Source organism: Streptomyces lavendulae subsp. lavendulae (assembly GCF_002803845.1).
GTDB classification, from domain to species: domain Bacteria; phylum Actinomycetota; class Actinomycetes; order Streptomycetales; family Streptomycetaceae; genus Streptomyces; species Streptomyces lavendulae.
Genome location: NZ_CP024985.1, coordinates 5,951,216 through 6,064,332 on the forward strand (window position 1 = coordinate 5,951,216; position 113,117 = coordinate 6,064,332).

Annotated in this window: 107 protein-coding genes, 1 pseudogene and 1 riboswitch (2 of these 109 running past the window's edge); of the genes and pseudogenes, 72 read left to right on the forward strand and 36 right to left on the reverse strand. The window is 72.7% G+C overall.

The genetic code is table 11. The features are described from left to right. From SLAV_RS26485 to SLAV_RS26505, 4 genes are all read left to right on the forward strand, one after another. Window positions 1-1,023 carry the 3' portion of a C40 family peptidase gene (locus SLAV_RS26485; protein WP_030233229.1) on the forward strand. It extends 27 nt beyond the left edge of the window, so only the last 1,023 of its 1,050 coding nucleotides appear in the window; its start codon lies beyond the left edge, outside the window; its stop codon occupies window positions 1,021-1,023. A gap of 25 nt (window positions 1,024-1,048) precedes the next feature. Continuing rightward, window positions 1,049-2,206: a hypothetical protein gene (locus tag SLAV_RS41125; RefSeq protein ID WP_158740728.1), complete on the forward strand. Its 1,158-nt coding sequence runs from the start codon at window positions 1,049-1,051 to the stop codon at window positions 2,204-2,206. Window positions 2,207-2,229: 23 nt separating this feature from the next. After that, window positions 2,230-3,372 (forward strand): glycosyltransferase family 4 protein, encoded by a 1,143-nt coding sequence (locus SLAV_RS26500; RefSeq protein WP_030233234.1) that lies wholly within the window; start codon window positions 2,230-2,232, stop codon window positions 3,370-3,372. Between the two features lie 115 nt (window positions 3,373-3,487). Then, window positions 3,488-5,101, forward strand: coding sequence for a GMC oxidoreductase (locus SLAV_RS26505; RefSeq protein WP_030233237.1), 1,614 nt, complete (start codon window positions 3,488-3,490; stop codon window positions 5,099-5,101). A 24-nt stretch (window positions 5,102-5,125) separates the two neighbouring features. Here the strand turns inward: SLAV_RS26505 and SLAV_RS26510 are convergent, their stop codons facing one another. Then, window positions 5,126-6,922, reverse strand: a complete 1,797-nt coding sequence (locus SLAV_RS26510; protein WP_100660974.1) for an AMP-dependent synthetase/ligase — start codon at window positions 6,920-6,922, stop codon at window positions 5,126-5,128. Window positions 6,923-7,186: 264 nt separating this feature from the next. Between SLAV_RS26510 and SLAV_RS26515 the strand changes: the two genes are divergently transcribed. From SLAV_RS26515 to SLAV_RS26540, 6 genes are all read left to right on the forward strand, one after another. Continuing rightward, the gene (locus tag SLAV_RS26515; RefSeq protein ID WP_030233243.1) at window positions 7,187-7,969 is read left to right on the forward strand and encodes a metallophosphoesterase family protein; all 783 of its coding nucleotides are present in this window, start codon (window positions 7,187-7,189) and stop codon (window positions 7,967-7,969) included. Between the two features lie 100 nt (window positions 7,970-8,069). Next, complete coding sequence (locus tag SLAV_RS26520; RefSeq protein ID WP_030233246.1) at window positions 8,070-8,513, forward strand: SRPBCC family protein; 444 nt, start codon at window positions 8,070-8,072, stop codon at window positions 8,511-8,513. Window positions 8,514-8,590: 77 nt separating this feature from the next. Beyond that, window positions 8,591-9,739 (forward strand): ArsA family ATPase, encoded by a 1,149-nt coding sequence (locus SLAV_RS26525; RefSeq protein ID WP_030233248.1) that lies wholly within the window; start codon window positions 8,591-8,593, stop codon window positions 9,737-9,739. A 73-nt stretch (window positions 9,740-9,812) separates the two neighbouring features. Continuing rightward, complete coding sequence (locus SLAV_RS26530) at window positions 9,813-10,304, forward strand: DUF5304 domain-containing protein (RefSeq protein ID WP_030233251.1); 492 nt, start codon at window positions 9,813-9,815, stop codon at window positions 10,302-10,304. Between the two features lie 61 nt (window positions 10,305-10,365). Continuing rightward, window positions 10,366-11,307: an ROK family glucokinase gene (locus SLAV_RS26535; RefSeq protein ID WP_030233254.1), complete on the forward strand. Its 942-nt coding sequence runs from the start codon at window positions 10,366-10,368 to the stop codon at window positions 11,305-11,307. 65 nt (window positions 11,308-11,372) lie between these two features. Continuing rightward, window positions 11,373-12,116, forward strand: coding sequence for an endonuclease/exonuclease/phosphatase family protein (locus SLAV_RS26540; protein ID WP_030233257.1), 744 nt, complete (start codon window positions 11,373-11,375; stop codon window positions 12,114-12,116). Window positions 12,117-12,296: 180 nt separating this feature from the next. On the opposite strand, the gene SLAV_RS26545 is transcribed toward SLAV_RS26540, so the two are convergent. After that, window positions 12,297-12,932, reverse strand: coding sequence for a hypothetical protein (locus tag SLAV_RS26545; protein ID WP_063760323.1), 636 nt, complete (start codon window positions 12,930-12,932; stop codon window positions 12,297-12,299). Next, a complete protein-coding gene (locus SLAV_RS26550; protein ID WP_030233274.1) occupies window positions 12,871-13,650 on the reverse strand; it encodes an alpha/beta hydrolase in 780 nt (259 codons plus the stop codon). Before SLAV_RS26550 ends, SLAV_RS26545 begins: the two co-directional genes overlap by 62 nt. 167 nt (window positions 13,651-13,817) lie before the next feature. On the opposite strand from SLAV_RS26550, the gene SLAV_RS26555 reads away from it, so the two are divergent. The 5 genes from SLAV_RS26555 to SLAV_RS26575 all read left to right on the forward strand — a co-directional run bounded on the left by SLAV_RS26555 (window position 13,818) and on the right by SLAV_RS26575 (window position 18,734). Beyond that, window positions 13,818-14,531 (forward strand): lysophospholipid acyltransferase family protein, encoded by a 714-nt coding sequence (locus tag SLAV_RS26555; RefSeq protein WP_030233278.1) that lies wholly within the window; start codon window positions 13,818-13,820, stop codon window positions 14,529-14,531. Between the two features lie 45 nt (window positions 14,532-14,576). Then, a complete protein-coding gene (macS, locus tag SLAV_RS26560) occupies window positions 14,577-15,788 on the forward strand; it encodes a MacS family sensor histidine kinase (RefSeq protein ID WP_167456801.1) in 1,212 nt (403 codons plus the stop codon). Window positions 15,789-15,820: 32 nt separating this feature from the next. Then, the gene (locus SLAV_RS26565; RefSeq protein WP_051841129.1) at window positions 15,821-16,471 is read left to right on the forward strand and encodes a response regulator; all 651 of its coding nucleotides are present in this window, start codon (window positions 15,821-15,823) and stop codon (window positions 16,469-16,471) included. 145 nt (window positions 16,472-16,616) lie between these two features. Further along, entirely contained in the window at window positions 16,617-17,648 is a 1,032-nt protein-coding gene (locus tag SLAV_RS26570) for a 6-phosphofructokinase (RefSeq protein WP_030233287.1), read from the forward strand. Between the two features lie 90 nt (window positions 17,649-17,738). Further along, window positions 17,739-18,734: a 2-hydroxyacid dehydrogenase gene (locus SLAV_RS26575; protein WP_030233291.1), complete on the forward strand. Its 996-nt coding sequence runs from the start codon at window positions 17,739-17,741 to the stop codon at window positions 18,732-18,734. A gap of 10 nt (window positions 18,735-18,744) precedes the next feature. On the opposite strand, the gene SLAV_RS26580 is transcribed toward SLAV_RS26575, so the two are convergent. Continuing rightward, window positions 18,745-20,673: an anthranilate synthase family protein gene (locus tag SLAV_RS26580; protein ID WP_051841123.1), complete on the reverse strand. Its 1,929-nt coding sequence runs from the start codon at window positions 20,671-20,673 to the stop codon at window positions 18,745-18,747. A gap of 327 nt (window positions 20,674-21,000) precedes the next feature. Here SLAV_RS26580 and SLAV_RS26585 point away from each other — a divergent pair, with 327 nt between their 5' ends. Together SLAV_RS26585 and SLAV_RS26590 are read left to right on the forward strand one after the other, a co-directional pair. Continuing rightward, window positions 21,001-22,365, forward strand: coding sequence for a class II 3-deoxy-7-phosphoheptulonate synthase (locus SLAV_RS26585; protein WP_381345298.1), 1,365 nt, complete (start codon window positions 21,001-21,003; stop codon window positions 22,363-22,365). Between the two features lie 147 nt (window positions 22,366-22,512). Next, window positions 22,513-22,833: a (2Fe-2S)-binding protein gene (locus SLAV_RS26590; RefSeq protein WP_078950441.1), complete on the forward strand. Its 321-nt coding sequence runs from the start codon at window positions 22,513-22,515 to the stop codon at window positions 22,831-22,833. Here the strand turns inward: SLAV_RS26590 and bfr are convergent. Continuing rightward, the gene (gene bfr / locus SLAV_RS26595) at window positions 22,830-23,309 is read right to left on the reverse strand and encodes a bacterioferritin (RefSeq protein ID WP_030233303.1); all 480 of its coding nucleotides are present in this window, start codon (window positions 23,307-23,309) and stop codon (window positions 22,830-22,832) included. The genes SLAV_RS26590 and bfr overlap by 4 nt on opposite strands. Before the next feature lie 173 nt (window positions 23,310-23,482). Here bfr and SLAV_RS26600 point away from each other — a divergent pair, with 173 nt between their 5' ends. Next, on the forward strand, window positions 23,483-24,115 hold the full coding sequence (locus SLAV_RS26600; protein ID WP_030233306.1) for a sulfite oxidase-like oxidoreductase: 633 nt from the start codon (window positions 23,483-23,485) through the stop codon (window positions 24,113-24,115). Between the two features lie 11 nt (window positions 24,116-24,126). On the opposite strand, the gene SLAV_RS26605 is transcribed toward SLAV_RS26600, so the two are convergent. The 5 genes and pseudogenes from SLAV_RS26605 to SLAV_RS26625 all read right to left on the reverse strand — a co-directional run bounded on the left by SLAV_RS26605 (window position 24,127) and on the right by SLAV_RS26625 (window position 29,460). Continuing rightward, window positions 24,127-24,672, reverse strand: coding sequence for a DUF4396 domain-containing protein (locus SLAV_RS26605; protein WP_030233310.1), 546 nt, complete (start codon window positions 24,670-24,672; stop codon window positions 24,127-24,129). A gap of 93 nt (window positions 24,673-24,765) precedes the next feature. Continuing rightward, the gene (locus tag SLAV_RS26610; RefSeq protein WP_030233313.1) at window positions 24,766-25,626 is read right to left on the reverse strand and encodes a deoxyribonuclease IV; all 861 of its coding nucleotides are present in this window, start codon (window positions 25,624-25,626) and stop codon (window positions 24,766-24,768) included. A gap of 6 nt (window positions 25,627-25,632) precedes the next feature. Then, window positions 25,633-27,540, reverse strand: a complete 1,908-nt coding sequence (pknB, locus tag SLAV_RS26615) for a Stk1 family PASTA domain-containing Ser/Thr kinase (protein ID WP_030233316.1) — start codon at window positions 27,538-27,540, stop codon at window positions 25,633-25,635. A gap of 637 nt (window positions 27,541-28,177) precedes the next feature. After that, window positions 28,178-28,435 carry a hypothetical protein gene (locus SLAV_RS26620; protein ID WP_030242389.1) on the reverse strand — a complete coding sequence of 86 codons (258 nt, stop codon included), beginning with the start codon at window positions 28,433-28,435 and terminating at the stop codon, window positions 28,178-28,180. Window positions 28,436-28,658: 223 nt separating this feature from the next. After that, window positions 28,659-29,460: pseudogene (locus SLAV_RS26625) on the reverse strand (GntR family transcriptional regulator). 18 nt (window positions 29,461-29,478) lie between these two features. Here SLAV_RS26625 and SLAV_RS26630 point away from each other — a divergent pair. Beyond that, window positions 29,479-29,967: an NUDIX hydrolase gene (locus tag SLAV_RS26630; protein WP_030242392.1), complete on the forward strand. Its 489-nt coding sequence runs from the start codon at window positions 29,479-29,481 to the stop codon at window positions 29,965-29,967. Between the two features lie 480 nt (window positions 29,968-30,447). On the opposite strand, the gene SLAV_RS26635 is transcribed toward SLAV_RS26630, so the two are convergent. The 3 genes from SLAV_RS26635 to thiO form a co-directional block, all read right to left on the reverse strand. Next, window positions 30,448-31,242 carry a thiazole synthase gene (locus tag SLAV_RS26635; protein ID WP_030227958.1) on the reverse strand — a complete coding sequence of 265 codons (795 nt, stop codon included), beginning with the start codon at window positions 31,240-31,242 and terminating at the stop codon, window positions 30,448-30,450. 5 nt (window positions 31,243-31,247) lie between these two features. Next, on the reverse strand, window positions 31,248-31,448 hold the full coding sequence (gene thiS / locus SLAV_RS26640) for a sulfur carrier protein ThiS (RefSeq protein ID WP_030227960.1): 201 nt from the start codon (window positions 31,446-31,448) through the stop codon (window positions 31,248-31,250). Then, window positions 31,445-32,614: a glycine oxidase ThiO gene (gene thiO / locus SLAV_RS26645; protein WP_030227963.1), complete on the reverse strand. Its 1,170-nt coding sequence runs from the start codon at window positions 32,612-32,614 to the stop codon at window positions 31,445-31,447. Before thiO ends, thiS begins: the two co-directional genes overlap by 4 nt. After that, window positions 32,612-32,724, reverse strand: a riboswitch (TPP riboswitch). It overlaps the preceding gene by 3 nt. Before the next feature lie 112 nt (window positions 32,725-32,836). Here thiO and SLAV_RS26650 point away from each other — a divergent pair. The 5 genes from SLAV_RS26650 (at window position 32,837) to SLAV_RS26670 (ending at window position 37,160) form a co-directional block, all read left to right on the forward strand. Continuing rightward, entirely contained in the window at window positions 32,837-34,069 is a 1,233-nt protein-coding gene (locus SLAV_RS26650; protein WP_030227966.1) for an NAD(P)/FAD-dependent oxidoreductase, read from the forward strand. 85 nt (window positions 34,070-34,154) lie between these two features. Next, complete coding sequence (locus tag SLAV_RS26655; protein ID WP_030227969.1) at window positions 34,155-34,520, forward strand: Rv2175c family DNA-binding protein; 366 nt, start codon at window positions 34,155-34,157, stop codon at window positions 34,518-34,520. Window positions 34,521-34,589: 69 nt separating this feature from the next. Beyond that, window positions 34,590-35,228 carry a thiamine phosphate synthase gene (thiE, locus tag SLAV_RS26660; protein WP_030227970.1) on the forward strand — a complete coding sequence of 213 codons (639 nt, stop codon included), beginning with the start codon at window positions 34,590-34,592 and terminating at the stop codon, window positions 35,226-35,228. Window positions 35,229-35,296: 68 nt separating this feature from the next. Further along, complete coding sequence (metF, locus tag SLAV_RS26665; RefSeq protein WP_030227973.1) at window positions 35,297-36,211, forward strand: methylenetetrahydrofolate reductase [NAD(P)H]; 915 nt, start codon at window positions 35,297-35,299, stop codon at window positions 36,209-36,211. A 49-nt stretch (window positions 36,212-36,260) separates the two neighbouring features. Further along, window positions 36,261-37,160: a chromosomal replication initiator protein DnaA gene (locus SLAV_RS26670; protein ID WP_030227975.1), complete on the forward strand. Its 900-nt coding sequence runs from the start codon at window positions 36,261-36,263 to the stop codon at window positions 37,158-37,160. A gap of 16 nt (window positions 37,161-37,176) precedes the next feature. Here the strand turns inward: SLAV_RS26670 and SLAV_RS26675 are convergent, their stop codons facing one another. From SLAV_RS26675 to SLAV_RS26695, 5 genes are all read right to left on the reverse strand, one after another. After that, on the reverse strand, window positions 37,177-38,598 hold the full coding sequence (locus tag SLAV_RS26675; RefSeq protein ID WP_199922143.1) for a phytoene desaturase family protein: 1,422 nt from the start codon (window positions 38,596-38,598) through the stop codon (window positions 37,177-37,179). A 23-nt stretch (window positions 38,599-38,621) separates the two neighbouring features. Next, on the reverse strand, window positions 38,622-39,278 hold the full coding sequence (locus SLAV_RS26680) for a DUF4126 domain-containing protein (protein WP_051840585.1): 657 nt from the start codon (window positions 39,276-39,278) through the stop codon (window positions 38,622-38,624). A 101-nt stretch (window positions 39,279-39,379) separates the two neighbouring features. Beyond that, entirely contained in the window at window positions 39,380-39,781 is a 402-nt protein-coding gene (locus SLAV_RS26685) for an SCO2097 family morphological protein (protein WP_030227982.1), read from the reverse strand. Between the two features lie 294 nt (window positions 39,782-40,075). Next, window positions 40,076-40,834 (reverse strand): class I SAM-dependent methyltransferase, encoded by a 759-nt coding sequence (locus SLAV_RS26690; RefSeq protein ID WP_030227984.1) that lies wholly within the window; start codon window positions 40,832-40,834, stop codon window positions 40,076-40,078. A 76-nt stretch (window positions 40,835-40,910) separates the two neighbouring features. Further along, window positions 40,911-41,393: an SAV_6107 family HEPN domain-containing protein gene (locus SLAV_RS26695; protein ID WP_030227987.1), complete on the reverse strand. Its 483-nt coding sequence runs from the start codon at window positions 41,391-41,393 to the stop codon at window positions 40,911-40,913. 250 nt (window positions 41,394-41,643) lie between these two features. Here SLAV_RS26695 and SLAV_RS26700 point away from each other — a divergent pair, with 250 nt between their 5' ends. From SLAV_RS26700 to SLAV_RS26710, 3 genes are read left to right on the forward strand one after another with little or no spacing between them, the layout of a single operon-like run. Next, window positions 41,644-42,681, forward strand: a complete 1,038-nt coding sequence (locus tag SLAV_RS26700; RefSeq protein WP_030227988.1) for an ATP-binding cassette domain-containing protein — start codon at window positions 41,644-41,646, stop codon at window positions 42,679-42,681. Continuing rightward, window positions 42,653-44,740, forward strand: a complete 2,088-nt coding sequence (locus SLAV_RS26705; RefSeq protein WP_030227991.1) for a YhgE/Pip family protein — start codon at window positions 42,653-42,655, stop codon at window positions 44,738-44,740. Before SLAV_RS26700 ends, SLAV_RS26705 begins: the two co-directional genes overlap by 29 nt. 29 nt (window positions 44,741-44,769) lie before the next feature. Then, window positions 44,770-45,402, forward strand: coding sequence for a TetR/AcrR family transcriptional regulator (locus SLAV_RS26710; protein ID WP_030227994.1), 633 nt, complete (start codon window positions 44,770-44,772; stop codon window positions 45,400-45,402). A gap of 295 nt (window positions 45,403-45,697) precedes the next feature. Here SLAV_RS26710 and SLAV_RS26715 read toward each other — a convergent pair whose 3' ends face one another. From SLAV_RS26715 to SLAV_RS26730, 4 genes are all read right to left on the reverse strand, one after another. Then, entirely contained in the window at window positions 45,698-48,115 is a 2,418-nt protein-coding gene (locus SLAV_RS26715) for a transglutaminase TgpA family protein (RefSeq protein WP_030227997.1), read from the reverse strand. Then, a complete protein-coding gene (locus tag SLAV_RS26720; protein WP_051840587.1) occupies window positions 48,112-49,470 on the reverse strand; it encodes a DUF58 domain-containing protein in 1,359 nt (452 codons plus the stop codon). The genes SLAV_RS26715 and SLAV_RS26720 overlap by 4 nt, the downstream gene beginning before the upstream one ends. Next, a complete protein-coding gene (locus tag SLAV_RS26725) occupies window positions 49,470-50,480 on the reverse strand; it encodes an AAA family ATPase (protein ID WP_030228002.1) in 1,011 nt (336 codons plus the stop codon). Before SLAV_RS26725 ends, SLAV_RS26720 begins: the two co-directional genes overlap by 1 nt. Before the next feature lie 137 nt (window positions 50,481-50,617). Beyond that, window positions 50,618-51,169, reverse strand: coding sequence for a beta-class carbonic anhydrase (locus SLAV_RS26730; protein ID WP_030228004.1), 552 nt, complete (start codon window positions 51,167-51,169; stop codon window positions 50,618-50,620). 312 nt (window positions 51,170-51,481) lie between these two features. Here SLAV_RS26730 and rsmH point away from each other — a divergent pair, with 312 nt between their 5' ends. From rsmH to SLAV_RS26810, 16 genes are all read left to right on the forward strand, one after another. Then, window positions 51,482-52,441 (forward strand): 16S rRNA (cytosine(1402)-N(4))-methyltransferase RsmH, encoded by a 960-nt coding sequence (rsmH, locus tag SLAV_RS26735; protein ID WP_078950217.1) that lies wholly within the window; start codon window positions 51,482-51,484, stop codon window positions 52,439-52,441. Then, window positions 52,438-52,974 carry a cell division protein FtsL gene (ftsL, locus tag SLAV_RS26740; protein WP_037686766.1) on the forward strand — a complete coding sequence of 179 codons (537 nt, stop codon included), beginning with the start codon at window positions 52,438-52,440 and terminating at the stop codon, window positions 52,972-52,974. Before rsmH ends, ftsL begins: the two co-directional genes overlap by 4 nt. Before the next feature lie 171 nt (window positions 52,975-53,145). Next, window positions 53,146-55,176 (forward strand): peptidoglycan D,D-transpeptidase FtsI family protein, encoded by a 2,031-nt coding sequence (locus SLAV_RS26745; protein ID WP_158740594.1) that lies wholly within the window; start codon window positions 53,146-53,148, stop codon window positions 55,174-55,176. A 37-nt stretch (window positions 55,177-55,213) separates the two neighbouring features. Continuing rightward, a complete protein-coding gene (locus tag SLAV_RS26750; protein ID WP_030228016.1) occupies window positions 55,214-56,908 on the forward strand; it encodes a UDP-N-acetylmuramoyl-L-alanyl-D-glutamate--2,6-diaminopimelate ligase in 1,695 nt (564 codons plus the stop codon). Beyond that, window positions 56,905-58,329, forward strand: a complete 1,425-nt coding sequence (locus SLAV_RS26755; RefSeq protein ID WP_030228017.1) for a UDP-N-acetylmuramoyl-tripeptide--D-alanyl-D-alanine ligase — start codon at window positions 56,905-56,907, stop codon at window positions 58,327-58,329. Before SLAV_RS26750 ends, SLAV_RS26755 begins: the two co-directional genes overlap by 4 nt. Next, the gene (gene mraY / locus SLAV_RS26760) at window positions 58,326-59,396 is read left to right on the forward strand and encodes a phospho-N-acetylmuramoyl-pentapeptide-transferase (protein WP_030228019.1); all 1,071 of its coding nucleotides are present in this window, start codon (window positions 58,326-58,328) and stop codon (window positions 59,394-59,396) included. Before SLAV_RS26755 ends, mraY begins: the two co-directional genes overlap by 4 nt. Then, window positions 59,378-60,805 (forward strand): UDP-N-acetylmuramoyl-L-alanine--D-glutamate ligase, encoded by a 1,428-nt coding sequence (gene murD / locus SLAV_RS26765; RefSeq protein ID WP_030228022.1) that lies wholly within the window; start codon window positions 59,378-59,380, stop codon window positions 60,803-60,805. The genes mraY and murD overlap by 19 nt, the downstream gene beginning before the upstream one ends. Before the next feature lie 69 nt (window positions 60,806-60,874). Next, window positions 60,875-62,233, forward strand: a complete 1,359-nt coding sequence (ftsW, locus tag SLAV_RS26770; protein WP_030228024.1) for a putative lipid II flippase FtsW — start codon at window positions 60,875-60,877, stop codon at window positions 62,231-62,233. 6 nt (window positions 62,234-62,239) lie between these two features. Then, window positions 62,240-63,334: an undecaprenyldiphospho-muramoylpentapeptide beta-N-acetylglucosaminyltransferase gene (murG, locus tag SLAV_RS26775; protein ID WP_030228027.1), complete on the forward strand. Its 1,095-nt coding sequence runs from the start codon at window positions 62,240-62,242 to the stop codon at window positions 63,332-63,334. Window positions 63,335-63,364: 30 nt separating this feature from the next. Further along, a complete protein-coding gene (locus SLAV_RS26780; RefSeq protein ID WP_030228030.1) occupies window positions 63,365-64,207 on the forward strand; it encodes a cell division protein FtsQ/DivIB in 843 nt (280 codons plus the stop codon). 278 nt (window positions 64,208-64,485) lie between these two features. Next, entirely contained in the window at window positions 64,486-65,685 is a 1,200-nt protein-coding gene (ftsZ, locus tag SLAV_RS26785; protein WP_030228033.1) for a cell division protein FtsZ, read from the forward strand. After that, a complete protein-coding gene (gene pgeF, locus SLAV_RS26790; protein ID WP_030228036.1) occupies window positions 65,682-66,431 on the forward strand; it encodes a peptidoglycan editing factor PgeF in 750 nt (249 codons plus the stop codon). Before ftsZ ends, pgeF begins: the two co-directional genes overlap by 4 nt. After that, window positions 66,418-67,137, forward strand: a complete 720-nt coding sequence (locus SLAV_RS26795; protein WP_030228040.1) for a YggS family pyridoxal phosphate-dependent enzyme — start codon at window positions 66,418-66,420, stop codon at window positions 67,135-67,137. The genes pgeF and SLAV_RS26795 overlap by 14 nt, the downstream gene beginning before the upstream one ends. 170 nt (window positions 67,138-67,307) lie before the next feature. Next, on the forward strand, window positions 67,308-67,925 hold the full coding sequence (locus SLAV_RS26800) for a cell division protein SepF (protein WP_030228043.1): 618 nt from the start codon (window positions 67,308-67,310) through the stop codon (window positions 67,923-67,925). Window positions 67,926-67,984: 59 nt separating this feature from the next. Further along, window positions 67,985-68,281: a YggT family protein gene (locus SLAV_RS26805; RefSeq protein WP_030155988.1), complete on the forward strand. Its 297-nt coding sequence runs from the start codon at window positions 67,985-67,987 to the stop codon at window positions 68,279-68,281. A gap of 82 nt (window positions 68,282-68,363) precedes the next feature. After that, window positions 68,364-69,575, forward strand: a complete 1,212-nt coding sequence (locus SLAV_RS26810; protein WP_030228046.1) for a DivIVA domain-containing protein — start codon at window positions 68,364-68,366, stop codon at window positions 69,573-69,575. A gap of 304 nt (window positions 69,576-69,879) precedes the next feature. Here the strand turns inward: SLAV_RS26810 and ileS are convergent, their stop codons facing one another. Continuing rightward, a complete protein-coding gene (gene ileS, locus SLAV_RS26815; RefSeq protein WP_030228048.1) occupies window positions 69,880-73,026 on the reverse strand; it encodes an isoleucine--tRNA ligase in 3,147 nt (1,048 codons plus the stop codon). A 533-nt stretch (window positions 73,027-73,559) separates the two neighbouring features. Between ileS and SLAV_RS26825 the strand changes: the two genes are divergently transcribed. The 5 genes from SLAV_RS26825 to SLAV_RS26845 all read left to right on the forward strand — a co-directional run bounded on the left by SLAV_RS26825 (window position 73,560) and on the right by SLAV_RS26845 (window position 78,241). Then, window positions 73,560-74,258, forward strand: a complete 699-nt coding sequence (locus SLAV_RS26825) for a TraR/DksA family transcriptional regulator (RefSeq protein WP_030228050.1) — start codon at window positions 73,560-73,562, stop codon at window positions 74,256-74,258. A gap of 65 nt (window positions 74,259-74,323) precedes the next feature. Beyond that, window positions 74,324-74,890, forward strand: a complete 567-nt coding sequence (gene lspA / locus SLAV_RS26830) for a signal peptidase II (RefSeq protein WP_030228053.1) — start codon at window positions 74,324-74,326, stop codon at window positions 74,888-74,890. Window positions 74,891-74,976: 86 nt separating this feature from the next. After that, a complete protein-coding gene (locus tag SLAV_RS26835; RefSeq protein WP_030228056.1) occupies window positions 74,977-75,918 on the forward strand; it encodes an RluA family pseudouridine synthase in 942 nt (313 codons plus the stop codon). Beyond that, window positions 75,915-76,379, forward strand: coding sequence for a GNAT family N-acetyltransferase (locus tag SLAV_RS26840; RefSeq protein ID WP_030228059.1), 465 nt, complete (start codon window positions 75,915-75,917; stop codon window positions 76,377-76,379). Before SLAV_RS26835 ends, SLAV_RS26840 begins: the two co-directional genes overlap by 4 nt. 269 nt (window positions 76,380-76,648) lie before the next feature. Beyond that, complete coding sequence (locus SLAV_RS26845) at window positions 76,649-78,241, forward strand: Na+/H+ antiporter (protein WP_030228061.1); 1,593 nt, start codon at window positions 76,649-76,651, stop codon at window positions 78,239-78,241. 76 nt (window positions 78,242-78,317) lie between these two features. Here SLAV_RS26845 and SLAV_RS26850 read toward each other — a convergent pair whose 3' ends face one another. Further along, entirely contained in the window at window positions 78,318-79,316 is a 999-nt protein-coding gene (locus SLAV_RS26850; protein ID WP_030228065.1) for an SDR family NAD(P)-dependent oxidoreductase, read from the reverse strand. After that, on the reverse strand, window positions 79,313-80,494 hold the full coding sequence (locus SLAV_RS26855) for a UDP-N-acetylglucosamine--N-acetylmuramyl-(pentapeptide) pyrophosphoryl-undecaprenol N-acetylglucosamine transferase (protein ID WP_030228068.1): 1,182 nt from the start codon (window positions 80,492-80,494) through the stop codon (window positions 79,313-79,315). The genes SLAV_RS26850 and SLAV_RS26855 overlap by 4 nt, the downstream gene beginning before the upstream one ends. 73 nt (window positions 80,495-80,567) lie before the next feature. Between SLAV_RS26855 and SLAV_RS26860 the strand changes: the two genes are divergently transcribed. Next, window positions 80,568-81,251: a response regulator transcription factor gene (locus tag SLAV_RS26860; protein WP_030228071.1), complete on the forward strand. Its 684-nt coding sequence runs from the start codon at window positions 80,568-80,570 to the stop codon at window positions 81,249-81,251. Beyond that, entirely contained in the window at window positions 81,248-82,681 is a 1,434-nt protein-coding gene (locus SLAV_RS26865; RefSeq protein ID WP_078950218.1) for a sensor histidine kinase, read from the forward strand. The genes SLAV_RS26860 and SLAV_RS26865 overlap by 4 nt, the downstream gene beginning before the upstream one ends. On the opposite strand, the gene SLAV_RS26870 is transcribed toward SLAV_RS26865, so the two are convergent. After that, complete coding sequence (locus tag SLAV_RS26870) at window positions 82,650-83,687, reverse strand: mechanosensitive ion channel family protein (RefSeq protein ID WP_078950227.1); 1,038 nt, start codon at window positions 83,685-83,687, stop codon at window positions 82,650-82,652. The two genes, SLAV_RS26865 and SLAV_RS26870, sit on opposite strands and share 32 nt — an antisense overlap. Window positions 83,688-83,750: 63 nt before the next feature. Here SLAV_RS26870 and SLAV_RS26875 point away from each other — a divergent pair, with 63 nt between their 5' ends. Then, window positions 83,751-84,329 (forward strand): dienelactone hydrolase family protein, encoded by a 579-nt coding sequence (locus tag SLAV_RS26875; RefSeq protein WP_078950219.1) that lies wholly within the window; start codon window positions 83,751-83,753, stop codon window positions 84,327-84,329. Window positions 84,330-84,443: 114 nt separating this feature from the next. On the opposite strand, the gene SLAV_RS26880 is transcribed toward SLAV_RS26875, so the two are convergent. The 5 genes from SLAV_RS26880 to SLAV_RS26900 all read right to left on the reverse strand — a co-directional run bounded on the left by SLAV_RS26880 (window position 84,444) and on the right by SLAV_RS26900 (window position 90,351). Next, a complete protein-coding gene (locus SLAV_RS26880; protein ID WP_030228083.1) occupies window positions 84,444-85,400 on the reverse strand; it encodes a zinc metalloprotease in 957 nt (318 codons plus the stop codon). A 224-nt stretch (window positions 85,401-85,624) separates the two neighbouring features. Further along, the gene (locus SLAV_RS26885; protein WP_030228086.1) at window positions 85,625-87,268 is read right to left on the reverse strand and encodes an alkaline phosphatase D family protein; all 1,644 of its coding nucleotides are present in this window, start codon (window positions 87,266-87,268) and stop codon (window positions 85,625-85,627) included. Window positions 87,269-87,426: 158 nt separating this feature from the next. Next, window positions 87,427-88,221 (reverse strand): DsbA family protein, encoded by a 795-nt coding sequence (locus SLAV_RS26890; protein ID WP_030228087.1) that lies wholly within the window; start codon window positions 88,219-88,221, stop codon window positions 87,427-87,429. Between the two features lie 53 nt (window positions 88,222-88,274). Beyond that, window positions 88,275-88,964, reverse strand: coding sequence for a hypothetical protein (locus tag SLAV_RS26895; RefSeq protein ID WP_030228089.1), 690 nt, complete (start codon window positions 88,962-88,964; stop codon window positions 88,275-88,277). 61 nt (window positions 88,965-89,025) lie between these two features. Further along, on the reverse strand, window positions 89,026-90,351 hold the full coding sequence (locus SLAV_RS26900) for a DUF2252 domain-containing protein (RefSeq protein ID WP_030228090.1): 1,326 nt from the start codon (window positions 90,349-90,351) through the stop codon (window positions 89,026-89,028). Window positions 90,352-90,517: 166 nt separating this feature from the next. Between SLAV_RS26900 and dnaE the strand changes: the two genes are divergently transcribed. Further along, complete coding sequence (gene dnaE, locus SLAV_RS26905) at window positions 90,518-94,060, forward strand: DNA polymerase III subunit alpha (RefSeq protein WP_030228091.1); 3,543 nt, start codon at window positions 90,518-90,520, stop codon at window positions 94,058-94,060. 103 nt (window positions 94,061-94,163) lie between these two features. Here dnaE and SLAV_RS41590 read toward each other — a convergent pair whose 3' ends face one another. Further along, window positions 94,164-94,331 (reverse strand): hypothetical protein, encoded by a 168-nt coding sequence (locus tag SLAV_RS41590; RefSeq protein WP_167456802.1) that lies wholly within the window; start codon window positions 94,329-94,331, stop codon window positions 94,164-94,166. 222 nt (window positions 94,332-94,553) lie between these two features. On the opposite strand from SLAV_RS41590, the gene SLAV_RS26910 reads away from it, so the two are divergent. The 4 genes from SLAV_RS26910 to SLAV_RS26925 are packed head-to-tail and all read left to right on the forward strand — an operon-like array spanning window position 94,554 to window position 98,400. Then, window positions 94,554-95,873: an NYN domain-containing protein gene (locus tag SLAV_RS26910; RefSeq protein ID WP_051840590.1), complete on the forward strand. Its 1,320-nt coding sequence runs from the start codon at window positions 94,554-94,556 to the stop codon at window positions 95,871-95,873. Between the two features lie 28 nt (window positions 95,874-95,901). Further along, window positions 95,902-96,939: an ABC transporter ATP-binding protein gene (locus SLAV_RS26915; RefSeq protein ID WP_388094966.1), complete on the forward strand. Its 1,038-nt coding sequence runs from the start codon at window positions 95,902-95,904 to the stop codon at window positions 96,937-96,939. Further along, window positions 96,936-97,721: an ABC transporter permease gene (locus tag SLAV_RS26920; RefSeq protein ID WP_030228097.1), complete on the forward strand. Its 786-nt coding sequence runs from the start codon at window positions 96,936-96,938 to the stop codon at window positions 97,719-97,721. Before SLAV_RS26915 ends, SLAV_RS26920 begins: the two co-directional genes overlap by 4 nt. 28 nt (window positions 97,722-97,749) lie before the next feature. Further along, window positions 97,750-98,400 carry a hypothetical protein gene (locus SLAV_RS26925; protein ID WP_100660975.1) on the forward strand — a complete coding sequence of 217 codons (651 nt, stop codon included), beginning with the start codon at window positions 97,750-97,752 and terminating at the stop codon, window positions 98,398-98,400. A gap of 154 nt (window positions 98,401-98,554) precedes the next feature. On the opposite strand, the gene ybaK is transcribed toward SLAV_RS26925, so the two are convergent. The 3 genes from ybaK to SLAV_RS26940 are packed head-to-tail and all read right to left on the reverse strand — an operon-like array spanning window position 98,555 to window position 101,421. Then, complete coding sequence (ybaK, locus tag SLAV_RS26930) at window positions 98,555-99,052, reverse strand: Cys-tRNA(Pro) deacylase (RefSeq protein WP_030228105.1); 498 nt, start codon at window positions 99,050-99,052, stop codon at window positions 98,555-98,557. 4 nt (window positions 99,053-99,056) lie between these two features. Then, window positions 99,057-99,797 (reverse strand): LON peptidase substrate-binding domain-containing protein, encoded by a 741-nt coding sequence (locus SLAV_RS26935; protein ID WP_030228108.1) that lies wholly within the window; start codon window positions 99,795-99,797, stop codon window positions 99,057-99,059. 34 nt (window positions 99,798-99,831) lie between these two features. After that, entirely contained in the window at window positions 99,832-101,421 is a 1,590-nt protein-coding gene (locus SLAV_RS26940; RefSeq protein WP_030228110.1) for a hypothetical protein, read from the reverse strand. A gap of 123 nt (window positions 101,422-101,544) precedes the next feature. Between SLAV_RS26940 and hisD the strand changes: the two genes are divergently transcribed. The 8 genes from hisD to hisF are packed head-to-tail and all read left to right on the forward strand — an operon-like array spanning window position 101,545 to window position 107,231. Further along, window positions 101,545-102,867 (forward strand): histidinol dehydrogenase, encoded by a 1,323-nt coding sequence (gene hisD, locus SLAV_RS26945; protein WP_030228113.1) that lies wholly within the window; start codon window positions 101,545-101,547, stop codon window positions 102,865-102,867. Next, window positions 102,864-103,973 (forward strand): histidinol-phosphate transaminase, encoded by a 1,110-nt coding sequence (locus tag SLAV_RS26950; RefSeq protein WP_030228114.1) that lies wholly within the window; start codon window positions 102,864-102,866, stop codon window positions 103,971-103,973. Before hisD ends, SLAV_RS26950 begins: the two co-directional genes overlap by 4 nt. After that, the gene (gene hisB, locus SLAV_RS26955) at window positions 103,970-104,563 is read left to right on the forward strand and encodes an imidazoleglycerol-phosphate dehydratase HisB (RefSeq protein WP_030155936.1); all 594 of its coding nucleotides are present in this window, start codon (window positions 103,970-103,972) and stop codon (window positions 104,561-104,563) included. Before SLAV_RS26950 ends, hisB begins: the two co-directional genes overlap by 4 nt. 2 nt (window positions 104,564-104,565) lie before the next feature. Next, window positions 104,566-104,733 (forward strand): CG2302 family histidine operon protein, encoded by a 168-nt coding sequence (locus SLAV_RS41595; RefSeq protein WP_030228117.1) that lies wholly within the window; start codon window positions 104,566-104,568, stop codon window positions 104,731-104,733. After that, complete coding sequence (gene hisH / locus SLAV_RS26960; RefSeq protein WP_199922145.1) at window positions 104,724-105,371, forward strand: imidazole glycerol phosphate synthase subunit HisH; 648 nt, start codon at window positions 104,724-104,726, stop codon at window positions 105,369-105,371. Before SLAV_RS41595 ends, hisH begins: the two co-directional genes overlap by 10 nt. Then, the gene (gene priA / locus SLAV_RS26965) at window positions 105,371-106,096 is read left to right on the forward strand and encodes a bifunctional 1-(5-phosphoribosyl)-5-((5-phosphoribosylamino)methylideneamino)imidazole-4-carboxamide isomerase/phosphoribosylanthranilate isomerase PriA (protein ID WP_030228122.1); all 726 of its coding nucleotides are present in this window, start codon (window positions 105,371-105,373) and stop codon (window positions 106,094-106,096) included. The genes hisH and priA overlap by 1 nt, the downstream gene beginning before the upstream one ends. Continuing rightward, entirely contained in the window at window positions 106,093-106,479 is a 387-nt protein-coding gene (locus SLAV_RS26970; RefSeq protein ID WP_030228125.1) for a RidA family protein, read from the forward strand. The genes priA and SLAV_RS26970 overlap by 4 nt, the downstream gene beginning before the upstream one ends. Further along, window positions 106,476-107,231 (forward strand): imidazole glycerol phosphate synthase subunit HisF, encoded by a 756-nt coding sequence (gene hisF / locus SLAV_RS26975; protein ID WP_030228128.1) that lies wholly within the window; start codon window positions 106,476-106,478, stop codon window positions 107,229-107,231. Before SLAV_RS26970 ends, hisF begins: the two co-directional genes overlap by 4 nt. 55 nt (window positions 107,232-107,286) lie before the next feature. On the opposite strand, the gene SLAV_RS26980 is transcribed toward hisF, so the two are convergent. Continuing rightward, window positions 107,287-107,919 carry a TIGR03085 family metal-binding protein gene (locus tag SLAV_RS26980; RefSeq protein WP_030228129.1) on the reverse strand — a complete coding sequence of 211 codons (633 nt, stop codon included), beginning with the start codon at window positions 107,917-107,919 and terminating at the stop codon, window positions 107,287-107,289. Between the two features lie 84 nt (window positions 107,920-108,003). Here SLAV_RS26980 and hisI point away from each other — a divergent pair, with 84 nt between their 5' ends. The 8 genes from hisI to trpB form a co-directional block, all read left to right on the forward strand. Continuing rightward, entirely contained in the window at window positions 108,004-108,369 is a 366-nt protein-coding gene (gene hisI / locus SLAV_RS26985) for a phosphoribosyl-AMP cyclohydrolase (protein WP_030228132.1), read from the forward strand. A 19-nt stretch (window positions 108,370-108,388) separates the two neighbouring features. Continuing rightward, complete coding sequence (locus SLAV_RS26990) at window positions 108,389-109,879, forward strand: anthranilate synthase component I (RefSeq protein WP_030228134.1); 1,491 nt, start codon at window positions 108,389-108,391, stop codon at window positions 109,877-109,879. A gap of 14 nt (window positions 109,880-109,893) precedes the next feature. Then, on the forward strand, window positions 109,894-110,541 hold the full coding sequence (locus tag SLAV_RS26995) for a TIGR02234 family membrane protein (protein ID WP_030228136.1): 648 nt from the start codon (window positions 109,894-109,896) through the stop codon (window positions 110,539-110,541). A 93-nt stretch (window positions 110,542-110,634) separates the two neighbouring features. Further along, window positions 110,635-110,886 carry an HGxxPAAW family protein gene (locus SLAV_RS27000; RefSeq protein ID WP_030228139.1) on the forward strand — a complete coding sequence of 84 codons (252 nt, stop codon included), beginning with the start codon at window positions 110,635-110,637 and terminating at the stop codon, window positions 110,884-110,886. An 83-nt stretch (window positions 110,887-110,969) separates the two neighbouring features. Beyond that, a complete protein-coding gene (locus tag SLAV_RS27005; protein WP_234333508.1) occupies window positions 110,970-111,473 on the forward strand; it encodes a DUF2752 domain-containing protein in 504 nt (167 codons plus the stop codon). A gap of 181 nt (window positions 111,474-111,654) precedes the next feature. Continuing rightward, complete coding sequence (gene trpC / locus SLAV_RS27010) at window positions 111,655-112,464, forward strand: indole-3-glycerol phosphate synthase TrpC (protein ID WP_030228144.1); 810 nt, start codon at window positions 111,655-111,657, stop codon at window positions 112,462-112,464. Between the two features lie 8 nt (window positions 112,465-112,472). After that, the gene (gene trpM, locus SLAV_RS42595; RefSeq protein WP_030228146.1) at window positions 112,473-112,682 is read left to right on the forward strand and encodes a tryptophan biosynthesis modulator TrpM; all 210 of its coding nucleotides are present in this window, start codon (window positions 112,473-112,475) and stop codon (window positions 112,680-112,682) included. A gap of 206 nt (window positions 112,683-112,888) precedes the next feature. Then, window positions 112,889-113,117 carry the start of a tryptophan synthase subunit beta gene (trpB, locus tag SLAV_RS27020; protein WP_030228149.1) on the forward strand. It continues 1,034 nt past the right edge of the window, so only the first 229 of its 1,263 coding nucleotides appear in the window; the start codon lies at window positions 112,889-112,891; its stop codon lies off the right edge, out of view.

Here is a 113,117-nt window from a genome sequence, read left to right on the forward strand (position 1 = left end):
AGCGGCCTCGACCGGAGCACCAAGGTCACCGTCCTCACCGCCGTCGCGGCCACCGCCGCCGTGGCCCTGACGGGAGCCTCCGCGCAGGCGGCCCCCGGGCTCCCGCACGACCCCTCCACCGGGTCCCGCGCCCAGGTCGACCGGCTCTTCGAGGAGGCCGAGCGGGCCACCGAGAAGTTCAACTCGGCCGGTGAGAAGGCCGACGGCCTGCGCGCCGAGATCAGCCGGGCCCAGGACGCGGTGGCCCGCGGCCAGGACCGCATCAACACCATGCGCGGGGTCCTCGGCGCTTTCGCCGGGGCCCAGTACCGCTCCGGCGGCCTCGACCCCACCGTCGAGCTGATGCTGTCCGACGACCCCGGCGACTACCTCGACCGGTCCGCCGTCCTCAACCGGCTGAGCGGCCGCCAGGCCCGGCAGCTCGACGAACTGCGCGAGGAACAGCGCCGGATCGGCCAGCAGCGCCAGGAGGCCTCCCGCAAGCTCGCCGAACTGGAGGCCCTGCGCGCCGAGGTGGCCACCCAGAAGCGGTCCGTCACGGCCAAGCTCGCCGCCGCCCGGCAGCTGCTCGACGCGATGCCCTCGGGGGAGCGGGCCGACTTCGAGCGGGCCTCGCGCTCCGGCGGCCGCGCCGACGCGCTGCCGGACCTCCCCTCCGACGACGGCGGCCGGTCCTCCGGCCGGGCGATGACCGCGGTGATGGCGGCCCGCGCGGCGGTCGGCAAGCCCTACGTGTGGGGCTCCACCGGCCCCTCCGGCTTCGACTGCTCCGGGCTGATGGTGTGGTCCTACCGCCAGGCGGGCGTCGCGCTGCCCCGCACCTCCCAGGCGCAGCGGTACGCGGGCCGGCGGGTGCCGCTCTCGCAGGCCCGGCCCGGGGACCTGGTGACCTACCGCTCCGACGCCAGCCACGTCGCCATGTACGTCGGCAACGGCCAGGTGGTGCATGCCCCCTATCCGGGTGCGCGGGTGCGCTACGACCCCGTCGGGATGATGCCGGTGTCCTCGGTCACCCGCCCCTGAGGCGGGCCGTGCGTACGATCGGCTGATGATTCCGGTCCGCCGATCCCCGCGCGTGCTGCCGCGCGCGCTGCCGCTCCTGCTGTGCCCGCTGCTGCTCTGCCTGCCGGTGGCCGGGTGCGCGCACCCGGCCGCCCGCACCCCCGCGGCGGCCGGGACCACGGCGGAGGCCGGGATCCGCGAGGCCGTCGCCGCCTGGTCGCGCCGGCCGCCCGAGCGGCTCGCCGGGATCCCGCTGGAGGGCTGGTCCTACGAGGTCACCTCGGTCCGGCCGGACGGCGCCCGGGCCCTGGTGCGGGCCGAGCTGCGCTACCGGCTCACCGGCTACGACGCCGCCCCCGCCGGGTCGGCCCGCGAGGTGGAGCTGGCGCGGGAGGGCGCCGCCTGGCGGGTCACCGCCGACCGGCCCGCCCCCGGGGCCCCGCCCCAGCTGTGGGACCAGGGCCCGGTGACGGTGGTCCGGGGCGAGCACTCCCTGGTGCTCGGCGTGGGCCAGGACCGGGGGACGCTGACCGGGATCGCCGGGGAGGCCGACCGGGCGGTACCCGCCGTGAGCGCCGCCTGGCCCGGCGACTGGGCCCGGCGGGTCGTGGTGCTGGTCCCCGCCTCCCTGGACGCGATGGCCGCGCTGCTGGGCCGGCCGGCCGACGCGTACCGGGGCATGGGCGCCGTCACCACCGGCCGGGTGGGCGCCGCGCCGGCCCCCGCCGACCGGGTCGTGATCAACCCCGCCGGGTACGCGGAGCTCAGCGCCGCCGGCCGGAGCGTGGTCCTGACCCACGAGGTCACCCATGTCGCGACCCGTTCCGCCACCTCCGCCTCGACCCCGCAGTGGCTCTCCGAGGGCTTCGCCGACTGGGCCGCGTACCGGGGCACCCCCGCCACCCCGGCCGAGGCCGCGCCCGCGCTGGGCCGGGCCGTACGGGCGGGCGGGCCGCCGCCCGCGCTCCCGGCCGACGCCGCGTTCGCCTTCGGCGGGGACGCGGAGGCCATGGCGCGGGCCTACGAGGGCGCCTGGCTGGCCTGCCGGCTCGTCGCCGACCGGTGGGGCGCCGAGGCGCTCGTACGGCTCTACCGGGACGCGGGCCGCGAACCCCTGCCCGCCGCCCTGGAGGGGGCGCTGGGGACGGACCTGCCCGCGCTGACGCGGGCCTGGCAGGAGGCCCTGCGCCACGAGCTCGGCTGACGCCGTCCGGTACGTTGGCCACGATGCACAAGACGCTGATCGTGACCAACGACTTCCCGCCGCGCCCGGGCGGCATCCAGGCCTTCCTGCACAACATGGCGCTGCGACTCGACCCCGAGCGGGTCGTGGTCTACGCCTCCACCTGGAAGCACGGGGCCGAGGGCCGCGAGGCCACCGCCGCCTTCGACGCCGAGCAGCCCTTCACCGTGGTGCGGGACCGCACCACCATGCTGCTGCCGACCCCCCGGGTGACCCGCCGGGCGGTCTCCCTGCTGCGCGAGCACGGCTGCGAGTCCGTGTGGTTCGGGGCGGCGGCCCCGCTGGGCCTGATGGGCCCGGCGCTGCGCCGGGCGGGCGCCCGGCGGCTGGTGGCCACCACCCACGGGCACGAGGCGGGCTGGGCGCAGCTCCCGGCCGCGCGGCAGCTGCTGCGGCGGATCGGCGAGGGCACGGACACCCTGACCTACCTGGGGGAGTACACGCGTTCGCGGATCGCCTCGGCGCTCACGCAGCGGGCGGCCGACCGGATGGTCCAGCTCCCGCCGGGCGTCGACGAGAAGACCTTCCACCCCGGGTCGGGCGGCGCCGATGTCCGGGCCCGCCTCGGCCTGAGCGACCGGCCGGTGGTCGTGTGCGTCTCGCGGCTGGTCCCGCGCAAGGGGCAGGACACGCTGATCGAGTCGATGCCGCGGATCCTGGCGGCCGTGCCGGACGCGGTGCTGCTGATCGTGGGCGGAGGCCCGTACGAGGCGGACCTGCGCGCGCTGGCCGCGCGGACCGGGGTCGCGGACTCGGTGGTCTTCACCGGGGCCGTCCCCTGGGCGGAGCTGCCGGCCCACTACGGCGCCGGGGACGTCTTCGCGATGCCCTGCCGGACCCGGCGGGGCGGGCTGGACGTGGAGGGGCTCGGGATCGTGTACTTGGAGGCCTCGGCGACGGGCCTGCCGGTGGTCGCGGGCGACTCGGGCGGGGCGCCGGACGCGGTGCTCGACGGGGAGACCGGCTGGGTGGTGCGCGGCGGCGCCCCCGAGGAGGCGGCCGACCGGATCGTCGCCCTCCTCCAGGACCCGGAGCTGCGGCGCCGGATGGGAGAGCGCGGGCGGGCCTGGGTCGAGGAGAAGTGGCGCTGGGACCTGCTCGCCGACCGCCTGCGCGAGCTGCTGTAGCCGTCCGCGCGGGCCGCGGCGGGACCCGCCGCGGCCCCGCCATGCCCGACTGTCACTCACATGCGTGGCAGCACGGGTTATGGCCGGTTCGGCCGGATCCGCTCATCATGCGCCCATGACACCAAAGCTGACGCGCCGTCAATTCGGCCTCGCCGCCCTCCAGACGGCCGCCGCCCTCGGGTTCACCCGCATCGGGCTCTCCTCCGCGGCCGCCGTCGAACCCGCCGCCGCGCAGTACGCCCCCGCCATCGTCGTCGGCTCCGGCTACGGATCCGCCGTCGCCGCGCTGCGCCTGGGGCAGGCCGGGGTGCGCACCGTCGTCCTCGAAATGGGGCGGCTGTGGGACACCCCCGGGCCCGACGGCAAGGTCTTCCCCTCCACCTCCGCGCCCGACCAGCGCTCCATGTGGTTCCGCACCCGCACCGAGGCCCCGCTCGCGCAGTTCCTCTGGCTCGACGTCGTCAACCGGGACATCAGCCCGTACCCCGGTGTCCTCGACCGCGTGAACTACGGGGACATGTCGGTCTACGTCGGCCGCGGCGTCGGCGGCGGCTCCCTGGTCAACGGCGGCATGTCGCCCACCCCGAAGCGCTCGTACTTCACCGAGGTGCTGCCCGGCGTCGACGCCGACGAGATGTACGGGACCTACTACCCCCGCGCCCGCGCCATGCTCGGCGTCAACGACATCGACCCTGCCTGGTTCGAGTCCACGGAGTGGTACCGCTTCGCCCGCGTCTCGCGCAAGCACGCCCAGAACACCGGCCTGAAGACCGTCTTCGTGCCCAACGTCTACGACTTCGCGTACATGAAGCGCGAGGCCGCGGGCACCGCCACGAAGTCGGCCCTCGCGGGCGAGGTCATCTACGGCAACAACCACGGCAAGAAGAGCGTCGACAAGACCTACCTGGCCGCCGCCCTCGGCACCGGCAACGTCACCATCGAGACGATGCAGCGGGTGGTCGGCGTACGCACCGACCCGGCCGGGGGCTACGTCCTCACCGTGCTGACCAGCGACGTCACCGGCAAGATCACCCAGCTCCGGGAACTGGGCTGCAAGCAGCTCTTCCTCGGCGCCGGCAGCCTCGGCACCACCGAGATCCTGCTGCGCGCCCGCGAGAAGGGCACCCTGCCCGCCCTCAGCGAGAAGGTCGGCCTCGGCTGGGGCCACAACGGCAACGTGATGACCGCCCGCGCCAACCACCTCTGGGACACGGTGGGTGCGAACCAGGCCACCATGCCCGCGATGGGCATCGACGACTGGGACAACGCGGCCAACCCCGTCTTCGCGGAGATCGCCCCGCTCCCGATGGGCATCGAGCACTGGATCTCGATGTACCTGGCCATCACCAAGAACCCGGAGCGCGGCCACTTCACCTACGACGCCGCCACCGACTCGGCGCGGCTCCAGTGGACCCGGGACCAGAACACCCCGTCCGTCGACGCCGCCCGCACCCTCTTCGACCGCATCAACCGCAGGAACGTCACGATCTACCGCTACGACCTCTTCGGCGGCAACCGGCCCTTCGCCGACGACTTCACGTACCACCCGCTGGGCGGCTGCGTCCTCGGCGAGGCCACGGACGCCTACGGCCGGGCCAGGGGCTACCGGGGCCTGTACGTGGTCGACGGCTCGCTGGTGCCCGGCTCGCTGGGCGTGAACCCGTTCGTGACGATCACCGCGCTCGCCGAACGGAACGTGGAGCGGATCCTCGCCGAGGACCCGCGCTGACCACGTCCCGGCCGGCGGCCGCGCCTAGCCCCGGTAGAGGGCGTCGATCTCGTCCGCGAAGTCCTTCGCCACCACGTTCCGCTTGAGCTTCAGCGAGGGCGTGATGTGGCCCGACTCCTCCGTGAACTGGGAGGGCAGAATGCGGAATTTCCGCACCGATTCCGCCTTGGAGACCGCCGCGTTGCCGTCGTCGACGGCCTTCTGGACGGCGGCGATCAGCTCCGCGTCCTCGCGCAGCTCCGCCGCCGTCACCCCGGCCGGCTTGCCGTTCTCCGCGGCCCAGCGGCCCAGGAACTCCTCGTCGATGGTGACCAGCGCGGCCACGAACGGCCGCCCGTCGCCGACCACCATGCACTCCGCGACCAGCGCGTGCGCGCGGATCCGGTCCTCGATCACCGCGGGGGCGACGTTCTTGCCGCCCGCCGTGACGATGAGTTCCTTCTTGCGGCCGGTGATCGCGAGGTAGCCGTCCTCGTCGAGGGTGCCGACGTCGCCGGTGTGGAACCAGCCGTCGGTCAGCGCCTCGGCGGTGGCCGTCTCGTTCTTCCAGTACTCCTTGAAGACGTGCTCGCCGTGCAGGAGCACCTCGCCGTCGTCCGCGATGCGCACCACGGAGCCGGGCAGCGGCTGGCCGACCGTACCGATCTTCGTCTTGTCCCACGGGTTGAAGGCCGTGGCCGCGCAGGACTCGGTCAGGCCGTAGCCCTCCAGCACCGTGAAGCCGATGCCGCGGAAGAAGTGGCCGAGACGCTCGCCCAGCGGGGCGCCGCCGGAGATCGCGTACTCGCCGCGCCCGCCGAGGACCGCGTGCAGCTTGCTGTAGACCAGCTTGGAGAAGATCTTGTGCTTGAGCCGCAGCCCGAAGGACGGGCCGCCGGGCGCGTCCAGCGCGCGGCTGTACGCGATCGCCGTCTCGGCGGCCGCGTCGAAGATCTTGCCCTTGCCGTCGGCCTGGGCCTTGGCGCGCGCCGAGTTGTAGACCTTCTCGAAGACGCGCGGCACACCGAGGATCAGGGTCGGCCGGAAGGACTGGAGCTCGTCGGTGAGGTTCTTGATGTCCGGTACGCAGCCCAGCCGGATCGGCGCCAGCACGGCCGCCACCTCCACCAGGCGCCCGAAGACGTGCGCGGCCGGCAGGAAGAGCAGCACGGAGCACTCGCCGGTGCGGAAGAGTGGGCTCAGCCGCTCCACCACGTTCCCGCACTCGGCGAAGAAGTTGCGGTGGGTCAGCACGCAGCCCTTGGGGCGGCCGGTGGTGCCCGAGGTGTAGACGATCGTGGCCGGGTCGTCGGCGTTGGCGAGGGCGCTGCGCGCGTCCACCTCGGCGTCGGTGACCCCGGCGCCGGCGGCCTTCAGCACGGCCGGGGCGTCCTGGTCGATCTCCCAGACCTCGCGCAGGTCCGGCAGCCGGTCGCGCAGGGCGGCCACGCTCGCGCTGTGCGCCGGGCTCTCCACGACGACGGCGACGGCGCCGGAGTCGCCGAGGATCCACTGGATCTGCTCGGCGGAGCTGGTCTCATACACGGGGACGGTGACGGCGCCCGTGCTCCAGATCGCGAAGTCGAACAGCACCCACTCGTAACGGGTGCGGGAGATCAGGGCGACCCGGTCGCCGGGCTCGATGCCCGAGGCGATCAGGCCCTTGGCGGTGGCCCGCACCTCGGCCAGGAACTCCGTCGCGGTGACGTCCTGCCACCGGCCGTCGACCTTGCGGCTCATGACGGCGGTGTCGGGATGCTGGGCGGCATTGCGGCGGATGAGATCCGTCAGGTTCCCGTCCGAAGGGACCTCGTACAGGGCCGGAAGGCTGAACTCGCGCAAGACTGCTGCTCCTCTGGGCGCCATCGCCACCGTGTGGACCGACCGGACGTTACCCACCGGTAGTGGGTTCCGGATAGAGGGAACCGGCCAGATGTTCCGTGCGTCACATTCTGTACATCGGCATACATTGCCCAGACACCGCCGGGCCCGGAACCGCCCTGCCGACACTAGTCGACGCGGTTCGAGACTCGGAAGTAACCGCAGGTCCGGCCGCCTGCGAGGCCCCCTCTACCGGGCCGCGCCCGCCGCCCCTAGGGTGGCGGCATGGGTGGCACGAAGAGTCGTACGCGGGTCCACGTCGTCAGCGACGTCCACGGCAACACCGAGGCACTGGCCCGGGCCGGCGAGGGCGCGGACGCCCTCATCTGCCTCGGTGACCTGGTGCTCTTCCTCGACTACGCCGACCACTCGCGCGGCATCTTCCCCGACCTGTTCGGCATCGAGAACGCCCACCGGATCGTCGCGCTGCGCACCGCCAAGCGGTTCGCGGAGGCGAGGGAATTCGGCCGCAGGCTGTGGGACGGGCTGGACAGGGAGCGGCTGATCGAGGAAGCGGTACGCCGCCAGTACGCGCGGATGTTCGCCGCCTTCCCCAGTCCCACGTACGCCACCTACGGCAATGTCGACATGCCGGGTCTGTGGCCCGAATACGCCGGACCCGGCACCACGGTGCTCGACGGGCAGCGCGTGGAGATCGGCGGCCGCGTCTTCGGCTTCGTCGGCGGCGGCCTGCCCACGCCGATGCGCACGCCCTACGAGATCGACGAGGAGGAGTACGCCGCCAAGGTGGAGGCCCTCGGCGAGGTGGACGTGCTGTGCTCCCACATCCCGCCGGAGGTGCCCGAGCTCTGCTACGACACCGTCGCGCGCCGCTTCGAGCGGGGCAGCGAGGCCCTGTTGGCCGCCATCAGGAAGACCCGGCCGCGGTACGCCCTCTTCGGCCACGTCCACCAGCCGCTGGCCCGGCGGGCCCGGATCGGCGGCACCGAATGCGTCAACGTCGGCCACTTCGCGGCCACCGGCAGGCCGTGGGCCCTGGAGTGGTGAGAGGTGCTGGAGTGGCGGCCCCCGCACGCGCGGTAGCCTTCACGCGGCGGCCGGGGGCCGCCCGCACACTTGTCGAACACTCCCCGGAGGAGCGACCGCGATGGCGGAACACACCAGCTCTAGCATCACGATCGAGGCCGCGCCGGCCGACGTCATGGCCGTGATCGCCGACTTCGCCCGCTACCCCGAGTGGACCGGCGAGGTGAAGGAGGCCGAGGTACTGGCCACCGACGCCGAGGGCCGCGCCGCCAAGGTGCGGCTGCTGCTCGACGCGGGCGCGATCAAGGACGACCACACCCTCGCCTACAGCTGGAAGGGCTCGGACGAGGTCAGCTGGACCCTGGACAAGTCCCAGATGCTGCGCCAGCTGGACGGCTCGTACCGGCTGGCGGCCCTGGCGGGCGGGCGCACCGAGGTCACGTACCAGCTCACGGTGGACGTCAAGATCCCGATGCTCGGCATGATCAAGCGCAAGGCCGAGAAGGTCATCATCGACCGGGCGCTGGCCGGTCTGAAGAAGCGGGTCGAGGCCACCTCCTCCTGACGGACCCCGCCCCGGACGCGTCGCGCACGGCGCGTCCGGACCCGGACGCGTCACGAACGAGGAAGGCCCCGCACCACATGCCGCAGACCCTGCTGATCACCGGGCCCGGTGGGGCCGGGCGGACCATCGTCGCCGCCGCCACCGCGCTCGCCGCGGCGCGCGGCGGACGGCGGGTGTCGCTGCTGTCCGCCGAGGACCCCCTGCGCGGGGCCCCCGCCCCCGCGGGGCTCCGCCTCGCGCGGATCGACTCCGGCGAGGAGTTCCGCACCGAGCTGGCCGCCCTCCAGGACCGCGGCGCCGCCTTCATCGGCATGCTCGGCGGCCGCCCGCTCGGCGCCGAGGAGATCACCGAACTGCCCGGCGCCGAGCAGTTCTCCCTGCTCCGCGCCCTGCGCCGGGAGGCCACCGCCCCCGGCACCGACCTCGTCGTCGTGGACATGCCCCCGCTGCACCAGGCGCTGACCACCCTCGCCCTCCCCGCCCAGCTGCGCCGCTACCTCTCCCGGCTGCTCCCCGCCGAACGGCAGGCGGCCCGCGCGCTGCGCCCCGTACTGGCCCAGCTGGCCGGGGTCCCGCAGCCCGCGCAGTGGCTCTACGAGGCCGCCGCCCGCTGGGACGAGGAGCTGGCCGCCGTCCAGGCCGTCGTCGAGGCCCCCAGCACCGCCGTCCGGCTGGTCGCCGAACCCGGTCCCGCCGCCGACGCCGCCCTGCGCACCGGGCTGCTCGGCCTCGCCCTGCACGAACTGCGCGTCCACGACCTCGTCGCCAACCGGCTCGTGCCGCGGGACTCCGCCGACCCCTGGGTGGCCGGGATCGCGGCGGCGCAGCGGGCCTTCCTGGACGACCGGGAGCGGGCGGTGCCCGTCGTCGGGGCGGCGCACCTGGGCCGCGACCCGTGGGGCCCCGACGACCTGGACCCCCTCGTCCGCGCCGACGGCATGGACCCGGCCCCCGGCGGCGGCGACGGGACGGCCTGGAGCGTCGAGGACCGGCTCGCCGCCGACGGGATCCTCGTCTGGGCGGTTCCGCTGCCCCGCGCCCGCAAGGACGAACTGGACCTGGTCCGGCGCGGGGACGAGCTGCTGCTCGCGGTGGGCCCGTACCGCAGGATCGTTCCGCTGCCCTCGGCGCTGCGCCGCTGCACCGTCTCCGGCGCCGCCCTCGACGACGGCGTCCTGCGCGTCCGCTTCACCCCCGACCCGCAGCTGTGGCCCCGCGCGCGCTGAGGCCCGTACCACCGTTCGGGTACCGTCGGAAGTAGCCAGTACCGCACGTTCCGCCGCCGCAGGAGAGTCCGCCATGAGCGAGGCCACCGACCGCCCCACCGACGAAGACGCCTGGGCGCAGGCCTGTGCCGAGGACCTCGCCGCCGAGCAGGAGCGCCGGCGCGCGGAGCGGGAGCGCGCGGACGCCGGGCGGGGGAGCGGCACCGGGACGGCCGCCGAGGAGCTGTTCAAGCTGTTCGAGGCCGTCGCCGACAAGGTCTCCTCCCTGGACAACCCGCTCCTCGGCGCCGCCGCCCAGGGCGCCGTACGCCAGTTCGTCAACCAGGCGAAGACCGCCGCCAAGCCCGTCGTCGAGCGCAACCCCGAGGTGTTCGGCCACCTCGCCGCGGCCGGGTCCGAGCTGCTCGCCGCCTACCGCTCGGCGGTCGAGGGCCACGAGCGCCGCTGGACCCGCGACCAGCCGCCCGCCCAGCGCAGGCCCGCCGCGGGGGACGCCGGGGGCGACGTCCGGGGCGACGACGAGGGCCCCGATGAGGGCCCGGCCGAGCGGATCGATCTCGACTGATCCTCCGCCGGCCCCGTGTACGGTTGACCGTGGCGGGGTTTGACCGGAAACCGAGGGACTAATGGGACTCACCATCGGCGTCGACATCGGCGGCACGAAGATCGCGGCCGGCGTGGTCGACGAAGAGGGCACCATCCTTGAGACGTACAAGGTGCCCACCCCGCCGACGGCGGACGGAGTGACGGAGGCGATCTGCGCCGCCGTGTCCGAGGTCAGCAGCAACCACACCATCGACGCCGTCGGCATCGGCGCCGCCGGATACGTGGACGACAAGCGCGCCACCGTGCTCTTCGCGCCGAACATCAACTGGCGCCACGAGCCGCTGAAGGACAAGGTCGAGCAGCGCATCGGCCTGCCGGTCGTCGTCGAGAACGACGCGAACTGCGCGGCCTGGGGCGAGTACCGCTTCGGCGCCGGCCAGGGCCACGAAGACGTCATCTGCATCACGCTCGGCACCGGTCTGGGCGGCGGCATCATCATCGGCAACAAGCTGCGCCGCGGCCGCTTCGGCGTCGCCGCCGAGTTCGGGCACATCCGCGTCGTCCCCGACGGCCTGCTGTGCGGCTGCGGCAGCCAGGGCTGCTGGGAGCAGTACGCCTCCGGGCGCGCGCTCGTCCGCTACGCCAAGCAGCGCGCCAACGCCACCCCCGAGAACGCGGCGATCCTGCTCGGCCTCGGCGACGGCACCCCCGAGGGCATCGAGGGCAAGCACATCAGCCAGGCCGCCCGGCAGGGCGACCTCGTCGCCGTCGACTCCTTCCGCGAGCTGGCCCGCTGGGCCGGCGCGGGCCTCGCCGACCTGGCCTCCCTCTTCGACCCGTCGGCCTTCATCGTCGGCGGCGGCGTCTCCGACGAGGGCGACCTCGTCCTCGACCCGATCCGCAAGTCCTTCAAGCGCTGGCTGATCGGCGGCGCCTGGCGTCCGCACGCGCAGGTGCTGGCCGCACAGCTCGGCGGCGAGGCCGGGCTCGTCGGCGCCGCCGACCTGGCCCGCCAGGGCTGACCCTTTCGCATGACCGCCCGTCGCGCCCTTGGGGGAGCGGCGGGCAACTGCGTAAGTTGCCGGGCATGTTGCCGAAGTCTGTTACGGAGCCCGACGGTTCTGCCGTGATCCGGGCACTCAGCTACAACATCCGCTCGATGCGCGACGACGAGGAGGCGCTGGCCCGGGTCATCCGGGCCTGCGCGCCCGACCTGGTCTTCGTCCAGGAAGCCCCGCGGTTCTTCCGGTGGCGCAAGCACGCCGCCCGGCTGGCCGCCAAGTCCGACCTCGTGGTGCTGAGCGGCGGAGCGACGGCCGCCGGGCCGCTGCTGATGTGCTCGCTACGGGCCTTCGTGGAGCGGACCGAGGACATCCTGCTGCCCCTGACCCCCGGACTGCACCGGCGGGGCTTCGCGACGGCCGTGGTCCGCTTCGGGGCGGCGCGGGTCGGGGTCGTCAGCGCGCACCTGTCCCTGGACCGTGCGGAACGGTCCGCGCAGGCGGGGATGCTGGCCGAGCGGGCCGCCGCGCTGGGGGCACCGCACGCGATCGTGGCCGCCGACGTGAACGAAGCCCCCGGGGGACCGGCCTTCGGGCGCCTCACGGAAACCCTGCGCGACTGCTGGACGGTCGCCCCGTGGGGCGGCGGCGACACCTTCCCGGCGGTGGCGCCGGACCGCCGCATCGACGCCGTCTTCGCCTCGGCGGGGGTGGAGGTGCTGGCCTGCGGTGTCCCTGCGGGGCTCACGGGGATCACCCCCCGCGACCTCCACACGGCAACGGACCACCTCCCGGTCCTGGCCACCCTCCGCCTCCCGGCGACCCCGTAACCCACACTCCTGGGGCTCCGCCCCGGACCCCGCGCCTCAGTCGCCGGCGAGGCTGGATCTTTCAGCCCCGCCGGCGACTGAGGCGGGAACGGTGGACTGGGGGTCCCCCCGGACGGAGTCTGGGGGATGGGGAGGGGCAGGCCCGCGGGCAGCGGCCCCCGGCCCCGCCGCGTCGCAGGGTCACACCACCGCGCCGCGCCCCGGATCGTCGTCCTCGTCGTCGTCCTGGGACATCCGGGCCACCAGGGTGGCGAAGCCGCCCAGGAAGCCGCCGATGCCCAGGGTGGTCAGCCACCAGGTCATGTCCCACTGCAGCAGCACCGCGAGCAGCAGCAGCACCGGCCCGCCCACCACCGCGAGCCACGCGAACTTCGCCGTCGTGTCCGCGGGCGGCAGCTCCGGCTCCGGGGGGACGAAGTGGCCCTCGTCGTCCTTCGGCTCCGCCGGAGTGTGGTCCCGCGGCCCCGGTGCGGCGACGGCGCCGCCGAGGGCGCCCGTCCCCACGCCCGGAGCGAAGCTCACCGAGCTGCCGAGCGCCGGAGGCTCCGGCTCCGGCTCGGGGTCCGCCTTCGGGTCCCGCTCCGCCACCGGAGGCACCGCCTTGACGTCCTCCTCCGGCAGCATCAGGTTCTCGATCGGCCGGAACGGCCTCGCCCCCGGCGGGTCCGGCGGCTCCTGCCCGTACCCGGCGACGATCGCGGCCCACGCCGCTTCCTCGTCCAGCGGGGGGACACCCCCGGAGGACTCCTCGTGCTCAGCCACCGCTGGCCGCCCCCTCCCTGCCGACGCTCTCCGCGAGCCGCCCGACGAACGCATAGCTGTCCGCGAAGATCCGCTCCGCATCGAAGTCCAACGTCGCGACGTGGTAGCTCTGTTCCAGCAGGGTCTCGGTGACGTCCGTCGAGGAGATCCGCGACAGGATCCGCGCCGAGTCCACCGGCGGTACGACGTGGTCCTGCGGGCTGTGCAGCAGCAGCACCGGCTGCGTCACCTGCGGCAGCTCGGCGTCCACCAGCCGGAAGAGCTTGCGCAGCGAGTCGGCGGCCCGGGTCGGGACCCGGTCGTAGCCGACCTCCTCCGAGCCCGGCTTCGCGATGTCGCTGGCGATGCCCGGCGTCGACCGGATCACGTGCTTGACCACCGGAAGGGCGACGGCGAGCGGGTCGTGGACCTTGTTCGCCGGGTTGACGAGGACGATCCCGCTGATCGAGTCCCCGTGCTTGGCGGCCAGCCGCAGGGTCAGCGCACCGCCCATGGACAGCCCGAAGACGAAGACCTGCTCGCACCGGTCCAGCAGCTCCCGCAGCGCGCGGTCGACCTCGGCGTACCAGTCCTGCCAGCCGGTGAGCTGCATGTCCTGCCAGCGCGTACCGTGTCCCGGCAGCAGCGGCAGGGAGACCGTCAGTCCGCGCGCGGCCAGGTAGTCGGCCCACGGGCGCAGGGACTGGGGGGAGCCGGTGAAACCGTGGCAGAGGAGGACGCCGACCTCTCCGCCCTCGTGGCGGAACGGCTCGGCTCCAGGGAGGACGGGCACCAGGGTCTCCTTGGTCATGAGGGGTTGGCGGGTGCGTTGCTCTGTGTGACTTCACCGTACGCGACCGGGGTGGTACCGACCAGGGTCGTCGGGCCGCTCCCGGCGGAGCCAGGGGTTAAGGTCTGTTCGACAGACACAGGAAGGCTTTCGAGTTGATCTACGGCGCAATGAAGTTCTCCATCGGCGGGTCCCTGAAGCTCGCCTTCAGGCCGTGGGTGGAGGGCCTCGAAAACATTCCCGCGGAGGGGCCGGCGATCCTCGCGAGCAACCACCTGTCCTTCTCCGACTCCTTCTTCCTGCCCGCGGTGCTGGACCGGAAGGTGACCTTCATCGCGAAGGCGGAGTACTTCACCTCCCCGGGGGTCAAGGGCAAGCTGACGGCGGCCTTCTTCAAGGGCGTCGGCCAGCTCCCGGTGGACCGCTCCGGCGCGCGCGGTGCGGGCGAGGCCGCCATCAAGAGCGGCATCGAGGTCATCGAGCGCGGGGAGCTGTTCGGTATCTACCCCGAGGGGACCCGTTCACCCGACGGCCGCCTCTACCGGGGCAAGCCCGGCGGTCTGGCCCGGGTGGCGCTCGCCACCGGCGCCCCCGTGATCCCGGTCGCGATGATCGACACCGAGAAGATCCAGCCGCCCGGCAAGGTCGTCCCGAAGCTGATGCGCCCGGGCATCCGGATCGGCAAGCCGCTGGACTTCAGCCGCTACCAGGGGATGGACGGGGACCGCTTCATCCTCCGCTCGGTGACCGACGAGGTCATGTACGAGATCATGAAGCTTTCCGGCCAGGAGTACGTGGACATCTACGCCACCGCCGCCAAGCGCCAGATCGCCGACGCGGAGAAGGCCGCCAAGGCCGAGAAGGGCGACAAGGCCGGGCAGTAGGAAGGACGGGCGGGCGGCGGTGCCGCCCGCACGGGGGTGGGGGAGATGGCGAAGCGCGAGCGCGTCGTGCGCATGTCGGTCGAGCAGCCGCTGTGGCGGGCCCTGACGGCCTACCGGCTGCTCACCATGGTCTACGCGGTGCTGCTGTTCGCCTCCGCGTACCGGAAGTTCGACCAGCCCTGGACAGCGGCCGGCTACCTCGCCGTCCTCGCCGTCTGGACCCTGGCCACCTGGCGCAAGGTGGCCGGCGCCGCGTCCTGCACCCGCCGGTTCCTCGTCGCCGACCTCACCGTCGCCCTGGTGGGCATCCTGCTCACCCCGCTCGCCGACACCCACGCCCGGATCGCGGCGGGCGGCCCGACCCTCCCCAGCATCTGGACGGCCGGTGCGGTCCTCGCCTTCTCCCTCAAGGGCGGCTGGCGCTGGGCCGGGGTCGCCTCCACCTTCGTGGCCGTCGCCAACATCGTCATCCACGGCGGCGACCCCACCCGGGACACCCTGCACAACGTCCTGCTGGTCTGGGTGGCCTCCATAGCCCTCGGCTACGTCATCGAGGTCGCCCGCGCCAGCGAGGCGACCCTCGCCCGCGCCCTGGAGATCGAGGCCGCCACCCGCGAGCGCGAACGCCTCGCCCGCGACATCCACGACGGGGTCCTCCAGGTCCTCGCCATGGTCCAGCGGCGCGGCACCGAGCTGGGCGGTGAGGCGGCCGAGCTCGGCCGGATGGCGGGCGAGCAGGAGGTGGCGCTGCGCACCCTGGTCTCCAGCGGGCTGGTGCACCCCTCGCGGGTCTCGCGCGACGAGTCGCTGGGCGCGCTGGTGGACACGTACGAGGTGGAGGAGCCCGGCTCCGACGAGGGCGAGCTGGACCTGCGCTCCCTGCTCGCCCCGCGCGCCGGCTCCCGGGTCAGCTTCGCCGAGCCGGGCGCCCCGGTGCCGCTGCCGGTGCCCGCCGCGCGGGAGCTGGCCGCGGCGGTCGGGGCGGCCCTGGACAACGTCCGCAAGCACGCCGGTGAGGGCGCCCGCGCCTGGATCCTGGTCGAGGACTGGGGGGACGAGGTGATCGTGACCGTCCGGGACGACGGTCCGGGCATCCCGGCCGGCCGGCTCGACCAGGCGGCCGGCGAGGGGCGGATGGGCGTGGCCCTGTCCATCCGCGGACGGCTGCGCGACCTCGGCGGCAGCGCCGAGCTGGTGTCCGTCCCCGGACAGGGCACCGAAGTGGAACTGAAAGTACCGAGGGGGACCACCCAGTGACCGAGCCGAACGACCTCCACGAGATCAAGGTGATGGTCGTCGACGACCATCCGATGTGGCGGGACGCGGTCGCCCGCGACCTGTCCGCCGCCGGGTTCGACGTCGTGGCCACCGCCGGGGACGGACCGGAGGCCGTGCGCCGGGCCCGCGCCGCCGTCCCGCGGGTGCTGGTCCTCGACCTCAACCTGCCGGGCATGCCGGGCGTACAGGTCTGCAAGGAGCTCGTCGGCGCCGATCCCGCGCTGCGCGTGCTCGTCCTGTCGGCCAGCGGGGAGCACGCGGACGTGCTGGAGGCGGTCAAGTCCGGGGCCACCGGCTACCTGCTGAAGTCCGCCGGGGCGCAGGAGCTGATCGACGCCGTGCGCCGCACCGCGGCCGGCGACCCGGTGTTCACGCCGGGCCTCGCGGGCCTGGTCCTCGGCGAGTACCGGCGCCTGGCCACCGTCCCGGCGCCCGCCGCCGCCGACGAGCCCAAGGCCCCGCAGCTGACCGACCGGGAGACCGAGGTGCTGCGGCTGGTGGCCAAGGGGCTCTCGTACAAGCAGATCGCGGAGCGGCTGGTGATCTCCCACCGCACGGTGCAGAACCACGTGCAGAACACCCTGGGCAAGCTCCAGCTGCACAACCGGGTGGAGCTCGTCCGGTACGCGATCGAGCGCGGGCTCGACGACGCCGACGCGTAACGGGTGACACGGGCCGTGCGTACTTCCCCGTTCGAGTGAACACGCGTACGCAACGCCCCGTGATTCCCCCGGAATTGCCCTCTCCGGGACCCTTGCTGTGACCTGAGTCACCACTAGCGTGACCGTCATGGCGAAGGGAGATTCCATGAAGGTCGGAGTGCTCACGGGCGGCGGCGACTGCCCCGGGCTCAACGCGGTGATCAGGGCCGTCGTCCGCAAGGGCACGCAGGAGTACGGATACGGGTTCGTCGGCTTCAAGGACGGCTGGCGGGGACCGGTCGAGGGGGACGCCGTCCCGCTCGGCATCCCCGCCGTCCGCGGGATCCTGCCCCGCGGCGGCACCATCCTCGGCTCCTCGCGCACCAACCCGTTCAAGACGGAGAACGGCGTCCGGGACATCAAGGAGAACCTCGCCAAGTCCGAGGTCGACGCGCTCGTCGCGATCGGCGGCGAGGACACCCTGGGCGTGGCCGCCCGCCTCTACGAGGAGTACGGCATCCCCTGCGTGGGCGTGCCCAAGACCATCGACAACGACCTCTCGGCCACCGACTACACCTTCGGCTTCGACACGGCCGTCGGCATCGCGACCGAGGCCATCGACCGCCTGCACACCACCGCCGAGTCCCACATGCGGGTCCTCGTCGTCGAGGTGATGGGGCGGCACGCCGGCTGGATCGCCCTGCACTCGGGCCTGGCGGGCGGCGCCAACGTCATCCTCATCCCCGAGCAGCGCTTCGACGTGGACCAGGTCTGCTCCTGGGTGACCTCCCGCTTCAAGGCGAGCTACGCGCCGATCGTGGTGGTCGCGGAGGGCGCCATGCCCAAGGACGGGGACCTGGTCCTCAAGGACGCCGTCTCCCGGGACTCCTTCGGGCACGTCCGGCTGTCGGGCGTGGGCGAGTGGCTGGCCAAGGAGATCGAGTCGCGCACCGGCAAGGAGGCCCGTACGACGGTCCTCGGGCACATCCAGCGCGGCGGCACCCCGAGCGCCTTCGACCGCTGGCTGGCCACCCGCTTCGGGCTGCACGCGATCGACGCGGTGCGCGACGGGGACTTCGGCAAGATGGTCGCGCTGAAGGGGACGGACATCGTCCGCGTGCCGATCGCGGAGGCCACCGCGAAGCTCAAGACGGTCGACCCCGCGCTGTACGAGGAGGTCGGGGTCTTCTTCGGCTGAGGGCTGCCGAGCCTTCGGACAGCGCCGGACCATGGGTCGTATCGTGACGAACGACCCATGGTTCGACGTATTCGACGTACGGGAGCGCGCGTGGAGATCCTGGCCTTCGGAGTGACCGCCGACGAGAAGCCGCTCCTGGAGCGGGCCTTCGCCGGAGAGCACGAGGTCCGCTGTCTCGACGTCTTCCTGAGCGAGGACACCGCGCCCATCGCCGCCGGCTACGAGATCGTCTCCTCCAGCGTCAACGCGGACCTCGGCGCCAGGGTCCTGAACACGCTGTCCGCCGGCGGGACGAAGATGATCGCCCAGAGGTCGACCGGCTTCAACAACATCGACCTGGACGTGGCCCGCAGGCTCAACATGACCGTCGGCCGCGTCTCGTACTACTCGCCCTACGCCGTGGCCGAGTTCGCCTGGACCCTGGCGATGGCCGTCAACCGCAAGGTCGTCCGGGCCGCCATCCGCACCCGCGACTTCGACTTCCGGCTGAACGGGCTGATGGGCCGCGACTTCCACGGCCGCACGGCGGGCATCCTCGGCACCGGCAAGATCGGCGAGGCCTTCGCCCGGATCGCCCACGGCTTCGGCATGGGCCTCCTGGGCTGGGACCTCGCCCCGAACCCGGCCTGCCTGGAGCTGGGCATGACCTACGTGGACAAGGAGGAGCTCCTCGCCCGGTCCGACCTGATCAGCCTGCACGTGCCCCTGCTGGAGTCCACCCACCACCTGATCGACGCGGCCGCCCTGAAGGCCATGCGCGACGACGCGATCCTCGTGAACTCCAGCCGGGGAGGCCTGATCGACACCGCCGCCCTGGTCGACGAGCTCCGGGCGGGCCGCTTCACCGGCATCGGCCTCGACGTGTACGAGGCGGAGGCCGGGGTGTTCTTCCTCGACAAGTCCCTCGAAGCCGTCGAGGACGACACCCTGGCCCGGCTGGTCACCTTCCCGCACGTCGTGATGACCAGCCACCAGGCCTACTACACGGCCGACGCCGTCGGGCAGATCATCGAGACCACCGTCCGCAACGTCGCCGACTACCTGGCCGGCCGCCGCTCCGAGAACACCCTGGTGCCCTCCCCCTGACCGGGCCCGGCTAGGCCGGGGCCATGACCCCCGTCAGCAGTTCCCGGACCAGGTCCGCGCCGCGCAGGGTGAGCACCGACTCCGGGTGGAACTGCACGCCCGCGACCCCGCCCGCGGCCGACCGCAGGGCGTGCACCTCGCCGGTCCCCGGGTCCCGGGCGACCTCGACGCCCTCGGCGGCCAGGCGTGCGGCCAGCCCGTCGGAGCAGTGCGCGGTGTACGTGTTGTAGAAGCCCACCACCTCCTCGGCCCCGAACAGGGAGATCCGCGTCTGCGCCCCCTGCGCCGGCTCCGCCTTGCGGACCAGCGGCAGCCCGAGTTCGGCGGCCAGCAGCTCGTGGCCCAGGCAGACGCCCAGGATCCCGCCCCGGTGCGAGGCCAGCAGCTCCCCGGCCAGGGAACGCAGCATCCGCATCTTCGGGTCGCCGGACTCCGCCGGGTTGCCCGGACCCGGGCCGAGGACGATCGGGCCCTCCCAGGCCAGGGCCGCCGCCCGCAGACCGGGGTCGTCGTAGCGGCGTACGGTCACCTCCAGCCCGGTGACCCGCAGCAGGTGGGCCAGCATCGCGGTGAAGGTGTCCTCCCCGTCGATCACCAGCGCGTGGCCGGTCAGCGACGCGGGCTGCTCCTGCATCCGCAGCCAGAACGGCGCGAGATCGGCCCGCCGGGCCGCCAGCGCGGCCTGGACCCGGGGGTCGTCGGCCAGCCGGACCCCCTCGAAGGCCGGACGCGGCGCGGCCTCCCGCACCCCGAGCGCCGCCAGCACCCCGGCGGCCTTGGCGTGGGTCTCCGCCACCTCGCCGTGCGGGTCGGAGTGGCGCACCAGGGTCGCGCCGACCGGCACCCGCAGGGTCCCGTCCGGGGCGATGTCGGCGGTGCGGATCAGGATGGGGGAGTCCAGGGTCTGGCCACCGGCGGGGTCCAGGCCCAGGAGGGCCAGCGCGCCCGCGTAGTAGCCGCGGCCGCCGCTCTCGTAGCGCTCGATCACCCGGCAGGCGTTCTGCACGGGCGAGCCCGTCACGGTCGCCGCGAACATGGTCTCCCGCAGCACCTCCCGGACGTCCAGCGAGGAGCGTCCGCGCAGCTCGTACTCGGTGTGCGCGAGGTGGGACATCTCCTTCAGCCGCGGTCCGACGACGGCCCCGCCCATGTCGCCGACGGTGCACATCATCTTGAGCTCCTCGTCGACCACCATCGACAGCTCCTCGGTCTCCTTGCGGTCCCCGAGGAAGGCGAGGAGCGACTCGGCGGTCGGGCCCCCGGCGGGATAGCGGTAGGTGCCGCTGATCGGGTTCATCACGACCGTGCGGCCGGACATCCGCACGTGCACCTCCGGGCTCGCCCCGACCAGGGTCCGCTCCCCGGTGTGCACGACGTACGTCCAGTACGCGCCCCGCTCGCCCTCCAGCAGCCGCCGGAACAGGGCGAGCGCGTCGGCCCGGCCGAAACCGTCGATCCGGCCCCCGTAGGTCCGCCGGATCACGAAGTTCGCGCCCTCGCCGCGCCCGATCTCGTCGCGGATCACGCGCTCGACGGTGGCCGCGTAGTCCTCGTCGGTGACGTCGAAGCCGCCGTCCTCGACCCGCACGGCGTGGCCGGGCAGCGCCTCCAGCGCCGCCGCGAGGGGGATCTCGTAGGCCTCCTCGGCGGTCAGCACGCTCAGCGGGGTGCCGTCGTCGCGCACGTCGAAGCCGCGCTCGCGGATCTGCCGGAAGGGCACCAGGGCGAGGGTGGGCAGCTCCCGGACCGGCAGGTCGGCCAGCCGCGCGGCCTCGTGCACCGGCCCGATCAGCACCTCGACGGTGTCGTGGGCGCGGCCCGGGGTGCGTCGGCGGAGCAGGGCGAACGGCGGGCAGGACTCGTCGAGGAGCCGACTCGGGTCGAAGGGGCCATCCTGGGAGCGGGGGGCCCGGAGCGGTGAATCCTGGGACTGGGGCATGGTGTGGGCGTCCTTCCGGTGGATCTTGTCGGAGGGAGGGACGACCCGTCGCGCGAACGCGGAAGGCCGCCCCTCGGGGCGGCCTTCGCGTCGCTCGTGTCAGTGGGTACGCACGAGGGGTGGGCCGCCGGGAGCGGGCCACCACCAGTTCTGGTCGGAGTGTGCGTACATGCGAGGCACCCTAGCCCAAGCGGACGGGATCCCGCTGCATCCGTTCTATACCGACATGTGAACCATGGATTCCGTTCATTTTCGCGGCTCGTACCTTCGAGCGACACCGTCTCACCAGGTGGGCGCCGGGCCGGACGGGACGCGTGACGCCGTAATGTGTACGAGGTGACCGTGAACGCTGAAACCCAAGCCCCCGCCCATCAGGCGACCTGGCGAGACCTTCCCGCGGCGCAGCAGCCTTCGTACCCCGATGCCGAGGCACTGCGCGCTGTCGTCGCGGACCTCGAGTCGTATCCTCCCCTCGTTTTCGCGGGTGAGTGCGATCAGCTGCGCGCCCGTCTGGGAGCCGTCGCCAAGGGCGAGGCGTTCCTGCTCCAGGGCGGCGACTGCGCCGAGGCCTTCGACGCCGTGTCCGCCGACCACATCCGCGCCAAGCTGAAGACGCTGCTCCAGATGAGTGCCGTCCTGACGTACGCGGCCTCCGTGCCCGTCGTCAAGGTCGGCCGCATCGCCGGCCAGTACTCCAAGCCGCGCTCCAAGGACACCGAGACCCGCGACGGCGTCACCCTGCCGACCTACCGCGGCGACTCCGTCAACGGCTTCGCCTTCACCGAAGAGGCCCGCGTTCCGGACCCCGAGCGGCTCAAGCGCATGTACCACGCCTCGGCCTCGACGCTGAACCTGGTGCGCGCCTTCACCACCGGTGGTTACGCCGACCTGCGCCAGGTGCACGCCTGGAACCAGGACTTCGTGAAGTCCTCCCCGTCCGGGCAGCGCTACGAGCAGCTCGCGCGGGAGATCGACAACGCGCTGAACTTCATGAAGGCCTGTGGCACCGACCCGGCCGAGTTCAAGGCGGTGGAGTTCTACGCCTCCCACGAGGCGCTGCTCCTCGACTACGAGGGCGCCCTCACCCGTACGGACTCGCGCACCGGCAAGCTGTACGACACCTCCGGCCACATGGTCTGGATCGGTGAGCGCACCCGCCAGCTGGACCACGCGCACATCGAGTTCTGCTCGCAGATCGCCAACCCGATCGGCATCAAGCTCGGCCCCACCACCACGGTGGACGAGGCGCTGACGTACATCGACCGCCTGGACCCCGAGCGCGAGCCCGGCCGGCTGACCTTCGTCGTCCGCATGGGCGCCGACAAGGTCCGCGACAAGCTCCCGGAGCTGGTCGAGAAGGTCACCGCGTCCGGTGCGACCGTCGCCTGGGTCACCGACCCGATGCACGGCAACACCTTCGAGGCGGCCTCCGGCCACAAGACGCGCCGCTTCGACGACGTGCTCGACGAGGTCAAGGGCTTCTTCGAGGTCCACAAGGCCCTCGGTACCCACCCGGGCGGCATCCACGTCGAGCTCACCGGTGACGACGTCACCGAGTGCGTGGGCGGCGGCGACGAGATCTTCGTCGACGACCTGCACCAGCGCTACGAGACGGCCTGCGACCCGCGCCTCAACCGCAGCCAGTCCCTGGACCTGGCGTTCCTGGTCGCCGAGATGTACCGCGATCAGTAAGTAGCTTCCTACGACGATGGGGCACGGATCGATGTGATCCGTGCCCCATCGTCGTATCCGGGTCTTTTGGGGGACCTCAGGTTTGGGTACGGTTAGGTAAGCCTCACCGAATGGGGATGGCTCGCAGAACCGTTCCGCACCAGGGAGGTGAACCGCGTGTACGTCTGCTCTTGCTTCGGGATCACCGACAAGCAGGTCAAGGAGCACGCGGCCGCCGGGGCCTGCACCCCCCGCCAGATCGCCTCGGCCACCAAGGCCGGCACCGACTGCGGCTCCTGCGTGCGCACCATCCAGGGCCTCCTCGGCCGCGGGGCGTGCCCGCGCCGGGAACTGCTGGAGAAGGGCGACGGGGCCGCGGTCCTGGCGGCCGACTCCCGCCTCGTCCCCGCGGTCACGGCCGCTGCTGCCGCCGCGGCTGTGGTCACCGCCGGGCCGGGCTCCGGGCCCGCGCTCGCCGAAGCGGCCTAGCTCTCCGGCTGCTCGATCAGCTGGGCGATGTAGAGCGGCTCGCCGATGCTCTCGATGAGCTCCAGCTGGGTGTCGAGGTAGTCGATGTGGTGCTCCTCGTCCTCCAGGATCTCCTCGAAGAGCCGGGCGGACGTGATGTCGCCCTTCCCGCGCATGACCTCGATGCCCCGCTTGAGGCGGTCGATGGCCTCGACCTCGACCTGCCGGTCGGCCTGGAACATCTCCGTGAGCGTCTGGCCGACGCGCACGTGGAAGAGGCGCTGGTAGTTCGGCAGACCGTCGAGCATCAGGATGCGCTCGGTGATCTTGTCCGCGTGCTTCATCTCGTCGATGGACTCGGCGCGCGTGTAGTGGGCGAGCTTCGTCCAGCCCTTGTTGTCCTGGATGCGGTAGTGCAGCCAGTACTGGTTGATGGCCGTGAGCTCGCCGGTCAGCTGCTCGTTGAGAAACTCAAGGACCTCGGGGTCGCCCTGCATCGCAGAGGCTCCTTCCAAGCAATGTCAGCTAGGTGACTGGGCAGGTGCGCGCATCTTTGCACCGCCGCCCGGGAGCGTCCAGTAAGTGCCTCCTTAGTGGGAGTTGCTACGACTTGCCCGTATAGGGCCGGACCTGGTCGTGACCACCCCGCCGCGTCTGTCACCATGGAGACATGGGTCAGCCGGAAAGCCGGGAATCTCCGGGAGCAGAGCAGTTCCAGCTCCCTCCGGGGCAGCGGTTGCAGAGGGGCTGGCCGGTCACCCACTACGGTCCCGTGCCCAAGTTCAAGCCGGAGCGCTGGGAGTTCCGTGTCTTCGGCGCCACGGCCGACGGTGACAAGCACTGCTGGAACCACGAGGAGTTCGCGGCCCTGCCGTTCGACTCGGTCGTCGCCGACCTGCACTGCGTCACCAAGTTCAGCATGACGGGCGCCGAATGGGGCGGTGTCATGGCACGCACCGTGCTGGCGCTGGCCCCGCCGGCGCCGCAGGTCACGCACGTGATGGTGTGGGCCGAGTACGGCTTCAGCTCCAACCTGAGACTGGCCGATTTCGCCTCCGAGCGGACCGTCTTCGCCACCCACATGGGCGGCGAACTGCTGACGGCCGAGCACGGTTTCCCGCTGCGGCTCGTGGTACCGCACCTCTACGCCTGGAAGGGCCCCAAGTGGGTCCGCGGCATCGAGTACATGACCGCGGACCGCCGGGGCTTCTGGGAGGAGCGGGGCTACCACAACATCGGCGACCCCTGGCGCGAGCAGCGCTTCTCGTACCAGGAGGAGCCGGGCGACGGCCCCGAGCTCTAGGCCGCCCGGCCTCAGTGGTACCGGTGGACGACCGCGTGGCCCTTGCCGCGGCCGATCATCCACTTGTTGACCGGGGTGGTCACGACGAAGGCCAGCGCGAGGGAGATCGCGAGCGCCGCCCAGAACAGCACGTCGGAGAGCTGCGCGTCCATGGCGCCGGGCCACAGGGCGATCACCCCGTTGTCGATCAGCTCCATGACGGCGATCGAGAGGGTGTCCGCGGCCAGCGCGACCCGGACGGCCGAACGGAGGTCCACTCCGGCGGCGAGGACGCCGCGCAGGGTGAGCGCGTAGCCGAAGAAGAACGCGAGGACGATCGCCAGGACCATCGTCGGGGCGTTCCCCCAGCCCAGCGCGGTTCCGATGATCATGCCGAGCACCTCGCCGATGGCGCACCCGGTGAGGCAGTGCAGGGTGGCGCGGGCCGCCATGCCCCAGCCGGCGGTGGCGTGGTGGCCGTCGTGGCCGTGCTGGTGGTGCCCGTGCCCGTGCCCGTGCCCCTGCCCGTGCCCGTGCTCGTGGTGCTCGTGTCCGTGGTGGGCGTGTGTCTGATCCATGACGACCCCCTGGTGGGAACAGCCGGGTATGCGGTTCTGCCGATGGGCGGAACCGTATACCCCCCTGGGGTATTCCCTCAAGGGATCTTCCACTCAGTGGACGCCGCGCAGCTCCTTCAGCAGGGCCACGTCGGCGGCGTGCCCCTCCTTGCCGCCGGGCGTCTCGATGATCAGCGGCACCCCCTCCGTCTCGGGGTGCGAGCACAGCTCCGCGAAGGCCTCCCGGCCGATGTGGCCCTGGCCGATGTTGGCGTGCCGGTCCTTGTGCGCGCCGACGCCCTCCTTGGAGTCGTTGGCGTGGATCAGCTTCAGCCGGCCCGGCCCCACCGTGTCCACCAGCAGGTCCAGCGTCTGCTTGGTGCCGCCCGGCTCGGCCAGGTCGTGGCCCGCCGCGAAGATGTGGCAGGTGTCCAGGCAGATGCCGAGCCGGGGGTGGTGGTCGAGCGCCTCGAAGTAGGGCCCGAAGTCCCAGGTCCGGGAGCAGAGCGAGAAGCCCTGACCGGCGGTGGACTCCAGCAGCAGGAACGGGTCGTCCTCGTGCGTCAGCTCGTCCAGCAGCGGCAGCATGTGCTCCCTGACCTGCGCGTACGCCTCCTCGCGCGGGCGGCCCCCGGTCGCCGAGCCGGTGTGCACGACCACGCCGAGCGCGCCGATCTCCCGGCCTCGGCGCAGCGAGTGGCGCAGCGACTCCACCGACTTCTCCACCGTCGCCGCGTTGTGCGAGCCGAAGTTGATCAGGTACGGGGCGTGGACGTACACCGGGAGGGACTCCTCGGCGCACTGCGTCCGGAACAGCTCGTCCTGTGCCGGGTTGCCGGTCGGCGTGGCCCAGCCGCGCGGATTGGCGACGAAGACCTGGAGGGCCTCGGCGCCCATCTCACGGGCGTACGGGAGGCCGACCGAGGCGAGGCCGCCGGCGACGGGCACGTGCCCGCCCACGGGATTGCGCGTCACGTTCCGTCACAGCCCCTTGGTCTTGAGGGTGATCGTGCTGCCCTCGGGGGCGCCCTGGCCGGCGGGCACCGACTGGGACTCCACGGTGTTGCTGAAGGAGAGGAACGGCCGGTCCACCTTCACCTTGAAGCCCAGGGCCTCCAGGGTCTTGCGCGCCGGGTCCACGTCCTGGTTGGTCACGTCCGGCACCAGGACCTGCCGGGGTCCCTTGGACACGGTCAGCGTGACGGCGTCACCTGCCGCCGCCGAGGCGCCCGCGCCGACCGACTGGCCCACGACCGTGCCGGCCGGGGACGGGGAGTTGACCTGCTCGGGCGCCGCCTGAGCCGTCAGCCCGACGGCCTCCAGCGCGGCCCGTGCCTGGTCGAGGGGCTTCCCGGTGACGGCCGGGACCGGGATCGGGCGGCCCTTGCTGACGACGAGCGCGATCGCGGTGTCCGGCGCCCGCTTGTTGCCGCCCAGCGGGTTGGTCTCGATCACCGAGCCCTGGGCGACGTCCTGGCTGAAGGCCTGGGTGACGATCCCGGGCGCCAGGCCCGTCTTCGTCAGCTCGGCCTTGGCCTCCTCCAGCGGCCGGCCCTTCAGGTCGGGGACGCTGACCAGCTCGGGGCCGCGGGACACGGTGAGCACGACCGCCCCGTTGCCGCGGATCTGCTTGCCGCCCTCGGGAGTGCTGTTCATGACCGTCCCGCGGTCGAAGGCGTCGCTGAACTTCCGGTCCACCCGCTTCACGCCCAGCCCGGCCGCCGACAGCTGGGAGCGGGCCTGCGCCTCCGTCTTGCCCAGGAGGTTGGGGACCTTGGTGAACTGGCCGGAGTTGATGTACCAGACGCCGGCGCCCAGCCCGAGCGCCAGCAGCACCCCGGCGACGACCAGGAGCATCCCGCGGCGGGCGCGGGGCCGCGCGGGCGCCGCCGCCTGGGCCGCGGCCGGCTGCGGGCGCTCCAGGCGGGAGGTGTGGTGCACCGACTGCGGGGCCTCCACCGGGCGCGGGATCACGCTGGTGCGGTCCTCGGTGGCCGCCCGCTCCCCGTCCAGGGCCTGCGGCGGTACGGCGTCCAGCTCGGCGTCGCTCAGCTGCTCCCGCGCCTCCCGGGCCAGCCCCAGCAGGGCCGCGGCGTCGGTGGGCCGCAGCTCGGGGGCACGGGCGGTGGCGTCCGCGACCAGCGAGTCCAGGGCGGCGGGCAGCCCGGGGACGGCGGCCGACGGGGGCGGGACGTCCTCGTGGAGGTGCTGGTAGAGCACCTGGGCGGGGGTGCCGCCGGTGTGCGGCTTGGAGCCGGTGAGCATCTCGTACAGGACGACGCCGCAGGCGTAGACGTCCACCCGGGTGTCGGTGACGCCGTTCTCGATCTGCTCGGGCGCCAGGTAGGAGACGGTGCCGAGGATCGACCCGGTGGTGTTCGTCGCGGCGTCCACGGAGCGGACCAGACCGAAGTCGGCGACCTTGACGCGGCCGTCGTCGCCGATCAGGACGTTCTCGGGCTTCATGTCCCGGTGGACGAAACCGGCCCGGTGCGCGGTGCCGAGGGCGGCGAGCACCGGCTCGAAGATGTCGAGGGCGGCCCGCGGCTGGAGCGCACCGCGCTCGCGCAGCACGTCGCGCAGGGTGCAGCCGGACACGTACTCCATGGCGAGGTACGTGTACGGGCCGTCCGTGCCCTGGTCGAAGACGGCGACCACGTTGGGGTGGGCGAGGCGGGCCACGGACTTCGCCTCGCGGATGAACCGGTCGACGAAGGCGCCGTCGGCGGCCAGGGCCGGATGCATCACCTTCAGCGCGAGCACACGGTCCAGGCGGGTGTCGACGGCCCGGTAGACCGTGGCCATGCCGCCGGCCGCGATGCGGGCGTCGATGCGATAGCGGCCGTCGAGCACGCGCCCGACGAGAGGGTCTTCCAGGGTCGTATCCACCCGGCGATTCTACGAGGCGACGCGTTTGAGCCGTCCGGGGTACCCACGCTTGCAGCGCAGCCGTGACATGGGGGCTCCGCCGCGGGCGCGTGTCCGTACGGGGCTCGGGGCGCGGGGCGCGGGCGGGCCGTCTCCCCCTCGCCCCCCCCGGGCCCGGGCGGCGGCTGCCCACCCGCCCCCTGGCCTGCGGGCCAGGGCCGGCGGGGAGGGCGTCCCCCCTGGACGGTCTCAGGGAAGGCTTGGGGGTTTCCCGTCAGTCCCATCGTCCTTCCGGTTCGCGCCGGCCCGTCAAGGGCGCTCCTTCGTCGCGTCGCTACGCGATGGCCTTCGGCCACCCTTGACAGACCGACCCGCCCCGGAAAGACAAGGACTGCCGGGAAACCCCCAAAAGAACGGCACGGTCCAGAACACGAGGGACGGGCACCCAGATACGCCAGAGGCACCGGGCACCATCCCGCCGGGCACCCGCACCTCCAGAGGCCCGCTTCAGGGCCCGGGGCACAGCACCCCGCACGAAACGACGACCAGACCGCCCCGCGGAGCACGCAAGCGCGACAGATCGCTACGCGCTCCTCGGATCTCAGCGACTGACCGCCGTCCGGGGCCGATCGCCGGTGCCTGCCCGGATGCGCATGAGCTAACTCGGCGGCCACCGTCGGCTCAGATGACCCTCCAAGGCTTCGAGGTACTCGGTGGGCACGATGTTGCGGAGTGCCGTGGTGAATTCGAGGCCGGTTGCGTCCCGGATGTAGGCGAGCTGCATCCATCGCTCGGCCCCGCTGTCCGAGACGTTCTCGTTGATCACGGCCATCAGCTCGCCCTCGGTTCCGGACGCGATGTCACGCACTCGACGACCCAGGAGCCGATGCTGCACGTATTCGTACTGCTCAGCCATCGGTCGACTCCTCGGAGGAGTTGATGAAGCGCTCCCAGCCGACGCGGGCGCGGGCGAGTAGTTCCGAGCGGATGGGAGTCTGACCCATGCGGCACTCCTCTAAAGAGGCTGAACTCCTGCACTCATGTACATGAGTGCTACGGGAAGAGAGTGCCTCTACTCCTGTGCATGAGTCAACCCGCTGTGAAGGTGAAATCACAGCGGGTCGTGGGTGGCGACGCAATCAGTCGGATGCGGGGATGCGGAACTCGAAAACGAACTGGTCGGCCGCCATGAGGGTGTCGCACACCTCCACGACGCGGCCGGCATCCGTGACCGCGTTCCTCAGCAGGTGAACCACGGTGGCGCCAGGGCTCAGCGCCAGCTCCGATGCCTCCGCCTTCGCTGCAGGTCGCGCCCGCAGGGTCTCCACGAACTCGGCGAAAGTGTGGCCGTGCTCTTCGAGTCGGGCGTAGATGCCGCCGTCGCCTGGGTTCTCGGCGAAGAGTTCCGGGATGTCGCGCACCACGTCCCACGGCAGGTACGACGTCGCCGTTTCCACAGGAGCGCCGTTGCGGAAGTACAAACGACGGCGTGCGAGTACTTGGGTTCCTGGCTCGACGCCAAGTCGCTGAGCAATCGCTTCCGGGGCCTCGATCGGCCCGATGTAGATGACGCTGACCTTCGCCGTAGATGACGCTGACCTTCGCCGTAGCGCCCGACTGCTCTGATTCGGCAAGGTAGGCGGCTTTGCCGCCCTGCCGAAGCGAGCGACGGAAACGATCTGATGAACGGTGGCGGACCGGCGGTCGGTCCCTTACGTACGAGCCCTTGCCGTGCCGGGTGTCCACAAGACCGCTGGCGCGGATCTCCAGCATTGCCTTGCGAACGGTCCCGCCCGAGACTCCGTAACGTTCGGCCATCTCGGCTTCGCTGGGCACCTGGTCTCCCGGCTTCAAGACGCCGGCACGTACCTGCTGGATGATGTCCTCGGCGATCTGCAGGTACCGAGGAACGGCCTTACCCGCTCCTATAGCTGCTCCCATGGTCCTTCGCTTCCTCCTATGCTCTTGTGCATGAGTAACAGCGTCGCGTCGGACAAGTCAACGCCACGCCATTCCGTGTCGGTTGCCGGGGTGGTGGTGCGTGATGACGGTCGGCTGCTGGCCATCCGCCGAGCTGACAACGGGACCTGGGAGCTGCCCGGCGGAGTGCTGGAGTTGGCGGAAACCCCCGAGGACGGCGTGCGGCGGGAAGTGCTGGAGGAAACCGGCATTCACGTCGAGGTGGACGAGCTCACCGGCGTGTACAAGAACATCGCGGCTGGAGTGGTGGCCCTGGTCTTCCGCTGCAAGCCCTCCGGCGGAACGGAACGCCCCTCAGGCGAAAGCACAGCAGTCCAGTGGCTCACACCGGACGAGGTGACCGAGCGGATGTCGGAGGTCTACGCCGTCCGGCTCCTGGACGCCCTCGACGGCGACAGCCCCCATGTGCGTAGCCACGACGGACGCCGATTGCTCACCCATCGGCCCCGGACGGCGGTCAGTCGCTGAGATCCGAGGAGCGCGTAGCGATCTGTCGCGCTTGCGTGCTCCGCGGGGCGGTCTGGTCGTCGTTTCGTGCGGGGTGCTGTGCCCCGGGCCCTGAAGCGGGCCTCTGGAGGTGCGGGTGCCCGGCGGGATGGTGCCCGGTGCCTCTGGCGTATCTGGGTGCCCGTCCCTCGTGTTCTGGACCGTGCCGTTCTTTTGGGGGTTTCCCGGCAGTCCTTGTCTTTCCGGGGCGGGTCGGTCTGTCAAGGGTGGCCGAAGGCCATCGCGTAGCGACGCGACGAAGGAGCGCCCTTGACGGGCCGGCGCGAACCGGAAGGACGATGGGACTGACGGGAAACCCCCAAGCCTTCCCTGAGACCGTCCAGGGGGGACGCCCTCCCCGCCGGCCCTGGCCCGCAGGCCAGGGGGCGGGTGGGCAGCCGCCGCCCGGGCCCGGGAGGCCGAGGGGGAGACGGCCCGCCCGCGCCCGTACCCCCCACCCCCTCAGAACGCCGGGCGTTCCGGGTCGAGGGTGGCGCGGCCTTCCGTGGGGGAGGAGGCTTCGGCGAAGCGGCGCTGGGGGATGCGGCCGGCGCGGAAGGCGAGGCGGCCCGCCGTGACGGCGTCCCGCATGGCCGCCGCCATCAGGACGGGCGCCTGCGCGCGGGTGACCGCCGAGGCCAGCATCACCGCCGCGCAGCCGAGCTCCATCGCCAGGGCGGCGTCGGAGGCCGTCCCGGCGCCGGCGTCCAGGATCACCGGAACCCCGGCCCGCTCCGCGATCAGCTCGAAGTTGTGCGGGTTGCGGATGCCGAGGCCCGAACCGATGGGGGAGCCCAGCGGCATGATCGCCGCGCAGCCCACGTCCTCCAGCTTCCGCGCGAGGACCGGGTCGTCGTTGGTGTACGGCAGGACGGTGAAGCCCTCGTCGACCAGGACCTCGGCGGCGTCCAGCAGCTCGACGCCGTCGGGCAGGAGGGTCCGCTCGTCGGCGACGACCTCCAGCTTGATCCAGTCGGTGCCCAGGGCCTCCCGCGCCAGCCGGGCGGTGAGCACGGCCTCGCCGGCGGTGAAGCAGCCCGCCGTGTTCGGCAGGACCGCGATGCCGAGCCGGTCGAGGACGGACAGGACCGAGCCCTGCACCGTCGGGTCCAGGCGGCGCATGGCCACCGTGGTCAGCTCGGTGCCGGAGGCGACCAGGGAGCGTTCGAGGACGTCCAGGCTCGGGGCCCCGCCCGTGCCCATGATCAGGCGGGAGGAGAAGGTCCGTCCGCCGAGGGTGAAGAGGTCGTCGGCCATGGTGGTCAGCCCCCCTGCACGGCGGTGAGGACCTCGACGCGGTCGCCGTCGCCCACCGGGGTGTGCGGCCACTGGCCGCGCGGGACAACGGTCTCGTTGAGGGCGGCGGCGACGCCCTTGGGCGCCCGGGTCAGCGTGGCCACCACCGCGTCGAGGGTGGTGCCGGCCGCGACCTCGCGCGGCTCGCCGTTGACGGAGATGGTCATGCGTAGGTCTCCTGACGCGTGGTGGAGAAGCGGCGGGGGCTGAAGGGGCGGGCCACCTCCGGCACGGTGCCGGTGGCCAGCAGCTCCGCCATCACGTCGCCGGTGAGCGGGGTCAGCAGCACCCCGTTGCGGTAGTGCCCGGTGGCCAGGTGCAGTCCGGGCAGGTCGGTCGGGCCCAGCAGCGGCGCGTTGTCCGGGGAGCCGGGGCGCAGCCCCGCCCGGGTCTCGACCAGGGGGAGCTCGGTGATCCCGGGGACCAGCTCGTGGGCGTCGCGCAGCAGCTCATAGACCCCGCCCGCGGTGACGGTGGTGTCCCAGCCGAGTTCCTCGCTGGTGGCCCCGACGACCAGCTCGCCGTTCTCGCGGGGCACCAGGTAGACGTGGCTGCCGCGCACGACGGCCCGTACGGTCCGGGACAGGAACGGCGCGTACGCCGGCGGTACCGACAGCCGCAGCACCTGCCCCTTCACCGGCCGCACCGGCACCGCCACCTCCGGCGGCACGCCCTCCAGTCGCCCGCTCAGGGAGCCCGCCGCGAGCACGACCTGGTCGGCGCGCAGCTCCGTACCGTCCTCCAGTACGGCGCCCAGCGCCCGGTCGGCCCCGGTCAGCAGCCGGGTCGCGGCCGTCCGGTGGACGCCGACCCCGGCGCGCTCGCAGGCGGCCAGCAGTGCGGCCGCCAGCCGGCGCGGATCCACCTGGTGGTCCCCGTCGACGCGCAGCCCCCCGCGTACCCCGGGGGCCAGCATCGGTTCCAGGCGGCGGCACTCGCGGCCGGTGAGCCACTGCGACTCCAGGCCGCAGCGGCGCTGCAGGGCGTGGAGTTCCCGCAGGTGGAGGCGGTCGTCGGCGTCGAGGGCGACGGCGAGGGTGCCGCAGGCCCGGTAGCCGATGTCCAGGCCGCCGCTGGCTTCGGCGAGCTCGGCGGCGAACTGCGGGTAGCGGGCGGCGGAGGCCACGTTGAGCCCGAGCAGGGTCTCCTCGCCGTAGTGCAGTTCGGTGACGGCGGCGAGCATGCCCGCCGCGACCCGGGCGGCGCCCCCGCCGGGGTCGGGATCGGCCAGTACGGTGCGCAGTCCGCGCCGGGCCGCCCGCCAGGCGGTGACCAGGCCGATGATCCCGCCCCCGATGACGAGGACGTCGGATCCCTTCCGAGATGAGTGCATGGGCGTCCAGCCCCTCCCTTCGCCGGCATGACCCGGATCAGGTTCGTACGGTCGGAGGCCGGCCAGCCTCCCTCTCAGCCCGGTGCGCCCGGACTCCCGCGATAGGTACGGTGGCCAGACTAACCCCGGCGGGGGTGGCGGGTAAGGCTGCCTCCCCGGCGTCCGCCCGTACTTCCCCGCCCCCTGTTCCTGACGGGCCGTCAGTTCACTAGGCTGGGGCGGGTGAGCGAGCAGACGCAACAGACGAAGCCCGGAGTCGTGATCGTCGGCGCCGGAATGGCCGGTGTGCAGACCGCCGTGGCCCTGCGGGAGCAGGGTTTCGCCGGTCCCGTGACCCTCCTGGGAGCCGAACCCCACCAGCCCTACGACCGGCCCCCGCTGTCCAAGGCGGTGCTGCTCGGCAAGGCCGAGGAGGCCGCCTTCGACGTGGCCTTCGACGTGGACTTCGAGGAACTCCGCATCGACCTGCGCCTGGGCACCGAGGTCACCGGCGTACGGCCCGACGCGCACGAGCTCGACACCCCCGCCGGACCCGTCCCCTACGAGGTCCTGGTCCTGGCCACCGGAGCCGAACCGCTGACCCTGCCCGGCACCGGCGGCGTCCCGGGCGTGCACCTGCTGCGCACCCTCGACGACGCCGCCCGGCTGCGCCCCGTCCTGGCGACGGCCCCCGACCTCGTGGTCGTCGGGGCCGGCTGGATCGGCGCCGAGTTCGCCACCGCGGCCCGCGGGGCCGGCTGCGCCGTCACGGTGGTCGAAGCCGCGGACCGGGTCCTGGTCGGGGCCCTGCCCGCCGAGGTGGCCGCCCCGATGGCCCGGTGGTACGCCGAGGCCGGGGCCACCCTGATCACCGGGGCCGCCGTGGCCGGGATCGAGGAGGGCCGGGTCCGGCTCGCCGACGGCCGGGAGCTCGCGGCGGGGGCGGTGGTCGTCGGCATCGGCGCCCGCCCCGCCACGGGCTGGCTGGACGGCACCGGGATCGAACGCGGCCCCGACGGCTCGATCACCGCCGACGCGTACCTGCGCACCTCGCTGCCCGGGGTCTACGCGGTGGGCGACTGCTCCTCCTTCCCCTCCGCCCGCTACGGGGCCCGGCTGCTGGTCCACCACTGGGACAACGCCCTGCAGGGCCCCCGGGCGGTCGCGGCGAACATCGTCGCGGGGGAGCCCGTCCAGGCCTACGACCCCGTCCCGTACTTCTGGTCCGAGCAGTTCGGCCGTTTCGTGCAGTACGCGGGCCACCACGGCGGCGCCGACACCCTGCTCTGGCGGGGCGACCCGGACGCCGCCACCTGGTCGGTGTGCTGGCTGCGGGAGGGCGCGCTGGTCGCCCTCCTGACCGTGGGCCGCCCCCGCGACCTCGCCCAGGGGCGCCGCCTGATCGAGTCGGCCGTCCCCGTCGACCCGGCCAGGGTGGCCGACCCGGACGTCCCGTTGAAGTCCGCCACCGCCTGACGCGGAGGCCGTGCCCGGCCCGCCCCCTCCCCGGACGGGGCGGCTCGGGTACCGGCCGTCGGTCCGAGATGGCAGGCTTGTCCCCGTGACCGAGATTGACGCAAAGATCGACGCCCTTGTCCCCGCCTGGCTGTACCTCCCCGACATCGCGGAGATGCTCGACATCGAAGTGACCCGGGTCCGCCAGCTGGTCAAGGAAGGTCAGCTGCTCGCCGTGCGCCGCGGTGAGAACCGTTCCCTCCAGGTGCCCGCCCCCTTCATCGACGGCGACAAGATCGTCAAGGGCCTCGTCGGCCTGCTGACCGTCCTGCGCGACGACGGCTTCTCCGACGAGGAGATCCTGGAGTGGATGTTCACCGCGGACCCCACCCTGCCGGGCACCCCCGCTCAGGCGCTGAGCGAGAATCGCGGCACGGAGGTGAAGCGACGCGCCCAGGCGCTCGCCCTCTGACCGGCTGATCCACAGGTGTACGGGCCCGCGCCCGGGCCCGTACACCGCCACCACACGGGGGTACCACCCATGCAGCAGCTGTCCGACGCCCGGCTCTACCTGTGCACGGACGCCCGCAAGCGGCAGGGGGACCTCCCCGAGTTCCTCGACGCGGCCCTGTCCGGGGGCGTCGACATCGTCCAGCTCCGCGACAAGGGCATGGAGGCGGGCGAGGAGCTCGAACACCTGCGGGTCTTCGCCGAGGCCGCCCGCCGTCACGGCAAGCTCCTCGCCGTCAACGACCGCGCCGACGTCGCCCACGCCATCGGCTCCGACGTCCTGCACCTCGGCCAGGGGGACATCCCCGTCCCCGCCGCCCGCGCCATCCTCGGCGACCGGGTCCTGATCGGCCGCTCCTGCCACGCCGAGTCCGAGGTCGACGCCGCCGTCGCCGAGCCGGGCGTGGACTACTTCTGCACCGGCCCCTGCTGGCCCACCCCCACCAAGCCCGGCCGCCACGCCCCCGGCCTCGACCTCGTCCGGTACGCGGCCTCCCTCGGCCAGGACCGCCCGTGGTTCGCCATCGGCGGCATCGACGGCACGAATCTGGACGAGGTGCTGGACGCCGGGGCCACCCGCGTCGTGGTCGTCCGCGCCATCACCGAGGCGGCCGATCCCCACGCCGCCGCCCACGAACTCTCCAAGCGGATCCGCGCCCGGCTGGGTTAGTGTCCAAAAACGTGTCCAATGGATGGACAGCGCTTCGGAGTGCGCGAACGCCCGTCTAACCTGCCGGTATGGCCTCTGGTACCGCTTCCACCTGGTCGGACCGTGCGCACACGGTCCGCGACCTCCTCGCGTCCGGGCGCTCGTACTCCTTCGAGTTCTGGGCTCCGAAGACCGAGAAGGGCGAGCGCAACCTCTGGAACGCCCTGCGCCGCATCGAGGCGGTCTCCCCGAGCTTCGTCTCGGTCACCTACGGGGCCGGCGGCTCCACCCGGGGCGGCACCGTCCGCGCCACCGAGCAGATCGCCGCCGACACCACCCTGACCCCCGTCGCGCACCTGACCGCCGTCGACCACTCCGTCGCCGAGCTGCGCCACGTCATCGGCCAGTTCGCGGACGCCGGCATCCGCAACATGCTCGCCCTGCGCGGCGACCCGCCGGGCGACCCCATGGGCCCCTGGGTCAAGCACCCCGAGGGCGTGGACTACGCCGCCGACCTGGTGCGCCTGCTCAAGGAGTCCGGCGACTTCTGCGTGGGCGTGGCGGCCTTCCCCGAGATGCACCCCCGTTCGGAGGACTGGGACACGGACATCCGGCACTTCGTGGACAAGTGCCGCGCGGGCGCCGACTACGCCATCACCCAGATGTTCTTCGATCCCGAGAATTATCTGCGGCTGCGCGACAGCGTCGCCGAGGCGGGCTGCGAGACCCCGATCATCCCCGAGGTCATGCCCGTTGTGGGCATCAAGCAGCTCGACCGGCTGCCGCAACTGAGCACCGCGGTCTTCCCCGCGGATGTGAAAGAGCGCATGCTCGCCGTCAAGGACGATCCGGCCGCTGTACGCTCCATTGGCATCGAGTTCGCCACGGAGTTCTGCGCGCGGCTGCTGTCCGAGGGTGTCCCGGGGCTGCACTTCATCACGCTGAACAACTCCACGGCGACCCTCGAAATCTACGAGAACCTGGGCCTGCACCAGCGGGCCTGAGCGGCCGTCCCCGTTCCCGCGCCGACGGCCGTACCGAGAGGGGCCTTGCATGGGAATGACGGTCCTCTACATCGCGTTCGGCATCGTCGCGTTGTGGCTGCTAGCCGAGGTCCTGATGCAGTACAAGGCCCGGCTCCGCTGGCGCCTGCTCGCGTTCGCCGGATTCCTCGGCGTGGTGGCCGGAGTGGTGCTGCCCTCCGTCCTCGTGATCGCCGCGGGCGCGACCGCCTTCGCCGTCGGCCAGACCCTGGTGACGCTGTCCTTCCGCAAGGGCTTCGTGGCCGGCTGGGCGCTGCGCCGCGGCGGTGAGCCCGTACGGAAGGAGCGCGGCCGGCGCCGGTCCGGCGGAGCGCCGCGCCCGGCACCGCAGCTCAAGGTCAGCGACCTGGAGTACGGCTCCCAGGGCCCGGACGGCACGCCCGCGGACGCGAGCCCCGGCTCCGGTCCCGGTTCCGGCGACGAGGTGTTCACCCCGCAGCCGGTGCCCGAGGAGACGGGCTCGTACGGGATACAGAGTTTCGCCCCGGACCGGCCGGACGCCACAGCCCCGTTCGCCTCGCCCTTCACCACCGCCGAACAGGACGCCCACCAGTACGCGGCCTCCTACGACCCCGGCCAGGGCCAGGGCGGCTACGACTACACCGGCTACCCGGCGGGCGAACAGCAGGTCTACGCCGCCTACTCGGACCCGTACATCGGCACCGGCGGCGCGGTCACCCCGTCGGCCCCCGACAACTACCCCGACTACTCGGCCTACACCGCCTACCCGGCGTACTCCGACCCCGCCCAGCAGTACTCCACGGACACCCCGCCCGGCGGGGTCTGGGTGCCGCAGCAGCGCGGCACGGACAACCCGCAGTCCTACCCGGAGCAGGACCCGCAGGGCTACCCGTACCAGAACAACGGCAACGCCCACGGCAACGGCGACCAGGGGCAGTACCGCTACTGACGCGGGGCTCCGGGGCTCACTGGGAGCCCCGGAAGCCGTCCCCCTCCACGATCAGCCCGGCCACCAGGGCCCCGGTCATCCCGGCGTGCGCCAGCCCGCCGCCGGGGTGGGCCCAGCCGCCCGCCAGGTACAGCCCGGGCAGGGCCGTCGTGTTCGCGGGGTACAGCAGCCGCCCGCCGGCCCCGGCGAGGGCGGGCGGGGGCACCGAACCGCCGAGCGCGCCGGTGGCCGCCTCCACGTCCTTCGGGGTGCGCACCCGCATCCACAGCATCCGCGAGCGCAGCCCCGGGACGGCCCGCGCGGCGAGGTCCAGCAGCTCCTCGGGGTCCGGGACCGGCGCCCCGCCCGCGGGGCCGCACACCGCGGTCACGGTGACCGCCTCGTGGTCGGCGTCGGGCCGGGTGGCCGGGTCGTCCGGGCGCAGCACGGTCACGTCGAGCCCGGGGGAGTGCACCAGGGTGCGGTGGACGGCGTCGGCCGGGCGGGCGCCGCGCAGGGCCAGCAGCAGGGTCAGCCGCGCGGGCACCCCGTCCCCGCGGGCCGGAGCGCCGCCGTGCGGCCAGGACACGGACTTGGCCGGCAGCCGCCTCGGGTCGATCCCGCAGACGACGGAGTCGGCGGGCGCCTCGGTGCCGTCGCCCAGCAGCACCCCGGCCGCTCGGCCGCCCCGCGCCAGGACCTCCCGCACCGGGGTGGCGAAGGCGAAGGTGACCTTCCGCTCCAGGCAGCGTTCGTACACGGCGGTGGCCAGCTCCCGCATGCCGCCCCGGACGTACCAGCTGCCGAAGGTCTGCTCCATGTACGGCAGCGCGGCCGCCGAGGCGGGGGCGGCGTCCGGGTCCAGTCCGTACGCCCGCACCCGGCCGGCCAGCAGCTCCCCGAGGTGGCCGCCCAGCTCGCGCGCGGCCACCTCCGCCAGCGAGGGCGAGCGGCGGCGCAGCAGGCCGCTCCCGCGGAGCGCCGGGTAGGGGTCGCGGCCCAGGACCTGCCAGTCGGGGCGCAGCGGTTCCTCCAGCAGGGGGCGCCGGGTGGCGTCCCAGGTGTCGCGGGCGCGCCCCAGGACGGCGTTCCAGCGTTCGCCCGCGCCGTTGCCGAAGGCCCCGTCGAGGGCGGCCGCGACCCCGCCGCGCGAGGCGCCCGGCAGGGTGACGGTGGTGTCGCCCAGGACGTGGCGGACGGCCGGGTCCAGCTGGACCATGTCGACCAGGTCCTCCAGGGGCCGCTTGCCGGTCTTCACGAACAGGTCGCGGTAGACGGCGGGCAGGTGCAGCAGCCCGGGGCCGGTGTCGAAGGAGAAGCCGTCCTGCTCGTAGCGGCCCACCGATCCGCCGTAGGAGTCCCCCCGCTCGTACACCGTCACCTGGTGGCCCGCCACGGCCAGCCGGGCCGCCGTCGCCATCGCGCCCATGCCGGCGCCGATCACCGCAATTCTCGCCATGCGGCTGAGCCTATCGAGCGAGGTCAGGGCATCGGACCGGTGGTGCCCCCGGCATCGGGCGGGTGGGGGCCGGCGGCGGCGCGGACCTCGGCCCCCAGGCGCTTCTCCTCCCGCCGCCGGGCCCGGCGGCGGCGGAAGCGGCGGATGCGGCTCCACAGGTAGACCACGAGGGCCAGGCCGAGGGCGAGCAGGACGGCGGCGATGACCGCGGCGGCCTGCGGGTTGAACATGGCGAAGGTGACCAGGCCGGCCACCCCGAGGTCCTCGGCGGTGCTGACCGCGATGTTGCTGAAGGGTTCCGGCGAGGTGTTGACCGCCATCCGGGTCCCGGCCTTGACGAAATGGCTGGCCAGGGCGGTGGAACCGCCGATCGCCCCGGCCGCGATGTCGGTGAGGGAGCCGCTCTGCCCGGCCAGCAGGGCGCCGACCACGGCACCGGCGAGCGGCCGGATCACGGTGTGGGCGGTGTCCCAGAGGGAGTCCACGTACGGGATCTTGTCGGCCACCACCTCGCAGAGGAAGAGCACGCCCGCGACGATCAGGACGTCGGTGCGCTGGAGCGAGGCCGGGACCTCGTCGGTCAGGCCGGTCGCGCCGAAGACGCCGAGCAGCAGGACCACGGCATAGGCGTTGATCCCGCTGGCCCAGCCGCTGGTGAAGACCAGGGGGAGCACACTCACACGGGCATCATGCCGCAGGACGGGCGGCCCGGTGGGCGAAAGGGGTGAGGGGACGGCCGCCCCAGGGCGGCCGTCCCCTCACCGGTGGTGTCCGTGCGGGGCTACTGCCCCTGTTCGTCGCGGCGGCGCTGCCACCGTTCCTCGATGCGGTGCATCATCGACCGACGCTGGCGGTTCTGGCCTCGGGCCGATCCGCCGGTACTGCCGGAGACGGGCTGCTCGCCGGGCTTGGGTGCCTTGCGCCAACCGGTGACCACGAGGACCGTACAGGCCAGCATGACGAGGAATCCCACCACGCTGATCCAGAGCACTTCCTGCCAGATCACACCGGTCATGAGGAGCGCGATACCCACCACAATGCCTGCGACTGCCTGGTAGACCCGTCGCCGGGTGTACGTGCGCAGTCCACTGCCCTCAAGCGCTGTCGCGAACTTGGGGTCTTCGGCGTACAGCGCTCGCTCCATCTGCTCGAGCATTCGCTGCTCGTGCTCCGAGAGCGGCACGGGAGTCCTCCTCATCCGTCGGTCGCGGGGGGTAGCGACCAGGGGTCCCCTTCAGGATAGGCGGGGAATCGCCCCCGTGATACCCGCCCTCTACGCCACATTCTGCAAACCGCTGAGCCAACGAAACCGCGGTGGCGGTGAAGCGATGCGTCAAACGTACCGTCGCCAGCGCGGTCACTGAGGCGCTTATTCCCCAATGAGTTCTCCGCCATGCCGAACGGTGTCTCCGATCATACGGGGCGGAGCGTCGGTTCGGAGGGTGAGCGGCCGAGCCCGTCGGCGCAAGGCCGCAGATCAGGCGGGCTTCTCGCCCAGGACGTGCAGTTGGGTGGCCACCGCGTGGAAGGCCGGCAGTTCGGCGGCGGCCTCCTCCAGTCGCAGCAGCGCCTCCACCGCTCCGGGCTCGGTGTCGACCAGGACGCCGGGCACGAGGTCGGCGAAGATCCTTACGCCGTGGACCGAGCCGACCTCCAGGCCGACCGCGCTGACCAGCTCGCTGAGCTGCTCGGCGGTGAAGCGGCGCGGGACGGGGTCGCCGGAACCCCAGCGTCCGGCCGGGTCGGTCAGGGCGGTGCGGGCCTCGGTGAAGTGGCCGGCCAGGGCGCGGGCGAGGACGGCCCCGCCGAGTCCGGCGCCGAGGAGGCTGAGGATGCCGCCGGGGCGCAGGGCGGCGACCGTGTTGGCCACGCCCTCGGCCGGGTCGTCCACGTACTCCAGCACCCCGTGGCAGACCACCACGTCGTACGCCTCGCGCTCGACCACGTCCAGGAGGCCCTGGGCGTCGCCCTGGACCCCGCGCACCAGGTCGGCCACGCCGGCCTCGGCGACCCGGCGCTCCAGCCCGAACAGGGCGTTCGGGCTGGGGTCGACCACGGTCACCCGGTGGCCGAGGTGCGCCAGCGGCACGGCGAACTTCCCGGTGCCGCCGCCGGTGTCCAGCACGTCCAGGACGTCCCGCCCGGTCGCCTTCGCCCGGCGGTCGAGGGCCTCCTTGAGGACCTCCCACACCACGGCGGTGCGGAGGGAGGCGCGGGGGCGGGAAGTGTCCGACACGGCTGATGGCTCCTCGGCGCGTAAGGGTGGGTGAGCGGTGCGTGCCCCACCCTATTGCCTCGGCCGACCGGGCAGGTCATCCCGCGTGGGGACGCTCCGGCCGGGGCTGCGGGAGGGGCTGCGCCAGGGGCTGGAGCGCGAGCATCCGCTCCACCAGCCGCAGGAACATCCCGACCTCCCGTACGAGGTCGTCCGCGTCCCGGCAGCTCGCCGCGTCCGCTATCCCCGCCTCGGCCCGGGCCCGGCGGGCCGCGCCGGAGGCGAACAGGGCGCTCCACTCGGTCAGTTCCGGCGCTATCTCCGGGAGCACCTCCCACGCGCTGCGGATCCTGGGCCGCCGCCTCGGTCCGGTCGGCTCCGGCCGCCCGCGCGCGGCCAGTACGGCCGCGGCGGCGCGCAGCGCGGCCAGGTGGGCGGTGGCGTACCGCTCGTTGGGCCGGGGCAGCAGGGCCGCCTCGGCCAGGCCGCCGTGGGCCTTGGCGAGCAGGTCCAGGGCGGCCGGTGGTGCGGCCGACCTGCGCGGGACGGGGTGGACAGGGGACGGGGACGGTGTGGCCATGACGAACCTCCTGTCGTTGCGTGGTGCTCGGCGGTGGTGCGGTCGGCCGCACGCGTGCGCGTGGCCGTGGATCCATCGTGACGGGCCCCACTGACAATCGCGCTGACCTGCGCATTCACTCCCAAAGCCCCCCTCGGGTGGGGCCCTTGGCCCCGTACCTGGTAGTTTTTGAACTGACCGGTCAGTTCAAAAGGTCCGTCAGGGCCTCGACAAGAGCTGCGACAAGAGCTTCGACAGAAGGGAGGACGGCGTGGACAGCCCGCACGGCGCGGCCGTCAAGGCCGAGGGCTTCGGACTCAAGGGCCCGCGCGGCTGGGTCTTCCGGGGCGTGGACCTCGACGCGGCAGCCGGTGCGCTGATCGCGCTCGAAGGCCCCTCCGGCAGCGGCCGGACCTGCCTGCTCCTCGCCCTCACCGGGCGGATGAAGCCCACCGAGGGCCACGCCGAGATCGGCCGCCACCGGCTGCCGAAGAAGATGGCCGCGGTCCGCCGGATCTCCGCCCTCGGCCCGGTCCCCGGTGTCAACGACCTCGACCAGGCCCTCACCGTCGCCGAGCAACTGCGCGAGGGAGCCCTGCTCCAGCGCCGCTACGACGGTCCCGTGCGGGCCCTGCTGCGCCCGCGCGGCGAGCGCCGCGCCTCGGCCGAGGCCCGTATCGCCGCAGCCCTGGCCGCCGTCGGACTGGACCCGGCCACCCTGCCCAAGGGGCCGCGGACCTCCGTGCGCGACCTGGAGCGGCTGGAGAGCGTACGGCTCTCGCTCGCCGTGGCCCTGCTCGGCAACCCCCGGCTGCTGGCCGTCGACGACCTCGACCTCAAGCTCTCCGGCGCCGAACGGGCCGAGGCCTGGGCCCTGCTGCGCTCCCTCGCCGACCGGGGGACCACCGTCCTCGCGGTGTGCAGCGAGGCCCCGGAGGGCGTCACGGTGCTCCGTACGGTCGCCGCCGGGGAGCCCGCCACGACCGGTGCCCCCGCCGCCCCCGCCCGCCCGGCCGTCGCCCGCGACGCCGGTCCGAAGATCACCTGGGGCCGGCCCGCCGCTCCCGCCTCCCCCACGGACGCGGACGCCGCCACCGGCCCGGCCCCGGACAACGACACGGACGGCAAGACGGACGGCAAGACGGACGGCAAGCCGGGCGGCAACACGGACGGCAACACGGACGGCAAGCCGGACGGCGAGAAGCCCACCACCGCGCCCACCGCCAAAACCACCGAGCCCACCACCAACACCACCGACGAAGACCCGAAGGGGGCGGACGATGCGCTCGCCGAAACTGGCCGCGCTTGAGCTGAAGCGGTTCGGGCGGGGGAAGCTGCCCCGCGCCGCCCTCGTCGCGCTGCTCCTCCTGCCGCTGCTGTACGGAGCCCTGTACCTCTGGTCGTTCTGGGACCCGTACAGCCGTCTCGACAAGGTGCCCGTCGCCCTGGTCAACGCCGACCAGGGCACCACCGTGGACGGCAAGCGCCTCGACGCCGGCGATGAGATCACCAAGAAGCTGCACGGCAGCAAGACCTTCGACTGGCACGAGGTCAGCCAGGCCGAGGCGGCCAAGGGCCTGGAGAACGGGAAGTACTACCTCTCCCTCACCATGCCCGCCGACTTCAGCGCGAAGATCGCCTCCAGCGGCGGCGCCGACCCCACCACCAGCGCCCTCCAGGTCCGCACGAACGACGCCAACAACTACATCGTCGGCTCGATCTCCCGCACCGTCTTCGCCGAGGTCCGCTCGGCGGCCTCCGCCAACGCCTCCCGCGGGTTCCTGGACAAGATCTTCGTCTCGTTCTCCGACCTGCACGACAAGACCGCCGAGGCCGCCGACGGCGCCGACAAGCTCAAGGACGGCGCGGGCAAGGCCCAGCAGGGCGCGAAGGAACTCGCCGACGGCCTCGACACGGCCAAGGAGAAGAACGGCGAGCTCACCGCCGGGCTGAAGAAGCTCAACTCGGCCGCCGGCCAGCTGGAGACCGGCACGAAGGACATCGCCGCCGGCACCCAGACCCTCGCCGACAAGGTCAACGGCGCCGCCGACAAGGCCCGTCCCTTCGTCAAGGACCCCAAGAACCTCGCGGACACCGCCAAGCTGGTCGCCGACACCGCCGCGGTCACGAACAAGCACCTCGACAAGTTCGCCGAGAAGGCCCCGGCCGCCGCCTCGGTCACCAAGCAGCTCGCCGCCCTCGCCGACGGCACCTACACCAAGTACTGCGCCGCCCCCGACCCCAAGATCCCCGCGGGCTTCTGCGAGCAGCAGAAGAGGATCAGGGACGACGCCGCCCAGGCCGCCCTGCTCTCCGGTGACGTCAACACCCTCGTCGGCAACAGCAACGGCGACCTCGGCAGGCTCCGCGGCCAGCTGAGCGACCTGGAGTCCAAGGCCCGCGAGCTCGTCGCCAAGGCCCCCGGCCTCTCCTCCGACCTCGAAGGGGCCGTCGCCAAGGTCAACGCCCTCAACACCGGCGCCCACAAGGCCGCCGACGCCATGGCCCAGCTGCACACCGGCATCGGCACCGCCGCCGGCGGCTCCGGAGCCCTCGGCGAGGGCGTCGGCAAGCTGGGCGACGGCGCGCACAGCCTCGACGGCGGCATGTTCAAGCTCGTCGACGGCACCGGCGAACTCGCCGGCGGCCTGCACGACGGCGCCGGCAAGATCCCCGACTACGACCAGCAGCAGCGCGACGCCCGCACCCAGGTCATGGCCGACCCGGTGAAGCTCGCCAACCAGTCCCTGCACAAGGCGCCCAACTACGGCACCGGCTTCGCCCCGTACTTCATCCCGCTGTCCCTCTGGGTCGGCGCGATGGTCGCCTACATGCTGATCGCCCCGCTGAACAAGCGGGCCCTGGCCGCGGGCGCCTCGCCCTGGCGGATCGCCCTCGCGGGCTGGCTGCCCGTGGCGGGCCTCGGCGCCGCCCAGGTGGGCGCGCTGATGTCCGTGCTCCACTGGGGCCTCGGCCTGGAGATGGCCCGCCCGGCCCTCACCATCGGCTTCCTGTTCCTGGTCACCGGCTGCTTCGCGGCGATCGTCCAGTGGCTCAACGCCAAGTTCGGCGCGGCCGGCCGGATCCTGGTGCTGGCCGTCCTGATGCTCCAGCTGACCTCGGCCGGCGGCACCTACCCCGTCCAGACCAGTCCGGGCTTCTTCAACGCCATCCACCCGTACCTGCCGATGTCGTACATCGTCGAGAGCCTGCGCCGCCTCATCACCGGCGGCGACCTCGCCCCGGTGTGGCAGGGCTGCGGGGTCCTGGTGGCCTTCACCGCCGGGGCCCTGGCGCTCACCGCCCTCGCCGCCCGCGGCAAGCAGGTGTGGACGATGGACCGGCTGCACCCGGAACTGAGCCTGTAGGGGGTGGGTGACCTGTGAGAATCAGCGCCATGGAAAGCAGCAGCACCGGTACGGGCACCGGCGGCGCACGCCGCCAGGCCACCCGGCAGAAGCTCTACGAAGCCGCCGTCACGCTCATCGCCGAACAGGGTTTCTCCGCGACCACGGTCGACGAGATCGCCGAGCGGGCCGGCGTCGCCAAGGGCACCGTCTACTACAACTTCGCCAGCAAGACCGAGCTCTTCGAGGAGCTGCTGCGGCACGGGGTCGGTCTGCTGACCGCCTCGCTGCGCACCGCGGCCCAGGAGACCGAGGCGCGCGGCGGCACCCGGATCGAGGCCCTCGACGCCATGATCCGGGCGGGACTGGTCTTCATCGACCGCTACCCGGCCTTCACCCAGCTCTACGTCGCCGAGCTGTGGCGCACCAACCGGGCCTGGCAGTCCACCCTGATGGTGGTCCGCCAGGAGGCCGTGGCCGTGGTGGAGACGGTGCTGCGCGAGGGCGTCGAGCGGGGGGAGCTCAGCACCGAGATCGACGTGCCGCTGACGGCCGCCGCCCTGGTCGGCATGGTGCTGGTGGCCGCGCTGGACTGGCAGGCCTTCCAGAGCGAGCGGTCGCTGGACGACGTCCACTCGGCGCTGTCGCTGCTGCTGCGGGGCCGGGTCAGCGGGAGCCGCTGAGGGACCCCCGGTCGGCGGTGCCCTCCGGGGAGCCGGGCGGCGTAGAACTGAGTATCCGTACCTAGGTGCACAGATGAGTACGCGTACGGATGGCTCCCACCTGCGCGGACAGCAGACTGGGGGCATCGGGCGGGGCACACGGCCCGCACCGCGGACACGGGGCCGCGGAGCGGACCGGGGCCCCGGCCGGGAGTGAGTGGGGGGACCCGGCAACGGGAAACGCCGGTGTGGTCGGGCTCGGGGGGAACGAGCCCGACCACACCGGCGTTTCGCCGTCGTGCCGCCGCGGCGGACTTCAGCCGCGGTTGCGCAGGGGGAGGCGGAAGCGGGCGCTGAGGGCCGTCGTCCGGGCCGAGACCGCGGCCAGCCGGGCCGACAGGGCCCAGGAGACGCGGGCCGCCGACCGGGGGAGCAGCAGCGCCCGCAGCCTGCCCGGCCGGGTCGCGGACGCCAGCAGCGCGCTCCGGGCCAGGAGGACGTCCTCGGACAGCCCCGGAGCGGAGACCTCCGCGCCGGGCGGGGCGTACAGCGCCCGCTCCACCGCACCCGCGACCCGGTGCACGGCCTGCGCGGCCTCCCCGTCCAGCCGGCCCAGGACCACCACGCGCGCCGCCGCCCGGCGCGGGGAGAGCGCCTCGTCGGGCGGGATGCCCACGTCCCAGGCGGCGTCACCGAGCTCCCGCCACGCGGCCAGGACGTCCCCGCCGGCCAGCCGCCGGCCGCGGACCCGGCGGCGCCACAGCACCGGCAGCAACGGCAGCCCCAGCACGGCCAGTACGGCCGCGCCCCAGCCGATGACCGCGCCCACGGGCAGGCCGCCGGAGCCGGGAGCGGCGGACTGCTTCGGCGCCGCGCCCCCGCACTCGCCGAGCTTCTTCAGCTCGGGCGGGCAGGCGTCGTTCTGCGAGGGGGCCGCCGAGGGCGCCGCCGCCGACTGCGAGGGCAGCGCGGACGGCGCGGACGGCTGCGGGAGCGGGGTGGCGGCGCGGCTGTAGTCCGGCACCGAGATCCCCGAGCGGGGCGTCGGCTCGAACCGGGTCCACCCCACGCCCTCGAAGTACAGCTCGGGCCACGCGTGCGCGTCCCGCATCGAGACGTTCACGCTGCCGTCGGACTGCTTCTCGCCCGGGGTGAAGCCGACCGCCACGCGCGCCGGGATGCCCAGCGTGCGCGACATCGCCGCCATCGAGAAGGCGAAGTGGACGCAGAAGCCCTCCTTGTCCTGGAGGAACCGGGCGATGGCCTGCGAACCCGTCCCCGAGGACACCTTCGTGTCGTAGCGGAAGCCGCCGTTCACCGCGAAGAAGTCCTGGAGCCGGACGGCCCGGGTGTAGTCGTCCTGCGCGCCCTGGGTCACCCGCCGGGCCGTGTCCGCCACCACCGGCGGCAGGTTGTCCGGCACCTTGGTGTACTCGGCCTGCACGAAGGGGTTCGGGCCCGGGGCGGACTGCAGCTGCGCCGCCGTCGGCCGCAGCACAAGGCTCCGTACGGTGTACTGCGCGCCCTGCACGTTCTGGAAGCGGTCCTTGCCCAGCTGGTCGCCGACCAGGGTCCGGCCGACCGGCTCGTACCGCCACTTGCCGGCGATGTCCACCTGCGTCGCCGGGTAGGGCATCGGCAGGTAGCGCTGGGCGTACGTCTCCGCCGCCGAGACGGTGGTGCGGATCTCGGCCGAGCCCTCGCGGACCCGTTCGCTCAGCCCCGCGGGGTTCGGCAGCCGCTCCGGCACGTCGGTCAGGGGGCGCCCGGAGGCTTCCCACTTGACCCCGTTGAACTCGTCCAGCGCCAGGATCCGCAGGTACTGCTCGCCCAGCTGCGGGCTGTCCGTGCGGTACTTGAGCACCACCCGGTTGTCCTGCGCGTTCAGGCTGCTCTGGAGCGACACCAGCGGGTTCACCGCGGAGATCGTGCCCCCGCCGCCCGCCCTGGCGGAGTCCTCACCGGGACGGCCGAGCACCCCGCCGCCGAGCGCGGGCAGCGCGGCCGGCACCGCCAGTGCCAGTCCCAGCGCGGCCACGCCGATCCGGCGGCCGGTGCGCACGGGCGCCAGGGCCCGTCCGCCGCCGCCCGGGCCGCCGCCGTAGCCGGAGGCGGCGGACACCCGCGCGCTCGGGGCCGCGCCGAAGACCCGTCCCCACTGGGCGAGCCGGTCACGGCCCTCGGACAGCAGCAGCATCAGGTAGCCCGCGCCGGCCAGCAGGAAGGCGAACCAGGAGCCGCCCCGCTCCGCCGACAGTCCGGCCGCCACCGAGTACAGCGCCAGCAGCGGCAGTCCGGCCGCCGCCGCCGAGCGCAGCGTGACCGCCAGGGCGTCGACGAGCAGGCCGATCAGCAGCACGCCGCAGAGCAGCAGCAGCCGGATGCCGTCCGTCAGGGGGGCCGGTATCGCGAACTCGCCGACGTCCCGCACGCCCTGCTGGAACAGCCCGCCGAAGTCGGTGACCAGGAAGGCCATCGGCCCGCTCCCGGTGGATTCGGTCTTGCCCGCGAACAGGAGCGCGAGCAGCAGCAGCGACACCAGCAGCTGCGCGCCCACGGTCAGCGGCCGGGCCAGCGGGATCCGCCGGCCCCCGGCGCCCACCGCGGCCTGCACGGCCAGCAGCGCGGCGGCCTGGAGCAGCCAGCCGGAGGTCTCCACCAGCGGGGCCAGTGACCAGGAGGTCAGCAGCGTCGCCAGCGCGGCGAAGAGCGTCACGCGCGCCCGCCCGCTCATACCAGGCCTCCGGGGGTCGTTCCCGTGCTTACGGGGGCGTTCCCGGCCTGCCGCCACAGATCGGCGAAGGCCGCGCCGGGCGGGACGGCCAGCGCCGTCCAGCCGGCGTCGCGCAGCCTGCGCAGCCGCTCTTCCACCCGCGAGGGCTCACCGGCCCAGGTCGCGGAGTCCAGTACGAACGCCACCGCTCCCGCGCTGCGCTGCCGCATCCGGGCCGCCATTTCCGTCTGTACGTCGTCCAGGTCGCCGAAGAACGCGACGAGCAGGCCGTCCCCGCCGGAGCCGAGCCCGGCCCCCGCCCCGCGCACGGCTTCGCAGGCGCGGGCGAGTCCGGAGCCCTGGGAGTGGCCGACCACCGCGAGGGTGTCCATCATCAGCCCGGCCGCCTCGGCGGACTCCTGCCCGCCCGAGGAGAACCCGCCGGCGCCCTCACCGGGCACCGAGTCGCCGGTGTCGGTCAGCAGCCGCACCGAGAACCCCTGCTCCAGGACGTGCAGCACGGTGGAGGCGGCGGCGGAGACCGCCCATTCGAAGGCGGAGTCGGGGCCCGCGCCCTCGTAGGCGCCGCCCCGGGTGTCGAGCAGGACGGTGGCCTTGCTGCGCTGCGGGGTCTCCTCGCGGCGCACCATCAGCTCGCCGTAGCGGGCGGTGGAGCGCCAGTGCACCCGGCGCAGGTCGTCGCCGCGCCGGTAGGTACGGGGGATGACGTCGTCGTCGCCGGCCAGCGCGAGGGAGCGGCGGGTGCCCTCGCCGTAGCCGTTGGCCTCGCCGGTCATCCGGACCGGGGGCAGGGGCTCGGTGCGGGGGACGACGGTGAGGGTGTCGTAGGCGCTGAAGGAACGGGTGAGCTCGACCAGCCCGAAGGGGTCGGTCAGCCGGAGCTGGAGCGGGCCCAGCGGGTAGCGGCCGCGCAGGTCGGAGCGGACCCGGTAGGAGACCTCGCGCCTGCCGCCGGCCTCGACCCGGTCCAGGACGAAGCGGGGCCGGGGTCCCAGGACGTAGGGCACCCGGTCCTGGAGCATCAGCAGTCCCGTGGGGATCCGGGAGACGTTCTCCAGCCGGAGCTGGACGCGGGCCTCGCCGCCGGCGGGCACCCGCGGCGGGGTCAGCCGCCGGTCGGCGGTGACCCGGTGGCGGGTGCGGTGCAGGGTCAGGACGCAGATCAGAGGCAGGACGACGAGCAGCAGGCCGACGCGGAGCAGCTGGCCCTGGCCGAGTACGTACGCGCACCCGGCCGCGGCGGTCCCGGCGGCCAGGAACGAGCGGCCCCGGGTGGTCAGCCCCGCCAGCGAGGCGCGCAGTCCGCCCGGGTCCCTCACCTGCCCGCCGGCGCCGTACGGGGCACCGGCACCCATCAGAAGCCCCGGATGCCCGCGCCGGGCGGCATCTCGCCGCGGGCGTGCGCGGCGGGGACGGGGGTGCGCTGGAGGATGTCCTGGACGACCTGCTCGGCGGTGCGCCGGTTCAGCTGTGCCTGCGCGGTGGGCAGCAGCCGGTGCGCGAGGACGGGCGCGGCCAGCTGCTGGACGTCGTCGGGCAGTACGTAGTCCCGGCCGGCCAGGGCGGCGGAGGCCTTCACGGCGCGCAGCAGGTGCAGGGTGGCGCGGGGCGAGGCGCCGAGGCGCAGGTCCGGGTGGCTGCGGGTGGCGGAGACCAGGTCGACGACGTAGCGGCGGACGGGCGGGGCGACGTACACCTCGCGGACGGCCTCGATGAGCTTGACGACGTCGTGGGCGTGCGCGACGGCGGTGAGGTCGTCGAGGGGGGAGACCCCGCCGTGCACGTCGAGCATCTGGAGCTCGGCGTCGGGGCTGGGGTAGCCGACGGAGACGCGGGCCATGAACCGGTCGCGCTGGGCCTCGGGGAGGGGGTAGGTGCCCTCCATCTCGACCGGGTTCTGGGTGGCGACCACCATGAAGGGGCTGGGCAGGGTGTAGGTGGTGCCGTCTATCGTGACCTGGCGCTCCTCCATCGACTCCAGCAGCGCGGACTGGGTCTTGGGGGAGGCGCGGTTGATCTCGTCGCCGATGACGATCTGCGCGAAGATCGCGCCCGGCTTGAACTCGAACTCGCGGCGCTGCTGGTCGTAGATGCTGACGCCGGTGATGTCGGAGGGCAGCAGGTCTGGGGTGAACTGGATGCGCTGGACCGAGCAGTCGATGGACTTGGCGAGCGTCTTGGCCAGCATGGTCTTGCCGACGCCGGGAACGTCCTCGATCAGCAGGTGGCCCTCGGCGAGGAGCACGGTCAGGGCGAGCCGGACGACCTCCGGCTTCCCCTCGATCACGCCCTCGACCGACTGGCGGATCCGCTCGGCCGTGCTGGTCAGATCAGCGAGGCTCGCTCGGTCGTCGTACGTGGTCACCTGGTTCTCCTCGGCCCTTTTCCAGGGCCGACGCTCTTGGCGCATGAACCGGCCCACCCCGAAACACGGACGCCGTTCCGGAGGGATTCCGGGGGGCGTCCCCCCGCATTCTTGACGCCGTCACGGCCCGGTGTCACTCACGAGGCCGGATCGATCTCCCGCAGGAGGCCCGTGTGCACGTCGAAGACGAAGCCTCGCACATCGTCCTTGTGGGGCAGGAAGGGGTTGGTGCGCACGCGCTGCATGGACTGGCGGACGTCCTGGTCCACGTCGCGGAAGGCCTCGACGGCCCAGGCGGGGCGCTGGCCGACCTCGTCCTCCAGCTCGTGCCGGAAGTCCTCGGTCAGGCTTTCGAGGCCGCAGCCGGTGTGGTGGATGAGTATCACCGTGCGGGTGCCCAGGGCGCGCTGGCTGATGGTGAGCGAGCGGATGGTGTCGTCGGTGACGACGCCGCCGGCGTTGCGGATGGTGTGGCAGTCGCCGAGCTCCAGGCCGAGGGCCTTGTGGAGGTCGAGGCGGGCGTCCATACAGGCCACGACGGCCACGTGGAGGACCGGGCGGGCGTCCATGCCGGGGTCGGTGAACTGCGCGGCGTACCGGCGGTTCGCCTCGACGAGGCGGTCGGTGACGGTTTCGCCGCCGGATCCCTCGGTGACGGGGCCGGCGGGCAGGGATGCGGAAGTCGTCATGGTTACGACGTTAGTGGTCACACGGCGGTGCGGCATTGAGTGAGGGTGGACAAAGAAGGTCAACGAGCCTTGTTGTGAGCTAACCCACAGGGGTGAGGCGGGGGCCGCCGTCCGGGTGATTCGGGGCTTTTGCGTGTTCCCTCCGCGTGGGGCGCACCGGGCGCGGGGCGGTTCGTTGACCGTGGCGACCGTTGCACTAAAGTGACGCGAACCGGCCGGAGCCCGGCCCTCACCCGGCCGCCCGGCCCCCTGGTAAAACTCCGCGTGCGCGGCGCGGCGTACGCCTGCCGCGCCGTTATCTGAGAGGGCGCTTTGACTAGCGAGTCCCGACATGTCCCGGTGATGCTCCAGCGGTGCCTGGACCTGTTGGCCCCGGCGCTGGAGAGGCCGGGGGCCGTGGTCGTCGACTGCACCCTCGGCCTCGGCGGCCACAGCGAGGCCCTGCTGACCCGGTTCCCCGAGGCCCACCTGATCGGCCTTGACCGCGACAAGGAAGCCCTGCGGCTCTCCGGCGAGCGCCTCGCGCCGTACGGCGACCGGGCCACCCTCGTCCACGCGATCTACGCCGACCTCGCCGAGGTGCTCGACAGCCTGGGGATCCCGGCCGTCCAGGGCATCCTCTTCGACCTGGGCGTCTCCTCCATGCAGCTCGACGAGGCCGACCGCGGGTTCGCGTACGCGCAGGACGCCCCGCTGGACATGCGCATGGACCAGACGACCGGCATCAGCGCCGCCGAGGTCCTCAACACCTACGCCCCCGGCGAGCTGGTGCGCATCCTGCGCCAGTACGGCGAGGAGAAGCAGGCGAAGCGGATCGTGTCGGCGATCGTGCGCGAGCGGGAGAAGGAGCCTTTCAGCAACAGCGCGCGGCTGGTGGAGCTGATCCGCGACGCGCTGCCGCAGGCCGCCAAGCGCACGGGCGGCAACCCCGCCAAGCGGACCTTCCAGGCCCTGCGCATCGAGGTCAACGGTGAGCTCTCCGGGCTGGAGAAGGCCATTCCGGCGGCGGTCGACCGGATCGCGGTCGGCGGGCGGATCGCCGTGCTCTCGTACCACTCGCTGGAGGACCGGCTGGTCAAGCAGGTCTTCGCGGCGGGCGCCACCTCCACGGCCCCGCCCGGACTGCCGGTCGTACCGGAGAAGTACCAGCCGAAGCTGAAGCTCCTGACGCGCGGGGCGGAACTGCCCACCGAGGAGGAGATCGCCGAGAACCGGCGGGCCGCCCCGGCCCGGTTCCGCGGCGTCGAGCGCATCCGCGAGGCGCGGCTGTGACCCCGGCGGGCCGCTCCCCGGGCGGCAAGGCCGGCAAGGCGGCCCGCCTCGTCCGGGTGCGGCCCGCCGCCGCCACGGCGGGGCAGGCGGCCCGGATGCCGTTCGTCCTGCTGGTGGTGGCACTGCTCGGCGGCGGGCTGATCAGCCTGCTGCTGCTGAACTCCGCGCTCAACCAGGGCTCCTTCCAGCTGACGAAGCTGAAGAAGGAGACCACCGCCCTGACGGACGAGCAGCAGGCGCTCCAGCGGGACGTCGACGCCTACTCCGCCCCGGACGCGCTCCAGCGGCGGGCGCACGAGCTGGGGCTGGTGCCGGGCGGCAGCCCCGTCTTCATCGGCTCCGACGGCAAGGTCGCCGGCACCCCCGCCCAGGCGGAGGCGCCGCCCGCGCCCTCGCCCCCGGCGGTCTCCCCGAGTGCGCAGCCGCCCGCGTCCGGCGCGGCGGCCCCGCCCTCGGGTGGCCCCGCGCCCGCCACGGGCCAGCCCGCACCCCCTCAAGCCCAGCCACAGCCGAGCCAGACCCCTGGAAGGTGACGTCGTGACGCGGACCCCTGCGGGGCATCTCCCCGCCCCGCCCTTCCACCGTTCCCCGGCCCCCACCCGGCCCCGCGCATCGAACGCCCGCGGGGCTGGGCGGGTCCCTGGCGGTGCCGTCCGGCCGGGCGCCCGCGGTCCCGTGGTGGCCGGGGGACGGAGGGGGCCCCGGTGAGTCCCAAGGAGCCTCCGCGCCGCCGGGTGCCCGGGCCGCCGCGGCCGCGGCCCGGGGAGCGGGCGCGGGCCACGGCCCGCCCGGCGTCCCGCCCCGCGACCCGGCGCCCCGCCGTGCGACGCACCCCGCACACCATCCGCCTCGGCAGCCCGAGGCCCCGGCTGCGCCTGGTCGGCGTGGGCCTGACCCTGGTCATGCTGGCCTTCGTCGTCCGGCTCCTGCAGGTGCAGGCCGTCGACGCCTCCGCGTACTCCGCCAAGGCCACCGAGAACCGCTTCGCCAGCTACACCCTGGCCGCCGAGCGCGGGGAGATCACCGACCGCAAGGGCGTGGCCCTGGCCACCAGCGTCGACGCGTACGACATCACCGCCGACCCCAAGATGTTCACCCCGCAGGAGAGCAAGGCCCCGGACGCCCCCGAGCAGGCCGCGGCCCTCCTCGCGCCGATCCTCGGCAAGGACGCCAAGGAACTCACCGCGCGCCTGAAGACCAAGAACACCCGCTACGTGATCCTGGCCCGCCGCCAGACCCCCCAGGTCTGGAACCAGATCAAGGACCTCAAGAAGCTCTTCGCCGACAAGGCCGCCGCCGACAAGAAGGGCAACGGCCCCGGCGCCAACGTCATCGCGGGCGTCTTCAACGAGGTCAGCAGCAAGCGCGTGTACCCGAACGGCGACCTCGCCGCCGGGATACTGGGTTACGTCAACGCCGAGGGCAAGGGCGGCGGCGGCCTGGAGTCCTCCCTCGACAAGAAGCTGGCCGGCAAGGACGGCCGGCTCACCTACGCCCAGTCCGGGGGCCGCCGCGTCCCCACCGCGGGATCCAGCGAGAAGCCCGCCGTACCCGGCGACGACATCGAGCTGACCATCGACCGCGACATCCAGTGGGCCGCGCAGTCCGCGATCGCCGAGCAGGTCGAGAAGTCCGGCGCCGACCGCGGCTACGTCGTCGTCCAGGACACCCGCACCGGCGAGGTCCTGGCCATGGCCAACGCCCCCGGCTTCGACCCCAACGACCTGACCCGGGCCCGCTCCGCCGCCATGGGCAACGCCGCCCTCCAGGACGTGTACGAGCCCGGATCCACCGCCAAGGTGATCTCGATGGCCGCCGTCCTGGAGGAGAAGAAGGCCGCCCCCGACACCCACGTCGAGGTCCCCAACCGGCTGCACCGCGGCGACCGGCTCTTCAAGGACGACGTCGACCACCCGACCTGGTACCTGACCCTCAACGGGGTCCTCGCCAAGTCCTCGAACATCGGCACCATCCTGGCCACCGGCCAGCTCGGCGCCACCCAGCCCGAGGCCAACCGGGTCCTGTACTCCTACCTCGACAAGTTCGGCATCGGACGCCCCACCGGCCTCAACTACCCCGGCGAGACCCGCGGCATCCTCGCCAGGCCGGAGGCCTGGTCCACCTCGCAGCAGTACACGATCCCCTTCGGCCAGGGCCTGTCCCTCAACGCCATGCAGGCCGCCTCCGTCTACTCCACCATCGCCAACGGCGGGGTCCGGATCACCCCGACCCTGGTGCGCGGCACCAAGGGCCCCGACGGCCGCTTCACCCCGGCCCCGGCACCCGAACAGACGCGCGTGATCAGCCAGGGGACCGCCAAGACCCTCGCGGAGATGCTCGAATCCGTCGTCGACGACCAGGAGGGCACCGGCACCAAGGCCCGCATCCCCGGCTACCGGGTCGGCGGCAAGACCGGCACCTCCAACCGGGTGGATCCGGCCACCGGCCGCTACAAGGGGTACACCGCCTCCTTCGCCGGGTTCGCCCCCGCCGACAACCCGCGGATCACCGTCTACTGCGCCATCCAGAACCCCACCAAGGGCAGTTACTTCGGCGGCCAGATCTGCGGCCCGATCTACAAGACGGTGATGGAGTTCGCGCTCAAGACCCTCCAGGTCGCACCCACCGGAACCGCCCCCGCGGGACTCCCGGTGACCTTCGACGGCGCCCCGCCGCCCGCCACCCCGAACACCACCCAGACCGGCCCGCAGACCGGCCCGCAGCCCGGGCAGTGAACCGGCCGCCCGGCCAGAGACGCGTGAGGCACCATCAGTGACAACCATCACCCCGAAACCCGGGAACCAATCGGCCGACGGCGCCCAGGGCGGGCCCTCGCTTCGCGAGCGGCCCGCCGCGCCCGGTACGCTCACCGCCGTGCCCCACGCTGATCAGCCCAGAACCGCCCCGAAAGACGCCCCGGCAGCGCCGCCGGGAGCGCCCCGGCCCGTGTCCGCCCGCCCGACCCCTCTGGGCGAGCTGGCCACCCTGCTGGGTCTGCCCGATCCGGGCGCGACACCGGTCACCGGCATCACGCACGACTCCCGTGCCGTGCGCCCCGGCGATCTGTACGCCGCCCTGCCCGGTGCCCGGCTCCACGGCGCGGACTTCGCGACGCAGGCCGCCGCCCTCGGCGCGGCCGCCGTGCTGACCGATCCGGCCGGCGCCGACCGCGCCGCCGCGACCGGCCTGCCGGTGCTCACCGTCGCCGACCCGCGCGCCCGGATGGGCGAGCTCGCCGCCGAGATCTACGGCCGCCCCGGTGAGGGCCTGCTCCAGCTCGGCATCACCGGCACCTCGGGCAAGACCACCACCGCGTACCTCGTCGAGGGCGGACTGCGCGCCGCCGGACGCACGACCGGACTGGTCGGCACCGTCGAGATGCGCATCGGCGACGAGCGCATCAAGTCCGAGCGCACCACCCCCGAGGCCACCGACCTCCAGGCCCTGTTCGCCGTCATGCGCGAACGCGGCGTCGAGGCCGTGGCCATGGAGGTCTCCAGCCACGCCCTGGTGCTGGGCCGGGTCGACGGATGCGTCTTCGACGTCGCCGTCTTCAACAACCTGAGCCCGGAACACATGGAGTTCCACTCCGACATGGAGGACTACTTCCAGGCCAAGGCGCAGCTCTTCACCGAGCGCCGCGCCCGCCTCGGCGTGGTCAACGTCGACGACGAGTACGGCCGCCGCCTCGCGAAGGAGGCACCGATCCCGGTCGTCACCTTCTCCGCCGCCGGCGACCCGGCCGCCGACTGGCGCGCCGAGGACGTGGTCAGCGGCCCCATGGACTCCACCCTGACCCTGGTCGGGCCCGAAGGACAGCGCGTACGGGCCACCGCCCCGCTGGCCGGCCCGTTCAACGTCGCGAACACCGTCGCCGCGATCGTCACGCTCGCCGCCGCCGGGCTGGACCCCCAGACCGCCGCCGACGGCGTCGCCGCGGTCCCCGGCGTCCCCGGCCGCCTGGAGCGGGTCGACGCGGGACAGCCGTACCTGGCCGTCGTCGACTACGCCCACAAGACGGACGCCGTCGAGTCGGTGCTGCGCGCCCTGCGCGAGGTCACCACCGGCAAGCTGCACATCGTCCTCGGCTGCGGCGGCGACCGCGACACCACCAAGCGCGCCCCGATGGGCGCCGCGGCGGCCCGGTACGCCGACACCGCCGTCCTGACCTCCGACAACCCGCGCTCCGAGGACCCCCTCGCGATCCTCGCCGCGATGTTCGAGGGCGCCGTCTCCGTCCCCGCCGAGGAGCGCGCCACCGTCCTCGTCGACGCCGACCGGGCCGCGGCCATCGCCACCGCCGTCGCGCGCGCCGGGGCCGGGGACACGGTCCTCGTCGCGGGCAAGGGCCACGAGCAGGGCCAGGACACGGCGGGCGTCGTACGCCCCTTCGACGACCGCGCCGTGCTCCGCGCGGCCATCGAGACCCAGCAGCGCAGCGCCCGACAGGCCGAGGTGAACCAGTGATCGCCCTTTCCCTCGCCGAGATCGCCGACATCACCGGCGGGCGGCCCCACGACATACCGGATCCCTCGGTGCGGATCGGCGGCCCCGTCGTCATCGACTCCCGCCAGGTGGAGCCCGGGAGCCTGTTCGCCGCCTTCGAGGGCGAGCACGTCGACGGCCACGACTACGCCGAGCGCGCGGTCGCGGCCGGCGCCGCGGCCGTCCTCGCCGCCCGCCCGGTCGGCGTTCCGGCGATCGTGGTCCCCGACGTGGAGAAGGCCCTCGGCGCCCTCGCCCGCACCGTCGTCGAACGCCTCGGCACCGACGTGGTGGCGCTGACCGGTTCGGCCGGCAAGACGTCCACCAAGGACCTCATCGCGCAGGTGCTCCAGCACCACGCGCCCACGGTGTGGACGCCCGGATCCCTCAACAACGAGATCGGCCTTCCGCTCACGGCCCTGAAGGCCACCGCCGAAACCCGGCACCTGGTCCTGGAGATGGGCGCCCGCGGCATCGGCCACATCGCCTACCTGACCGGTCTGACCCCGCCGCGGATCGGCCTCGTCCTGAACGTCGGGACCGCCCACATCGGCGAGTTCGGCGGTCGCGAGGCCATCGCCCAGGCCAAGGGAGAGCTGGTCGAGGCCCTGCCGGCGGAAGCCGACGGCGGGGTGGCCGTCCTCAACGCCGACGACCTGCTGGTGCGGGCCATGTCCGCCCGCACCAAGGCCCGTACCGTCCTGTTCGGGGAGGCCGAGGACGCCGACGTACGGGCCACCGAGGTGCGGATGACACCCGCCGGACAGCCCTCCTTCACACTCCACACCCCGACCGGGTGCAGCGATGTGACCTTGCGGCTGTACGGTGAGCACCACGTGTCGAACGCGCTCGCCGCGGCCGCCGTCGCCCATGTCCTGGGCATGTCCGTCGAAGAGATCGCCACGGCGCTCTCCGCGGCGGGCACGCTGTCTCGGTGGCGGATGGAGGTCACCGAGCGCGCGGACGGCGTGACGATCGTCAACGACGCCTACAACGCGAATCCCGAGTCCATGCGGGCCGCCCTGCGCGCACTTGCCGCGATGGGCGACTCCGCCAGGGCGAGGGGGGGACGTACGTGGGCGGTGCTCGGCCCCATGGCCGAGCTCGGCGACGCTGCGCTGGCCGAACACGACGCGGTGGGACGGCTCGCCGTCCGGCTCAACGTGAGCAAGCTCGTGGCAGTCGGGGGCAGGGAAGCGTCCTGGCTGCAACTGGGCGCATATAACGAGGGTTCGTGGGGTGAGGAGTCGGTGCTCGTGTCCGACGCGCAGGCGGCGGTGGACCTGTTGCGCAGTGAACTGCGCCCGGGGGACGTCGTGCTGGTGAAGGCTTCCAGGTCGATCGGCCTGGAACGGGTCGCGCAGGCGCTGCTCGACAGCGAGGGCGAGGTCGCCGGCCGATGAGGCAGATCCTGTTCGCGGGTGTCATCGGTATGTTCCTCACCGTCATCGGCACCCCCCTCCTGATCAAGCTGCTGGCCCGCAAGGGCTACGGCCAGTTCATCCGCGACGACGGCCCCCGCGGCCACGCCGGGAAGAAGGGCACGCCCACCATGGGCGGCATCTCCTTCATCCTGGCGACGCTCATCGCGTACGCGGCCACGAAGGCCATCACGGGCGAATCGCCGAGCATGTCCGGTCTGCTCGTGCTCTTCCTGATGGCGGGCATGGGCCTGGTCGGCTACCTCGACGACTACATCAAGATCGTCAAGCGCCGTTCGCTCGGTCTGCGGGCCAAGGCCAAGATGGCCGGCCAGCTGATCGTCGGCATCGCCTTCGCGGTCCTCGCGCTGCAGTTCTCGGACTCGCGCGGACTCACCCCGGCCTCCACGAAGCTGTCGTTCGTCACGGACTTCGGCTGGTCGATCGGCCCCGTGCTGTTCGTGGTCTGGGCGCTGTTCATGATCCTGGCCATGTCCAACGGCGTGAACCTCACCGACGGTCTGGACGGCCTGGCCACCGGCGCCGCCGTGATGGTCTTCGGCGCCTACACCTTCATCGGCGTCTGGCAGTTCCAGGAGTCCTGCGTCAACGCGCAGACCCTGACCAACCCGAACGCCTGTTTCGAGGTGCGCGACCCGCTGGACCTCGCGGTCGTCGCCTCCGCCCTGATGGGAGCCTGCTTCGGCTTCCTGTGGTGGAACACCTCGCCCGCCAAGATCTTCATGGGTGACACCGGCTCGCTCGCCCTCGGCGGCGCACTCGCGGGCCTCGCCATCTGCTCCCGCACGGAGTTCCTGATGGCGCTCCTCGGCGGCCTCTTCGTGCTCATCACGATGTCGGTCGTCATCCAGGTCGGCTCCTTCAAGCTGACCGGAAAGCGCGTCTTCCGCATGGCCCCGCTCCAGCACCACTTCGAACTCAAGGGCTGGTCCGAAGTCCTCGTCGTGGTCCGCTTCTGGATCATCCAGGGCATGTGCGTGATCGTCGGTCTCGGTCTCTTCTACGCGGGATGGGCAGCAGACAAGTGACCTCCTGGCAGGACAGGAACATCACCGTCGCCGGCCTCGGCGTGAGCGGCGTCAGCGCCGCCCGCGCCCTGGCCGGCCTCGGCGCTTCGGTGACCGTCGTCGACGGCGGCGACAGCGAGGGCCACCGGGCGCGGGCCGCGGAGCTGGAGGCGGCGGGCATCTCCGTGCGCCTGGGCGACGCCGACACGCTCCCCGAGGGCACCGACCTCGTGGTCACCTCGCCCGGCTGGAAGCCCGGCAGCCCGCTCTTCGAGGCCGCCGGCAAGGCCGGGGTGGACGTCGTGGGCGACGTCGAGATCGCCTGGCTGCTGCGGGGCGAGAACGCCGCCCCCTGGCTCGCGATCACCGGCACCAACGGCAAGACCACCACCACCCAGATGCTCGCGTCGATCCTGCGCGCGGCCGGTCTGAAGACCGCGGCCGTCGGCAACATCGGCACCCCGATCATCGACGTGGTGACCGGCGACGAGACCTACGACGTCCTCGCCGTCGAGCTCTCCAGCTACCAGCTGCACTGGGCGCCCTCCGTGCGCGCCCACTCGGCGGCCGTCCTCAACCTGGCCCCGGACCACCTCGACTGGCACGGCTCGATGGACGCCTACGCCGCCGACAAGGGCCGCATCTACGAGGGCAACACGGTCGCCTGCGTCTACAACGTCGCCGACCCCGCCACCGAGGCCCTGGTCGTCGAGGCCGACGTCGAGGAGGGCTGCCGCGCCATCGGCTTCACCCTCGGCGCCCCCGGCCCCTCCATGCTCGGCGTGGTCGACGGGATCCTCGTGGACCGCGCCTTCGTCGAGAACCGGCAGAAGAACGCGCAGGAGCTCGCCGAGGTCAAGGACGTCAACCCGCCCGCCCCGCACAACATCGCCAACGCCCTCGCGGCGGCGGCCCTCGCCCGCGCCTTCGGCGTGGAACCGCGCGCGGTCCGCGACGGCCTGCGCGACTTCCGTCCCGACGCCCACCGCGTCTCGTACGTGGACGAGGTCGGCGGGGTCACGTACATCGACGACTCCAAGGCCACCAACACGCACGCCGCGGAGGCCTCCCTCGCGGCCTTCGAACCGGTCGTCTGGATCGCCGGGGGCCTCGCCAAGGGCGCGACCTTCGACGAGCTCGTCCAGAAGTCCGCCGACCGGCTGCGCGCGGTGGTGCTGATCGGCGCCGACCGGGCGCTGATCGCCGAGGCGCTGGCGCGACACGCCCCCGAGGTCCCGGTCGTCGACCTCGAACGGACCGACACTGGGGCGATGCTCGCAGCTGTCCGGGAGGCGGCCCGGCTCGCGAAGTCCGGCGACACGGTCCTGCTCGCTCCCGCGTGTGCCTCGATGGACATGTTCGCGAACTACAACAAGCGCGGGGACGCGTTCGCCGACGCCGTGCGCGAACTGGCCGCCGAGAGCGCCTAGGTCGATCCGGGGCAGGGATCCTGCCCGACCCGGCTGCTCGCCTCGTACGAGTGGAGGGGAAGATCACAGATGCCGGCCAAGCAGATGCTGCCGGGGCGGCGGCCCGCCGCCGTGAAGGCGCAGGGCCGCAAACGCCCCGCGGTCACCGCCCGGCGGCCCGCCCGCGGGCCGCTGCAGCGGCTGCGGCGCGCACAGCGGCAGTTGAGCAAGGCCTGGGACCGGCCGCTCACCGCGTATTACCTGATTTTCGGCAGCTCGCTGCTCCTCACCGGGCTCGGCCTGGTGATGGTCTACTCGGCCTCCATGATCAAGGCCCTCCAGCTGGGCCTGGGGGACGCCTACTTCTTCAAGAAGCAGTTCCTGGCCGCCCTGATCGGCGCGGTCCTGCTCTTCGCCGCCTCCCGGATGCCGGTCAAGCTGCACCGGGCCCTGTCCTACCCGGTGCTCGCCGGCACCCTGTTCCTGATGGTCCTGGTCCAGGTCCCCGGGATAGGGGTCTCGATCAACGGCAACCAGAATTGGATCTCCCTTGGCGGTCCGTTCATGCTCCAGCCCAGTGAGTTCGGCAAGCTGTCCCTGATCCTGTGGGGCGCCGACCTGCTGGCCCGCAAGGGGGACAAGGGGCTGCTGAGCCAGTGGAAGCACCTGCTGGTGCCGCTGGTCCCGGTGGCCTTCCTGCTGCTCGGGCTGATCATGCTGGGCGGCGACATGGGCACCGCGATGATCCTGGGCGCCGTCCTGTTCGGGCTGCTCTGGCTCGCCGGGGCGCCGACCCGGATGTTCGCCGGGGTCCTGCTCTTCGCGGGTGTGATCGTCGCACTGCTCATCAAGACCAGCCCGCACCGCATGGACCGGCTCGCCTGCCTCGGGGCGACGGATCCGGGCAAGAACGACCTTTGCTGGCAGGCCGTGCACGGGATCTACGCCCTGGCATCCGGAGGATGGTTCGGTTCCGGTCTGGGGGCGAGTGTGGAAAAATGGGGGCAACTGCCCGAAGCCCACACCGACTTCATCTTTGCCATCACGGGTGAGGAACTGGGGCTGGCGGGGACGCTGTCGGTGCTCGCCCTGTTCGCGGCTCTAGGCTATGCGGGTATCCGCGTGGCCGGACGCACGGAGGACTCCTTCGTACGGTATGCCGCGGGAGGCGTCACCACGTGGATCACGGCCCAGGCCGTGATCAACATCGGTGCGGTGCTCGGCCTGCTGCCGATCGCCGGTGTGCCCCTCCCGCTGTTCTCCTACGGAGGGTCGGCCCTGCTGCCGACCATGTTCGCGGTCGGACTGCTCATCGCCTTCGCGCGGGAGGAGCCGGCGGCGCGAGCGGCGCTCGCGATGCGCCAGCCGAGGTTCGGCCGGCAGCGGAGCGGGCCGATATGGAAGTCGATGAGACGGCGCGTCAAGAGGCGTCCGTCCGGAGAGCGGTGAATTTCGGTGCATGTCGTACTCGCCGGTGGGGGGACCGCCGGCCACATCGAGCCGGCGCTCGCCCTCGCGGACGCCCTGCGCAGGCAGGACCCGACCGTGGGCATCACCGCCCTCGGTACCGAACGCGGCCTTGAAACGCGGCTGGTCCCGGAGCGGGGCTACGAGCTGGGCCTGATCCCCGCCGTACCGCTGCCCCGCAAGCCCACCCCCGAGCTGATCACCGTCCCCGGGCGGCTCCGCGGCACCATCAAGGCCGCCGAGGAGATCCTGACCCGGACCAAGGCGGACTGCGTCGTCGGCTTCGGCGGCTACGTGGCCCTGCCCGGCTACCTGGCCGCCAAGCGGCTCGGGGTGCCGATCATCGTCCACGAGGCCAACGCCCGGCCCGGACTGGCCAACAAGATCGGCTCGCGCTACGCGCACGCCGTCGCGGTGTCCACCCCGGACAGCAAGCTGCGCGGCGCCCGCTACGTGGGCATCCCGCTGCGCCGGTCCATCTCCACCCTCGACCGGGCCGCCGTCCGCCCCGAGGCCCGCGCCGCCTTCGGGCTGGACCCCAACCTGCCGACGCTGCTGGTCTCCGGCGGCTCGCAGGGCGCCCGCCGCCTCAACGAGGTGATCCAGCAGGTCGCTCCGACCCTCCAGCGCTCCGGGATCCAGATCCTGCACGCGGTCGGCCCGAAGAACGAACTGCCGCGTGTCGACAACATGCCCGGGATGCCGCCGTACGTCCCGGTACCGTACGTGGACCGGATGGACCTCGCGTACGCCGCCGCCGACATGATGCTGTGCCGCGCGGGTGCGATGACCGTCGCCGAACTCTCCGCCGTCGGACTGCCGGCCGCCTACGTACCGCTGCCCATCGGCAACGGCGAACAGCGGCTCAACGCCCAGCCGGTGGTCAAGGCCGGCGGCGGCCTGCTCGTGGACGACGCGGAACTGACGCCCGACTGGGTGCTCGGCCAGGTCCTCCCGGTGCTGTCCGATCCGCACCGCCTCTACGAGATGTCCCGGGCCGCCGCCGAGTTCGGCCGCCGGGACGCCGACGAGCTGCTCGTCGGCCTGGTCTACGAGGCGGTCGCGGCCAACAGGGCCCGCTGAGGCGGGAAGCCAGACCCAGGAGGCACAGGAGTGGCCGGAGCGACGACGGCACAGCGCGGCACGTCCGACCGGTCGGGCCGGGGCGGGAAAAAGCGCCCGGGTCCGTCCAAGCCGCCCAAGCCGCCCAAGTCGTCGAAGGGGTCCGGCCCCCGGGGACCCGGTGGCGCGCGAGCGCGCCGGGTCCCCGTCCTGGCCTCCCTCGCCGCCGCCGCGCTCCTCGCCGGGGGCGGCACCTGGGCGCTCTACGGCTCCTCCTGGCTCCGCGTCGAGCGGGTCACGGCCTCCGGCACCGAGGTGCTCACCCCCGAACAGGTCCTCACGGCCGCGGCCGTGCCCGTCGGCGCGCCCCTCGTCAGCGTGGACACGGACGAGATCGCGAGCCGTCTGCGCGGGCGGCTGCCCCGTATCGATTCGGTCGACGTGGTGCGGTCCTGGCCGCACGGAATCGGGCTGAAAGTGACGGAACGCAAACCCGTCCTGCTCATCAAGAAGGAAGCGGAGTTCGTCGAAGTGGACGCGACCGGTGTGCGATTCGACACGGTCGGACGCGCGCCCGCAGGTGTTCCGGTGCTGGAATTGGCCGCGGAGCACTCGCCGAGCGCCCGCCGCTTCGACGAGCAGCGGCTCCTGCGGGAGGCGGTGGGCATCGCCGGGAGCCTGCCCGCCGCGATCGCGAAAGAGACTTTGCAGGTCAAGGTGCGGTCGTACGATTCGGTGCTGCTCCAGCTGACCAAGGGGCGCACGGTCGTGTGGGGGAGCGGGGAACTGGGCGAGGCGAAGGGCCGCGCGCTGACCGCTCTGCTGAAAGCCGCGCCCAAGGCCGACCACTTCGACGTGAGCGTCCCCACCGCACCTGCGGTGTCCGGGAGTTGACGTCCGGTCGAACAGCGAAGCACCCTGGTTGGCCACCGATACGGGTGATCACATAGGGTGAAAAGAAAAACGGGAGGTTCGGCGTGTTCGTTGAACCCGCGCTACTTGTCGACTTAGTGTCCTGTTCGGAAGAGTCCAGAGAACAGACACACCCCTAACCCTAAACTTCAGGGTTAGGGTTCGGGTCGGCGCGTACGAACCGTCCCAATTTCGGCATCAGTCGTCGCACCGCAGACCCGCGAAGCGGCGACACGTAATCGAGGCGAGAGGCCTTCGACGTGGCAGCACCGCAGAACTACCTCGCAGTCATCAAGGTCATCGGTGTCGGCGGCGGTGGTGTCAATGCCATCAACCGAATGATCGAGGTCGGTCTCAAGGGTGTCGAGTTCATCGCCATCAACACGGACGCCCAGGCGCTGTTGATGAGCGACGCCGACGTCAAGCTCGACGTCGGCCGTGAACTCACCCGAGGCCTCGGCGCCGGAGCCAACCCGGCCGTCGGCCGCAAGGCGGCAGAGGACCACCGTGAGGAGATCGAGGAGGTCCTCAAGGGGGCCGACATGGTCTTCGTCACCGCCGGCGAGGGCGGCGGCACCGGCACCGGCGGCGCACCCGTCGTGGCCAACATCGCGCGCTCGCTGGGCGCCCTGACGATCGGTGTGGTCACCCGGCCGTTCACCTTCGAGGGCCGGCGCCGCGCGAACCAGGCGGAGGACGGCATCGCCGAGCTCCGCGAAGAGGTCGACACCCTCATCGTCATCCCCAACGACCGCCTGCTGTCCATCTCGGACCGCCAGGTCAGCGTCCTGGACGCCTTCAAGTCGGCCGACCAGGTCCTGCTCTCCGGCGTCCAGGGCATCACCGACCTCATCACCACCCCGGGCCTGATCAACCTGGACTTCGCGGACGTCAAGTCCGTGATGTCCGAGGCCGGCTCCGCGCTGATGGGCATCGGCTCGGCCCGCGGCGACGACCGCGCCGTGGCCGCCGCCGAGATGGCGATCTCCTCGCCGCTGCTGGAGGCCTCCATCGACGGGGCGCGGGGCGTCCTGCTCTCCATCTCCGGCGGCTCGGACCTGGGTCTCTTCGAGATCAACGAGGCCGCGCAGCTGGTGAGCGAGGCCGCGCACCCCGAGGCGAACATCATCTTCGGCGCCGTCATCGACGACGCTCTGGGCGACGAGGTACGGGTCACCGTCATCGCGGCCGGGTTCGACGGCGGACAGCCCCCGGCCCGCCGCGACAACGTCATCGGCGCCGCGTCCACCAAGCGCGAGGAGCCGGCCCCCGCGCCGGTGCGCGCCCCGGAGCCGGTCCGCCCGGCCTTCGGCGGACTCGGCACGGTCACCCCGCGCGAGGAGCCCCCGGCACCGGTGGAGATCCCCGTCGAGCCGGCGCCCGCGCCGCAGGTGCCGACGGCCCGGCCGTACCAGGACAGCCCGGCCGAAGAGCTGGATGTTCCGGACTTCTTGAAGTGACACTGGGGCAGCATCACGAGAGCGGCGCCCACTTCGCCTTCACCGACCGGTGGGGCGGGGTGAGCGCCGTTCCGTACGAGGAGCTCAATCTCGGCGGCGCGGTCGGAGACGACCCGGCCGCCGTTCGCGCGAACCGGGCCGCCGCGGCGACGGAGCTGGGCATCGATGCGGCCCGCGTCGTGTGGATGAACCAGGTGCACGGGCGGGACGTGGCGGTGGTGGACGGCCCCTGGCCGGACGGCGAGCCGGTCCCCTCGGTGGACGCGGTGGTGACCGCCCGTCGGGGGCTCGCCCTCGCCGTGCTCACCGCCGACTGCACCCCCGTGCTGCTGGCCGACCCCGTCGCCGGGGTCGTCGGCGCCGCCCACGCGGGGCGGCCCGGGCTGGTCGCCGGGGTGGTGCCGGCCGCGGTCGAGGCGATGACGGCCCTGGGCGCGGACCCCGCGCGCATGGTCGCCCGTACCGGACCGGCCGTCTGCGGGCGGTGCTACGAAGTGCCCGCCGAGATGCGGGAGGCGGTCGCCGCCGTGGTTCCGGCCGCGTGGGCCGAGACCAGCTGGGGGACTCCGGCGGTGGACGTGGTCGCCGGGGTGCACGCGCAGCTGGCGGAGGCGGGGGTGGCGTACCGCCACCGTTCCGCGGTCTGCACACTGGAGTCGCGGGACCACTTCTCGTACCGCCGCGACCGGGTGACCGGGCGGCTTGCCGGATATGTGTGGTTGGAACGGATTGATGACAGACCGTAAGTCGGAACTCGCGGAGAACCTCGCGCGGGTGGAGGAGCGCATCGCGTCCGCCTGCGCGGCCGCGGGCCGGGGGCGGGACGAGGTGACCCTCATCGTGGTCACCAAGACGTACCCGGCGAGCGACGTACGACTGCTGACGGAGCTGGGTGTCCGTCATGTTGCGGAAAACCGGGACCAGGACGCCGCGCCCAAGGCCGCGGCCTGCGCGGATCTGCCGCTGAACTGGCATTTCGTGGGTCAGTTGCAGACGAACAAAGTCCGTTCCGTGGCGGGATACGCGCATGTCGTGCAGTCGGTCGACCGGCCGAAGCTCGTCACGGCACTGTCGGCGGCCGCGCAGGCGCAGGGACGCGAACTCGGCTGTCTGGTGCAGATCGCGCTCGACGCCGAGTCGGGGGAGCGCGGCGCCCGCGGAGGCGCGGCGCCGGACCTGCTCCCGGAGTTGGCGGACCTCGTGGCCGCCGCGCCGGGACTGCGGATCGACGGTCTGATGACCGTGGCCCCGCTGGCCGGCCCTTACGCGGGGCGCGAACGGGCGGCCTTCGAGCGGCTGGTGGAATTGTCATCCGGCCTGCGCGCGGACCATCCGGCTGCCACGATGGTGTCGGCCGGAATGAGCGCCGACCTGGAACAGGCCGTGCTGGCGGGTGCGACACATGTACGCGTCGGCACTGCGGTACTCGGCGCGAGACCCCGGCTCGGGTAACGTCGCGAAGAAAGTCGGACCACAGCAGAAAATATGGTCATTTCCGCAGATGAGCGGACAGACCAAGTGGATCGCGGGCAGTTGGTGACTTTGGTGACACAGCTACTTTGCTGACGGACACAGCGACACCTGCGACAGGGCGATCCACCACAGAGCGGAGGACTCGGAGAATGGCCGGCGCGATGCGCAAGATGGCGGTCTACCTCGGCCTCGTGGAGGACGACCGGTACGACAACCCGGGGTACGACCCCGATGACGAGTTCGAGCCCGAGCCGGAGCCGGAGCGCGCGCGGGACCGGGATCGCCGACAGCAGCCCGTGCACCAATCGCCCGTACCGGACGAACCGGTACGAGTCGTACAGCCTCCGGCGCCGCGGGAACCCCTCCCAATTCCGTCAGAAAACGGACGTCCCGCGCGAATTGCCCCCGTGGCATCCATCACACCTGACCGCACCAACCTGGAGAAGAACGCCCCCGTGATCATGCCCAAGGTCGTCTCCGAGCGGGAGCCGTACCGCATCACGACGCTGCACCCCCGGACCTACAACGAGGCCCGTACCATCGGGGAACACTTCCGTGAGGGCACTCCGGTGATCATGAATCTCACGGAGATGGACGACACGGACGCGAAGCGTCTCGTCGACTTCGCCGCCGGCCTCGTCTTCGGTCTGCACGGCAGTATTGAACGCGTGACACAGAAGGTGTTCCTGCTGTCGCCTGCTAACGTCGATGTCACGGCGGAGGACAAGGCCCGCATCGCGGAGGGCGGGTTCTTCAACCAAAGCTAGACCGATCCGTCAGACACGGGACCGGGAACAGAGCGAGAACGGGGAGAGGGAAGCGCGGGATGGGCGTCGCACTGCAAGTGGTCTACATCGCGCTGATGTGCTTCCTCATCGTGCTGATCTTCCGACTGGTCATGGACTACGTGTTCCAGTTCGCACGTTCATGGACACCCGGCAAGGCGATGGTGGTCGTTCTGGAGGCCACCTACACTGTCACCGATCCACCGCTCAAGCTTCTCCGGCGATTCATCCCGCCGTTGCGTCTCGGGGGCGTGGCACTCGACCTGTCCTTCTTCGTTCTGATGATCATCGTTTACATCCTCATCAGTTTCGTGAGCACCGCTGCGAGAAGCGTGTGAACGATGTGCTTCCCCGCGGGCGCGGGGACAGTCCCGATACGGTCTTGCCGACTGCCGACGACTACGTAGAGGTGAAGAAGACATGCCGCTGACCCCCGAGGACGTGCGGAACAAGCAGTTCACGACCGTCCGCCTCCGAGAAGGCTATGACGAGGACGAGGTCGATGCCTTCCTCGACGAGGTCGAGTCCGAACTGACGCGCCTGCTGCGCGAGAACGAGGACCTGCGCGCCAAGCTGGCCGCCGCGACGCGTGCCGCCGCGCAGAACCAGCAGCAGCAGAACATGCGCAAGCCGGAGCCCCAGGACCAGCGAGGCCCGGGCGCCCCCGTGCCCGCGGCCATATCCGGCCCGCCGCAGCAGCAGCAGCCGCAGATGGGCCCGCCGCAGCTTCCCGGCGGCCAGCCGCAGCTGCCGGCCGGTCCCGGTGGACACGGACCGCAGGGTCCGGGCCCGATGGGCAACCCCATGCAGCAGCAGTCCATGGGTGGCCAGCACCCCATGGCGCCGCAGCAGCAGATGGGCCAGCCCCCCATGCAGCAGCAGTCCATGGGTGGCCAGAACCCGCTCGGCCAGCCGATGGGCCAGCAGATGCAGCCGATGGGGCAGCAGATGCAGCCCATGGGTCAGCAGATGCAGCAGATGCAGCAGCCGCCGCAGCTCCCGCAGCAGGGCCCCGGTGGCGACAGCGCCGCCCGCGTCCTGTCGCTCGCGCAGCAGACCGCCGACCAGGCGATCGCGGAGGCCCGCTCCGAAGCCAACAAGATCGTCGGCGAGGCCCGTTCGCGCGCCGAGGGCCTGGAGCGGGACGCCCGCGCCAAGGCCGACGCGCTGGAGCGGGACGCGCAGGAGAAGCACCGCGTCGCGATGGGTTCCCTGGAGTCCGCCCGCGCCACCCTGGAGCGCAAGGTCGAGGACCTGCGGGGCTTCGAGCGCGAGTACCGTACGCGTCTGAAGTCCTACCTTGAGTCGCAGCTGCGCCAGCTGGAGACCCAGGCCGACGACTCCCTGGCCCCGCCGCGCACCCCGGCCGGTCCGGCGCTGCCGCCGTCGCCTTCGCCGTCGATGGCTCCGGCCGGTGCGATGGGCCACTCCATGGGCAACCCGTCCATGGGTGCTCCGTCCCCCATGGGCGGTCCCTCCCCGATGGGTGGTGGCCCGTCCTACGGCGGCCAGCAGCAGATGTCCCCGGCGATGACGCAGCCGATGGCTCCGGTGCGGCCGGCTGCGCCGCAGCCGATGCAGCAGGCGCCGTCTCCCATGCGGGGCTTCCTGATCGACGAGGACGACAACTAGGCGCCGCCGTTCGTCGTCGGCAGCCTTACGGGCCGGGCCCGGGTTCCCATCGGAACCCGGGCCCGGCCCGTTCCGCGTCCCGGCGCCGCTGCCGCTGCCGCTGCGCGGGCTTCCTCCCCGCCCCACCCTTCCACCGTTCCCGCCTCAGTCGCCGGCGGGGCTGGATGCTCCAGCCCCGCCGGCGATTGAGGCGCGGGCGCGGAGCGCCGTGTAGTGGGCCGCGCCCCGCGATCGAGGCGGGTAACGGAAAACGAAACGGCCCGCACCCCCCCCGGAGGGGAAGGGTGCGGGCCGTCGGGTCCGGTTACGCCTTGCGGAGGCGGAACGTCAGGGACAGGGGCTCGTCCGTGAAGGGCTCGCCGTACGCCGCGTCCCCCTCGCCGGAGGCGAAGTCCGTGGCGAGGACCTCGTCCGCGATCAGGGCCGCGTGGTCCGTCAGGGCCGTGACGACCTCCGGCTCGGTGGCCGACCACCGCAGGGCGATCCGGTCCGCCACGTCGAGGCCGGAGTTCTTGCGGGCCTCCTGGATCAGGCGGATCGCGTCACGGGCCAGGCCCGCCAGCTTCAGCTCCGGCGTGATCTCCAGGTCCAGGGCGACCGTCGCGCCGGAGTCGGAGGCCACCGACCAGCCCTCGCGCGGGGTCTCCGTGATGATGACCTCCTCCGGGGTGAGGGCGACGGACTCGCCGTTCACCTCGACCTCGGCGGAGCCGGCCCGCAGGGCCAGCGACAGCGCCGCCGCGTCGGCCGCGGCCACCGCCTTCGCCACGTCCTGCACGCCCTTGCCGAAGCGCTTGCCCAGCGCCCGGAAGTTCGCCTTCGCCGTGGTGTCCACCAGGGACCCGCCGACCTCCGAGAGGGAGGCCAGGGAGGAGACGTTCAGCTCCTCCGTGATCTGGGCCTGGAGCTCCGGCGACAGCGCGTCGAAGCCCACCGCGCCGACCAGCGCCCGCGACAGCGGCTGGCGGGTCTTGACGCCCGACTCGGCGCGCGTGGCCCGGCCCAGCTCCACCAGACGGCGGACCAGCAGCATCTGCTGGGACAGGACCGGGTCGATCGCCGAGGCGTCCGCGGCCGGCCAGCCGGACAGGTGCACCGACTCCGGGGCCTCCGGGGTGACCGGGACGATCATGTCCTGCCAGACCCGCTCCGTGATGAAGGGGGTCAGCGGGGCCATCAGGCGGGTCACCGTCTCGACGACCTCGTGCAGGGTGCGCAGGGCACCCTTGTCGCCCTGCCAGAAGCGGCGGCGCGAGCGGCGCACGTACCAGTTCGAGAGGTCGTCGACGAAGGCGGAGAGGAGCTTGCCGGCGCGCTGGGTGTCGTACGCCTCCATCGCCTCGGTGACGTCGGTGACCAGGGTGTGGAGCTCGGAGAGCAGCCAGCGGTCCAGGACCGTGCGGTCGGCCGGGGCCGGGTCCGCGGCCGAGGGCGCCCAGTTCGACGTACGGGCGTACAGCGCCTGGAAGGCGACCGTGTTCCAGTACGTGAGCAGGGTCTTGCGGACGACCTCCTGGATCGTGCCGTGGCCGACGCGCCGCGCCGCCCACGGGGAGCCGCCGGCCGCCATGAACCAGCGCACCGCGTCGGCGCCGTGCTGGTCCATGAGCGGGATCGGCTGGAGGATGTTGCCCAGGTGCTTGGACATCTTGCGGCCGTCCTCGGCGAGGATGTGGCCCAGGCAGACCACGTTCTCGTAGGAGGACTTGTCGAAGACGAGGGTGCCGACCGCCATCAGCGTGTAGAACCAGCCGCGGGTCTGGTCGATGGCCTCCGAGATGAACTGCGCCGGGTAGCGCTTCTCGAAGATCTCCTTGTTCTTGTACGGGTAGCCCCACTGCGCGAACGGCATCGAGCCCGAGTCGTACCAGGCGTCGATGACCTCGGGGACGCGGACGGCCTCCAGGGAGCAGCCCTCGGCCGTGCAGGTGAAGGTGACGTCGTCGATGTACGGGCGGTGCGGGTCCAGGGCCGAGTGGTCCTGCCCGGACAGCTCGGACAGCTCGGCGCGGGAGCCGACGCAGGTGAGGTGGTTCTCCTCGCAGCGCCAGATCGGCAGCGGGGTGCCCCAGTAGCGGTTGCGGGACAGCGCCCAGTCGATGTTGTTGTTCAGCCAGTCGCCGAAGCGGCCCTGCTTGACCGAGTCCGGGAACCAGTTCGTCTTCTCGTTCTCCCGCAGCATCGCGTCCTTGACGGCGGTGGTGCGGATGTACCAGGACGGCTGCGCGTAGTAGAGCAGGGCCGTGTGGCAGCGCCAGCAGTGCGGGTAGCTGTGCTCGTAGGCGATGTGCTTGAAGAGCAGGCCGCGCGCGTCGAGGTCGGCGGTGAGCTTCTCGTCGGCCTTCTTGAAGAAGACGCCGCCGACCAGCGGGACCTCCTCCTCGAAGGTGCCGTCGGGGCGGACCGGGTTCACGACCGGCAGGCCGTACGCGCGGCAGACCGCGAGGTCGTCGGCGCCGAAGGCGGGGGACTGGTGGACCAGACCGGTGCCGTCCTCGGTCGTGACGTACTCGGCGTTCACGACGTAGTGGGCGGGCTCCGGGAAGTCGACGAGCTCGAAGGGGCGCTGGTACGTCCAGCGCTCCATCTCCTTGCCGGTGAAGGTCTGGCCGGTGGCCTCCCAGCCCTCGCCGAGGGACTTCTCCAGCAGCGGCTGGGCGACGACCAGCTTCTCGGTGCCGTCCGTGGCGACCACGTACGTGACCTCGGGGTGGGCGGCGACCGCGGTGTTGGAGACCAGGGTCCAGGGGGTCGTCGTCCAGACCAGCAGCGCCGCCTCGCCCGCGAGCGGGCCGGAGGTCAGCGGGAAGCGGACGTAGACCGAGGGGTCCACGACCGTCTCGTAGCCCTGCGCCAGCTCGTGGTCGGAGAGGCCGGTGCCGCAGCGCGGGCACCAGGGGGCGACGCGGTGGTCCTGGGTGAGCAGGCCCTTGTTGAAGATCTCCTTCAGCGACCACCACACGGACTCGACGTACTCGGGGTCCATGGTCCGGTAGGCGTCGTCCAGGTCGACCCAGTAGCCCATCCGGGTCGTGAGCTCGGCGAACGCGTCGGTGTGGCGGGTCACGGACTCGCGGCACTTGGCGTTGAACTCGGCGATGCCGTAGGCCTCGATGTCCTGCTTGCCGTTGAAGCCGAGTTCCTTCTCGACGGCGAGCTCGACGGGCAGCCCGTGGCAGTCCCAGCCGGCCTTGCGGGCCACGTGGTAGCCGCGCATGGTGCGGAACCGGGGGAAGACGTCCTTGAAGACGCGGGCCTCGATGTGGTGTGCGCCGGGCATGCCGTTCGCGGTCGGCGGGCCCTCGTAGAAGACCCACTCGGGGCGTCCCTCGGACTGCTCCAGGGTCTTGGCGAAGGTCTTGCTCTCGCGCCAGAAGTCGAGGACGGCGTGCTCAAGGGCAGGCAGGTCGACCTGGGCGGGTACCGGGCGGTACTGCGGCGGTGTGGTCATGAGGCTGAACTCTTCCTCCGGCGGGGTGTCAATTCCGTCCGGAGGGACGAGAGCACTGGTGCTCCCGCGGTACCACCCTCCTTGGCCCCCGGACAGGTCCGGCGGCCCCCTCATTGGGGTGCGAAGCCGGTTCTACTCGCCCCACGGGGATCCGTACGGGCTTTCTTCCGGCGGCTCCGGGGTGATCCTTCGCATCGCGCTCGCCCCCGGGCTCTCACCGTCCCCGGGTCGCTCCTGGCTGCGTCCGACGCTACTCGTCCCCATCCATGCCTCTCGCTGCGCCCAGTGTAAGGGCCGGGGCCCGGGTCGGCAGACCGGTTATCGCCGAGCCCGCGGCGTGACCCGGACGGGCTGATCGGCCGGTACGGGATCCGGCGGGGCGGGCGGGGCGGATTACCGGGCTTCCCGCTGGGCACAACGGATGCAGGTTGACCTCGATGGACGCGTGCCCCGTTGCCGTGCGGCCGGCGCCGATTTATCGTTCCGGCACGATCCGCGAACAAGATCACAGTATGTGAAAAGGGGCCGCGGCCATGGTGGCGAAGAAGACGGCGGCGGCGAAGACCGCCGTGAAGAAGGCCGCCGCGAAGAAGACCGCGGCGGCGAAGAAGGCCCCGGCGAAGACGGCCGACGCCACGGCGCAGAAGGCGGCCGCGAAGAGCACCACGGGCAAGGCGGCGGCCACCCCGGCCGCAGCCGAGGGGGCGGCCCCGGCCGCGCGGAAGACGGGAGCTCGGAAAGTGGTTGCCAAGAAGACTGCGGGTACGGCCAGGAAGACGGCCGCTGCGGCCACCAGCGGGCTCCCCAAGGCGCGGGCCACGGCGGCCACCACGCCCGGCGAGCTCGCCGTACGCCCCGGCGAGGACCCCTGGACCGAGCAGGAGGTCGAGGAGGCCCGTACGGAGCTGGTCTCGGAGATCCTGCGGCTGCGCACCGAGCTCGACGCCTCCGAGGTGGCCATCACGGGCCTGATGCGGGACTCGGGGGACGGCGCGGGCGACGACCAGGCCGACACCGGGACCAAGAACATCACCCGGGAGTCCGAGCTGGCCCTCGCCGCGAACGCCACCTCGATGCTGGAGCAGACCGAGCGGGCCCTGGAACGCCTGGAGGCGGGCACGTACGGGCTCTGCGAGAACTGCGGGCAGCCCATCGGCAAGGCGCGGATGCAGGCCTTCCCGCGGGCCACCCTGTGCGTGGACTGCAAGCAGAAGCAGGAGCGGAGGCACTAGGCACGAGGTGCGTCCCCTGACGTACTCTCGTGTCTCGTCGGGATCGAGCTAGTCGAGGGACTCACGTGGCAGAGGCGGAGCGCATCATCGGTACGCCGGAGGTCGGGGACGACGCCGAGCCGCAGCCGGGTCCGGACGCGCCCAGGGGGCGCCGGCGGATCACGGCGCTGCTCGTCGTCGCGGTGCTCGCGTACCTGGTCGACCTCGGCAGCAAGATGCTGGTCGTGGCCCGGCTGGAGCACCAGCCCCCGATCCGGGTCCTCGGCGACCTGCTGCAGTTCAACGCGATCCGCAACCCCGGCGCCGCCTTCGGCTTCGGCGAGGCGTTCACGATCATCTTCACCTGCATCGCGGCGACCGTGATCGTGGTGATCGTCCGGCTGGCCCGCAAGCTGTACAGCCTGCCGTGGGCGATCGCCCTCGGTCTGCTGCTGGGCGGCGCGCTGGGCAACCTCACCGACCGGATCTTCCGTTCGCCGGGCGTGTTCCGCGGCGCGGTCGTCGACTTCATCGCCCCCGCCCACTTCGCCGTCTTCAACCTCGCGGACTCGGCGATCGTGTGCGGCGGCATCCTGATCGTCCTGCTGTCCTTCAAGGGCCTGGACCCGGACGGCACCGTGCACAAGGACTGATCCGCGGGCCCGTCGCGGGCCGATCGCGCGCTGGTCCCGGGCCGATCGCGGGAATGGTCCTCTGCCGAGTCCTGCATACTCGACAGGTGAGTACGATTCCCGAGATCCGCACCCTGCCCGTTCCCGATGGCCTCGAAGGCGAGCGCGTCGACGCCGCCATCGCCCGTATGTTCGGTTTCTCCCGGACGAAGGCGGCCGAGCTGGCGTCGGAGGGGAAGGTCTCGGTCGACGGCAGCGTCGTCGGCAAGTCCGAGCGCGTGCACGGCGGCGCCTGGCTCGAAGTCGAGATGCCCGCCCCGCCGCGCCCGGTCGAGCTCGTCGCCGAACCCGTGCCCGGCATGGAGATCGTCCACGACGACGACGACATCGTCGTGATCATGAAGCCGGTCGGCGTCGCCGCGCACCCGAGCCCCGGCTGGACCGGCACCACCGTCATCGGCGGCCTCGCCGCCGCCGGCTACCGGATCTCCACCTCCGGCGCGTCCGAGCGGCAGGGCATCGTCCACCGCCTCGACGTCGGCACCTCCGGCCTGATGGCCGTCGCCAAGTCCGAGCGCGCGTACACCTCGCTGAAGAACCAGTTCCGCGAGCGGGTCGTCGACAAGCGCTACCACGCGCTGGTGCAGGGGCACCCGGACCCGATGAGCGGCACCATCGACGCGCCGATCGGGCGCCACCCCAGCGCCGACTACAAGTGGGCGGTGACCCAGGACGGCAAGGCCTCCGTCACCCACTACGACCTGATCGAGGCGTTCCGCGCCGCGTCGCTGCTGGACATCAAGCTGGAGACGGGCCGCACGCACCAGATCCGCGTGCACATGTCCGCCCACCGCCACCCCTGCGTCGGCGACCTGACCTACGGCGCCGACCCGACCGTCGCCAAGCGGCTCGGGCTGACCCGGCAGTGGCTGCACGCCGTGCGGCTCGGCTTCGAACACCCGTCCGACGGGCAGTGGGTCGAGTTCGAGAGCGGCTACCCGGCCGACCTCCAGCACGCGCTGGATGTGATCCGGGCCGAGAGCCAGTGACGTCCGTCTCGGTGCGGGTGGCCTCCTCGGAGGCCGACCTGGCCGCCTGCTACGCGGTGCGGACCGACGTGTTCGTGGTCGAGCAGTCCGTGCCGGAGTCGATCGAGTACGACACGTACGACGCGGTCGCCGTGCACGTGCTGGCCGTGGGCCCGGACGGCGAGGCCCTGGGTACCGGACGCCTGCTGCACGGCCCCGAGGCCCTCGCCAAGACCGGCTCGCCGGAGGTCGGCTCGCTGGGGCGCCTCGCCGTACGGAAGTCCGCGCGCGGGCTGGGAGTCGGGGTCGCGCTGGTCCGGGCGATCGAGGCGGAGGCGGCCGGTCTGGGCCTGACGGCGGTCGACCTCGGTGCGCAGACGCATGCGCTGGGGTTCTACGAGCGGCTCGGCTACGTGGCCTACGGCCCGGAGTTCCAGGACGCGGGCATCCCGCACCGCTCGATGCGGCGTCCTCTGGCGTAGCCCCGGGGGCGCGTGGGCGGGTGCGGGCCCGCTGCCGGGGGCCAGCCCCCGGACCCCCGCGCCTCAAGCGCCGGCGGGGCTGGGTTGTGCCGGCGTTTGAGGCGCGGGCGCGGAGCGCCGTGTCGTGACCCGCACCCGCGGGACCCGGCGCGCGAGCGGCCGCGGGGGGCCGGACCCGTACGGGGCCGGGGGTGGGCCGGGGCCGACACGCCGGTGGGGTGGTGGCCGACCCCCGTAGCCCAGCGGCAGCGGCCTGGCAGGGTGGGGGAGTGGATCAGCTTGCTCTGCTGTTCGTGCTGCTGCTCGGGGCCGTCGTCAGCGTTCCGCTCGGGGACCGGCTGGGGCTGCCCGCGCCCGTGCTGATGACCATCACCGGGGTGGTGCTGGCCCTGGTGCCCGCCGTGCCGAACGTCGACATCCCGCCCGAGTACATCCTGCCGCTCGTGCTGCCCCCGCTGCTGTACGCCTCCGCACAGCGCACCTCCTGGCGCCAGTTCGCGGCCAACGTACGGCCCATCCTGCTGCTGGCCGTGGCCCTGGTCTTCGTGACCACCGCCGCCGTCGCCGCCGTCGCGCACGCCGTCGTGCCGGGGCTGCCCGTCGCCGCCGCCGTCGCGCTCGGGGCGCTCATCGCCCCGCCCGACCCCGTCGCGGCCACCGCCGTCGCCGGATCGCTCGGGCTGCCCCGCAGGATGGTGTCGATCCTGGAGGGGGAGGGGCTGTTCAACGACGTCACCGCCATCGTGCTCTACCACGTCGCCGTCGCCGCCGTCGTCAGCGGAAGCTTCTCGTGGCCCGACGCGCTCGGGGAGTTCGTCCTGTCCGCGGTCGTCGCGGTGGCCGTGGGGCTCGGGCTCGGCTGGGTGACGCGGTGGATGATGGGCCGGCTCGGGGACGCCACCCTCCAGATCGGGCTGACGCTGCTCGTGCCGTTCGTCGCGTACGTGGTGGCGGAGGAGCTCCAGGGCTCCGGGGTGCTGGCCGTGCTGACCACCGCCCTGTTCCTCGCCGAGTACGCCTCGGACGCCGACGACGTGCTGGGGCGGCTGGCAGGCCACACCTTCTGGGAGATCGTCGACACCCTGGTCACCGGCGTGGCCTTCGGGCTGATCGGGCTGGAGCTGCACAACGTCTTCGGCGTCGCGAAGGGCCGGGCCGGGGAGATGGCGGGCTGGGCCGCGATCGTGATCGTCGTGGTCGTCGGCGTACGGCTGGTGTGGCTGCTCCCGGCGGCCTGGCTGGCGAAGAAGCTGCACGGCCGGCGCGACTACGACGAGGAGATCCCGCTGAGCTGGCGGGAGAGCGTGGTGATGTGGTGGGCCGGGATGCGCGGGGTGGCCTCGGTGGCGCTGGCCCTGGCCATCCCCCTGCGCACGGACGCCGGGGATCCGTTCCCCGCCCGGGACGAGATCGTGTTCATCGCCTTCGCGGTGATCATGGTGACCCTGGTGTGCCAGGGCCTGACGCTGCCCTGGCTGGTGCGGCGGCTGGGGGTGGAGGCCGACGCGGATGCCGAGCGCGAGGGCCGGCGGCGGCTGGCGCTGCGCGCGGCGAAGGCGGCGAAGCGGCGGCTGAGGGAGATCGAGGAGGTCGAGGACCTGCCCGAGGACCTCGTGGAGACCCTGTACCGGCGCGCGTACGACGTCGGGGCCAGGATCAGCCCCGACCTGGTGGACGAGGAGCGGCGGGAGGCCTACGGGAAGCGGGTGGAGCGGATCCGGGACGTGCAGCGGATCCAGCGGGAGATGATGTCCGCCGCCCGGCACGAGGTACTGGCCGCGCGGAGCGAGCCGGGGGCGGACCCGGAGATCGTGGACCGGGTGCTGCGGCACCTGGACGTGCGCAGCCTGCGCAGTCCGTAGGACCGGGCCCGCCCGCCCCCCCGGCCCGGCCGGCGATGGCCGGGGGCCGGGGCGGGCAGGCTCCGCGGGAGCCGGCCTAGACCTGGTAGCGGTCCGGGGCGAAGAGGTGCAGGTTCGCCTCGATCCAGTCGGAGGTGCGGCGCAGGCCCTCCGTCAGGGAGACCTCGGGCTTCCAGCCGGCCCAGGCGCGGGCGCGGGAGTTGTCCGAGAGGAGGCGCTGGACCTCGCTGCCCGAGGGGCGCAGCCGGGACGGGTCCACGACCACCTCGGCGTCCCGGCCCGAGGCCGCGATCAGCGCCTGCGCCAGGTCGCCGACGGATATCTCCTGGCCGGAGCCGAGGTTGACCACCTGGCCCAGCGCCCGCTCGCACTCCGCCACCGCGAGGAACCCCTCGGCCGTGTCCGTCACGTACGTGAAGTCCCGGGTGGGGGCCAGGGAGCCGAGGCGGACCTCACGGGCGCCCGAGTGCAGCTGGGCCAGGATCGTCGGGATCACCGCACGCGCCGACTGGCGCGGGCCGTAGGTGTTGAAGGGGCGCACCACCGTCACCGGCAGTTCGAAGGCGTGGTGGAAGGAGAGCGCCATCATGTCCGCACCGATCTTCGAGGCGGAGTACGGGGACTGCGGCTGGAGCGGGTGGTCCTCCGCGATGGGCGCCGTGCGGGCCGTGCCGTAGACCTCGCTGGTGGAGGTGTGGACCAGGCGGCGCACGCCGTGCCGGCGGCAGGCCTCCGCCATGTTCTCCGTACCGGTGACGTTCGTCTGCACGTACGCGCCCGGCGAGGCGTAGCTGTACGGGATCCCGATCAGTGCCGCGAGGTGGAAGACGGTGTCGCAGCCGGCCACCGCGTCGCTGACCCGGCCCGCGTCGCGGACGTCGCCCGCCCACATCTCCACCGGGCCGCCGGGGTCGGCGAGGTAGCGGGCCAGGTGGCCCTTCTCGGCGTACGGCTTGTAGTGCACGAAGGCGCGGACCCGGGCGCCCCGCGCCACCAGCAGGTCCACCAGTGTCGAGCCGATGAACCCCTCGGCCCCGGTGACGAGGACGGTACGGCCGGTCCAGTTCGTGGTCATGCGTGCTCCAAAGCGGTGAGGGGGAGGCCGGCCACGCGGAGGACCTCCGCGGCCAGCAGTTCGGCGGCCCGCGCGTGCGGGCCGGGGTCGGCGGCGCCCGCCATCGACGCCAGCCGGGCCGGGTCGGCCAGCAGCGGGCCGATGAGCTCGGCGAGACGTTCGGCGGTGGCCTCCGCGTCGGACAGCAGCAGCCCCGCGCCCGCGTCGGACAGCACCCGGGCGTTGTGCGTCTGGTGGTCGCCCGGGGCGTGCGGGTAGGGCACGAGCACGGCCGGGACCCCGGTCGCCGCGAGCTCGGCCACCGTCGCGGAGCCCGCCCGGCACACCACCAGGTCGGCGGCCGCGTAGACGAGGTCCATGCGGTCCAGGTACGGCACGGCCCGGGCGATCCGCCGCCCGCCGGTCACGGTGAGGTCCGTCTCCGTGTCGGGCAGCGCCGCCGGGCCCGTCTTGATCAGCAGCTGTACGTCGTCGCGCCCCTGCCAGAGCCCGGCCAGCCCGGCGGCCGCCCCGGTGAGGCGTACGGCGCCCAGGCTGCCGCCGTTGAAGACCACCAGCCGGCGCCCCGCGGGGACCCCCAGCGCGCCCCGGGCCTCGGCGCGCAGCTCCGCGCGCCGCGGGCCGGGGAGCTCCGCGAGCCCCGCCAGCGCCGCGGAGATCGGCATGCCGGTGGTCAGCGCCCCCGCCCCGCCCGCCAGCCGGGCGCGGCTGCGGTCGAAGGCCACCGCGACGTGCGGGGTGAGCCGGGCCGCGAACCGGTTGGCCCGGCCGGGCACCGCGTTCGACTCGTGGATCACGGCGGGCAGCCCGGCCAGCCGGGCGCCGAGCACCACCGGCGCGCTGGGATAACCGCCCATGCCGACGACCGCGTGCGCGCCCTGTGCCCGGATCACCGCACGGGCCTGGTGCGCCGAGCGCAGCAGCGCGGCGGGCAGCAGGTAGCGCTTCGCGCCCAGCGCCGGGTCGAAGGGGATCATGTCAACGGTGTGCAGGCGGTAGCCGGCGCCCGGTATCAGCTCGGTCTCCAGGCCCCGCTCGGTCCCGACGAACGAGATCACGGCCCCCGGGACCGCGGCGCGCAGCGCCTCGGCGAGGGCGAGCCCCGGATAGATGTGGCCGCCGGTGCCGCCCGCACCGATCACGACGGAGAGTGCCGCCGGTGTGTGTCGAGTGGTCATGGACGCACACTCGCGGTGCGTCCTAAGAAGGTTCTAAGAGGTTCTCGTCGCTGCCTTTGGCAGGCTTTGTCCCATGAGGCAGCGGATTCTGGTGGTCGACGACGAGCCCGAGGTGCGGGCCGCCGTGGAGGACGGCCTGGCCATCGAGGGGTTCGAGGTGCGCGGGGCGGCGGACGGGCTGGCCGCGCTGTCCGAGGTGGCGCGCTGGGAGCCGGACGCGGTCGTCCTGGACGTGCTGATGCCGGTGCTCGACGGGCTGGGGGTGTGCCGGCAGCTGCGGGCGATGGGCGACCGTACGCCCGTGCTCGTCCTGACCGCGCTGGACTCCGTCAGCGAACGCGTCGACGGGCTGGAGGCCGGGGCCGACGACTACCTCGTCAAACCGTTCGCGCTGGACGAGCTGGTCGCGCGGGTGCGGGCCCTGCTGCGGCGGGCCGCCCCCGAGCCCCCGGGCGCCGCCCCGCTGGGCTTCGACGACCTCGTCCTGGATCCGGGCACCCGGACCGGCCGGCGGGGCGGGCGGCCGCTGGAGTTCAGCCGGACCGAGGCCGCGCTGCTGGAACTGCTGCTGCGCCACCCCGGTCAGGTGCTCCCGCGCGAGCTGATCCTCGAACTGGTGTGGGGCCAGGACTTCGGGCCGGACTCCAACTCGCTGGCCGTCTACGTCGGCTACCTGCGCCGGAAACTGGAGGCCGGCGGCGAGCCCCGGCTGGTCCACACCGTGCACGGGGTCGGCTACCGGCTGGACACGGCGTGAAACGCGCCGACCGGCGGCGACGCGCCCCGTCCTGGCGCAGGCGGGGGCCGCTGCGGACCCGGCTCGCGCTGTCCGTCACCGCGGCCGTGGCCCTGGTGGCCGTCGTGGTGTGCGTGACCGCGTTCTTCGTCGTACGGGACGCGCTGTACTGGCAGCTCGATCTCAACCTGACCCAGTCCGCCCGGCTCGCCGCGCAGCGCCACCCCGACGAGGTGCCCGGCACGCTGGCGGGGGAGTGCCGCTTCCTGGCCGCCCCCGCGTGCGCGGAGGTGGTGCCGGCCGACCCGGACCGGGACCCGCCCGCGCCGGGACTGCTGCCCGTGGCCCCGGCCGCGCGGCAGGTCGCCGCGGGCACGCGGGCCCCGTACTTCTCGAACATCACGGTGGACGGGCACCCCGCGCGGATGCTCACCACCGACTACGCCCAGGGGCGGGCCCTCCAGGTGGCGCTGCGGTCCGACAGCGTCGAGGGCGGGACGCGGGAGGCCACCTGGTGGCTCGTCCTGACGGCGGTGGCGGGAGTGCTGCTGGCCGCCGTACTCGGCCGCTGGGTCTCCCGGACCGGCCTCGCCCCCGTGACCCGGCTGACCGCGATGGCCGAGCGGATCGCCGCGACCCGGGATCCGCGGCACCGGATCGAGCTGCCGCCGCCGGGGCGGGAGGACGAGATCACCCGGCTGGCCGGGAGCTTCAACACGATGCTCGGTGAACTGGAGCAGTCCGTCACCGCGCAGCGGCGGCTGGTCGCGGACGCCTCGCACGAGCTGCGGACCCCGCTGACGGCGCTGCGGACCAACGCGGAACTGCTGGCCCGGGCCGACCGGCTGACCACCGCGCAGCGCGAGCGGGCGGCGGCCGCGCTGGGGCGCCAGCTGCGGGAGGTGACGGGGCTGGTGAACGACCTGATCGAGCTGGCGCGGGACGAGGAGCCGACGCCGTTGGTGGAGCAGGTGCGGCTGGACCTGCTCGTGCGGCACTGCGCGGAGGCGGCCCGGGCGCACTGGCCCGCGGTGGAGTTCCGGGTGGAGACGGCCGAGGCGGTGGTGCCGGGGGTGCCGGCGCGGCTGAGCCGGCTGGTGGGGAACCTGCTGGACAACGCGGCGAAGTTCAGCCCGCCGGGGCTGCCGGTGGAGGTGGAGCTGACGGCGCGCGAGGGCGGGGCCCCCGAGCTGACGGTCCGCGACCACGGCCCGGGCATCGCCCCGGAGGACCTGCCGTACGTCTTCGACCGCTTCTACCGGGCCGGGACCGCCCGCGCCCTGCCGGGCTCGGGGCTGGGGCTGGCGATGGCCCGGCAGATCGCGCGGGCGCACGCGGCGGAGCTGACGGCGCAGCCCGCACCCGGCGGCGGCGCGCTGCTGCGCCTGACGTTCCGACCCCCGCGCACCCCGACAGGGCCTAGGGGCGGGGGTCGGTCTCCGAGGTCGTGACCCGGGGGAAGGCGTACGGGTGCTGGGCGGACAGCCAGGTGACCAGCTGCTCGCGCACCGCGCAGCGCAGGGTCCACACCTCGTCGGCGTTCCTGGCCGTGACGACGGCGCGCACCACGATGGTGTTCGGTGTGGTGTCGGTCACGGCCAGGGAACCGGTGCGGCCGTCCCATTCGGGGATGTCCTTGAGGAGCTCCGCCAGCTTGTCCCGCATCAGGGCGACCGGCGCCGCGTGGTCGAGGTGGAAGAAGACGGTGCCGGTGATCTCGGCGCCGCCGCGCGACCAGTTCTCGTAGGGCTTGCTCGTGAAGTAGGAGACCGGCATCGTGATGCGGCGTTCGTCCCAGGTGCGGACCACGAGGAAGGTCAGGGTGATCTCCTCGACCGTGCCCCACTCCTTGTCCACGACGACGGTGTCCCCGATGCGCACGGTGTCGCCGAAGGCGATCTGGAGTCCGGCGAAGAGGTTGCCGAGGGTGGACTGGGCGGCGATGCCGGCCACGATGCCGAGGACACCGGCCGAGGCCAGCATCGAGGCGCCGGCCACCCTCATGGCGGGGAAGGTCAGCAGCATCGCGGCGACGGAGACCACCACCGCCACGGCGACGACCACCCGCTGGATCAGGGTGACCTGGGTGCGGACGCGGCGGACCCGGGCTTCGTTCGGGTGGGAGGCGGCGTAGCGGGAGTAGACGGAGTCCACGACCGCCGTGGCGATCCGGACGAGGAGCCAGGCGGTCGAGGCGATCATCAGCAGGGCCAGGACGTGCCCGACGGCGGCCCGGTGGGCGGGGAAGACGCCCGCCCGCCGGTACGAGGCCTGGAGCAGGCCCGTGGCCAGGACCAGCCGGAAGGGCGGGACGCAACGGCGCAGCAGCCCCCACAGCGGAGTCTCGGTGTGCCGGGCGTCGGCCTTGCGCAGCAGCAGGTCGAGCAGCCACCCGGCGAGCAGGGTGAGGACCAGTACGGCGGCGAGGGCCACGACGGGACGCAGGACGTTCTCCATCTCCATACCCTGAACCTAACCGCGACGGGTCCCGCGACTCCTGCCTTCGCGGTGAATGGCACGATGGGAGGCATGAACATCGTGCTCTTCCATTCGACGTACGGGCTGCGGCCCGCGGTGCACGCGGCGGCCGACCGGCTGCGCGCGGCCGGTCACCAGGTCCAGGTGCCCGACCTCTTCGAGGGGCGTACGTTCGCGACGGTCGAGGAGGGGATGGCCCACCAGGACGAGGTCGGCCGCGACGAGCTGCTCAAGCGGGCGGTCCTGGCCGTGGCGCCGTACTCCGACCAGGGTCTGGTGTACGCCGGTTTCTCCTACGGCGGCTCGGTCGCCCAGCACCTGGCGCTGGCCGACGACAAGGCGCGCGGCCTGCTGCTCCTGCACGGCACGGCGGACCTGGACGAGGACGCGTCGGCCGACGAGCTGCCGGTGCAGCTGCACGTCGCCGACCCGGACCCCTTCGAGCCGCACGACTGGCTGACCGCCTGGTACCTGCGGATGCGGCGGGCCGGGGCGGACGTGGAGGTCCACACTTATCCGGGGGCCGGTCACCTCTTCACGGACCCGGACCTGGACGACTACGACGCCGAGGCGGCGGAGGAGACCTGGAAGGTCGCGCTCGGCTTCCTCGACAGCCTGTAGGGGCGCGGGCCGGCCGTACGGACGGGGCAGGGCCCCCGGCGGTGACGCCGGGGGCCCTGCCGGTGCGCGGGGAGGCGCGGTGGAGCGGACGGAGCGGGAAGGACCTGCCGCCGGTCAGGCGCGGTAGGCCGTCCACATGCTCTTCATGCGCGACACCTGGCCGGCCGTGAACTGGTACATGCAGGAGTCGTACGTGTAGTCCATGAAGTTGTGGATCGGGTCGGCGCCCGGCGCGGTGCAGGTGTCGCGCCCGGTCGGGCACTCGAAGGCCGCGCTGGACTCGGCCGGGGTGTCGGGGACGGAGTCGCCGCTGCCCGTGCAGCCGCCCTGGAAGGTGTGGTACAGACCCATCCAGTGGCCGACCTCGTGGGTGGCGGTGTCGCCCTCGTTGTAGTTGGTGGCGGAGCCGCCGGGCAGCGAGGAGTTGAGGATGACGACGCCGTCCATCTTGGGCGCCGAGGCGTAGGAGCTGGGGAAGGTCGCCCAGCCCAGGAGCCCGCCGCCGAGGTTGGCGGTGTAGAGGTTGAGCGCGTTCTTGCCGCCCTTGCGCAGGGCGTTCTTCATGTCCTTCTCGGCCTTGGTGCCGTCCGAGACGTTGTACCAGGTCGAGTTGTCGGTGTAGTCGGTCCCGGCCAGGCTGAACTGGAAGCCGGAGTTGACGTTGCCGGTGCCCTGGCCCGCGTAGGCCGCGTTGAGGACCGCGATCTGGTTGTTGATCTGGGCGGCCGTCAGCTTGCCGGTGGTGCCGGAGGTGATGACGTGCACGTAGACCGGGATGGTCGTGACGGCGGCCGCGGCGCCGGCGCGCATGCCCTCGCTCTGCTGGGGGGAGAGCTGGAGCTGGGCGAGCTTCTTCTTCAGGTCGGCGTCCATGGACTTGACCTGGTCGGCGCTGATCTCGTTGGGGTCGGCCGCGTGGTGGTCCTTGGGCCGGGCCACGCGGGCGTTGGCAGGGGCGGAGCCCTGCTCGGCACAGACCTCGGCGGGGGTCTTCGCCGCGGCGGCGGCGACCGTGGTCGGGGCCGTCAGCGGGGCGAAGGCCAGGGTCGAGGCCAGGACGGCCGTGCCCATGAGGCGGCGGCGAAGAAGGGGGGATATGCGGGCAACGGCGCGCACGTTGACTCCTCGCGAAGCGTGGTGGGGGGTGAGGTATTTCCTCACGCTGGCCGGAAGCTTACGTGTGCATGTCATTCATTTGGCAAGTACCCGGAGGTTAAAGATTTGTTGCCGATGATGCGGTAGGGGCTCCTGGTCTTGCGTCAGGAGCCCCTGTCGACAGCAGATTTGACGGTATGTCAGAAAACCGGACGGTCGGCCCGCTCCACCTTCTGCGTGCCGCTCGGCGTGCGGTACGAGCGCTCCCACGAGGAGGTCGCGTCCTGCCGCCGCTTGTCCGAGACCACGTAGTAGTCCATCTGCGAGCGCTCGGCCGTCACGTCCAGGACCCCGTAGCCGTGGGAGTCCATGTCCACCCACTTGACGTGCCAGTTCGCGGCCTTGACGGCCCCTTCCGCGACCAGCGAGAGCGTGTCCGGCAGGACGTGCAGCGTGTCGTCGAGGTTGTCGGAGGTCACCGAGGTCACCACGAACTCGGTCGCCGCCGTCCCGGAGCCCGGGTACGTTGCCTTCTCCACCGGCAGCTCGTTCGCGAACGACATGTGGATGTCGCCGGTCAGGAACACCGTGTTCTTGATGTTCTTTTCCTTCAAGTGGCCCAGGAGTTCCTTGCGGTCGTCCGTGTAGCCGTCCCACTGATCCACATTGATCGCTATTCCACCCTCGGGCAGGCCGAGCAGCTTGGTGAGCGGCTTCAGCAGGTGCGCGGGCAGCGCGCCGAAGGCCAGCGGCGAGATCATCACCGAGGTGCCCACCAGCTGCCAGGCCGCGTTCGAGGACGCCAGCCCGGCCTTGAGCCAGTCCAGCTGGGCCCGTCCGGTGATGGTGCGCTCGGGGTCGTCCACCGAGCCGCTGCCGACCTTGGCCTGCTGCGAACGGAAGCTGCGCAGGTCCAGCAGGTGCAGGTCGGCGAGGGTGCCGAAGCGCAGCCGCCGGTAGACGGTACCCGCGATGGAGGGGCGGACGGGCATCCACTCGAAGTAGGCCTGCTTGGCGGCGGCCGCCCGGGCCGCCCAGTCGCCCTCGGCGCCGGGGGTGTGGTTCTCCGCGCCGCCGGACCAGGAGTCGTTGGCGAACTCGTGGTCGTCCCAGATGGCGACGATCGGGTGCGCCGCGTGCAGGGCCTGGAGGTCGGCGTCCGTCTTGTACTTGCCGTGCCGGGTGCGGTAGTCGGCCAGCGAGACGATCTCGTTGCGGGGCTCGTGCGGGCGCACGACGTACTTGGCCTCCGGGTAGGTCCCGGTGGCGTACTCGTAGATGTAGTCGCCCAGGTGCAGCACCGCGTGCAGGTCGGCGCGGGCGGCCAGGTGCCGGTACGCCGAGAAGTAGCCGGACTCCCAGTTGGCGCAGGACACCACGCCGAAGCGCACGCCGGGGGTGCGGGTGTCGGCGGCCGGGGCGGTCAGGGTCCGTCCGGCCGGGGAGACGGCGTCGCCGGCGGTGAACCGGTACCAGTACGGGGTCTGCGGGCGCAGTCCGCGCACGTCGGCCTTGACGGTGTGGTCGGTGGCGGCGCGGGCGGTGACGGAACCGCTCGCGACGATCCGGGAGAAGGCCTTGTCCTCGGCCACCTCCCAGCCCACCGCGGTGTCCGGGCCGACGCCGGAGCCGGGGACGGACTCCGCGGTCGGGGTGACGCGGGTCCACAGCAGGATCCCGTCGGGCAGCGGGTCGCCCGAGGCGACGCCGTGCAGGAACGCGGGCGCGGATCCGGCCGCGTGGGCGGCCGCGGCGCCGAGCCCGGCGATCGGTGCGAGCGCGGCCGTGGCGGCGGCGGCCAGGACGACCGAACGGCGGCGCGGGTGTGCCGGGCGGGCGGCCATGGGGGCGCCGTCGGCGGAGGGGGTGAGATGACTGGTCACGGGCGATCATATTACTGATCGGTATTCAGCCAGGAACAGTCTCGAAAAGGCAACGGGTGGGCGAACTCTGGGAGTTCACCCACCCGTTGTCCGCCCAATTGCGGCCGGATGCGGACGGATCAGCCGGCCAGGGCCTTGTCGATCGCGGCCGTGAACGCCTCCGGCGTGGCCGGGGTGTCGATCTTCTTGCCGTCCATCTTCAGCGTCGGGGTGCCGGTCACCCCGGACTTGTTGAAGGCCTTGGACATGTCCATCGCCCACCGGTCGTACGTACCGTCCTCGACGGCCTTCTTGAACTCGGCGTTGCCCTTGAGCGCCGGAACCGTGTCCGCGACCTTGATCAGGTAGTCGTCCTTGGCGAAGCTGTCGACGCTCTCGTCGGGGTGCAGGTCCTTGGAGTACAGGGCGGCCTTGTAGTCGAGGAAGGCCTGCGGGCTGACGTTCAGCGCCGCGCCCAGCGCGCTCAGCGCGTTCTTCGAGCCCTCGCCCTTGGCGGCGTTGTCGATGAAGGTGGCACCGAAGTACCGGAGCTTGTACTTGCCGGCGTCGACGTCCTTCTTGACCTGCTCGCCGGAGGACTGCTCGAAGGCGGCGCACGCCGGGCAGCGGGAGTCCTCGTAGATCTCCAGGGTCTTCTTGGCCTCGGGCTTGCCGACGACGACGGTCAGGCCGTCCGCGCCCTCGGTGTTCTTCGGCTTGACCAGGGTGGCGTCGGCGGCCTTCTCCCAGTAGCCGGGCTCGTTGCCCTTGACGACCAGGTAGCCGACGCCCCCCGCCAGGGCCAGCAGGGCGACGAGCCCGCCGGCCACCAGCGCCTGGCGGCGCACCTTGTCCTTCTTGGCCTGCTTCTCGCGCTCGATGCGCAGCTTCTCGCGGGCGGCGGCCTTGTTCTGCTGGCTGTTGCGTGCACTCATGATGATCTCCGTGGGGCGTGGAAGGGCTGGGGAGGGGGACTGCCGTACGTACGTCAGGCGCTCGCGAGCGCCGCACGTGCGGGAGGTCCCCTCCGTCCCACGGAATGTGCCGGGAAGCGGGTACGGGCGGCCGTGCCCGGGAACCGCGGGCGCAGCGCCCGCCCGGCGGGCCCGGCGCCCGCCGTCACCGAGGCGACCGCCAGCAGCAGCGGCCGGAACGCCAGGGCGGCCACCGCCCGCAGCAGCCGGGCCAGGGCCCGCTCGCCGTGCCGCAGCCACGCGGCGGCCAGCAGCCCGACGCCGACGTGCCCGCCCAGCAGCAGCCAGGGCGTCCACGGCCCGGGGGCGGCGAGCAGGGCGGCGGGATCGCCGACGGGTCCGGCCACCGAGGTCAGCGGGCCGCCCACCGGGGTCCCGCCGCACAGCTCGTCCAGGCCCAGCGCGTGCAGCGGGCCGGAGACCGGCCCGCCCGCGGGGCCGTAGCAGACGCGCTGCCCGGCGGTGAAGACCGTGTCGGCGGCCAGTTCCAGCGGGACCAGCAGCCCGGCGATCGGTCCGAAGCCCCGCTCGCGGCCCGCCAGCGCGAACGCGATCGCGAAGACCCCCGCGAAGGCCCCGGCGGCCAGCAGGGGCGGCAGCGGGACCCGGGACAGGAGCACGTGGGAGCCCGCCGAGAGCAGCACGACGAGCGCGCTGAACAGCGCGGCACGCAGTGCCCTCGGTCCTGCCCCTGATATGTCCATCGTCGCGAGTCTTTCATGCCTCCCTGTGAATCCAGGGCCCCGGGCCGCCGCGGCAGCGGAACTACGGCATGATCCGGCCGTTGCGGAACAGGTCCACGAAGATCTGGTGGTCGGCGCGCGCCCGGGCCCCGTAGGCGTGCGCGAAGTCCACCAGGAGCGTCGCGAAACCCTCCTCGTCGGCGGCGATCGCCGCGTCGATGGCCCGCTCGGTGGAGAAGGGGACCAGGGACTGGCCGCTCTCCGCGGCGTCGGCCGCCGCGTGCATGGTGGCCGTGGCCCGGCCCAGGTCCGCGACCACCACCGCGATCTCCTCCGGGTCGTCCAGGTCCGACCAGTCCAGGTCCACCGCGTACGGGGAGACCTCCGCGACCAGCTGTCCGGCCCCGTCCAGCTCCGTCCAGCCCAGCCACGGGTCGGCGTGCGCCTGGAGGGCGCGCTGCGAGATCACCGTGCGGTGGCCCTCGTGCTCGAAGTACTCGCGCACCGCCCGGTCGGTGATGTGCCGGGACACGGCCGGGGTCTGCGCCTGCTTGAGGTAGATCACGACGTCGTTCTCCAGGGCGTCGCTGTGGCCCTCCAGCAGGATGTTGTACGAGGGCAGGCCGGCCGAGCCGATGCCCACGCCCCGGCGGCCCACGACGTCCTTGACCCGGTAGGAGTCCGGGCGGACCAGGGACTCCTCGGGCAGGGTCTCCAGGTACCCGTCGAAGGCGGCCAGCACCTTGTACCGGGTGGCCGCGTCCAGCTCGATCGCACCCCCGCCGTCGCTGAAGCGGCGCTCGTGGTCGCGGATCTCCGTCATCGAGTCCAGCAGGGAGAAACGGGTGCGGGAGCGGGCCGAGCGCAGGGCGGAGAGCAGCGCGCCCTCGGCGGTGTCCAGGGTGAAGGAGGGGACCTCCTCGTGCTTGGCCCCCGTGGCCAGGTGGTGGATCCGCTCCCGGTAGGCGCCCGCGTAGATCCGCACCAGCTCGCTGATCTGCGCGTCGCTGAGGGCCTTGGTGTAGCCGATCAGGGCCACGGAGGCGGCGAAGCGCTTGAGGTCCCAGGTGAAGGGGCCGACGTAGGCCTCGTCGAAGTCGTTGACGTTGAAGACGAGCCGGCCGTTGGAGTCCATGTACGTGCCGAAGTTCTCGGCGTGCAGGTCGCCGTGGATCCACACCCGGCCCGTCTGCTCGTCCAGGTACGGGCCGCCGTGCCGGTCGCGCTCCAGGTCGGCGTAGAAGAGGCAGGCGGTGCCCCGGTAGAAGGCGAAGGCCGAGGCCGCCATCTTCCGGAACTTGACCTGGAAGGCGGCGGGGTCGGCCGCGAGCAGCTCTCCGAACGCGGTGTCGAACACGTCGAGTATCTGCTCGGCGCGCTGCTCGTCGGTCGTCTCGGGTACCGCCATGGCGGATCCTCCTGATGGCGCTGGTCGATCACGTACGGGATCGCATTTCGGACAGGTGTCCTTGGGTCTGCAACGGATGAAGGTACCGGTCGGTGCCCCGTTCGTGTCAGCCGGGAGACGTAGGATTCAAAGCTGCCGCCCCTCTCTCCCCCCGGAGGCTCCCACCGTGACCAAGACGCCGTTCACGCACCTGCACGTCCACACCCAGTACTCGCTGCTGGACGGTGCCGCGCGGCTGAAGGACATGTTCAACGCGTGCAACGAGATGGGCATGACGCACATCGCGATGTCCGACCACGGCAACCTCCACGGGGCGTACGACTTCTTCCACACCGCCCAGAAGGCCGGGGTCACCCCGATCATCGGCATCGAGGCGTACGTCGCACCCGAGTCCCGGCGCAACAAGCGGCGCATCCAGTGGGGCCAGCCCCACCAGAAGCGCGACGACGTGTCCGGTTCCGGTGGCTACACCCACAAGACGATCTGGGCGGCGAACGCCACCGGCCTGCACAACCTCTTCCGGCTGTCCTCCGACGCCTACGCCGAGGGCTGGCTCACGAAGTGGCCCCGCATGGACAAGGAGACGATCTCCAAGTGGTCGGAGGGGCTGATCGCCTCCACCGGCTGCCCCTCGGGCGAGCTCCAGACGCGCCTTCGCCTCGGCCAGTTCGACGAGGCCCTGAAGTCGGCCTCCGAATACCAGGACATCTTCGGCAAGGACCGCTACTTCCTGGAGCTGATGGACCACGGCATCGAGATCGAGCGCCGGGTCCGCGACGGGCTCCTGGAGATCGGCAAGAAGCTCGGCATCCCGCCGCTGGTGACGAACGACTCCCACTACACCTACGCGAGCGAGGCCGGGGCCCACGACGCCCTGCTGTGCATCCAGACCGGCAAGAACCTCTCGGACCCCGACCGCTTCCGCTTCGACGGCTCCGGCTACTACCTGAAGTCGACCGACGAGATGTACGCCATCGACTCCTCGGACGCCTGGCAGGAGGGCTGCGCCAACACGAAGCTGGTCGCGGACCAGATCGACACCGAGGGCATGTTCAAGTTCCGGAACCTGATGCCGAAGTTCGACATCCCGGAGGGCCACACCGAGGTCAGCTGGTTCCGCGAGGAGACCATGCGCGGCATGCACCGCCGCTACCCCGGGGGCATCCCGGACGACCGGATGAAGCAGGCCGAGTACGAGATGGACACGATCATCTCGATGGGCTTCCCCGGCTACTTCCTCGTGGTCGCCGACTTCATCATGTGGGCCAAGAACCAGGGCATCGCGGTCGGCCCGGGCCGAGGCTCCGCGGCCGGCTCGATCGTCGCGTACGCCATGGGCATCACCGACCTCGACCCGCTCACCCACGGCCTGATCTTCGAGCGCTTCCTGAACCCCGAGCGCGTCTCCATGCCCGACGTCGACATCGACTTCGACGAGCGTCGGCGCGTCGAGGTGATCCGGTACGTGACGGAGAAGTACGGCCAGGACAAGGTCGCCATGATCGGCACCTACGGCACCATCAAGGCCAAGAACGCGATCAAGGACTCGGCCCGCGTGCTGGGCTACCCGTACGCCATGGGCGACCGGCTCACCAAGGCCATGCCCGCCGACGTCCTCGGCAAGGGCATCCCGCTCTCCGGCATCCTCGACCCCTCGCACCCCCGCTACGGCGAGGCCGGCGAGATCCGCGGGATGTACGAGAACGAGCCGGACGTGAAGAAGGTCATCGACACCGCGCGCGGTGTGGAGGGCCTGGTCCGCCAGATGGGCGTGCACGCCGCCGGCGTGATCATGTCCAGCGAGACGATCACCGACCACGTGCCCGTCTGGGTGCGGCACACCGACGGCGTCACCATCACCCAGTGGGACTACCCGAGCTGCGAATCGCTCGGCCTGCTGAAGATGGACTTCCTCGGCCTGCGCAACCTCACGATCATGGACGACGCCGTCAAGATGGTGAAGGCCAACAAGGGGATCGACATCGACCTCCTGGCCCTCCCGCTCGACGACCCCAAGACCTTCGAGCTCCTCGGCCGCGGTGACACCCTCGGCGTCTTCCAGTTCGACGGCGGGCCCATGCGCTCCCTGCTGCGCCTGATGAAGCCCGACAACTTCGAGGACATCTCCGCCGTCTCGGCCCTGTACCGGCCGGGCCCGATGGGCATGAACTCGCACACGAACTACGCCCTGCGCAAGAACAAGCAGCAGGAGATCACCCCGATCCACCCGGACCTGGAGAAGCCCCTCGAAGAGGTGCTCGCGGTCACCTACGGCCTGATCGTCTACCAGGAGCAGGTGCAGAAGGCCGCCCAGATCATCGCCGGCTACTCGCTCGGCGAGGCCGACATCCTGCGCCGCGTGATGGGCAAGAAGAAGCCCGAGGAGCTGGCGAAGAACTTCACGATCTTCCAGGAGGGCGCCCGGAAGAACGGCTACACCGACCAGGCCATCCAGGCCCTGTGGGACGTCCTGGTGCCCTTCGCCGGCTACGCCTTCAACAAGGCCCACTCCGCCGCGTACGGCCTCGTCTCCTACTGGACCGCCTACCTCAAGGCGAACTACCCGGCCGAGTACATGGCGGGGCTCCTCACCTCGGTCAAGGACGACAAGGACAAGTCCGCGATCTACCTGAACGAGTGCCGGCGCATGGGCATCAAGGTGCTCCCGCCGAACGTCAACGAGTCCGAGCCGAACTTCGCCGCCCAGGGCGACGACGTGATCCTCTTCGGCCTCACCGCGGTGCGCAACGTCGGCCAGAACGTCGTCGAGTCGATCATCAAGACCAGGAAGAGCAAGGGGAAGTACTCCACCTTCCCCGACTTCCTGGACAAGGTCGAGGCCGTCGTCTGCAACAAGCGCACCGTCGAGTCCCTGATCAAGGCCGGAGCCTTCGACGAGATGGGCCACACCCGCAAGGGTCTGGTCGCCCACCACGAGTCGATGATCGACAACGTGGTCGCCGTCAAGCGCAAGGAGGCCGAGGGACAGTTCGACCTCTTCGGCGGAATGGGTGACGAGGGCGCGAGCGACGAGCCCGGCTTCGGCCTCGACGTGGAGTTCTCCGACGTGGAGTGGGAGAAGTCCTACCTGCTCGCCCAGGAGCGCGAGATGCTCGGCCTGTACGTCTCCGACCACCCGCTCTTCGGCCTGGAGCACGTCCTCTCCGACAAGACCGACGCCGGGATCTCCCAGCTGACCGGCGGCGAGCACTCCGACGGCGCCGTCGTCACCATCGGCGGCATCATCTCCGGCCTCCAGCGCAAGATGACCAAGCAGGGCAACGCCTGGGCCATCGCCACCGTCGAGGACCTCGCCGGATCCATCGAGTGCATGTTCTTCCCCGCGACCTACCAGCTCGTCTCCACCCAGCTGGTCGAGGACACCGTCGTCTTCGTCAAGGGCCGCCTCGACAAGCGCGAGGACGTCCCCCGGCTGGTCGCCATGGAGATGATGGTCCCCGACCTCTCCTCCGCCGGGACCAACGCCCCCGTCGTCCTCACCATCCCCACCGTCAAGGTCACCCCGCCGATGGTGACCCGTCTGGGCGAGATCCTGCGCCACCACAAGGGCAACACCGAGGTGCGGATCAAGCTCCAGGGACCGCGGACCACCACCGTGCTGCGCCTGGACCGGCACCGGGTCCAGCCCGACCCGGCGCTCTTCGGCGACCTCAAGGTGCTGCTCGGCCCCTCCTGCCTGGCCGGCTAGCCCCGAGGGGCCCGCGGCCGTACGCGCGGACCCCCACCCATGCGCGAGCGAGGGCGCGCCCGGACATTCCGGGCGCGCCCTCGCGCGTACCTGGGCGGCCGCGTCAGTTGTGGCCGAAGCGCTTCTGCTTGCCCTTGTGGGCCATGTCCAGCGGGCTCGGCGACTGGGAGGAGCGCTCGTCAGGCGCGGACTCCATCGACGCCTTCGACGGATCCTGCGCCGAGCGGGGCTGCTGCTTGGCCGGCTGCTTCTGGTTCTTGTTCTTGGCCATGGGATGCCTCCGTGGGGGGTGTAGGGGCCAGGGCCGCCTTCACACTCACACACCCCCACAAACCACGCATTTTGGATCATTACTGCGCGTAGTGGAGCCCCTCTTCCGGCCCGCCGGGAGATCCGCCACGCCGATGATCGAGTTCCGGCCGTCAACACCCTTGCGGTCGGGCAGACTCGGGGAAAACCTAACGAGGACCCCCTGGGAACCCCACGGAAGAGGGTGGAACGCGTGGACCGATGCGTCGTCCTGGTGGACGCCGGATACCTGCTCGGCGCCGCCGCGAGCCTCCTCGCCGGAGAGCCCTCCCGCTCCCGCATCACCGTCGACCACACCGCCCTCATCCAGGGCCTGCGCGAGCGGGCCGAGGCCGACACCGAGCAGCCCCTCCTGCGGATCTACTGGTTCGACGGAGCCCCCGACCGGGTGCCGCAGCCCGAACACCGCCGGCTGCGCGTCATGCCCCGGGTCACCGTCCGCCTCGGCGCCCTGACCCGCAGCGACGGCCGCTGGGCGCAGAAGGGCGTGGACGCCGCCATGCACGCCGAACTCACCGAACTCGCCCGCAACCGGGCCTGCTCCGACGTGGTCCTGGTGACCGGCGACGGCGACCTGCTCCCCGGGCTGATGTCCGCCAAGGAACACGGGGTCGCCGTCCACCTGTGGGCCGTGCAGGCCGCCGACGGGGACTACAACCAGTCCGAGGACCTCGTCGCCGAAGCCGACGAACGCCGCGTCCTGGACCGGGCCTGGATCACCCGGGCCGTCCGCGCCCGCGACCTGGCCGGGCTCTGCCCCCCGCCGCCCGCCCCGCGCCCCGAGATCGCCGCGATCCTCTCCGCGCCCCTGCCCGAGGCGGCCCTCGCCGAAGCCGCCCGCAACGGCAACGGCGCAGCCCCGGACACCGCCGACCGCGAAGCCCCCGGCAGCCACCCGAACGGAGCACCCGTACCGGCGCCCGCCACCGAAGGCGCCAAGCCGGTCCCCACCCCCAAGGACCTCGCCTCGCTGCGCGCCCCCGGTCCGGCCCCGGCCGACCGGCAGGACCGCCCCGCCCCGGCCCCCGCCGGCAGCGCCCTGCGCTGGTCCTCCGACCGGGGCTGGATCGACCGGGCCGGACCCCTCGGCGAACCGGCGGAGACCGCCTCGCTGCCCACCCTCGCCCAGCTCACCAGCGCCGAACAGCGCTGGGCGGACCGCGAGGAGGACATCACCACCGTCGGCGGCGACCCGTTCGAGGTCGGCCAGGTGTTCGCCCGCCGCTGGATGGAACGGCTCCCGGAGACCGTCCACCTGCAGAAACTGGCCACCATGTACCCGCGCGTCCCGCACCGGATCGACGGGGAGCTGCTCCGCTACGCCGCCCGCTTCGGACTCCTCGCGCACAAGGACGACCAGATCGACGAACACGACCGCTACGCCATCCGCGCCGGGTTCTGGCGCGAGATCGACGTCCGCGCGGCGGCCGAGCACGTCAGCGCCGCACCGGGCCCGGCGGGCGCCCCGGTGCCCTCCGGGCCGTCGACCCCGGCGGCCGAGTAGGGGCGGAAGCCGCGTAGGCTGCTCCCTCGTGAGTACGGGCACAGCACAGGCAGGGCACCCCACGGCAGCGGCCGCCGGAGCGGCTTCCGACGTGGTCTGCGCGGTGCGTGACCTGGTCAAGACGTACCCGGCGGTACGCGGCCGGCGCGGGGCCCCCGCCCTGCCCGAGACCCGGGCCAACGACGGCATCTCCCTGGAGGTCCGGCGCGGCGAGGTCTTCGGCCTGCTCGGCCCCAACGGCGCCGGCAAGTCCACCCTGGTCCGCCAGCTGACCGGGCTGATGCGGCCCGACGAGGGCACCGTCACCCTGCTCGGCCACGACCTCGTGCGCCACCCCGAGCGCGCCGCCCGCCTCCTCGCCTACCTCGGGCAGGAGTCCACCGCCCTCGACGAGCTCACCGTCGCCCTCGCCGCCGAGACCACCGGCCGGCTCCGCGGACTCGGCGCGCGCGAAGCGCGGACCGCGCGGGACGAGGTGCTGGAGGAACTGGGGCTGACCGCGATCGCCGGACGCCCCCTGAAGAAGCTCTCCGGCGGCCAGCGCCGCCTCGCCTGCTTCGCCTCGGCCCTGGTCGGCGAACGGCCCGTGCTCGTCCTCGACGAGCCCACCACCGGCATGGACCCCGTCGCCCGGCGGGCCGTGTGGGCCGCCGTGGACCGGCGCCGCGAGCGCCACGGCGCCACCGTCCTGCTGGTCACCCACAACGTCATCGAGGCCGAGACCGTCCTCGACCGGGTCGCCGTCATCGACCAGGGCAAGGTCATCGCCTGCGACACCCCCGCCGGGCTCAAGGCCCGCGTCTCCGACGAGGTCCGCCTGGAACTGGTGTGGCGCACCGCCCCGCCGCTGGAGGTCCCCGCGGTCGCGGAGCTCGCCCCGCGGGCGGCCGAGTCCGGGCGGCGCTGGGTGCTGCGGCTGGGCCAGGACGAGGCCCGCGCCGCCGTGGCCGCCGTCACCGGCGGCCCGGCCTTCGCCGCCCTCGACGATTTCACGTTGGCCACGCCGAGCCTGGAGGACGTCTACCTCGCGCTGGGTGGACGGATGAAGGGTCTGGTCAAGTCGTGACCGACGTCGCTGCCGCGGTGCCCGGGGTGCTCGCACCCCGCGCCCGCTTCTTCCCCGCGCTCGCCGCCGTCTACCGGGCCCAGCTGTCCCGGGCGCGCGTGGCGCGGATCCCGCTGCTGTTCGTGGCCACCTTCCAGTCCGTCGGGATCATGATCCTGATGCGGGGCGTGGTCGACGGGGGCGGCGGCTCCGAGGCGCGGGCCGTCGTCGCGGGTTCCTCCGTGCTGGTGGTCGCCTTCGTCGCGCTGAACCTGCTCGCGCAGTACTTCGGGCAGCTCCGGGCCAGCGGCGGGCTGGACCACTACGCCACCCTGCCGGTGCCGCCCGCCTCGGTGGTGCTGGGCGCGGCCGCCGCGTACGCCTCCTTCACCCTGCCGGGGACCCTGGTCACGGCCGTCTTCGGCTGCGTGCTGTTCGGGCTGCCGATGGGCGGGCTGTGGATCCTGGCGGCCGTGGTGCCGCTCGCCGGGGCCGCCCTCGCCGGGCTCGGCGCCGCGCTGGGGCTGCTCGCCCCGCGCCAGGAGCTGGCCACGCTGGCCGGGCAGCTGGGCATGTCGGCGGCGCTGCTGCTGGGGGTGCTGCCGCCGGAGCGGATGCCGGACGTGATCGTGTGGGCGCGGGACCTCCTGCCGTCCACCTACGGGGTGCAGGCCTTCGCGGAGACCTTCGCCCCGCACCCGCACTGGTCCGCCGTCGTCCTGGACCTCGGGGTGTGCGGGGCCGTCGGGGTGCTGTCCCTGGCCGTCGCCACCTGGGCCTACCGGCGGGCGGCGGTCCGCTGACGCCGCCGCCGGGCGTACCTGGCACGATGTGGGGGTGACCGAAGCCGTGACCCCGCCGTCATCCCCCTCCGACCTCCCCGAGCTCCCGAAGCCGGAGGCCGCCGTCACCCCGGCGGACATCCGTGACGGGGCCGCCGTCGCCCTGGTGGTGGGCGTGGCCGGGGTGCTCCTCGGGCTGCTGTGGATGTGGCTCGCGCCGCGCGTCCAGTACGTCTCCAACGGCGAGAACGTCTTCCTGCGCGACACCGAGAGCGAGGCGCGGATCGGGGCCGACGGGACGTTCTTCCTGCTGGCGCTGGGGTTCGGGGTGCTGAGCGGGCTCGGCGTGTTCCTGTGGCGGCGGCGCGGGGGCGTACCCCTGGTGATCGGCCTGGCCCTCGGGGCGTGCTTCGCCGCGCTGGTGGGGTGGCGGCTGGGGCTGTGGCTCGGACCGGGCTCCGACGTGGCGGCGTCAGCCGCGAAGGCGGGCAAGGGGGTGCCGTTCGACGCGCCGCTGCAGTTGCTGGCGCACGGGGCGCTGCTGGTGTGGCCGATGACGGCCGTCGCCGTCCACCTCGGGCTGACCGCCGTCTGGGGTCCGCGGGACCCGTCGCCGTCCGCCGAGTGGTACGGGGCCTACCCGCCGCCCCACGTCCACGCCGACCCGACCCCGTCGGAACCCCCGCGCGCCACGTCCTGACCCCGTCCGGGTGCGGGTCCGCTGCCGGGGGCCGGCTTCCCCGGGACCCCCGCGCCTCGGACGCCGGCGATTGAGGCGCGGGCGCGGAGCGCCGTGCAGTGGGCCGCACCGGCACGGACGGCGGCTCCACCGATCCTGTGATCAGCCGGGCAGGCTAAGGGCGGGCGACGGGGGCCACCGTGGCCCCCGTGAGGGTGGTCAGGGTGGCGGGGGAGAGTTCGACCTCCAGGCCCCGGCGGCCCGCCGACACGCAGATCGTGGGGTGCGCGGACGCGGAGGCGTCCAGCACCGTCCGCAGCCGCTTGCGCTGCCCCAGCGGGGAGATGCCGCCCCGGACGTAGCCCGTGGTGCGTTCCGCCAGCGCGGGGTCGGCCATCGCCGCCCGCTTCCCGCCCACCGCGCCCGCCAGGGCCTTCAGGTCCAGTGAGCCCGAGACCGGGACCACCGCCACCGTGAGGACCCCGTCGACGTCCGCGACGAGCGTCTTGAAGACCCGGTCCGGGGAGACGCCCATGGCCTCGGCGGCCTCCTCCCCGTAGGAGGGGTGGGCCGGGTCGTGCTCGTAGGCGTGCGTGGTGAACTCCGCCCCGGCCGCCGTCAGGGCGACGATCGCCGGAGTGCCCGCCGTCTGCTGCTTCTGCTTCTTCGCCATGCCTTCAGTTCGGGCTCGTCGGGGTGCGGGTCAGGTCCACCGCGGGAAGGGACGGCAGGTGCCGGATCACCGCGGTCTCGGCGCGCAGCAGCTTCAGCTCCTCCGCCAGCCGCGTCGCGGTGTCCGGAGCCTGCAGCAGACGCTGCTTGGCCGGGATGTCCAGTACGGCCGCGGCCGCCACCAGGTAGGACACCACCGAGGGCTCGTCCGGCAGGTCCGGCGTCGAGGCCAGGGTCCGCTCCCGGGCCCCGGCCAGGCGCTTCTGGTAGCTGCGGAAGGCCCGCAGGACCCCCTCCGAGAGGGCGCCCGCACCGTCGCCCGCGTCCTCCGCGAGCTCCTCCAGCTCGGCGACCAGGAACGGCCCCGACGCGTCGACCGACAGCAGCCGCACCCGCGTGGTGCCGGTGGCCAGCACCTCGAACGTGCCGTCCTCCCGCTCCCGGATCGTCGCCGCGTCCGCGATGCAGCCCACCCGGTGGAACGCCTGGATCGGGTCCGCGCCGAAGCCCGCCGCCGGACCCCGCGCGGGCAGCGCCGTCGGGTCGGGCAGACCGGGCGCGGTGGGGGCCACCTCCCGGCCGTCGCGGATCGCGACGACGGCGAACCGGCGCGGCTCGTCCTCCCCGGTCTTCAGCAGCTCGCGCATCATGGCGCGATACCGCTCCTCGAACACGTTGAGCGGCAGCACGAGGCCCGGGAACAGAACCTGGTTCAGCGGGAAGAGGGGCAGGCGAACGGTGGTCACGAGGCACAGGGTAGTGGCCGCACGCCCCGGGCCGTCACCCCCGCCGCAGCAGCCGGGACGCGCCCGCAGCGACCGTCGTGGCCAGGATCCAGCCCAGCAGGACCAGGGCCGCCGCGGCCCACTGCCAGCCGCCCTCCACCTTCCACTGGCCCTCCTGCCCGAGATCGATCACCGGCAGCAGCAGATCGAGCGCGTACAGGGCGGCGTTCCACTGCGGGTGCTCGTCCGCCTTGAGCGGCTCCGGCCGGTGGCCGGAGAACAGCAGGGCGCCCGCCGCCCACAGCACCGCCATCCACAGCGCCGCCCGCCCCGGCCGGTAGCCGTACACCACCGTCCAGTCCTGGAGGTACCCCCAGGCCCTGGCCGCGGGCGGCAGGGTGCTGCGGCGCCGCCGGTGCTTGGCGATCAGCACCTCGCGGGCGTCCGCGTCCTCCCCGCCGTCCCGCAGTACGGACGCCAGCCGCTCGTAGGGCTCCGGGGAGTACTCGGGGGTGGCCGCCGCCACCCAGTCGAGGCGGCGGGCGAGCGGGAAGTGGCCCCGCGGGGCGAGGTTCTCGTAGACGAAGCCCTCCATGGACAGCCGGCCGGGGCCGGGCCAGCTCGTGGAGCGGTCGACCAGCTTGACCACCTTCGCCCCCGACACCACCACCCGGCCCTGCTCCGGGGCCTCGCCGACGAAGCGGAACTCCGGGGTCTGGATCCGCCGGAGCGAGACCTCCTGGCCGGGCTGGAGCTCGAACCGGGCCCCGTAGAAGTCGACGGAGTCCCCGAACCGGCCGTCGTCCAGCCGCAGCCCGCCCCGGCACTCGAAGTGCCGCTGCGGCCCGCCCTGCGTCGGCGTCTGGCTCCAGTCGTACGGGCGGGCCGGATCGGGCGCCTGCAGGGGCAGGCCGACCGAGGTCAGGTACAGGGTCCGCTCGACGGTCAGGGTCGGGGCGTTCAGCGCGCGCCGGCCGTAGGGGTTGCGCAGCCGCGCCCCGCGCAGGCTCATCGAGGCGCCCACCTTCGCCCCGCGCAGGCTCACCTCGCCGTACGTCTCCACCATGTCGGCCTGGACGTCCTGCGCGACCGCCATCCCATCGGCGGCGATCGCCCGCCCCCGGTTGTCCCGCTGGAAGACGGCGTGGCTGATCAGCAGGTCGGTGCCGATCTGCGCGTCGGTCAGCCGGATCCCGCGCGCCACCCGGCAGCGCGCCAGGTGCAGGTCCCCCTCGGTGTGCAGCCGGGCCGCCTCGATGCGGGGGACGGCGCAGTTGTCCAGCCGCAGGGTGCCGAAGCGGGTCTCCGAGAGCTGGATCTCGCCGTCGAAGCGGCACGACCGGATCTCGACGTACGGGGGCACCGTGCCGCCGGACAGGTCGAGCCGTCCGGTGATCTGCGCGCCGCGCAGCTTCAGGCATCCGACGCGGCCCGGGACGGGCTCGGGCCCGGCGAGCAGGAGCAGGGCGACGACCTCCGCCCGGACCCGGCGCTCGGGACCCCACTCCGCGTCGCCGTGCGGGTCGTCCTGCTCGGCCACACGGGTGCCGAGGTCACAGACCGTGCCCGCCCGGAAGGTCTGCCACATGTGGCGTTCGACATCGGTCAGGTCGGCCGGTGGCCCGTCCACCTGCGTTTCGGTCATGGCAGCCCCCCGCTGTCACGTGCGTGTACGGGAAACGCTAAGGGGCGGCCGTGACATCCGGGACGCGTATCAGCCAGTGATACGGGCGAACGGTGGCGGGAGCCGGTCTGAGAGAATTGGGACGTGATCTCTCGTATCGACCTGCGCGGTGACGCCCTCCCCGAGGGCGGCGCCCTGCGCGATCTGCTGCCCCGTGCCGAGTTCGACGTGGAAGCCGCACTGGAGAAAGTGCGGCCCATCTGCGAGGACGTCCATCATCGTGGCACGGCGGCGCTGATCGAGTACGCGCGGAAGTTCGACGGGGTGGAGCTGGAGCAGGTCAGGGTGCCCGCCGAGGCGCTCAAGGCCGCCCTCGAAGCGCTGGACCCCGCGGTCCGCGCCGCCCTGGAGGAGTCCATCCGGCGCGCCCGGATCGTGCACCGCAACCAGCGCCGCAGCGAGCACACCACCCAGGTGGTCCCCGGCGGCACCGTGACCGAGAAGTGGGTTCCGGTCGAGCGCGTGGGGCTGTACGCCCCGGGCGGCCGCTCCGTGTACCCGTCCTCCGTCGTGATGAACGTGGTGCCGGCCCAGGAGGCGGGCGTCGAGTCGATCGCGCTCGCGTCCCCGCCGCAGAAGGAGTTCGGGGGCCTGCCGCACCCGACGATCCTCGCCGCCTGCGCCCTGCTCGGTGTGGACGAGGTGTACGCGGCCGGCGGCGCCGTCGCCGTCGCGATGTTCGCGTACGGCACGGAGGACTGCCTGCCGGTCAACATGGTGACCGGCCCCGGCAACATCTGGGTCGCCGCCGCCAAGCGCTACTTCACCGGGAAGATCGGCATCGACACCGAGGCCGGCCCCACCGAGATCGCGGTCCTCGCGGACTCCACGGCCGACCCGGTCCACGTCGCCGCCGACCTGATCAGCCAGGCCGAGCACGACCCGCTGGCCGCCGCCGTGCTCGTCACGGACTCCGCCGAGCTCGCCGCGGCCGTCGAGCGGGAGCTGGAGCCGCAGGTCGCGGCCACCAAGCACGTCGAGGACCGGATCAAGCCCGCCCTCGCGGGCAAGCAGTCCGCGATCGTCCTGGTCGACAGCCTGGAGGACGGCCTCAAGGTCGTCGACGCCTACGGCGCCGAGCACCTGGAGATCCAGACCGCCGACGCCGCCGCGTGGGCCGCCCGCGTCCGCAACGCCGGCGCGATCTTCGTCGGTCCCTGGGCCCCGGTCTCCCTCGGCGACTACTGCGCCGGCTCGAACCACGTGCTGCCCACCGGCGGCTGCGCCTGCCACTCCTCCGGCCTGTCCGTGCAGTCCTTCCTGCGCGGCATCCACATCGTCGACTACACGCGGGACGCCCTCGCCGAGGTCACCCACCACGTGGTCACCCTCGCCGAGGCCGAGGACCTGCCCGCCCACGGCGCGGCCCTCAAGGCCCGTTTCGGATGGAAGGTGCCCACGCAGTGAGTTTCGGGATCGACGACCTCCCCATCCGGGACGAACTGCGCGGCAAGACCCCGTACGGCGCCCCCCAGCTCGACGTACCCGTCCAGCTGAACACCAACGAGAACCCGTACGAGCTCCCCGAGGAGCTGGTCCGGCGCATCGCCGAGCGCGTGGCCGACGCCGCCCGCACCCTCAACCGCTACCCCGACCGGGACGCGGTCGAGCTGCGCACGGAGCTTGCCGCATACCTCACCCGTACCGGCAAGCACCCCGTCGCCAAGGAGAACGTCTGGGCCGCCAACGGCTCCAACGAGGTCCTCCAGCAGCTGCTCCAGACCTTCGGCGGCCCGGGGCGCACCGCGATCGGCTTCGAGCCCTCGTACTCGATGCACGCGCTGATCGCCCGCGGCACGGGCACCGGCTGGATCTCCGGCCCGCGCCGGGACGACTTCACCATCGACGTGGCCGCCGCCGAGCAGGCCATCGCCGAGAACGCCCCCGACGTCGTCTTCATCACCTCGCCCAACAACCCCACCGGCACCGCGGTCGAGGCCGAGACGGTCCTCGCCCTCTACGAGGCCGCGCAGGCGGCCAAGCCCTCCCTGGTCGTCGTGGACGAGGCGTACGTGGAGTTCAGCCACCGGGACTCGCTGCTGCCCCTCATCGAGGGCCGGCCGAACCTGGTGGTCTCCCGGACCATGTCCAAGGCCTTCGGCGCCGCCGGCCTGCGCCTGGGCTACCTGGCCGCGCACCCCGCCGTGGTCGACGCCGTCCAGCTGGTGCGCCTGCCGTACCACCTGTCGGCCGTCACCCAGGCGACCGCGCTGGCCGCCCTGGAGCACACCGACACCCTGCTCGGCTACGTCGAGCAGCTCAAGGCCGAACGGGACCGCCTCGTCACCGAGCTGCGGGCCATCGGCTACGAGGTCACCGAGTCCGACGCGAACTTCATCCAGTTCGGGAAGTTCGAGGACTCGCACACCGCCTGGCAGAAGATCCTCGACCAGGGCGTCCTGGTCCGGGACAACGGCGTACCGGGCTGGCTGCGGGTCACCGCCGGCACCCCGGCCGAGAACGACGCGTTCCTGGAAGCGGTTCGCGCACTGAAGAAGGAGCAGCAGGCATGAGCCGCATCGGACGGGTCGAACGGACCACGAAGGAGACCTCGGTCCTCGTCGAGATAAACCTCGACGGCACCGGCAAGGTCGACGTCTCGACCGGCGTGGGCTTCTACGACCACATGCTCGACCAGCTCGGCCGCCACGGACTCTTCGACCTCACCGTCAAGACCGACGGCGACCTGCACATCGACAGCCACCACACCATCGAGGACACCGCCCTCGCGCTCGGCGCCGCCTTCAAGCAGGCCCTCGGCGACAAGGTCGGCATCTACCGCTTCGGCAACTGCACCGTCCCGCTGGACGAGTCCCTCGCCCAGGTGACCGTCGACCTCTCCGGCCGCCCCTACCTCGTGCACACCGAGCCCGAGAACATGGCGCCGATGATCGGCGAGTACGACACGACGATGACCCGGCACATCTTCGAGTCCTTCGTCGCGCAGGCCCAGATCGCCCTGCACATCCACGTCCCGTACGGCCGCAACGCCCACCACATCGTGGAGTGCCAGTTCAAGGCCCTCGCCCGGGCCCTGCGCTACGCCGCGGAGTTCGACCCGCGCGCCGCCGGGATCCTGCCCTCCACGAAGGGCGCCCTCTAGCCGTGAACGGCCTGAACACCATCCTGATCGTCCTCGGCCTGTTCCTGGCCGGGGGCGTCTACTCCTTCCAGAAGCAGAAGATGCCCAAGTCGGTGATCGTTCTGCTCGCCCTCGGCTCCGTGATGTGTCTGGCGGCCGGAGTCCTGCGAATCCAAGGAATCTGGGAATGAGCGCAGCAAAGAACGTCGTCGTCTTCGACTACGGCTTCGGCAACGTCCGCTCCGCCGAGCGGGCCCTCGCCCGCGTCGGCGCCGACGTCGAGATCACCCGCGACTACGACAAGGCGATGGACGCCGACGGCCTCCTGGTCCCCGGCGTGGGCGCCTTCTCGGCCTGCATGCAGGGCCTCAAGGACGCCCGCGGCGACTGGATCATCGGCCGCCGCCTGTCCGGCGGCCGCCCGGTCATGGGCATCTGCGTCGGCATGCAGATCCTCTTCGAACGCGGCATCGAGCACGGGGTGGAGACCGAGGGCCTCGACGAGTGGCCCGGCACGGTCGGCCCGCTCAAGGCCCCCGTCGTCCCCCACATGGGCTGGAACACCGTGGACGCACCCGCCGACAGCCAGGCCTTCGCCGGGCTCGACGCCGACGCCCGCTTCTACTTCGTCCACTCCTACGCGGCGCACGAATGGAGCCTGGAGGTCACCAACCCGGCCATCCGCGCGCCCCGGGTCACCTGGGCCACCCACGGCCGCCCCTTCGTCGCGGCCGTGGAGAACGGAGCCCTGTGGGCCACCCAGTTCCACCCCGAGAAGTCCGGCGACACCGGCGCCCAGCTGCTCACCAACTGGATCGAGACCCTCTGATGAAGACGCTTGAGCTCCTCCCCGCGGTCGACGTCCGCGACGGCCAGGCCGTCCGCCTCGTCCACGGTGTCTCCGGCAGCGAGACCTCCTACGGCTCCCCGCTGGAGGCGGCCCTCGCCTGGCAGCGCTCCGGCGCCGAATGGCTGCACCTGGTCGACCTGGACGCCGCCTTCGGCACCGGCGACAACCGCGCCCTGGTCGCCGAGATCACCCGCGCCATGGACATCAAGGTCGAGCTGTCCGGCGGCATCCGCGACGACGCCACGCTCGCCGCGGCCCTGGCCACCGGCTGCACCCGCGTGAACCTCGGCACCGCCGCCCTGGAGACCCCCGAGTGGGCCGCCAAGGCCATCGCCGAGCACGGCGACAGGATCGCCATCGGACTGGACGTGCGCGGCACCACCCTCAAGGGCCGCGGCTGGACCAGCGAGGGCGGCGACCTCTACGAGACCCTCGCCCGCCTGGACTCCGAGGGCTGCGCCCGCTACGTCGTCACCGACATCGGCAAGGACGGCACCCTCACCGGCCCCAACCTGGAGCTGCTGAAGAACGTCTGCGCCGCCACCGACCGTCCCGTCGTCGCCTCCGGCGGCATCTCCAGCCTGGACGACCTGCGCGCGCTGTCCGCGCTGGTCCCCGAGGGCGTCGAGGGCGCGATCGTCGGCAAGGCCCTGTACGCCAAGGCCTTCACCCTGGAAGAAGCCCTGAAGGTGGTCTCCGCATGAGCTCCGCAGACGTACGCCGCATCTCCTCCGGCGGCCCCTACGAGGACGTCATCGGCTACTCGCGCGCCGTCGCCCTCCCCAACGGCCTGGTCCTCGTCTCCGGCTGCACCGCGGCCGACGGGGGCGGCCCGTACGACCAGACCGTCAAGGCCTTCGAGGTCGCCTTCAAGGCGCTCGCCGAGGCCGGGCTCGGTGCCGGGGACGTCGTCCGCACCCGGATGTACCTCACGCACGCCCGGGACGTGGAGGAGGTGGGCCGCGCCCACAAGGCCCTCTTCGACGCCGTCCGCCCCGCCGCCTCGATGATCATCGTCTCCGGCTTCGTCGACCCGTCGATGGTCGTCGAGGTGGAGGTCGAGGCGTACAAGGCGGTGGCCGGATGAGCCTCGCCGTACGCGTGATCCCCTGCCTGGACGTGGACAACGGCCGGGTCGTCAAGGGCGTCAACTTCCAGAACCTGCGCGACGCCGGCGACCCGGTGGAGATGGCCAAGCTGTACGACGCCGAGGGCGCCGACGAGCTGACCTTCCTGGACATCACCGCCTCCTCCGGCAACCGCGAGACCACCTACGACGTGGTCCGCCGCACCGCCGAGCAGGTCTTCATCCCCCTCACGGTGGGAGGCGGCGTCCGCACGGCGGACGACGTCGACAGGCTCCTGCGGGCCGGCGCGGACAAGGTGGGCGTGAACACGGCCGCCATCGCCCGCCCGGAGCTGATCCAGGAGATCGCGGAACGCTTCGGCCGCCAGGTCCTGGTGCTGTCCGTCGACGCCCGCCGCACGGCCTCCGGCTCCTTCGAGGTCACCACCCACGGCGGCCGTCAGGGCACCGGCATCGACGCCGTCGAGTGGGCCCACCGGGCCGCCGAACTCGGCGCCGGGGAGATCCTCCTCAACTCGATGGACGCCGACGGCACGAAGGACGGCTACGACACCGAGATGATCGCGGCGGTCCGCAAGCACGTCACCATCCCGGTGATCGCCTCCGGCGGCGCCGGGAAGCTGGAGCACTTCCCGCCTGCCATCGAGGCGGGTGCCGACGCCGTCCTCGCGGCCTCGGTGTTCCACTTCGGGGACCTGCGGATCTCCGAGGTCAAATCCACCCTCCGCGAAGCGGGCCACCCCGTCCGCTGACCCCTCCGGCCCCGCCGCACCGACGGCGGGGCCGGATCCGCGGGCCCCGGCCCGGTCAGATGCCGAGCTGGGCCCGGGTCAGGCGGGACACCGCTTCCTTCTCGCCCTCCAGTTCCACCGCCGCCGCGTCCTGGCGCCCGAAGCAGAACAGCGTCAGTTCCCCCGGCTCCCCGGTGACCGTCACCACCGGCACCCCCTTGTGCGCCACCGCCGTCCGCCCGTCCGGGCGCCGCAGGACCAGGCCGACCGGGGAGCGCCGGCCGGTGAGGCGGGCCAGCTTCTCCAGGCGGGACCAGAGCGCGTCCGAGAACACCGGGTCCAGCGTCCGCGGCGACCAGTCCGGCTGCGCCCGCCGCACGTCCTCGGCGTGGACGTAGAACTCCACCGCGTTGGCGGCCTCGTCGATCTGCTTCAGCGAGTACACCGACATCTTCGGCGGCCCCGTCCGGATCAGCTGGATGAGCTCCTCGTACGGCTTGGCCGTGTACTCCGCCATCGCCCGGTCCAGCCGCGCCTTGAGCACGTTCAGCAGCAGGCCGCCCGCCGCGTCCGGGCGCCGCTCCCGGACCACCACGTGCGCCGCCAGCTCCCGCGCCCGCCAGCCTTCGCACAGTGTCGGCGCCTCCGGCCCGGCCGCCTCCAACAGGTCCGCCAGCAGCAGGCGTTCACGCTTCGCATGGGTAGACATGCGCGACAGCCTACGGCCGGACACCGCCCCGCGCGTGCCCATCAGGCGGACAGTGATCCGTTCCGGCCCCGATCACGCGGCACAATGTCCCGCATGAGTACGTCCTCCCTCGATCCCGCCATCGCCGCCCGCCTCAAGCGCTCCGCGGACGGTCTGGTACCGGCCATCGCCCAGCAGTACGACACCGGCGAGGTGCTCATGCTCGGCTGGATGGACGACGAGGCCCTGCACCGGACCCTGACCACCGGCCGCTGCACGTACTGGTCGCGCAGCCGCCAGGAGTACTGGGTCAAGGGGGACACCTCCGGCCACGTCCAGCACGTGAAGTCGGTGGCCCTCGACTGCGACGCGGACACCCTCCTCGTCAAGGTCGACCAGGTCGGCGCCGCCTGCCACACCGGCGCCCGCACGTGTTTCGACGCCGATGTCCTTCCGCTGGCCGCCGAATAAACAGGTAGGTACCCCCGCCATGGATCTTGAGACGTTTCGCAAGCTCGCGGCCGACCGCCGCGTCATCCCCGTGAGCCGCCGACTCCTGGCCGACGGGGACACCCCCGTCGGGCTCTACCGGAAGCTGGCAGCCGAACGCCCGGGCACCTTCCTCCTGGAATCCGCCGAGAACGGCCGCTCCTGGTCCCGCTACTCCTTCGTCGGCGTCCGCAGCGCCTCCACCCTGACCGTCAAGGACGGCCGGGCGCACTGGATCGGCACCCCGCCCGTCGGCGTCCCCACGGACGGCGACCCGCTGCAGGCGCTGCGCGCCACCGTCGAGGCCCTGCACACCCCCCGCGACCTCGCGGGCGGGATGCCCCCCTTCACCGGCGGCATGGTCGGCTACCTGGGCTACGACATCGTCCGCCGCCTGGAGCGCATCGGCGAGCACACCTCCGACGACCTCCGGCTCCCCGAGCTCACCATGCTGCTCACCTCCGACCTGGCGGTCCTCGACCACTGGGACGGCACGGTCCTGCTGATCGCCAACGCGATCAACCACAACGCGCTCGACACCGGCGCCGACGAGGCCTGGGCCGACGCCGTGGCCCGCCTCGACGCCATGGAGGCCGACCTGGCCCGCCCGGCGCCCTACGTACCGGCCCCGCTCCCGGAGTCCGAGCTGCCCGCCTTCGAGGCGCTCTGGGGCGGCGAGCAGTTCCAGGCCGCCGTCGAGGACGTCAAGGAGCGCATCCGGGCCGGCGAGGCCTTCCAGGTGGTGCCCTCCCAGCGGTTCGAGACCCCCTGCCGGGCCTCCGCGCTGGACGTGTACCGGGTGCTGCGGGCCACGAACCCGTCCCCGTACATGTACCTCTTCCGCTTCGAGAACGGCTTCGACGTGGTCGGGTCCAGCCCCGAGGCGCTGGTCAAGGTCGAGGACGGGCGGGCCATGGTCCACCCCATCGCCGGCACCCGCCACCGTGGCGCGACCCCGCAGCGGGACAACGAGCTCGCCGAGGAGCTGCTGGCCGACCCCAAGGAGCGCGCCGAGCACCTGATGCTCGTCGACCTCGGCCGCAACGACCTGGGCCGGGTCTGCGAGCCCGGCTCGGTCGAGGTCGTGGACTTCATGAGCATCGAGCGCTACTCGCACGTCATGCACATCGTCTCCACCGTCACCGGGCGGGTCGCGGAGGGCAAGACCGCCTTCGACGTGCTCACCGCCTGCTTCCCGGCCGGCACCCTCTCGGGCGCCCCCAAGCCGCGCGCCATGCAGATCATCGAGGAGCTGGAGCCCTCCCGCCGGGGCCTCTACGGCGGGTGCGTCGGCTACCTCGACTTCGCGGGCGACTCCGACACGGCGATCGCCATCCGCACCGCGCTGCTGCGCGACGGGACGGCGTACGTGCAGGCCGGAGCGGGTGTGGTCGCGGATTCCGTGCCGGAACTGGAGGACCTGGAGTGCCGCAACAAGGCGGCCGCCGTGCTCCGCGCCGTGGGAGCGGCGAACCGCCTCCACCACGGCTGAGGGCGTAGGGGATAGTGGGGTACGTGAGTGCCGTACCCCCATCCCCCGCCCCCACCGCCGGCGCCGAGGCCCCCGAGGCCGGGAGCGCCCGTCGCAGCGTGGCCGTCGCCCTGCTGCTCGGCGCGCTCGGCGCCACCGTCGTCCTGCTCGCCTCCGGCCGCGTCTGGGCCCGGGGCAGCGCCGCCGTGGGAGGCGGCTCGCTCCCGCTGACGGCGGACGGCAGGGCCGTCACGGGCCTGCCGGCGGCGCTGGCCATCGTCGGCCTCGCGGCCCTGGTGGCGGTGTTCGCCGTACGGGGCCGGGGGCGGCTGCTGGTGTCCGTCCTGCTCGCGCTGAGCGGCCTCGGCGGGGCGCTGTCCGCGGTGGCCGCCGCCGACGACCACCGGGCGCTCGACGAGCGGGCCGTCACCGCGACGGCCGACACCGCCGCCCGGGCGGCGGAACTGACCCATACGGCCTGGCCGTACATCACGGCCTCCGGCGCCGTCCTGATCCTGCTCGCCGGTCTCCTCGCGGTCCGTTTCGGCCGTGCCTGGCCCGCCATGGGCGGCCGCTACGAGCGCGACGGCAGCCCGCGGCGCAAGGCGCCCGCGGCGGTGGACCCGGACCGGCCGGAGGACCTGTGGAAGGCTCTGGACCGGGGCGAGGATCCCACCCGCTAAGCCCCACCCAGTGGAGAATCCGCACGCGCCGTGCGGGACAATGACAGTGAGCGTGCGGCACCGCACGCGCGACAGAGCAACGAGGAGCAACTCATGGCGGGCTCGAGCCACGGACACACCCCGGCCGCCTGGACCGGTGTCATCATCGCCTTCATCGGTTTCTGCGTCTCCGGCGCCTTCATGGTGCTGGCGAACCCGCTCGGGTTCTGGGCGGGTCTCGTCATCGTCGCGCTCGGCGGAGTCGTCGGACTCGCGATGCGTGCCGCGGGCATGGGTGCGCCGAAGGCCGCCCACCGCGACCTCGCCGAGGTCATCGCCGCCAACCGCGTTCCCGCCAAGGTCTGAGCGCGGTTCCCGCGGTTCCCGCGGTTCGAAAGGCGCGGCCCGGTCGGGCTGCGCCTTTTGTCATGACCGGAGAGAATCAGCGGGTGGACGCCTCTCGCACCCCCGCCGCCCCCGCTCCCGCCGCCCCGCCCGGCGGGCCGGGGCTGCACCGGCCGCCCGTACCGCCCGGGCAGGCGCCCGCGGCGGTGTCGCGGGTCCGGCGGGCCGCCGCGCCGGTGCTCACCCTGGCCGGGGCCGTGGCAGCCTTCGCGTACGTGGGCGCCGTGGACCCGAACCAGCCCGGCCACTACCCGGTGTGCCCGCTGCTGCGGCTGACCGGGATCCTGTGTCCGGGCTGCGGCGGGCTGCGCAGCGCGCACGCCTTCGCCCACGGGGACCTGGCCTCGGCCCTCGGCGCCAATGCGGTGGCCGTCGCCGGCTACTTCGTCTTCGCCGGTTTCCTGGCCCTGTGGCTGGTGCGGGCCTTCCGCGGGCGTCCGGTGCCGCGGTTCGCGCTTCGGCCGGCGTACTGGTGGGGGATCGGCACCCTGGTGCTGCTGTTCTCGATCGTCCGAAATCTCCCGTTCGGTTCCGCACTCGCCCCGTGAAGCGCCGGGGCCCTTGCGGGGGCCTACGGGAATGCCATATTCCGACTGTCCAGTCAATGGGAAACCGCGAAGTCAGTGCAGAGTGCGTAGAGACCTGCGGATACCATTTGAGTGCTGACCTTGCAGTGGAACGTGTCTGCAAGGCGGCCGACCGTCATCAACCCGGAAGGGGGCCGCTCGCGTGAGTGTGCTCGACGAGATCATCGAAGGGGTCCGCGAAGACCTTGCCGAACGGCAGGCCCGCGTGAGCCTCGACGAGCTCAAGGAGCGTGCCGCCAAGGCGCCCCAGGCCAAGGACGGTGTCGCCGCCCTGCGCGGCGACAGCGTCAAGGTGATCTGCGAGGTCAAGCGCTCCAGCCCCTCCAAGGGCGCGCTGGCCGCGATCGCCGATCCGGCCGGGCTCGCCGCCGACTACGAGGCTGGCGGTGCGGCGGTCATCTCCGTCCTCACCGAACAGCGTCGCTTCGGCGGCTCGCTGGCCGACCTGGAGGCCGTCCGCGCCCGCGTGGACATCCCGATCCTGCGCAAGGACTTCATCGTCACGGCGTACCAGCTGTGGGAGGCCCGCGCCTACGGCGCCGACCTCGTGCTGCTGATCGTCGCGGCCCTGGAGCAGGAGGCCCTCGTCTCCCTCATCGAGCGGGCCGAGTCCATCGGCCTCACCCCGCTCGTGGAGGTCCACGACGAGGAGGAGATCGAGCGGGCCGTCGCCGCCGGCGCCAAGATCATCGGCGTCAACGCGCGCAACCTCAAGGACCTCAAGGTCGACCGCTCCACCTTCGAGCGGGTCGTCGGCGAGATCCCGCCCCACATCGTGAAGGTCGCCGAGTCCGGCATCCGCGGACCGCACGACCTCATCGCGTACGCCAACGAGGGCGCAGACGCCGTCCTCGTCGGAGAGTCCCTGGTCACCGGCCGCGACCCGAAGGCGGCCGTCGCCGACCTCGTCGCCGCCGGGGCCCACCCCGCCCTGCGCCACGGCCGGAGCTGACCCTTCCCATGCCTCCTTCCCGCCCTTCCGTCCGCACCCGACCGGGCCACGGCCCGGCCGCCGTGCCGACGGCGCACGCGCCCCTGGCGCGCGGCTGCCGCCCCCGCGGCTGCCGCGCCCCGGCCCGGCGCGTGCACGGCCGGCGGGTGCGGTACGTGATCGGCTCCGAGCCCGGTCAGGTCAACGGAATGCGATGGCGCGGCGGAGCCGCGCTGTAGACGACGGCCGCCCCGGCCCGGTACGCGATGGCGTACCGGCCGGGAGGTCCCGCACGGTCCCCGCCCGAGCCCCCGGCTCCCGGCTCGGGCCGCGGCCTCCGCACGGCGGCGCACCCCCAGCGGGGTGCGCGGGCCGCGGACCGACGGCGCAATACGGTGCAACCAGCCCCCGTCGCGCGTTTTCCGTACACACAGGAGTAGTGGCCATGTCCACCAGCTCGTTCTTCATCCCGGACCCGGAGGGTCACGTCCCCAACACCGAGGGCTACTTCGGTGACTTCGGCGGCAAGTTCATCCCGGAGGCCCTCGTCGCCGCCGTGGACGAGGTCGCCGTCGAGTACGAGAAGGCCAAGGGCGACCCGGCCTTCGCGGCCGAGCTCAACGAGCTCATGGTCAACTACACCGGCCGGCCCAGCGCCCTCACCGAGGTGCCCC

What these genes read in the sequence shown, in the direction of transcription:
- SLAV_RS26530 (WP_030233251.1), top strand. Translation starts at nt 9,813, where the DNA reads ATGAGCGAGGCCACCGACCGCCCCACCGACGAAGACGCCTGGGCGCAG.
- ileS (WP_030228048.1), bottom strand. Translation starts at nt 73,026, where the DNA reads ATGACCACACCGCCGCAGTACCGCCCGGTACCCGCCCAGGTCGACCTG.
- SLAV_RS26695 (WP_030227987.1), bottom strand. Translation starts at nt 41,393, where the DNA reads ATGGCCACACCGTCCCCGTCCCCTGTCCACCCCGTCCCGCGCAGGTCG.
- SLAV_RS26715 (WP_030227997.1), bottom strand. Translation starts at nt 48,115, where the DNA reads ATGAGCGGGCGGGCGCGCGTGACGCTCTTCGCCGCGCTGGCGACGCTG.
- murD (WP_030228022.1), top strand. Translation starts at nt 59,378, where the DNA reads ATGGGCAGCAGACAAGTGACCTCCTGGCAGGACAGGAACATCACCGTC.
- SLAV_RS26545 (WP_063760323.1), bottom strand. Translation starts at nt 12,932, where the DNA reads ATGCGTTCGTCGGGCGGCTCGCGGAGAGCGTCGGCAGGGAGGGGGCGG.
- SLAV_RS26885 (WP_030228086.1), bottom strand. Translation starts at nt 87,268, where the DNA reads ATGGCCGCCCGCCCGGCACACCCGCGCCGCCGTTCGGTCGTCCTGGCC.
- mraY (WP_030228019.1), top strand. Translation starts at nt 58,326, where the DNA reads ATGAGGCAGATCCTGTTCGCGGGTGTCATCGGTATGTTCCTCACCGTC.
- SLAV_RS26880 (WP_030228083.1), bottom strand. Translation starts at nt 85,400, where the DNA reads ATGGGCACGGCCGTCCTGGCCTCGACCCTGGCCTTCGCCCCGCTGACG.
- SLAV_RS27000 (WP_030228139.1), top strand. Translation starts at nt 110,635, where the DNA reads ATGGCGGGCTCGAGCCACGGACACACCCCGGCCGCCTGGACCGGTGTC.
- SLAV_RS26705 (WP_030227991.1), top strand. Translation starts at nt 42,653, where the DNA reads ATGCGCTCGCCGAAACTGGCCGCGCTTGAGCTGAAGCGGTTCGGGCGG.
- SLAV_RS26850 (WP_030228065.1), bottom strand. Translation starts at nt 79,316, where the DNA reads ATGACCACGAACTGGACCGGCCGTACCGTCCTCGTCACCGGGGCCGAG.
- SLAV_RS26825 (WP_030228050.1), top strand. Translation starts at nt 73,560, where the DNA reads ATGGTGGCGAAGAAGACGGCGGCGGCGAAGACCGCCGTGAAGAAGGCC.
- SLAV_RS26670 (WP_030227975.1), top strand. Translation starts at nt 36,261, where the DNA reads ATGGGAATGACGGTCCTCTACATCGCGTTCGGCATCGTCGCGTTGTGG.
- SLAV_RS26600 (WP_030233306.1), top strand. Translation starts at nt 23,483, where the DNA reads ATGGGTCAGCCGGAAAGCCGGGAATCTCCGGGAGCAGAGCAGTTCCAG.
- SLAV_RS26675 (WP_199922143.1), bottom strand. Translation starts at nt 38,598, where the DNA reads ATGGCGAGAATTGCGGTGATCGGCGCCGGCATGGGCGCGATGGCGACG.
- SLAV_RS26630 (WP_030242392.1), top strand. Translation starts at nt 29,479, where the DNA reads ATGCTCTTGTGCATGAGTAACAGCGTCGCGTCGGACAAGTCAACGCCA.
- trpM (WP_030228146.1), top strand. Translation starts at nt 112,473, where the DNA reads ATGCCTCCTTCCCGCCCTTCCGTCCGCACCCGACCGGGCCACGGCCCG.
- SLAV_RS41125 (WP_158740728.1), top strand. Translation starts at nt 1,049, where the DNA reads ATGATTCCGGTCCGCCGATCCCCGCGCGTGCTGCCGCGCGCGCTGCCG.
- SLAV_RS26730 (WP_030228004.1), bottom strand. Translation starts at nt 51,169, where the DNA reads ATGACGACTTCCGCATCCCTGCCCGCCGGCCCCGTCACCGAGGGATCC.
- ftsW (WP_030228024.1), top strand. Translation starts at nt 60,875, where the DNA reads ATGCCGGCCAAGCAGATGCTGCCGGGGCGGCGGCCCGCCGCCGTGAAG.
- SLAV_RS26875 (WP_078950219.1), top strand. Translation starts at nt 83,751, where the DNA reads ATGGGAGGCATGAACATCGTGCTCTTCCATTCGACGTACGGGCTGCGG.
- SLAV_RS26555 (WP_030233278.1), top strand. Translation starts at nt 13,818, where the DNA reads ATGAAGTTCTCCATCGGCGGGTCCCTGAAGCTCGCCTTCAGGCCGTGG.
- SLAV_RS26520 (WP_030233246.1), top strand. Translation starts at nt 8,070, where the DNA reads ATGGCGGAACACACCAGCTCTAGCATCACGATCGAGGCCGCGCCGGCC.
- SLAV_RS26860 (WP_030228071.1), top strand. Translation starts at nt 80,568, where the DNA reads ATGAGGCAGCGGATTCTGGTGGTCGACGACGAGCCCGAGGTGCGGGCC.
- SLAV_RS26940 (WP_030228110.1), bottom strand. Translation starts at nt 101,421, where the DNA reads ATGACCGAAACGCAGGTGGACGGGCCACCGGCCGACCTGACCGATGTC.
- hisB (WP_030155936.1), top strand. Translation starts at nt 103,970, where the DNA reads ATGAGCCGCATCGGACGGGTCGAACGGACCACGAAGGAGACCTCGGTC.
- SLAV_RS26605 (WP_030233310.1), bottom strand. Translation starts at nt 24,672, where the DNA reads ATGGATCAGACACACGCCCACCACGGACACGAGCACCACGAGCACGGG.
- SLAV_RS26870 (WP_078950227.1), bottom strand. Translation starts at nt 83,687, where the DNA reads ATGGAGAACGTCCTGCGTCCCGTCGTGGCCCTCGCCGCCGTACTGGTC.
- SLAV_RS26635 (WP_030227958.1), bottom strand. Translation starts at nt 31,242, where the DNA reads ATGGCCGACGACCTCTTCACCCTCGGCGGACGGACCTTCTCCTCCCGC.
- SLAV_RS26895 (WP_030228089.1), bottom strand. Translation starts at nt 88,964, where the DNA reads ATGGACATATCAGGGGCAGGACCGAGGGCACTGCGTGCCGCGCTGTTC.
- SLAV_RS26720 (WP_051840587.1), bottom strand. Translation starts at nt 49,470, where the DNA reads ATGGGTGCCGGTGCCCCGTACGGCGCCGGCGGGCAGGTGAGGGACCCG.
- SLAV_RS26500 (WP_030233234.1), top strand. Translation starts at nt 2,230, where the DNA reads ATGCACAAGACGCTGATCGTGACCAACGACTTCCCGCCGCGCCCGGGC.
- SLAV_RS26805 (WP_030155988.1), top strand. Translation starts at nt 67,985, where the DNA reads ATGGGCGTCGCACTGCAAGTGGTCTACATCGCGCTGATGTGCTTCCTC.
- priA (WP_030228122.1), top strand. Translation starts at nt 105,371, where the DNA reads ATGAAGACGCTTGAGCTCCTCCCCGCGGTCGACGTCCGCGACGGCCAG.
- SLAV_RS26980 (WP_030228129.1), bottom strand. Translation starts at nt 107,919, where the DNA reads ATGTCTACCCATGCGAAGCGTGAACGCCTGCTGCTGGCGGACCTGTTG.
- bfr (WP_030233303.1), bottom strand. Translation starts at nt 23,309, where the DNA reads ATGCAGGGCGACCCCGAGGTCCTTGAGTTTCTCAACGAGCAGCTGACC.
- hisI (WP_030228132.1), top strand. Translation starts at nt 108,004, where the DNA reads ATGTCCCGCATGAGTACGTCCTCCCTCGATCCCGCCATCGCCGCCCGC.
- hisF (WP_030228128.1), top strand. Translation starts at nt 106,476, where the DNA reads ATGAGCCTCGCCGTACGCGTGATCCCCTGCCTGGACGTGGACAACGGC.
- SLAV_RS26570 (WP_030233287.1), top strand. Translation starts at nt 16,617, where the DNA reads ATGAAGGTCGGAGTGCTCACGGGCGGCGGCGACTGCCCCGGGCTCAAC.
- SLAV_RS26800 (WP_030228043.1), top strand. Translation starts at nt 67,308, where the DNA reads ATGGCCGGCGCGATGCGCAAGATGGCGGTCTACCTCGGCCTCGTGGAG.
- SLAV_RS26620 (WP_030242389.1), bottom strand. Translation starts at nt 28,435, where the DNA reads ATGGCTGAGCAGTACGAATACGTGCAGCATCGGCTCCTGGGTCGTCGA.
- thiS (WP_030227960.1), bottom strand. Translation starts at nt 31,448, where the DNA reads ATGACCATCTCCGTCAACGGCGAGCCGCGCGAGGTCGCGGCCGGCACC.
- SLAV_RS26535 (WP_030233254.1), top strand. Translation starts at nt 10,366, where the DNA reads ATGGGACTCACCATCGGCGTCGACATCGGCGGCACGAAGATCGCGGCC.
- SLAV_RS41590 (WP_167456802.1), bottom strand. Translation starts at nt 94,331, where the DNA reads ATGGCCAAGAACAAGAACCAGAAGCAGCCGGCCAAGCAGCAGCCCCGC.
- SLAV_RS26970 (WP_030228125.1), top strand. Translation starts at nt 106,093, where the DNA reads ATGAGCTCCGCAGACGTACGCCGCATCTCCTCCGGCGGCCCCTACGAG.
- metF (WP_030227973.1), top strand. Translation starts at nt 35,297, where the DNA reads ATGGCCTCTGGTACCGCTTCCACCTGGTCGGACCGTGCGCACACGGTC.
- SLAV_RS26515 (WP_030233243.1), top strand. Translation starts at nt 7,187, where the DNA reads ATGGGTGGCACGAAGAGTCGTACGCGGGTCCACGTCGTCAGCGACGTC.
- SLAV_RS26565 (WP_051841129.1), top strand. Translation starts at nt 15,821, where the DNA reads ATGGTCGTCGACGACCATCCGATGTGGCGGGACGCGGTCGCCCGCGAC.
- ybaK (WP_030228105.1), bottom strand. Translation starts at nt 99,052, where the DNA reads ATGGCGAAGAAGCAGAAGCAGCAGACGGCGGGCACTCCGGCGATCGTC.
- SLAV_RS26580 (WP_051841123.1), bottom strand. Translation starts at nt 20,673, where the DNA reads ATGCCCCAGTCCCAGGATTCACCGCTCCGGGCCCCCCGCTCCCAGGAT.
- macS (WP_167456801.1), top strand. Translation starts at nt 14,577, where the DNA reads ATGGCGAAGCGCGAGCGCGTCGTGCGCATGTCGGTCGAGCAGCCGCTG.
- SLAV_RS26810 (WP_030228046.1), top strand. Translation starts at nt 68,364, where the DNA reads ATGCCGCTGACCCCCGAGGACGTGCGGAACAAGCAGTTCACGACCGTC.
- SLAV_RS26795 (WP_030228040.1), top strand. Translation starts at nt 66,418, where the DNA reads ATGACAGACCGTAAGTCGGAACTCGCGGAGAACCTCGCGCGGGTGGAG.
- thiE (WP_030227970.1), top strand. Translation starts at nt 34,590, where the DNA reads ATGCAGCAGCTGTCCGACGCCCGGCTCTACCTGTGCACGGACGCCCGC.
- SLAV_RS26855 (WP_030228068.1), bottom strand. Translation starts at nt 80,494, where the DNA reads ATGACCACTCGACACACACCGGCGGCACTCTCCGTCGTGATCGGTGCG.
- thiO (WP_030227963.1), bottom strand. Translation starts at nt 32,614, where the DNA reads ATGCACTCATCTCGGAAGGGATCCGACGTCCTCGTCATCGGGGGCGGG.
- SLAV_RS26505 (WP_030233237.1), top strand. Translation starts at nt 3,488, where the DNA reads ATGACACCAAAGCTGACGCGCCGTCAATTCGGCCTCGCCGCCCTCCAG.
- SLAV_RS26900 (WP_030228090.1), bottom strand. Translation starts at nt 90,351, where the DNA reads ATGGCGGTACCCGAGACGACCGACGAGCAGCGCGCCGAGCAGATACTC.
- SLAV_RS26525 (WP_030233248.1), top strand. Translation starts at nt 8,591, where the DNA reads ATGCCGCAGACCCTGCTGATCACCGGGCCCGGTGGGGCCGGGCGGACC.
- SLAV_RS26540 (WP_030233257.1), top strand. Translation starts at nt 11,373, where the DNA reads ATGTTGCCGAAGTCTGTTACGGAGCCCGACGGTTCTGCCGTGATCCGG.
- SLAV_RS26890 (WP_030228087.1), bottom strand. Translation starts at nt 88,221, where the DNA reads ATGAGTGCACGCAACAGCCAGCAGAACAAGGCCGCCGCCCGCGAGAAG.
- SLAV_RS26710 (WP_030227994.1), top strand. Translation starts at nt 44,770, where the DNA reads ATGGAAAGCAGCAGCACCGGTACGGGCACCGGCGGCGCACGCCGCCAG.
- SLAV_RS26990 (WP_030228134.1), top strand. Translation starts at nt 108,389, where the DNA reads ATGGATCTTGAGACGTTTCGCAAGCTCGCGGCCGACCGCCGCGTCATC.